Annotated in this window: 130 protein-coding genes (1 of these 130 cut by a window edge); 87 read left to right on the plus strand and 43 right to left on the minus strand. The window is 34.1% G+C overall.

The annotated features are described in order from the left end of the window. Positions 1-150: 150 nt before the first annotated feature. The 6 genes from Q0Y61_RS00005 to mltG all read right to left on the minus strand — a co-directional run bounded on the left by Q0Y61_RS00005 (position 151) and on the right by mltG (position 5,145). Complete coding sequence (locus Q0Y61_RS00005) at positions 151-714, minus strand: 2-oxoacid:acceptor oxidoreductase family protein (RefSeq protein WP_297809449.1); 564 nt, start codon at positions 712-714, stop codon at positions 151-153. Further along, complete coding sequence (locus Q0Y61_RS00010; protein ID WP_297809451.1) at positions 711-1,544, minus strand: 2-oxoglutarate ferredoxin oxidoreductase subunit beta; 834 nt, start codon at positions 1,542-1,544, stop codon at positions 711-713. Before Q0Y61_RS00010 ends, Q0Y61_RS00005 begins: the two co-directional genes overlap by 4 nt. 1 nt (position 1,545) lies before the next feature. After that, positions 1,546-2,673: a 2-oxoglutarate synthase subunit alpha gene (locus Q0Y61_RS00015; protein WP_297809453.1), complete on the minus strand. Its 1,128-nt coding sequence runs from the start codon at positions 2,671-2,673 to the stop codon at positions 1,546-1,548. 11 nt (positions 2,674-2,684) lie between these two features. Then, complete coding sequence (locus Q0Y61_RS00020; RefSeq protein WP_297809455.1) at positions 2,685-2,996, minus strand: 4Fe-4S binding protein; 312 nt, start codon at positions 2,994-2,996, stop codon at positions 2,685-2,687. A gap of 89 nt (positions 2,997-3,085) precedes the next feature. Then, a complete protein-coding gene (locus Q0Y61_RS00025; protein WP_297809457.1) occupies positions 3,086-4,027 on the minus strand; it encodes a malate dehydrogenase in 942 nt (313 codons plus the stop codon). 167 nt (positions 4,028-4,194) lie between these two features. Then, positions 4,195-5,145: an endolytic transglycosylase MltG gene (mltG, locus tag Q0Y61_RS00030; RefSeq protein WP_297809459.1), complete on the minus strand. Its 951-nt coding sequence runs from the start codon at positions 5,143-5,145 to the stop codon at positions 4,195-4,197. Between mltG and Q0Y61_RS00035 the strand changes: the two genes are divergently transcribed. The 32 genes from Q0Y61_RS00035 to Q0Y61_RS00190 all read left to right on the plus strand — a co-directional run bounded on the left by Q0Y61_RS00035 (position 5,078) and on the right by Q0Y61_RS00190 (position 23,363). Next, on the plus strand, positions 5,078-7,669 hold the full coding sequence (locus Q0Y61_RS00035) for an AsmA-like C-terminal domain-containing protein (protein ID WP_297809461.1): 2,592 nt from the start codon (positions 5,078-5,080) through the stop codon (positions 7,667-7,669). The genes mltG and Q0Y61_RS00035 overlap by 68 nt on opposite strands. An 8-nt stretch (positions 7,670-7,677) precedes the next feature. Then, positions 7,678-8,370: an endonuclease III gene (nth, locus tag Q0Y61_RS00040; protein ID WP_297809463.1), complete on the plus strand. Its 693-nt coding sequence runs from the start codon at positions 7,678-7,680 to the stop codon at positions 8,368-8,370. A gap of 518 nt (positions 8,371-8,888) precedes the next feature. Then, positions 8,889-9,200: a 30S ribosomal protein S10 gene (rpsJ, locus tag Q0Y61_RS00045; RefSeq protein WP_297809465.1), complete on the plus strand. Its 312-nt coding sequence runs from the start codon at positions 8,889-8,891 to the stop codon at positions 9,198-9,200. Positions 9,201-9,211: 11 nt separating this feature from the next. Further along, the gene (rplC, locus tag Q0Y61_RS00050) at positions 9,212-9,790 is read left to right on the plus strand and encodes a 50S ribosomal protein L3 (protein WP_297809467.1); all 579 of its coding nucleotides are present in this window, start codon (positions 9,212-9,214) and stop codon (positions 9,788-9,790) included. After that, positions 9,787-10,401, plus strand: a complete 615-nt coding sequence (gene rplD, locus Q0Y61_RS00055; protein WP_297809469.1) for a 50S ribosomal protein L4 — start codon at positions 9,787-9,789, stop codon at positions 10,399-10,401. The genes rplC and rplD overlap by 4 nt, the downstream gene beginning before the upstream one ends. 1 nt (position 10,402) lies before the next feature. Next, positions 10,403-10,684: a 50S ribosomal protein L23 gene (locus Q0Y61_RS00060; RefSeq protein ID WP_297809472.1), complete on the plus strand. Its 282-nt coding sequence runs from the start codon at positions 10,403-10,405 to the stop codon at positions 10,682-10,684. 10 nt (positions 10,685-10,694) lie between these two features. Beyond that, a complete protein-coding gene (gene rplB / locus Q0Y61_RS00065) occupies positions 10,695-11,522 on the plus strand; it encodes a 50S ribosomal protein L2 (protein ID WP_297809474.1) in 828 nt (275 codons plus the stop codon). A 9-nt stretch (positions 11,523-11,531) separates the two neighbouring features. Then, positions 11,532-11,813 carry a 30S ribosomal protein S19 gene (gene rpsS / locus Q0Y61_RS00070; protein ID WP_297679869.1) on the plus strand — a complete coding sequence of 94 codons (282 nt, stop codon included), beginning with the start codon at positions 11,532-11,534 and terminating at the stop codon, positions 11,811-11,813. Between the two features lie 11 nt (positions 11,814-11,824). Then, a complete protein-coding gene (gene rplV / locus Q0Y61_RS00075) occupies positions 11,825-12,154 on the plus strand; it encodes a 50S ribosomal protein L22 (RefSeq protein ID WP_297809476.1) in 330 nt (109 codons plus the stop codon). Continuing rightward, positions 12,154-12,861 (plus strand): 30S ribosomal protein S3, encoded by a 708-nt coding sequence (gene rpsC, locus Q0Y61_RS00080; protein ID WP_297809479.1) that lies wholly within the window; start codon positions 12,154-12,156, stop codon positions 12,859-12,861. Before rplV ends, rpsC begins: the two co-directional genes overlap by 1 nt. 3 nt (positions 12,862-12,864) lie before the next feature. Continuing rightward, positions 12,865-13,290 carry a 50S ribosomal protein L16 gene (gene rplP / locus Q0Y61_RS00085; RefSeq protein WP_026943272.1) on the plus strand — a complete coding sequence of 142 codons (426 nt, stop codon included), beginning with the start codon at positions 12,865-12,867 and terminating at the stop codon, positions 13,288-13,290. Continuing rightward, positions 13,277-13,474, plus strand: a complete 198-nt coding sequence (gene rpmC / locus Q0Y61_RS00090) for a 50S ribosomal protein L29 (RefSeq protein ID WP_297809482.1) — start codon at positions 13,277-13,279, stop codon at positions 13,472-13,474. Before rplP ends, rpmC begins: the two co-directional genes overlap by 14 nt. Further along, positions 13,471-13,737: a 30S ribosomal protein S17 gene (gene rpsQ, locus Q0Y61_RS00095; RefSeq protein WP_297809484.1), complete on the plus strand. Its 267-nt coding sequence runs from the start codon at positions 13,471-13,473 to the stop codon at positions 13,735-13,737. The genes rpmC and rpsQ overlap by 4 nt, the downstream gene beginning before the upstream one ends. Continuing rightward, positions 13,734-14,102, plus strand: coding sequence for a 50S ribosomal protein L14 (rplN, locus tag Q0Y61_RS00100; RefSeq protein WP_026943275.1), 369 nt, complete (start codon positions 13,734-13,736; stop codon positions 14,100-14,102). The genes rpsQ and rplN overlap by 4 nt, the downstream gene beginning before the upstream one ends. Further along, positions 14,102-14,332, plus strand: a complete 231-nt coding sequence (gene rplX / locus Q0Y61_RS00105) for a 50S ribosomal protein L24 (RefSeq protein WP_297809487.1) — start codon at positions 14,102-14,104, stop codon at positions 14,330-14,332. Before rplN ends, rplX begins: the two co-directional genes overlap by 1 nt. A 3-nt stretch (positions 14,333-14,335) precedes the next feature. Then, entirely contained in the window at positions 14,336-14,890 is a 555-nt protein-coding gene (gene rplE / locus Q0Y61_RS00110; RefSeq protein WP_297809489.1) for a 50S ribosomal protein L5, read from the plus strand. Next, positions 14,883-15,068: a type Z 30S ribosomal protein S14 gene (locus tag Q0Y61_RS00115; protein ID WP_115551083.1), complete on the plus strand. Its 186-nt coding sequence runs from the start codon at positions 14,883-14,885 to the stop codon at positions 15,066-15,068. Before rplE ends, Q0Y61_RS00115 begins: the two co-directional genes overlap by 8 nt. Before the next feature lie 9 nt (positions 15,069-15,077). Further along, the gene (gene rpsH, locus Q0Y61_RS00120) at positions 15,078-15,473 is read left to right on the plus strand and encodes a 30S ribosomal protein S8 (protein WP_297809492.1); all 396 of its coding nucleotides are present in this window, start codon (positions 15,078-15,080) and stop codon (positions 15,471-15,473) included. A 10-nt stretch (positions 15,474-15,483) separates the two neighbouring features. After that, the gene (gene rplF, locus Q0Y61_RS00125) at positions 15,484-16,020 is read left to right on the plus strand and encodes a 50S ribosomal protein L6 (protein ID WP_297809494.1); all 537 of its coding nucleotides are present in this window, start codon (positions 15,484-15,486) and stop codon (positions 16,018-16,020) included. A gap of 9 nt (positions 16,021-16,029) precedes the next feature. Beyond that, positions 16,030-16,386 carry a 50S ribosomal protein L18 gene (rplR, locus tag Q0Y61_RS00130; RefSeq protein WP_297809496.1) on the plus strand — a complete coding sequence of 119 codons (357 nt, stop codon included), beginning with the start codon at positions 16,030-16,032 and terminating at the stop codon, positions 16,384-16,386. 8 nt (positions 16,387-16,394) lie between these two features. Further along, positions 16,395-16,835: a 30S ribosomal protein S5 gene (gene rpsE, locus Q0Y61_RS00135; protein WP_297809498.1), complete on the plus strand. Its 441-nt coding sequence runs from the start codon at positions 16,395-16,397 to the stop codon at positions 16,833-16,835. 10 nt (positions 16,836-16,845) lie between these two features. Then, positions 16,846-17,247 (plus strand): 50S ribosomal protein L15, encoded by a 402-nt coding sequence (rplO, locus tag Q0Y61_RS00140; protein ID WP_297809501.1) that lies wholly within the window; start codon positions 16,846-16,848, stop codon positions 17,245-17,247. Then, entirely contained in the window at positions 17,247-18,506 is a 1,260-nt protein-coding gene (gene secY / locus Q0Y61_RS00145; RefSeq protein WP_297809503.1) for a preprotein translocase subunit SecY, read from the plus strand. Before rplO ends, secY begins: the two co-directional genes overlap by 1 nt. Continuing rightward, a complete protein-coding gene (map, locus tag Q0Y61_RS00150) occupies positions 18,506-19,264 on the plus strand; it encodes a type I methionyl aminopeptidase (protein WP_297809505.1) in 759 nt (252 codons plus the stop codon). Before secY ends, map begins: the two co-directional genes overlap by 1 nt. A 22-nt stretch (positions 19,265-19,286) precedes the next feature. Continuing rightward, positions 19,287-19,505 (plus strand): translation initiation factor IF-1, encoded by a 219-nt coding sequence (infA, locus tag Q0Y61_RS00155; protein WP_297809507.1) that lies wholly within the window; start codon positions 19,287-19,289, stop codon positions 19,503-19,505. Positions 19,506-19,763: 258 nt separating this feature from the next. Beyond that, the gene (rpmJ, locus tag Q0Y61_RS00160; RefSeq protein WP_005022299.1) at positions 19,764-19,877 is read left to right on the plus strand and encodes a 50S ribosomal protein L36; all 114 of its coding nucleotides are present in this window, start codon (positions 19,764-19,766) and stop codon (positions 19,875-19,877) included. A gap of 13 nt (positions 19,878-19,890) precedes the next feature. Continuing rightward, positions 19,891-20,259: a 30S ribosomal protein S13 gene (gene rpsM, locus Q0Y61_RS00165; protein ID WP_297809509.1), complete on the plus strand. Its 369-nt coding sequence runs from the start codon at positions 19,891-19,893 to the stop codon at positions 20,257-20,259. 10 nt (positions 20,260-20,269) lie between these two features. Beyond that, positions 20,270-20,662 carry a 30S ribosomal protein S11 gene (gene rpsK / locus Q0Y61_RS00170; protein ID WP_297809512.1) on the plus strand — a complete coding sequence of 131 codons (393 nt, stop codon included), beginning with the start codon at positions 20,270-20,272 and terminating at the stop codon, positions 20,660-20,662. A gap of 9 nt (positions 20,663-20,671) precedes the next feature. Further along, positions 20,672-21,298 carry a 30S ribosomal protein S4 gene (gene rpsD / locus Q0Y61_RS00175; RefSeq protein WP_297809514.1) on the plus strand — a complete coding sequence of 209 codons (627 nt, stop codon included), beginning with the start codon at positions 20,672-20,674 and terminating at the stop codon, positions 21,296-21,298. A gap of 19 nt (positions 21,299-21,317) precedes the next feature. After that, positions 21,318-22,307, plus strand: a complete 990-nt coding sequence (locus Q0Y61_RS00180; protein ID WP_297809516.1) for a DNA-directed RNA polymerase subunit alpha — start codon at positions 21,318-21,320, stop codon at positions 22,305-22,307. Between the two features lie 10 nt (positions 22,308-22,317). After that, on the plus strand, positions 22,318-22,668 hold the full coding sequence (rplQ, locus tag Q0Y61_RS00185) for a 50S ribosomal protein L17 (protein WP_297809518.1): 351 nt from the start codon (positions 22,318-22,320) through the stop codon (positions 22,666-22,668). A gap of 170 nt (positions 22,669-22,838) precedes the next feature. Beyond that, the gene (locus Q0Y61_RS00190) at positions 22,839-23,363 is read left to right on the plus strand and encodes a DUF6033 family protein (RefSeq protein WP_297809520.1); all 525 of its coding nucleotides are present in this window, start codon (positions 22,839-22,841) and stop codon (positions 23,361-23,363) included. Between the two features lie 224 nt (positions 23,364-23,587). Here Q0Y61_RS00190 and mog read toward each other — a convergent pair whose 3' ends face one another. The 5 genes from mog to Q0Y61_RS00215 are packed head-to-tail and all read right to left on the minus strand — an operon-like array spanning position 23,588 to position 25,671. Continuing rightward, positions 23,588-24,130, minus strand: coding sequence for a molybdopterin adenylyltransferase (gene mog / locus Q0Y61_RS00195; protein WP_297809522.1), 543 nt, complete (start codon positions 24,128-24,130; stop codon positions 23,588-23,590). A gap of 3 nt (positions 24,131-24,133) precedes the next feature. After that, positions 24,134-24,628, minus strand: a complete 495-nt coding sequence (gene mobB, locus Q0Y61_RS00200) for a molybdopterin-guanine dinucleotide biosynthesis protein B (RefSeq protein WP_297809524.1) — start codon at positions 24,626-24,628, stop codon at positions 24,134-24,136. 1 nt (position 24,629) lies between these two features. Next, positions 24,630-25,085 carry a molybdenum cofactor biosynthesis protein MoaE gene (locus Q0Y61_RS00205; protein ID WP_297809526.1) on the minus strand — a complete coding sequence of 152 codons (456 nt, stop codon included), beginning with the start codon at positions 25,083-25,085 and terminating at the stop codon, positions 24,630-24,632. Then, the gene (locus tag Q0Y61_RS00210; RefSeq protein ID WP_297809528.1) at positions 25,086-25,307 is read right to left on the minus strand and encodes a MoaD/ThiS family protein; all 222 of its coding nucleotides are present in this window, start codon (positions 25,305-25,307) and stop codon (positions 25,086-25,088) included. 13 nt (positions 25,308-25,320) lie between these two features. Continuing rightward, positions 25,321-25,671: a hypothetical protein gene (locus Q0Y61_RS00215; RefSeq protein WP_297809530.1), complete on the minus strand. Its 351-nt coding sequence runs from the start codon at positions 25,669-25,671 to the stop codon at positions 25,321-25,323. Positions 25,672-25,742: 71 nt separating this feature from the next. On the opposite strand from Q0Y61_RS00215, the gene Q0Y61_RS00220 reads away from it, so the two are divergent. The 11 genes from Q0Y61_RS00220 to ychF all read left to right on the plus strand — a co-directional run bounded on the left by Q0Y61_RS00220 (position 25,743) and on the right by ychF (position 33,972). Continuing rightward, positions 25,743-26,114 carry a RidA family protein gene (locus tag Q0Y61_RS00220; RefSeq protein WP_297809532.1) on the plus strand — a complete coding sequence of 124 codons (372 nt, stop codon included), beginning with the start codon at positions 25,743-25,745 and terminating at the stop codon, positions 26,112-26,114. Positions 26,115-26,151: 37 nt separating this feature from the next. Next, positions 26,152-26,865: a PD-(D/E)XK nuclease family protein gene (locus Q0Y61_RS00225; protein ID WP_297809534.1), complete on the plus strand. Its 714-nt coding sequence runs from the start codon at positions 26,152-26,154 to the stop codon at positions 26,863-26,865. A 58-nt stretch (positions 26,866-26,923) separates the two neighbouring features. Further along, positions 26,924-27,430, plus strand: a complete 507-nt coding sequence (locus tag Q0Y61_RS00230; RefSeq protein WP_297809536.1) for a hypothetical protein — start codon at positions 26,924-26,926, stop codon at positions 27,428-27,430. 21 nt (positions 27,431-27,451) lie between these two features. After that, positions 27,452-27,667, plus strand: a complete 216-nt coding sequence (locus tag Q0Y61_RS00235; RefSeq protein WP_297809538.1) for a hypothetical protein — start codon at positions 27,452-27,454, stop codon at positions 27,665-27,667. Between the two features lie 106 nt (positions 27,668-27,773). Beyond that, complete coding sequence (rplU, locus tag Q0Y61_RS00240) at positions 27,774-28,088, plus strand: 50S ribosomal protein L21 (RefSeq protein WP_297809832.1); 315 nt, start codon at positions 27,774-27,776, stop codon at positions 28,086-28,088. A gap of 18 nt (positions 28,089-28,106) precedes the next feature. Beyond that, entirely contained in the window at positions 28,107-28,364 is a 258-nt protein-coding gene (gene rpmA / locus Q0Y61_RS00245) for a 50S ribosomal protein L27 (protein ID WP_297809540.1), read from the plus strand. Between the two features lie 145 nt (positions 28,365-28,509). Next, positions 28,510-29,631, plus strand: coding sequence for a GTPase ObgE (gene obgE, locus Q0Y61_RS00250; protein WP_297809543.1), 1,122 nt, complete (start codon positions 28,510-28,512; stop codon positions 29,629-29,631). Beyond that, positions 29,618-30,403 (plus strand): glutamate 5-kinase, encoded by a 786-nt coding sequence (gene proB / locus Q0Y61_RS00255; protein WP_297809545.1) that lies wholly within the window; start codon positions 29,618-29,620, stop codon positions 30,401-30,403. The genes obgE and proB overlap by 14 nt, the downstream gene beginning before the upstream one ends. Before the next feature lie 445 nt (positions 30,404-30,848). Further along, positions 30,849-31,433, plus strand: a complete 585-nt coding sequence (locus Q0Y61_RS00260; protein ID WP_297809547.1) for a DedA family protein — start codon at positions 30,849-30,851, stop codon at positions 31,431-31,433. 1 nt (position 31,434) lies between these two features. Continuing rightward, a complete protein-coding gene (locus tag Q0Y61_RS00265) occupies positions 31,435-32,856 on the plus strand; it encodes a leucyl aminopeptidase (protein ID WP_297809549.1) in 1,422 nt (473 codons plus the stop codon). A gap of 9 nt (positions 32,857-32,865) precedes the next feature. Further along, the gene (ychF, locus tag Q0Y61_RS00270; protein WP_297809551.1) at positions 32,866-33,972 is read left to right on the plus strand and encodes a redox-regulated ATPase YchF; all 1,107 of its coding nucleotides are present in this window, start codon (positions 32,866-32,868) and stop codon (positions 33,970-33,972) included. Positions 33,973-34,117: 145 nt separating this feature from the next. On the opposite strand, the gene Q0Y61_RS00275 is transcribed toward ychF, so the two are convergent. Next, positions 34,118-34,327 (minus strand): transcriptional regulator, encoded by a 210-nt coding sequence (locus tag Q0Y61_RS00275; RefSeq protein WP_297809553.1) that lies wholly within the window; start codon positions 34,325-34,327, stop codon positions 34,118-34,120. A 369-nt stretch (positions 34,328-34,696) separates the two neighbouring features. Between Q0Y61_RS00275 and Q0Y61_RS00280 the strand changes: the two genes are divergently transcribed. From Q0Y61_RS00280 to Q0Y61_RS00305, 6 genes are all read left to right on the plus strand, one after another. Beyond that, positions 34,697-34,981, plus strand: a complete 285-nt coding sequence (locus tag Q0Y61_RS00280) for a hypothetical protein (RefSeq protein WP_297809555.1) — start codon at positions 34,697-34,699, stop codon at positions 34,979-34,981. Between the two features lie 16 nt (positions 34,982-34,997). After that, positions 34,998-36,059: a hypothetical protein gene (locus Q0Y61_RS00285; RefSeq protein ID WP_297809558.1), complete on the plus strand. Its 1,062-nt coding sequence runs from the start codon at positions 34,998-35,000 to the stop codon at positions 36,057-36,059. Beyond that, complete coding sequence (locus tag Q0Y61_RS00290) at positions 36,049-36,543, plus strand: hypothetical protein (protein WP_297809560.1); 495 nt, start codon at positions 36,049-36,051, stop codon at positions 36,541-36,543. Before Q0Y61_RS00285 ends, Q0Y61_RS00290 begins: the two co-directional genes overlap by 11 nt. A gap of 262 nt (positions 36,544-36,805) precedes the next feature. Then, positions 36,806-37,309 (plus strand): ubiquinol-cytochrome c reductase iron-sulfur subunit, encoded by a 504-nt coding sequence (gene petA / locus Q0Y61_RS00295; protein WP_297809562.1) that lies wholly within the window; start codon positions 36,806-36,808, stop codon positions 37,307-37,309. Positions 37,310-37,319: 10 nt separating this feature from the next. Continuing rightward, positions 37,320-38,546 (plus strand): cytochrome bc complex cytochrome b subunit, encoded by a 1,227-nt coding sequence (locus tag Q0Y61_RS00300; protein ID WP_297809564.1) that lies wholly within the window; start codon positions 37,320-37,322, stop codon positions 38,544-38,546. Between the two features lie 9 nt (positions 38,547-38,555). Further along, the gene (locus tag Q0Y61_RS00305; RefSeq protein ID WP_297809566.1) at positions 38,556-39,395 is read left to right on the plus strand and encodes a c-type cytochrome; all 840 of its coding nucleotides are present in this window, start codon (positions 38,556-38,558) and stop codon (positions 39,393-39,395) included. A gap of 45 nt (positions 39,396-39,440) precedes the next feature. Here Q0Y61_RS00305 and hypF read toward each other — a convergent pair whose 3' ends face one another. Beyond that, the gene (gene hypF / locus Q0Y61_RS00310) at positions 39,441-41,807 is read right to left on the minus strand and encodes a carbamoyltransferase HypF (protein ID WP_297809568.1); all 2,367 of its coding nucleotides are present in this window, start codon (positions 41,805-41,807) and stop codon (positions 39,441-39,443) included. 65 nt (positions 41,808-41,872) lie between these two features. On the opposite strand from hypF, the gene thiE reads away from it, so the two are divergent. After that, positions 41,873-42,505, plus strand: coding sequence for a thiamine phosphate synthase (gene thiE / locus Q0Y61_RS00315; protein WP_297809570.1), 633 nt, complete (start codon positions 41,873-41,875; stop codon positions 42,503-42,505). A 41-nt stretch (positions 42,506-42,546) separates the two neighbouring features. On the opposite strand, the gene Q0Y61_RS00320 is transcribed toward thiE, so the two are convergent. Both Q0Y61_RS00320 and Q0Y61_RS00325 read right to left on the minus strand, forming a co-directional pair. Then, positions 42,547-42,915 (minus strand): helix-turn-helix transcriptional regulator, encoded by a 369-nt coding sequence (locus Q0Y61_RS00320; protein WP_297809572.1) that lies wholly within the window; start codon positions 42,913-42,915, stop codon positions 42,547-42,549. Between the two features lie 9 nt (positions 42,916-42,924). Next, positions 42,925-43,824, minus strand: a complete 900-nt coding sequence (locus tag Q0Y61_RS00325; protein ID WP_297809574.1) for a DnaJ C-terminal domain-containing protein — start codon at positions 43,822-43,824, stop codon at positions 42,925-42,927. A 135-nt stretch (positions 43,825-43,959) separates the two neighbouring features. Between Q0Y61_RS00325 and Q0Y61_RS00330 the strand changes: the two genes are divergently transcribed. From Q0Y61_RS00330 to Q0Y61_RS00410, 17 genes are all read left to right on the plus strand, one after another. Further along, positions 43,960-46,779, plus strand: a complete 2,820-nt coding sequence (locus tag Q0Y61_RS00330; protein ID WP_297809576.1) for a RecB-like helicase — start codon at positions 43,960-43,962, stop codon at positions 46,777-46,779. An 8-nt stretch (positions 46,780-46,787) separates the two neighbouring features. Further along, complete coding sequence (nhaA, locus tag Q0Y61_RS00335; protein ID WP_297809578.1) at positions 46,788-48,113, plus strand: sodium/proton antiporter NhaA; 1,326 nt, start codon at positions 46,788-46,790, stop codon at positions 48,111-48,113. Between the two features lie 332 nt (positions 48,114-48,445). Then, complete coding sequence (yajC, locus tag Q0Y61_RS00340; RefSeq protein WP_297809581.1) at positions 48,446-48,718, plus strand: preprotein translocase subunit YajC; 273 nt, start codon at positions 48,446-48,448, stop codon at positions 48,716-48,718. A 7-nt stretch (positions 48,719-48,725) separates the two neighbouring features. Further along, on the plus strand, positions 48,726-50,303 hold the full coding sequence (gene secD, locus Q0Y61_RS00345; RefSeq protein WP_297809583.1) for a protein translocase subunit SecD: 1,578 nt from the start codon (positions 48,726-48,728) through the stop codon (positions 50,301-50,303). Positions 50,304-50,313: 10 nt separating this feature from the next. After that, positions 50,314-51,285: a protein translocase subunit SecF gene (gene secF / locus Q0Y61_RS00350; protein ID WP_297809585.1), complete on the plus strand. Its 972-nt coding sequence runs from the start codon at positions 50,314-50,316 to the stop codon at positions 51,283-51,285. Next, positions 51,285-51,626, plus strand: a complete 342-nt coding sequence (locus Q0Y61_RS00355) for a DUF6394 family protein (protein ID WP_297809587.1) — start codon at positions 51,285-51,287, stop codon at positions 51,624-51,626. Before secF ends, Q0Y61_RS00355 begins: the two co-directional genes overlap by 1 nt. 8 nt (positions 51,627-51,634) lie before the next feature. Continuing rightward, on the plus strand, positions 51,635-54,097 hold the full coding sequence (gene leuS / locus Q0Y61_RS00360) for a leucine--tRNA ligase (RefSeq protein WP_297809589.1): 2,463 nt from the start codon (positions 51,635-51,637) through the stop codon (positions 54,095-54,097). Beyond that, a complete protein-coding gene (gene lptE / locus Q0Y61_RS00365; protein WP_297809591.1) occupies positions 54,097-54,606 on the plus strand; it encodes an LPS assembly lipoprotein LptE in 510 nt (169 codons plus the stop codon). The genes leuS and lptE overlap by 1 nt, the downstream gene beginning before the upstream one ends. Next, positions 54,606-55,826 carry a diguanylate cyclase gene (locus Q0Y61_RS00370; protein WP_297809594.1) on the plus strand — a complete coding sequence of 407 codons (1,221 nt, stop codon included), beginning with the start codon at positions 54,606-54,608 and terminating at the stop codon, positions 55,824-55,826. Before lptE ends, Q0Y61_RS00370 begins: the two co-directional genes overlap by 1 nt. Continuing rightward, entirely contained in the window at positions 55,816-57,078 is a 1,263-nt protein-coding gene (locus Q0Y61_RS00375) for a Mur ligase family protein (RefSeq protein ID WP_297809596.1), read from the plus strand. Before Q0Y61_RS00370 ends, Q0Y61_RS00375 begins: the two co-directional genes overlap by 11 nt. 2 nt (positions 57,079-57,080) lie before the next feature. Next, positions 57,081-58,016 (plus strand): M23 family metallopeptidase, encoded by a 936-nt coding sequence (locus Q0Y61_RS00380; protein ID WP_297809598.1) that lies wholly within the window; start codon positions 57,081-57,083, stop codon positions 58,014-58,016. Continuing rightward, entirely contained in the window at positions 57,935-58,399 is a 465-nt protein-coding gene (locus Q0Y61_RS00385; protein WP_297809601.1) for a polymer-forming cytoskeletal protein, read from the plus strand. The genes Q0Y61_RS00380 and Q0Y61_RS00385 overlap by 82 nt, the downstream gene beginning before the upstream one ends. Then, on the plus strand, positions 58,386-61,436 hold the full coding sequence (mfd, locus tag Q0Y61_RS00390; RefSeq protein ID WP_297809603.1) for a transcription-repair coupling factor: 3,051 nt from the start codon (positions 58,386-58,388) through the stop codon (positions 61,434-61,436). Before Q0Y61_RS00385 ends, mfd begins: the two co-directional genes overlap by 14 nt. Positions 61,437-61,451: 15 nt before the next feature. Next, on the plus strand, positions 61,452-62,276 hold the full coding sequence (locus Q0Y61_RS00395; protein WP_297809605.1) for a TIGR00282 family metallophosphoesterase: 825 nt from the start codon (positions 61,452-61,454) through the stop codon (positions 62,274-62,276). Between the two features lie 129 nt (positions 62,277-62,405). Continuing rightward, positions 62,406-62,987: a hemerythrin family protein gene (locus Q0Y61_RS00400; protein ID WP_297809607.1), complete on the plus strand. Its 582-nt coding sequence runs from the start codon at positions 62,406-62,408 to the stop codon at positions 62,985-62,987. Positions 62,988-62,997: 10 nt separating this feature from the next. Beyond that, positions 62,998-64,944, plus strand: a complete 1,947-nt coding sequence (gene tkt / locus Q0Y61_RS00405; protein WP_297809609.1) for a transketolase — start codon at positions 62,998-63,000, stop codon at positions 64,942-64,944. 83 nt (positions 64,945-65,027) lie between these two features. Next, positions 65,028-67,325: a PD-(D/E)XK nuclease family protein gene (locus Q0Y61_RS00410; RefSeq protein WP_297809611.1), complete on the plus strand. Its 2,298-nt coding sequence runs from the start codon at positions 65,028-65,030 to the stop codon at positions 67,323-67,325. Here Q0Y61_RS00410 and Q0Y61_RS00415 read toward each other — a convergent pair. After that, positions 67,300-67,803 (minus strand): DUF4149 domain-containing protein, encoded by a 504-nt coding sequence (locus tag Q0Y61_RS00415; RefSeq protein WP_297809613.1) that lies wholly within the window; start codon positions 67,801-67,803, stop codon positions 67,300-67,302. The genes Q0Y61_RS00410 and Q0Y61_RS00415 overlap by 26 nt on opposite strands. A gap of 92 nt (positions 67,804-67,895) precedes the next feature. On the opposite strand from Q0Y61_RS00415, the gene Q0Y61_RS00420 reads away from it, so the two are divergent. Further along, positions 67,896-69,158 carry a DUF2130 domain-containing protein gene (locus tag Q0Y61_RS00420; RefSeq protein ID WP_297809615.1) on the plus strand — a complete coding sequence of 421 codons (1,263 nt, stop codon included), beginning with the start codon at positions 67,896-67,898 and terminating at the stop codon, positions 69,156-69,158. A 16-nt stretch (positions 69,159-69,174) separates the two neighbouring features. Here Q0Y61_RS00420 and ung read toward each other — a convergent pair whose 3' ends face one another. Genes ung through Q0Y61_RS00455 form a run of 7 tightly spaced genes read right to left on the minus strand, consistent with a single transcriptional unit; the run spans position 69,175 to position 74,963 of the window. Continuing rightward, positions 69,175-69,870, minus strand: a complete 696-nt coding sequence (gene ung / locus Q0Y61_RS00425) for a uracil-DNA glycosylase (protein WP_297809618.1) — start codon at positions 69,868-69,870, stop codon at positions 69,175-69,177. A gap of 11 nt (positions 69,871-69,881) precedes the next feature. After that, positions 69,882-70,862, minus strand: coding sequence for a hypothetical protein (locus Q0Y61_RS00430; protein ID WP_297809620.1), 981 nt, complete (start codon positions 70,860-70,862; stop codon positions 69,882-69,884). Then, positions 70,859-72,028, minus strand: a complete 1,170-nt coding sequence (folP, locus tag Q0Y61_RS00435; RefSeq protein WP_297809622.1) for a dihydropteroate synthase — start codon at positions 72,026-72,028, stop codon at positions 70,859-70,861. Before folP ends, Q0Y61_RS00430 begins: the two co-directional genes overlap by 4 nt. A gap of 2 nt (positions 72,029-72,030) precedes the next feature. Next, positions 72,031-72,720 carry a DNA polymerase III subunit delta' gene (locus tag Q0Y61_RS00440; RefSeq protein ID WP_297809624.1) on the minus strand — a complete coding sequence of 230 codons (690 nt, stop codon included), beginning with the start codon at positions 72,718-72,720 and terminating at the stop codon, positions 72,031-72,033. Between the two features lie 12 nt (positions 72,721-72,732). Beyond that, positions 72,733-73,278 (minus strand): HobA family DNA replication regulator, encoded by a 546-nt coding sequence (locus Q0Y61_RS00445; RefSeq protein WP_297809626.1) that lies wholly within the window; start codon positions 73,276-73,278, stop codon positions 72,733-72,735. Between the two features lie 3 nt (positions 73,279-73,281). Beyond that, positions 73,282-74,490 (minus strand): aspartate kinase, encoded by a 1,209-nt coding sequence (locus Q0Y61_RS00450; protein ID WP_297809628.1) that lies wholly within the window; start codon positions 74,488-74,490, stop codon positions 73,282-73,284. Then, the gene (locus Q0Y61_RS00455) at positions 74,490-74,963 is read right to left on the minus strand and encodes an RNA pyrophosphohydrolase (RefSeq protein WP_297809630.1); all 474 of its coding nucleotides are present in this window, start codon (positions 74,961-74,963) and stop codon (positions 74,490-74,492) included. Before Q0Y61_RS00455 ends, Q0Y61_RS00450 begins: the two co-directional genes overlap by 1 nt. 143 nt (positions 74,964-75,106) lie before the next feature. Between Q0Y61_RS00455 and Q0Y61_RS00460 the strand changes: the two genes are divergently transcribed. Continuing rightward, positions 75,107-75,817: a TetR/AcrR family transcriptional regulator gene (locus tag Q0Y61_RS00460; RefSeq protein WP_297809632.1), complete on the plus strand. Its 711-nt coding sequence runs from the start codon at positions 75,107-75,109 to the stop codon at positions 75,815-75,817. After that, the gene (gene gatC / locus Q0Y61_RS00465) at positions 75,814-76,104 is read left to right on the plus strand and encodes an Asp-tRNA(Asn)/Glu-tRNA(Gln) amidotransferase subunit GatC (RefSeq protein ID WP_297809634.1); all 291 of its coding nucleotides are present in this window, start codon (positions 75,814-75,816) and stop codon (positions 76,102-76,104) included. Before Q0Y61_RS00460 ends, gatC begins: the two co-directional genes overlap by 4 nt. 37 nt (positions 76,105-76,141) lie before the next feature. Here the strand turns inward: gatC and Q0Y61_RS00470 are convergent, their stop codons facing one another. From Q0Y61_RS00470 to rplI, 6 genes are read right to left on the minus strand one after another with little or no spacing between them, the layout of a single operon-like run. Continuing rightward, the gene (locus Q0Y61_RS00470) at positions 76,142-78,277 is read right to left on the minus strand and encodes an NERD domain-containing protein (protein ID WP_297809636.1); all 2,136 of its coding nucleotides are present in this window, start codon (positions 78,275-78,277) and stop codon (positions 76,142-76,144) included. 6 nt (positions 78,278-78,283) lie between these two features. Further along, on the minus strand, positions 78,284-79,258 hold the full coding sequence (locus Q0Y61_RS00475) for a L,D-transpeptidase family protein (RefSeq protein WP_297809638.1): 975 nt from the start codon (positions 79,256-79,258) through the stop codon (positions 78,284-78,286). 22 nt (positions 79,259-79,280) lie between these two features. Further along, entirely contained in the window at positions 79,281-80,213 is a 933-nt protein-coding gene (era, locus tag Q0Y61_RS00480; RefSeq protein WP_297809640.1) for a GTPase Era, read from the minus strand. An 18-nt stretch (positions 80,214-80,231) separates the two neighbouring features. After that, positions 80,232-81,554, minus strand: coding sequence for an HslU--HslV peptidase ATPase subunit (hslU, locus tag Q0Y61_RS00485; protein WP_297809835.1), 1,323 nt, complete (start codon positions 81,552-81,554; stop codon positions 80,232-80,234). Positions 81,555-81,580: 26 nt separating this feature from the next. Next, on the minus strand, positions 81,581-82,114 hold the full coding sequence (gene hslV / locus Q0Y61_RS00490; RefSeq protein WP_297809642.1) for an ATP-dependent protease subunit HslV: 534 nt from the start codon (positions 82,112-82,114) through the stop codon (positions 81,581-81,583). Further along, positions 82,114-82,560: a 50S ribosomal protein L9 gene (gene rplI / locus Q0Y61_RS00495; RefSeq protein WP_297809644.1), complete on the minus strand. Its 447-nt coding sequence runs from the start codon at positions 82,558-82,560 to the stop codon at positions 82,114-82,116. Before rplI ends, hslV begins: the two co-directional genes overlap by 1 nt. 168 nt (positions 82,561-82,728) lie before the next feature. On the opposite strand from rplI, the gene Q0Y61_RS00500 reads away from it, so the two are divergent. From Q0Y61_RS00500 to Q0Y61_RS00520, 5 genes are all read left to right on the plus strand, one after another. Further along, complete coding sequence (locus Q0Y61_RS00500; protein ID WP_297809646.1) at positions 82,729-83,682, plus strand: hypothetical protein; 954 nt, start codon at positions 82,729-82,731, stop codon at positions 83,680-83,682. Then, positions 83,679-84,377: an AzlC family ABC transporter permease gene (locus Q0Y61_RS00505; RefSeq protein ID WP_297809648.1), complete on the plus strand. Its 699-nt coding sequence runs from the start codon at positions 83,679-83,681 to the stop codon at positions 84,375-84,377. The genes Q0Y61_RS00500 and Q0Y61_RS00505 overlap by 4 nt, the downstream gene beginning before the upstream one ends. Further along, positions 84,374-84,718: a hypothetical protein gene (locus tag Q0Y61_RS00510; RefSeq protein WP_297809650.1), complete on the plus strand. Its 345-nt coding sequence runs from the start codon at positions 84,374-84,376 to the stop codon at positions 84,716-84,718. The genes Q0Y61_RS00505 and Q0Y61_RS00510 overlap by 4 nt, the downstream gene beginning before the upstream one ends. Positions 84,719-84,824: 106 nt before the next feature. Next, positions 84,825-85,472: a hypothetical protein gene (locus Q0Y61_RS00515; RefSeq protein WP_297809652.1), complete on the plus strand. Its 648-nt coding sequence runs from the start codon at positions 84,825-84,827 to the stop codon at positions 85,470-85,472. Positions 85,473-85,641: 169 nt separating this feature from the next. Beyond that, positions 85,642-86,385, plus strand: a complete 744-nt coding sequence (locus Q0Y61_RS00520) for a hypothetical protein (protein WP_297809838.1) — start codon at positions 85,642-85,644, stop codon at positions 86,383-86,385. Between the two features lie 214 nt (positions 86,386-86,599). Here Q0Y61_RS00520 and Q0Y61_RS00525 read toward each other — a convergent pair whose 3' ends face one another. Both Q0Y61_RS00525 and Q0Y61_RS00530 read right to left on the minus strand, forming a co-directional pair. Further along, positions 86,600-87,217 carry a class II aldolase and adducin N-terminal domain-containing protein gene (locus tag Q0Y61_RS00525; protein ID WP_297809654.1) on the minus strand — a complete coding sequence of 206 codons (618 nt, stop codon included), beginning with the start codon at positions 87,215-87,217 and terminating at the stop codon, positions 86,600-86,602. Between the two features lie 9 nt (positions 87,218-87,226). After that, positions 87,227-88,084 (minus strand): M23 family metallopeptidase, encoded by an 858-nt coding sequence (locus tag Q0Y61_RS00530; RefSeq protein WP_297809657.1) that lies wholly within the window; start codon positions 88,082-88,084, stop codon positions 87,227-87,229. Between the two features lie 270 nt (positions 88,085-88,354). On the opposite strand from Q0Y61_RS00530, the gene grpE reads away from it, so the two are divergent. The 3 genes from grpE to Q0Y61_RS00545 all read left to right on the plus strand — a co-directional run bounded on the left by grpE (position 88,355) and on the right by Q0Y61_RS00545 (position 92,792). Beyond that, a complete protein-coding gene (grpE, locus tag Q0Y61_RS00535; protein WP_297809660.1) occupies positions 88,355-88,906 on the plus strand; it encodes a nucleotide exchange factor GrpE in 552 nt (183 codons plus the stop codon). 40 nt (positions 88,907-88,946) lie between these two features. Then, on the plus strand, positions 88,947-90,818 hold the full coding sequence (dnaK, locus tag Q0Y61_RS00540) for a molecular chaperone DnaK (RefSeq protein ID WP_297809664.1): 1,872 nt from the start codon (positions 88,947-88,949) through the stop codon (positions 90,816-90,818). 378 nt (positions 90,819-91,196) lie between these two features. After that, positions 91,197-92,792, plus strand: coding sequence for a DUF2972 domain-containing protein (locus Q0Y61_RS00545; RefSeq protein ID WP_297809667.1), 1,596 nt, complete (start codon positions 91,197-91,199; stop codon positions 92,790-92,792). A 16-nt stretch (positions 92,793-92,808) separates the two neighbouring features. On the opposite strand, the gene Q0Y61_RS00550 is transcribed toward Q0Y61_RS00545, so the two are convergent. The 4 genes from Q0Y61_RS00550 to Q0Y61_RS00565 are packed head-to-tail and all read right to left on the minus strand — an operon-like array spanning position 92,809 to position 98,326. Further along, on the minus strand, positions 92,809-94,386 hold the full coding sequence (locus Q0Y61_RS00550; RefSeq protein WP_297809670.1) for a dipeptide ABC transporter ATP-binding protein: 1,578 nt from the start codon (positions 94,384-94,386) through the stop codon (positions 92,809-92,811). Continuing rightward, a complete protein-coding gene (locus tag Q0Y61_RS00555) occupies positions 94,383-95,426 on the minus strand; it encodes an ABC transporter permease (protein ID WP_297809673.1) in 1,044 nt (347 codons plus the stop codon). Before Q0Y61_RS00555 ends, Q0Y61_RS00550 begins: the two co-directional genes overlap by 4 nt. A gap of 2 nt (positions 95,427-95,428) precedes the next feature. Then, positions 95,429-96,469 carry an ABC transporter permease subunit gene (locus tag Q0Y61_RS00560; protein WP_297809676.1) on the minus strand — a complete coding sequence of 347 codons (1,041 nt, stop codon included), beginning with the start codon at positions 96,467-96,469 and terminating at the stop codon, positions 95,429-95,431. A gap of 9 nt (positions 96,470-96,478) precedes the next feature. Continuing rightward, positions 96,479-98,326, minus strand: coding sequence for an extracellular solute-binding protein (locus Q0Y61_RS00565; protein ID WP_297809679.1), 1,848 nt, complete (start codon positions 98,324-98,326; stop codon positions 96,479-96,481). A 122-nt stretch (positions 98,327-98,448) separates the two neighbouring features. On the opposite strand from Q0Y61_RS00565, the gene Q0Y61_RS00570 reads away from it, so the two are divergent. The 3 genes from Q0Y61_RS00570 to Q0Y61_RS00580 all read left to right on the plus strand — a co-directional run bounded on the left by Q0Y61_RS00570 (position 98,449) and on the right by Q0Y61_RS00580 (position 99,827). Next, complete coding sequence (locus Q0Y61_RS00570; RefSeq protein ID WP_297809682.1) at positions 98,449-99,000, plus strand: hypothetical protein; 552 nt, start codon at positions 98,449-98,451, stop codon at positions 98,998-99,000. Positions 99,001-99,153: 153 nt separating this feature from the next. Then, complete coding sequence (locus Q0Y61_RS00575; protein WP_297809684.1) at positions 99,154-99,537, plus strand: hypothetical protein; 384 nt, start codon at positions 99,154-99,156, stop codon at positions 99,535-99,537. An 8-nt stretch (positions 99,538-99,545) separates the two neighbouring features. Continuing rightward, positions 99,546-99,827 carry a hypothetical protein gene (locus Q0Y61_RS00580; protein WP_297809687.1) on the plus strand — a complete coding sequence of 94 codons (282 nt, stop codon included), beginning with the start codon at positions 99,546-99,548 and terminating at the stop codon, positions 99,825-99,827. A gap of 53 nt (positions 99,828-99,880) precedes the next feature. Here the strand turns inward: Q0Y61_RS00580 and nspC are convergent, their stop codons facing one another. The 6 genes from nspC to Q0Y61_RS00610 all read right to left on the minus strand — a co-directional run bounded on the left by nspC (position 99,881) and on the right by Q0Y61_RS00610 (position 105,836). Next, a complete protein-coding gene (gene nspC, locus Q0Y61_RS00585; RefSeq protein ID WP_297809690.1) occupies positions 99,881-101,134 on the minus strand; it encodes a carboxynorspermidine decarboxylase in 1,254 nt (417 codons plus the stop codon). A gap of 12 nt (positions 101,135-101,146) precedes the next feature. Continuing rightward, complete coding sequence (locus Q0Y61_RS00590; RefSeq protein WP_297809693.1) at positions 101,147-101,893, minus strand: 3'-5' exonuclease; 747 nt, start codon at positions 101,891-101,893, stop codon at positions 101,147-101,149. Positions 101,894-101,912: 19 nt separating this feature from the next. Further along, on the minus strand, positions 101,913-103,082 hold the full coding sequence (locus tag Q0Y61_RS00595; protein ID WP_297809697.1) for a putative peptidoglycan glycosyltransferase FtsW: 1,170 nt from the start codon (positions 103,080-103,082) through the stop codon (positions 101,913-101,915). 43 nt (positions 103,083-103,125) lie between these two features. After that, positions 103,126-104,148 carry a YeiH family protein gene (locus Q0Y61_RS00600; protein WP_297809700.1) on the minus strand — a complete coding sequence of 341 codons (1,023 nt, stop codon included), beginning with the start codon at positions 104,146-104,148 and terminating at the stop codon, positions 103,126-103,128. Positions 104,149-104,238: 90 nt separating this feature from the next. Further along, positions 104,239-105,216: a methylenetetrahydrofolate reductase gene (locus tag Q0Y61_RS00605; RefSeq protein ID WP_297809703.1), complete on the minus strand. Its 978-nt coding sequence runs from the start codon at positions 105,214-105,216 to the stop codon at positions 104,239-104,241. Between the two features lie 206 nt (positions 105,217-105,422). Further along, on the minus strand, positions 105,423-105,836 hold the full coding sequence (locus Q0Y61_RS00610; RefSeq protein WP_297809705.1) for a helix-turn-helix domain-containing protein: 414 nt from the start codon (positions 105,834-105,836) through the stop codon (positions 105,423-105,425). A 114-nt stretch (positions 105,837-105,950) separates the two neighbouring features. On the opposite strand from Q0Y61_RS00610, the gene Q0Y61_RS00615 reads away from it, so the two are divergent. The 6 genes from Q0Y61_RS00615 to Q0Y61_RS00640 all read left to right on the plus strand — a co-directional run bounded on the left by Q0Y61_RS00615 (position 105,951) and on the right by Q0Y61_RS00640 (position 111,816). Further along, positions 105,951-106,073 (plus strand): hypothetical protein, encoded by a 123-nt coding sequence (locus tag Q0Y61_RS00615; protein WP_297809707.1) that lies wholly within the window; start codon positions 105,951-105,953, stop codon positions 106,071-106,073. 41 nt (positions 106,074-106,114) lie between these two features. Next, positions 106,115-108,163 (plus strand): capsular biosynthesis protein, encoded by a 2,049-nt coding sequence (locus Q0Y61_RS00620; RefSeq protein WP_297809841.1) that lies wholly within the window; start codon positions 106,115-106,117, stop codon positions 108,161-108,163. Between the two features lie 15 nt (positions 108,164-108,178). Then, positions 108,179-108,388, plus strand: a complete 210-nt coding sequence (locus Q0Y61_RS00625; protein ID WP_297809711.1) for a hypothetical protein — start codon at positions 108,179-108,181, stop codon at positions 108,386-108,388. After that, complete coding sequence (locus tag Q0Y61_RS00630) at positions 108,345-109,439, plus strand: hypothetical protein (RefSeq protein ID WP_297809714.1); 1,095 nt, start codon at positions 108,345-108,347, stop codon at positions 109,437-109,439. The genes Q0Y61_RS00625 and Q0Y61_RS00630 overlap by 44 nt, the downstream gene beginning before the upstream one ends. 50 nt (positions 109,440-109,489) lie before the next feature. Next, positions 109,490-109,735 carry a hypothetical protein gene (locus tag Q0Y61_RS00635; RefSeq protein ID WP_297809717.1) on the plus strand — a complete coding sequence of 82 codons (246 nt, stop codon included), beginning with the start codon at positions 109,490-109,492 and terminating at the stop codon, positions 109,733-109,735. A gap of 266 nt (positions 109,736-110,001) precedes the next feature. Continuing rightward, positions 110,002-111,816: a hypothetical protein gene (locus Q0Y61_RS00640; protein WP_297809720.1), complete on the plus strand. Its 1,815-nt coding sequence runs from the start codon at positions 110,002-110,004 to the stop codon at positions 111,814-111,816. 60 nt (positions 111,817-111,876) lie between these two features. Here Q0Y61_RS00640 and Q0Y61_RS00645 read toward each other — a convergent pair whose 3' ends face one another. Continuing rightward, the gene (locus tag Q0Y61_RS00645; protein ID WP_297809723.1) at positions 111,877-112,176 is read right to left on the minus strand and encodes a YciI family protein; all 300 of its coding nucleotides are present in this window, start codon (positions 112,174-112,176) and stop codon (positions 111,877-111,879) included. A 108-nt stretch (positions 112,177-112,284) separates the two neighbouring features. Further along, on the minus strand, positions 112,285-112,612 hold the 3' portion of the coding sequence (locus tag Q0Y61_RS00650) for a histidine triad nucleotide-binding protein (RefSeq protein ID WP_297809726.1). The gene runs 53 nt beyond the window's last position; 328 of the gene's 381 nt are visible here — the last part of the coding sequence; the start codon falls outside the window, past its right edge — the gene reads right to left on this strand; it ends in the stop codon at positions 112,285-112,287.

The raw sequence follows: 112,612 nt of genomic DNA on the forward strand, positions 1-112,612 counted from the left end.
TTTCTTATTTTGGATAAAAGACTTTAGTTTATTTTGCCCCCCCCCCCATATATTTATTTGTTTTTGACATAGGATTCCTTATAAGAGATGATTTGGAATAATGTTTTATTAAATATTGTAAAAATAAGTTCCCCAGCCCAAAGGGCTATTTTATAGGGAGCCTTTCGCTAGAGATTCTTTAGCGTATTTTTCGCCAAGTTCAAAAGCTTTTTTATTGAGTTCAACGACTTTTGCAGGCACTTTACTAATCATTGTTTCATAAACTAAGTCGCGCTCTACACATTGAGTTAGTGTTACGGTTACTGCTAGTGCAACCACAGATTGTGTTACAACATTGCCTACCTCATTTTTGGCAATGCTAATAATTGGAATAGGATAGATTTTAAATTTCTTTTTATCCTCTGCATTTGGGGTTACAAGATTTGGCTCTACCACGATGATTGCACCTTCTTTCAAACCACTTTTGAATTGGTCATAGCTGACTTGTGCTGTGGAGAGCATATATTCTACCTCTCCATCGTTAGCATACGGATAAAGGATTTCATCTTTATCTAGTAGAATATCAACTTTTGTTGGTCCTCCACGCACTTGAGAAGTGTAAGTTGCAGCTTTTACTCCATAGCCACCTGTTTTAATCTGTGCTTCTGCTAGAATCTCACCTGCTAGTAAAACACCTTGCCCACCGACACCTGTGAATCGGAGTTGTCTTCTCATTTTGCACCTCCTTTTTTCGCTTGTGCTTTTTCTTGCACTTGTTTGTAAGCTTTGCAATATTCTGTTTTATTTGTGTCGTGGTGGAGGATTCCTGTGGGATACTTTCCTGCTTTTTCCTCTTCACTTAGTTCTTCGTATTTTTTCTTAGAGAGAATACGACTTTCAATCCATTTTAAAGTATCAATTGCTTCACCCATTTTATTTTTTCTACCTAGATTGACGTGGCAGTTACTAAAGATGTCAAAGAAGCTAAAACCTTCATTTGAGAATCCCTCTATTAGAACTTTTTCTAATTTTTTTGGGTCTAAAACAGACTCTCTAGCAACAAAACTAGCACCCGCTGCAGTAGCAAGTTTGCAAGGATCAAATTCTGGATCTACATTTCCATATTGAGCAGTTACAGTCCACATTCCCTTAGGTGTAGTTGGTGAGGTTTGAGAGTTTGTCAATCCATAAATAAAGTTATTGATTAAAACGTAATTAATATCAATATTTCTTCTGCAAGCGTGGATAGTATGGTTACCACCAATGGCTAAACCATCACCATCACCCCCTACTACAATTACCTTTTTGGTAGGATTTGCTAGTTTAATTCCTGTGGCATATGCAAGTGTCCTGCCGTGTGTGGTATGCACAGTGTTGCAATTCACATAAGAAGAGACGCGCCCACTACAACCGATTCCACTGACCAAACAAACATCGTCCATATTCCAGCCCAATTTGTCAATTGCACGAACGATGCATTTTAAAATTACGCCATCACCACAACCCCAACACCAAAGTGTCGGCATTTTATCAACTCTTAAATATTCATCATAATTAAATGCCATTTTATAACTCCTTAATTTTGCTCATAATTTCCATTGGAGAGAGAGGGCGACCATTTGCTTTTGCAAGTAATGCCACTTCTTTTTTCATCGCAAGCTCTATTTCTTTAACATATTGTCCTTTGTTGAGTTCTGCAACCAAGATTTTATTAAATTTTTTGCCTAAATTTGCAAGTTCTTCAACAGGAGATGGCCAAAGAGTAATGGGTCTAAACAAGCCAACTTTTTTCCCTTCTTCCCTTAATCTATCCACCGCTTCTTTTGCACTTCTTGAAGCAGAACCATAGGCAATCAATAGAATTTCAGCATCATCTAATCTGTATTCTTCATAAGTTACGATTTCTTTCTTTTTGCTCAAGATTTTATTAAAAAGTCTGTCAATTAATTTTTGAGAAAGCACGGCATCTTCTGTTGGGAAGCCTGTTGGTCCGTGATGAAGTCCGGTGATGTGATAACGATAACCTTGGAAGAATGGATTAAGAATTGCGGGTTCATTTTGTGGCACATCGTAAGGTTTGTAAGAATTTTTATCTCCATTATAAGTGCGACGATTCACGATAGTTTGTTGTATTTCTTTTAATTCTGGCACAATAGCCTTGCCGTGCATATGTCCTAGTGTTTCATCTAAAAGCAAGAAGACAGGGGTCATAAATTTTTCTGCCAAGTTGAAAGCACGGAAGGTTTCTGTATAAGTTTCTTCTAAGCTACCAGGACATAAAGCAATTGATTGGTAGTCCCCGTGTGTTGGGTGTGCTGCCTGTGCAACATCGCCTTGTGCAACACGAGTTGGAAGTCCAGTAGATGGTCCCCCACGCATAACATTTACAATGACAAGAGGCACTTCAGCCATAAAACTAAGTCCGATTTGTTCAGCTTTTAGTGAAATTCCAGGTCCTGAAGTTGCTGTCATTGATTTTACTCCGCTCATAGACGCACCCAATGCAACAGAGATTCCGGCAATCTCATCTTCCATTTGGATAAAACTTCCATTTTCTCGTGGAAGCAACACACTCATCTCGTGAGCAACTTCACTAGAAGGAGTGATAGGATAACCCCCAAAAAACTTACAGCCCGCATCAATTGCTGCGTGTGCGACTAGCTCATTTCCGCTTGAAATTAATTCTCTACTCACTTCTTGCTCCTTTATAGCACCATATAGCCATTTGCTTTAATAGCTTCAGCTCTTTGTTTTGCTTCATCAGTCAATTTTGCAAATTTAAATTCTTTCCTATCGGCAACTGCAATGGCAAAATCAGGACAATGCAATTCGCAATCTTGACAACCGATACAGCTTTCAGGGTGAAGCACTTCTACCATTTTTCCTAAAACTCTATGTTCGTCTAAACGCATTGCGAGAGTGCCTGTTGGGCAAACAGATACACATAAATCGCACGCTTTACAACGATTTTCATTAACCCAAACGGGTGTATTATCAGGGGCTTTTAATAATCCCATATTGAACTCCTTTATTTTCTAAATTTTAAACCTATTTCGTGTAATTTTGCACTTTGTAAAATTTTAATGTTTGCCTCCTTGAAATAGATTTAGAAAAAATCATTTTTTAACGCTTCAATCAAGCTTTTAACTGATTGAATAGAACGTTCAAATTGTGTTTTTTCTTCTGCATTAAGTTTTAATTCCACGATACGCTCAATTCCGTGGATTCCAAGCTCCACCGGAACACCGCCGACCACATCGTTATAGCCGTATTCACCTTGTAATAATACAGAGCAGGGCAAAATTTTGTGGCTATCACTCATAATGGCTCTAACCATTTCTGCTGCTGCCCTTGCTGGTGCAAAATAAGCTGAACCCTTTTTAAGACAGCTGACAATTTCAGCTCCAGCATTTCTTGTGCGTTGCACAACCTCCTCAATTTCATTTTGATTTAATAATTCAACAAGTGGCACACCATTAACCATAGAGAAACGTGGAAGCGGCACCATATCATCGCCGTGACCACCCATTACAGGTGCCATAATTTGTCCTGGCGCACATTGTAATTTTTCATAAATAAAACTCACCATTCTTGCGCTATCTAAAACGCCAGCCATTCCCATAATTTGTTTTGGATTAAAGCCTGTTTCTTTTAAAGCGGTATAAACCATAGCATCTAGTGGATTGGTAATTAAGACAATAATTGCTTCTGGTGAATTTTCTTTGATATTTTTAGAGACTTCACTAATAACTTTTGCGTTAGCAAAAAGTAAGTCATTACGACTCATACCTGGTAGCCTTGGCGAACCTGCAGCAATGACAATCACATCACAACCTTTTAAGTCTTTAGGTGATGCAATCACACCAAGTTTGGTAAATTTTGTGCTAACACAAGAAGCTTGGAACATATCTAGCAACATTCCTCTTGCGCGGTCTTTGTCTTTATCTTGTAAAACAATTTCATAAGGTGTGGTGGCAGAGAGAATATAGGCTAAAGTAGAGCCTACATTGCCTGCACCAATAATTCCAACTTTTTTAACTCTTTCCATTTTTGTCCTTATAATAATTTTAGATGATTTTAAAAATTATTAATCTTGCGATCGTGATATAAAAAGCAAAGTTTTATTTAACTTTTTGCTTGACTTGTTTATAAAGTATTTTCAAGTATTTCTTCTTAAATTAATCTTATATTTTGAGTTTTTATAGACGCTTTTTCTTATTTTGAAAAATTTTTTAAATGTTCATCATAGTTTTTTGTAAAAGAATGCACACCATTTTTATTTCTCACAAAATAGAGATAATCAACATTTGCGGGAAATATTGCTGCTTGAATTGCCTTAAAGCTTACACTTCCAATAGGTGCTTTTGGGATTCCATCATAACGATAAGTGTTGTAACTAGTTGTATCATTTCGTATCATTTCTGGAGTAACTTTGGTATGAGAATATTTTCCATAATTTAAAGTGCCGTCCATTTGTAAGCGCATTTTTTTTTCTAAACGATTCCTAATCACAGCAGAAACAAGTGGCATTTCCTCCTCATTCGCGGATTCTTTTTGAATAATGGAAGCAATAATGATATATCTAAACCATTGGTTTTGGTCATATTGTCCTAGAAATTTGATTGCCCATTTTTCGTGTTCTTTTAAAGAAGTATTGACTAGGTAATACATCAAATGTGTCTCGCTAATGCCTTTTGGCACTTTATAGGTATTTGCTAAGATAACACCTTCTATCATTGGTGCATAATTTGCATAGGCTAAGTGCAGAGCCTTTTCATCTAAATTTAATTGCTGACTAAGATTTTTAATGAAAAAATATAAAGTCTCACCGGGAATTAAGGTAATTTCTTCTAATGCAGCCTTTGCATTGGCAAGTGCATAGAGGAAGTCCCCTTTACTCAAGCGTGTGTATCCAATATTCAACCAACCACTTTGTGGGTAGCCAAAAAATCTGATGATTTGTTTGTCAATGCTTAAAAGATCAAAATTATTTTTCTTTAAGTATGTTATAATTTCATTTGTCCTACCCTTTGGTATATAAACCACACGGCTAGAGTTCATCGGAATTTGTAAATAAAAACATAAAATAATGAGCAAAATGAAAAAACTATCTACTAAAGCATTAAAAATTACCTTATTTTTTATTTTTTTTCTTGGAATATTCATTGCACTTTATGCCTTTTTATATAATGGAATTAAAATTGAGCGATTCGGGCTAGCCGGAACACAAATTCAGGGATTTTATCTAAGATTAGATAAAAAACTGATTTTAGAAATAAAATCTTTAAACCTTAACAAGATACAAACTACCCCTTCTAATGATTTTAATATCAATACACAGATACGATACGCTAAAGGCATTCATTTGATTTTACAATATTTTCAAAAAATTGATATTCAAAAAATTGATATTCAAGATTATCAAGCCAATCTTTATTACGATGGAGATAATTTCACTCTAAATTTACCAGAATTTTATGCCAAAATCAATCTAAAAGAAGAATCTTCTAAAGTAATGATTCAAATTCAAGATTTATATCTCAAACCTTATGGAATCTATTATCACGGCAAGGGAGAATACGATTTACGTCGCCAAAATATCCAAATAGACGGAAATCTTAGCTTTGTGAATCGTAAAAGCTATTATTCTTATATGCGTCTTAATTTACAGGTTCAAAGCAATCTTAGAAATCTCAATATAAAAGGTTCAAGTGATACCTTTGCAGATATTAAATTCTTGCGGGATTTGCTTCCAAACATTGAAAATAAACTTGTAGAAAGTTGGATTTTTGATAATTATAGCGTGGAAACTGCGCGGATTAATGAATTTTTTATTTCCATTCCATTGAAAAGTAAAAGTATTATTAAAGATTCTCTTGCGTCTTTATATGTATTGGGGGAAGCACACAATGCAGAAGTGATTTTTAATCCTCATCTTCCACCCGCCCACGCAGAATCCGTGAAATTGATTTTTCAAAATAATTCTTTGGAATTTTGTTTGCTCAATCCAACTTATCAAAATCATAGAGCAAATGGTAGTCAAGTGGCTTTAAAAGAAATTACAAGTCAAAATCCGCTTTTACAAGTTTATATTAAATCCAATACCACATTAGATTCCGAGATTTTAAATCTCTTAAAAGCCTATGAAATTACTTTGCCACTTAGTGCAGCAAATGCAAAAATTATGGCAGACTTATATATAGGTGTAGATTTAGATACATTAGATTTAACAACAAAAGGAATTTTTAAATCAAAAGATATTGAAATTCTATTCAATGGTGTTCCATTAGTTTCTGATTCCCTAAATGTTCAATTGGATAATCATCTTGTCAAAGTAGAAACCAAAAATACAAGACACCAAGAATTGCTTAAAACTGATTCTAATTTCATTATTGATACTAAAACAAAATTGATTAGTGGAGATTTGCTTGTGTCTTCACTTTTGCTTTCTAAAGAATCTCCTGAAATCTTGCAAATTAAAAATCAGTCCTTACCCTTTAATGTGAATTTTACACAAAACGAAAAGGTTGTTTTCGCTTTGCCAACATTTGACTTTAACGTAATTCTTGGACAGAATTACGTTTTTAATCTTGAAAAGTTAAGTGCAGTTGTGCCATTTTCTCAAATCTTGCAAGAATACAAGGTTAAAGAGGGGAAAATGCAAATTATCACACAAGATTTTAAAAGCTATTCTGCCAATGTTTCTTTGCATACAGGACAAGAAATTTTGCGACATAAACAAGATAATCAACCCATTGGTGTAATGGATTTGGCTTTTAATTATGCTCCAGAAGGTTTTACTTTGCGAACTAAAGATGATTCTTTTATTTTGCAGAGCAGTGCAGAAGCCAAAAGGGTAAGCTTAAAAAACCTTAGTTTAGGGTTGGATTTGAATAAAATTTCTGCTAATGATTCTAAAGATAAAGCAATACCTATTCTTGTAGAGGGGCAAAATTCTAATTTGTTTATTAAAGAACGCACAATTTTAGCAGATTCTTTTAAAATTACCCTTGTAAATGGAGAGATTAAAGCAAGCTTAAAGCATAAAAATGGACAAGCGGACTTTTATAAACGTGGAGATTCTGTGACTTTTGATTTAAGGGAGTTTGGAGATGAATTTGTCAATACTCTTATTCAGAAAAAAGGCTTTCAGAATGGACGTTTTTTTATGAATGCGAATACAAATGCAAAAGGTGTGTTAGTTGGTAAAATTACCTTTTTAAATGTTTCATTAAATGAGATGAAAGTTTTACAAAATATTATGGCATTTGTGGATACAATTCCTTCCCTTTTGAGCCTTAAATCACCCGGCTTTAATAATCAAGGATATTATGTTGATGAAGGAGTGGTGGAATTTGGTTTAAGTGATGAGTTTTTAGCTATTGAATCTCTTGATTTCAAAGGTTCTTCTATTGATATTAAAGGAAGAGGAATTATGCAATTAGAATCCCAAACACTTAATTTCAACGCAGAATTAATTACCGCAAAATCTTTGAGTGGGATTATTAATAAGATTCCGTTAGTAAATTATATTTTGTTGGGCAAGGATGGCACAATTGCAACAGCCTTTAAGGTTGATGGTACGCTAGAGAATCCGCAAGTGCATACTCAAGCAGCCGAAGATATTTTGTTATCTCCTTTTAATATTTTAAAACGTGTCGTTACTTCACCCTTTGAAATTTTCAACTAAGGATAAAAATGTCAAGTTCAACATCAAAAAAAGATTCTAAACTCTCTAAAGATTCCAAGTTAAAAAAAGCAACCAAGAAAGAGATTGCACAGATTAAAGCGCTTTTTTTAGAGCATTACAAAAACGCTAAGACAGAATTGAATTATCGCAATGATTTTGAACTTTTAATCTCTGTAATGTTGTCAGCCCAATGCACAGACAAACGTGTAAATCTTATCACGCCTGCACTTTTTGATAAATATCCGACACCAAAAGATTTGCAAAATGCTCCCTTAGATGAAATCAAAGAATATATTAAGACTTGTAGTTTTTTTAATAACAAAGCAGAAAATCTAAAAGCAATGGCAAAAGAAATTTGTCAACGGTTTGATGGGCAAGTTCCATTAGAGCGTGAAGCGTTAAAGTCTCTACCAGGAGTTGGGCAAAAAACAGCCAATGTCGTGCTGATAGAATCTAAGGAAGCAAATTTTATCGCGGTAGATACACACGTTTTTCGTGTGTCTCATCGTTTAGGATTGAGTAGTGCTAACACGCCAATAGCCACAGAAAAAGATTTAACAAAAGCCTATCAAGATAATTTAGCAACACTGCATCAAGCAATGGTGCTTTTTGGAAGATACATTTGCAAAGCAATTAACCCCAAATGTCAAGAATGTTTTTTGAATCACTTGTGTAAGAGCAAAACAACTTATCGTTGTTAATTGTTAAGATAGATGAGAAAAGGACTTGCTTTTGCAAAGTTTAGAATCACATCAATTGCGAGATTCTGCATTAATCCTCTAAAATTGTTTCAATGCACAGGCTTGAATATATAAATTCATCGTAAACCAAATGTCCTATATTGTAAGCCATTGCAGCGATTTGCACGCCTGATTTAATGAGAGTTTGTATGCCTCAAACAATGCCTTTGTAATAAGGATTGTGAATTTCTACACCTACGTCATCAATCAGCCCTAGTTTGTCATAGCAAACTCCTTAATTTTTGGTTTATTTTACTAATTATAACAGGCAATGAACAATGAATAGAAAAATTATAGTTGATTTTTAAAGTCTCTAAATTTTATTTATATCCTTTTATAAAGGAAATAAATTACAAAAATATCAAAAAATATTGTCAAAAAATATTGTCAAAAATAAAGAATGTTTAGTATAATCTCGGCTTCCAAAATATACATCAGCGATTAAATGTTAGATGAGTTCTTTGTTAAGGAAAATTAATATGGAAAAAATTAGACTTAAGTTAAAAGCGTATGATCATCGTGTTCTTGATAGGTCAGTTATCTCAATCGTAGAAGCTGTTAAGAGAACCGGTGCAGAGATTCGTGGTCCTATACCGCTTCCAACTAAAAAGAGACGTTATACTGTTTTGAAATCTCCCCATATCAATAAAGATTCAAGAGAGCAATTTGAAATTAGAGTGCATACGAGAATCATTGATATTGTTTCAGCAACTCCAGATACTGTGGATAGTCTGACAAAATTAGATATGGCACCAGAAGTGGATGTAGAAGTTCGTTCAATGGGTAAATGAGAGGGGTATAAATGGAATTTTTAGTAGAAAAAATTGGAATGAGTAGAACCGTTGCTAAGCCAAGTATTCCTGTTACTTTGCTAAAGGTTAAATCTGCAAAAGTTTGTGAAATCCTAGAAAGTGGAAAAGCTCTCATTGCTTATCATCAAGGAAAAGTTACAAATAAATCTATTGTAGGTCAGCAAAAAAAATATAATCTTGGGAAAGAATACAATAAATTTGCAACCCTTGAAGTGAAAAATGCAGAAGTAGGCGATTTAGATTTATCCATTCTAGAAAATGTAAAAAGAGTAAAAGTTTCTTTTAATACAAAAGGACGTGGTTTTAGCGGTGTAATGAAGCGATGGAACTTTCAAGGTGGTCCAGGTGCGCACGGAAGTAGATTCCATCGAGCTCCTGGTTCTATCGGGAATCGTGAGTGGCCAGGTCGTGTTCAACCAGGCAAAAAAATGGCGGGACACTATGGTAATGAAAAAGTAACAGTGCAGAATGAAATTGTTTCTTTTGATAAAGAACATAATGTGCTTGTTTTAAAAGGTTCTGTTCCGGGCTTTAAAGGTGCATTTGGTAAGTTAAAGGTTATAAAATGAGTAAAGCAATTGTTTTAGATAAAGATTTGAAAAAATCTGGTGAAGCACAACTACCAGAATGTTACAAGGGGATTAGTTCGCACAATCTCTATTTATATATTAAATCATTCTTAGCTTCATTGCGTGCAAATAGTGCAATGGCTAAAACTCGTGGTATAGTAAGTGGTGGTGGTAAAAAGCCGTGGAGTCAAAAAGGCGGTGGTAGAGCAAGAGCTGGAAGCATTACTTCACCTGTTTTTGTAGGTGGTGGTGTCGCACACGGACCAAGCAATAATAGAAACTATAATCTAAAGGTAAATAAAAAGCAAAAAAAGCTTGCATTGCAATATGCATTGTTGGAAAAAGCAAATGCAAATAGTTTATTTATCGTAGATAAAATTAAAGTAGAAAGTGGTAAAACAAAAGATGCTTATGCGTTCTTTAAAACAATGAACCAAAGAAACACACTTTTTGTTTCGCAAATTTTTGATGAAAAAACATTTATGGCATTTAGGAATATTAAAGATTGTTATTTAATTGATGGTGCTGAATTAAATGCTTATTTAGTAGCAACATTTAGGTCTGTAGTGATTGAAAAATCGCTTTTTGAATCTATCGCTAAAGAGGGTTGAGATGGCAAGTATTACAGATATTAAATCCATTATGTATACAGAGAAGTCTTTGAAATTGCAAGAACAAAGCGTTCTCGTAGTGCAAACTTCTCCAAAATTAAGTAAAACACAATTAAAAGAAGTGTTTAGAGAATATTTTGGTGTAACACCTTTATCTATTAATTCTTTAAGACAAGAGGGAAAAGTTAAGCGATTTCGTGGTGTTATTGGTAAAAGAAGCAATTTCAAGAAGTTTTATGTCAAACTTCCAGAAGGCGCAAAAATTGAATCATTGGCAGTTTAAGGAGTAAAAAATGGCAATTAAAACTTATAAACCATACACTCCAAGCAGAAGATTTATGAGCAATCTCAGTTCGGAAAATATTACTGCAAAAGCTAGTGTAAGAAAATTATTGGTTAAGCTCCCTGTGCATGCAGGACGAAATAATAATGGTCGAATCACAAGTCGCCATAAAGAAGGTGGAGCAAAAAAACTTTATCGTATCATTGATTTTAAACGTAATAAATATAATGTTGAGGGTAAAGTTAGTGCAATTGAGTATGACCCATATAGAAATTGTAGAATTGCATTAATCAATTATAAAGATGGTGATAGAAGATACATTATTCAACCAAGTGGTTTAAATGTAGGTGATACGATTATTTCTGCAGAAGGAGGATTGGATATTCGTTTAGGCTATGCGATGAAAATTAAGAATATTCCCATTGGAACAGTGGTTCATAACATTGAGATGTATCCTGGTCGCGGTGGACAGCTTGCAAGAAGTGCAGGAGCTAGTGCGCAATTAATGGGTAGGGAAGGCAAATATTCTATTTTGAGAATGCCAAGTGGCGAAATGCGTTATATTCTTGGTGAATGTATGGCAACTATTGGAACAGTTGGTAATGAAGATTTTGCAAATATTTCTATTGGTAAAGCTGGACGGAATCGTTATTTGGGAATTCGTCCTCAGACTAGAGGTGCAGCAATGAACCCAGTGGATCACCCACACGGTGGTGGTGAAGGTAAAACAGGTTCTAGCGGACATCCGGTTTCTCCTTGGGGTATGCCAGCAAAAGGTTATAAAACAAGAAGAAAGAAAGCAAGTGATAAGTTGATTATCTCAAGAAGAAAAAAATAAGGAAAATCAATGGCTAGATCAATAAAAAAAGGTCCTTTTGTTGATGAACATTTAATGAAAAAAGTTTTAAAAGCAAAAGAGACGAAAGACAATAAACCAATTAAAACTTGGTCGCGTAGAAGCACTATTGTGCCTGATATGATTGGATTTACTTTTAATGTGCATAATGGTAGAGCTTTTGTTCCTGTTTATGTAACAGAAAATCATGTTGGTTATAAATTGGGTGAATTTGCTCCTACAAGAACTTTCAAAGGACACAAAGGCAGTGTCCAAAAGAAAATTGGTAAATAAAGGGAATGAAAATGAGTAAAGCATTATTAAGATATATTCGTTTGTCTCCCATAAAAGCAAGGTTGATTGCAAGAGAAGTTCAAGGAATGAATGCTGAATTGGCAATTGCTTCGCTAGAATTTATGCCAAATAAAGCAGCAAAAATAATTTCTAAAGTGATTGCATCAGCGGTTGCAAATGGTGGTTATGAGGCTGAAAATGTAATTGTTTCTTCTTGTAGAGTCGATGCAGGTCCTGTGCTTAGACGCTTTACGCCAAGAGCAAGAGGCAGAGCAACTCCAGTTAGAAAACCTACTTCACATATTTTTGTGGAAGTAGCACAAAAAAGTAAGGATAAGTAATGGGTCAAAAAGTTAATCCGATTGGTCTAAGACTTGGTATTAATAGAAATTGGGAATCAAGATGGTTTCCTTCTTTTACTAGTGCGCCGCAAAATATAGCGGAAGACCACAAAATTAGAAAATTTTTAAAAAAAGAGCTTTATTATGCTGGTGTAAGTGATATTTTAGTTGAACGCACGGCTAAAAAAGTTCGTGTAACAGTTGTTGCAGCTCGTCCGGGTATCATTATAGGTAAAAAAGGTGCAGATGTTGAGAAACTAAAAGAATCTTTGAAGAAAATTGTTGATAAAGATATTTTTATTAACATTAAAGAAGTGAAAAAACCACAGAGTAATGCACAATTATCTGCTGAAAGTGTTGCTACACAGCTTGAAAGACGTGTAGCTTTTAGGCGAGCGATGAAAAAAGTAATGCAAGCTGCGATGAAATCAGGAGCAAAAGGAGTCAAAGTTCGTGTATCTGGTCGTTTAGCAGGAGCTGAAATGGCTAGAACTGAATGGTATATGGAAGGTAGAATTCCACTCCATACCTTAAGGGCAAAAATTGATTATGGTTTTGCAGAGGCTTTGACGACTTATGGTAATATTGGTGTGAAAGTTTGGATTTTTAAAGGTGAAGTGTTGCAAAAAGGAATCCAAGTAGAAAAGCAAAATGAAGAGGGCGAAGAAAAACCAAGTCGTCCAGCAAGAAAAAGAAGGGGGCAATAAACAATGTTAATGCCAAAAAGAACAAAATATAGAAAGCAAATGAAAGGGCGCAATCGCGGTAAAGCATTTCGTGGAACTTCATTGGCATTTGGTGAATTTGGGATTAAAGCAATAGAACATGGCAGAATTGATTCACGTCAAATTGAAGCAGCTCGTATTGCTATGACGCGTGCAACAAAAAGAACAGGAATGGTTTGGATTCGTGTTTTTCCAGATAAACCATTAACTGCTAAACCGCTTGAAACAAGAATGGGTAAAGGTAAAGGCGCTGTGGATAAATGGGTTATGAATATTAAACCTGGTAGAATCATTTATGAGATGGGCAGCGTAGATGAGTCCCTTGCAAGGAGTGCATTAGCTTTAGCTCAAAGTAAGCTCCCTTTTAAAACAAAAATTGTAACAAGAGAGGGTGAAAATGAAATATACTGAGATTGATACAAAAACTATTGAAGAGTTAAATGTTCTTTTGAAAGAGAAAGAGACATCTCTATTTGAATTGAATTTGAAACTAAGAACTATGCAACTTACAAATTCAAGTGAAATAAGGGTTACCAAAAAAGATATTGCAAAGATCAAAACAGCTCTGAATGCTAAAAGGAGGGCGCAAGTATGAGTAGTGTGCAACCGCATAAAAGAGTGATTGTTGGAAAGGTTGTTACAAAAGCTGGTGATAAAAGTGTAACGATTCTAGTAGAAAGACGTGTTATACATCCAAAATATAGGAAAATTGTTAAGAGATTTAAACGCTATATCGTGCATGATGAAAGTAATGGCGTAAAAGTTGGAGATGTAATTGAAGCAATGGAGTGCAAACCAATTTCTAAGAGAAAAGCCTTTGTGCTTCATAAAGTTGTATCTGTAGGAGTTGAATTATGATTCAAAGTTTTACACGATTAAATGTTGCAGATAACAGTGGTGCTAAGGAAGTTATGTGTATTAAAGTTTTGGGTGGAAGCAAAAGACGTTATGCTACCGTAGGTGATGTGATTGTTGCTTCTGTTAAAAAAGCTCTTCCAAGTGGAAAAGTTAAAAAGGGTCAGGTTGTTAAAGCAGTTGTCGTCCGAACTAAAAAGGAATTACATCGTGAGGATGGTGCTTTAATTCGCTTTGATGATAATGCCGCAGTCATTTTAGATAGCAAGAGAGATCCTATAGGAACGCGTATTTTTGGACCTGTTGGAAGAGAAATTCGTTATGCTAATTTTATGAAAATTGTATCATTAGCACCGGAGGTATTATGATGGCGAAGTTTAAAATCAAAAAAGGTGATTTAGTAGAAGTGATTACGGGCGATGATAAAGGTAAAAAGGCTAAGATTTTACAAGTATTACCTAAAACTTCTCAAGTGATTGTGGAGGGTTGTAAAGTTGCAAAGAAGGCTGTAAAACCAACTGATAAGAATCCTAAAGGTGGTTTTGTGGATAAAGAAATGCCAATTCATATTTCAAATGTCAAAAAAGCGGAGGGCTAATCTATGTTTGCTTTAAAAACTGCCTATAAAAATGAAATTAGACCAAAGTTAGCAGAAGAATTGGGAATTAAAAATCCTATGCTCTTGCCAAAATTAGAAAAAATTGTTATTAGTGTTGGTGCAGGTATGCACGCAAAAGACACTAAAATTATGCAAAATATTGCGGATACTATCTCATTGGTTGCTGGACAAAAGGCAGTGATTACTATTGCTAAAAAGTCTGTTGCAGGGTTTAAAATGCGTGAGGGAATGCCAATGGGTGCAAAAGTTACTCTAAGAGGTAATCAGATGTATAACTTTCTTGAAAAACTTATCGTGATTGCACTTCCAAGAGTAAAAGATTTCAGAGGAGTTCCTCGCAATGGATTTGATGGTAGAGGAAATTATAGTTTCGGTGTAAATGAGCAATTAATTTTCCCAGAAGTAGTTTATGATGATATTATGGTAAGTCATGGTATGAATATTACATTTGTAACTTCGGCTGCAAATGACAAAGACGCTTTCAAGTTGCTTGAGCTTTTTGGCTTACCTTTTGCAAAAGGAAGAACCAATGGCTAAAAAATCTATGATTGCAAAGGCAGCAAGAGCGCCCAAGTTTAAAGTTAGAGCTTATACAAGGTGTTCTATCTGTGGAAGACCACACTCTGTTTATAGGGATTTTGGTATTTGTCGTGTTTGTCTTCGTAAAATGGGAAATGAAGGCTTAATACCTGGACTTAGAAAAGCAAGTTGGTAAGGAAAGAAAATGGTAAATGATATTATTGCAGATTCTTTAACAAGAATTAGGAATGCAAGTATGAGACGCTTGGACACTACGAATCTATACTATGCAAAAATTGTAGTATCTATTCTTGAAGTTTTTCAAGCAAAGGGTTTTATTGAGGGCTTTAAAGTCATAGAAAAAGATAAAAAACATTCTATTAATGTAGTTTTAAAATATGATGAAAAAGGGCATACGGTTATTAATGAAATTACAAGGATTTCAAAACCTGGAAGGCGCGTTTATAAAGGTAGGAACGAGTTAAAACGTTTTAAAAATGGTTATGGAACAATTGTTGTAAGCACAAGCAAGGGTGTAATTGCCAACGAAGATGCTTATAAGGCAAATGTGGGTGGTGAAGCCCTTTGCAGTATTTGGTAGGAGTTATGTAATGTCAAGAGTTGGAAAGAAACCTATTAGCATTCCAAGTGATGTTCAAGTGAGCATTGAAGGGAGCAAAATAGTTTTTAAGGGTAGCAAACTTACAAAAGAATTGGAAACCTATCATCGTGTAGGTATTTCATTAAAAGATAGCGAATTAACTTTTTTATTAAATGGTGAAAATGCACAGGCTAAAGCATATTGGGGGACATATAGGGCTTTAGCTAATAATATTGTAGTAGGTTTGACAGAAGGTTTTACAAAGCAGTTAGAAATTAATGGTGTAGGTTACAAAGCGGCGGTAAAAGGTAAAGTTTTAGAACTTATGCTTGGATTTTCCCACCCTATTAACTATGATATACCAGAAGGCGTTGAGATTTCTGTTGATAAAAATCTTGTAACTATTAAAGGTTGTGATAAGCAACAAATTGGACAGATTGCAGCTGAAATTAGAGAGTTTAGACCACCAGAACCTTACAAGGGTAAGGGAGTGAAATATACTGATGAGCGTATTATCCGCAAAGCTGGTAAAACTTCTAAAAAGTAAGGATAAATAATGATAAATAAAATTATTAGAAAAAAAAGAAGTTTGAGATTTAAGAGGAAATTAAGAATCCGCGCAAAAATTTTTGGGTGTGCCACTACTCCTAGGTTAAGTATTTTTCGTTCAAATAGATATTTTTATGCACAGGCTATTGATGATTCCAGAGGCGTAACTTTGGCAAGTGTAGATGGTAAAAAGATGGGCTTAAAAAATAATAAAGAAGATGTGAAAAAAATTGCGGTTGCGTTAGCAGATAATCTTAAAAAATCAAATATTAACAAAGTGCTTTTTGATAGAAATGGTTATTTGTATCATGGTGTTGTCGCAAGCTTTGCTGATTCTCTTCGTGAGAATGGAATCAATTTGTAGGGGATAATATGGAAATTAATAGAGAAGAGTTTGAAGAATATGTTGTGAATATTGGACGCGTAACTAAAGTAGTTAAAGGAGGTCGTAGATTCCGTTTTAATGCTTTGGTGGTTGTGGGCAACAAGGCTGGTTTGGTTGGGTTTGGTCTTGGTAAAGCCAAAGAAGTGCCAGATGCAATCAAAAAAGCAATTGATGATGCATTTAAAAACATTATTAAAGTGAATATTAAAGGTACAACAATTGCACACGATGTTCAGGAAAAATATAATTCTAGTGTTGTTTTATTGAAACCGGCTAGTGAAGGAACAGGCGTTATTGCAGGTGGTTCTGTTCGTCCGGTGTTAGAAAAAGCAGGAATTAAGGATATTTTAACAAAGTCATTAGGTTCAAATAATCCTTATAACGTTGTGCGTGCTACTATTGAAGCCCTTGCTAAAGTTAAAGCATAAGGAGAAGTCTATGGCATTAGAAAATTTAACACCCGCAAAGGGTAGTGTAAAAAAAATTAAAAGGATAGGAAGAGGACAAGGAAGTGGTATGGGTAAAACCTCAACAAGAGGCGGTAAAGGGCAAACTGCAAGAACAGGCTCCAAACAAAAAAGAGGTTTTGAAGGTGGGCAGCAACCTTTACAAAGACGTCTCCCAAAAGTTGGTTTTACAAGTCGCGTAACAAAACCTTATGTGATTAATATTGAATCTATCAAGGCAATTGCAAGTTTGAATGAAATTACTTTTGAAACAATTCAATCAGTTCATAAATTTTCAAGTCATATAAGTAAAATCAAATTAATTGGTACAGATGCTAAAAGCCTTGTATCAAAAATCAAAGATGAAAGAATTACAACAAGTGGACAAAAATAATGAACAAAACAATTGTCAATAAGATTCTTATTACTTTAGGCTTTCTTTTGGCTTATCGTATATTGGCTTATGTTCCTGTTCCTGGCGTTGATACCACCGTAATTAAAGCTTTTTTTGATAATAATGCTTCCAATGCTTTAGGCTTATTCAATATGTTTAGCGGTAATGCCGTAGAACGGCTTAGTATTATTTCGCTTGGAATTATGCCCTATATCACTGCTTCTATCATTATGGAACTCCTTGCTTCAACTTTTCCCAATCTTGGCAAAATGAAAAAAGAACGTGATGGAATGCAAAAATATATGCAAATTATTCGTTATACAACGGTTGTAATCACATTAATTCAAGCCATAGGAGTTTCTATTGGATTAAAAAGCTTAGGCACAGGTGTTAATGGAGCAATTATGATTGATATGAATATCTTTATTGCTATTTCTGCATTCTCTATGTTATGTGGTACAATGCTCTTAATGTGGATTGGAGAGCAAATTACACAAAGAGGTATTGGCAATGGAATTAGCTTGATTATCTTTGGAGGAATTGTTTCTGGGATTCCAAGTGCAATTGCAGGCACCTTTAATCTTGTTAATACAAATCAGATTAGTTGGCTGGTATTGTTATTTATTGCAGTGGTTATTGTTGCAACAGTCCTTAGTATTATTTTTATAGAATTGGGCGAACGTAGAATCCCTATTTCCTATTCTCGCAAGGTGGTGATGCAAAATCAAGATAAACGGATTATGAATTATATTCCAATCAAGATGAATCTAAGCGGAGTAATTCCTCCCATCTTTGCATCCGCGCTTTTAATGTTTCCAAGCACAATTTTACAAAGTTCTTCTAATAGTGTAATTATGCAAATTGCAGATTTTTTAAATCCTAATGGTTATTTGTATAATGTGTTAATGTTTTTCTTGGTTGTATTTTTTGCTTATTTTTATGCCTCTATTGTGTTTAATGCAAAAGACATTTCAGAGAATCTTAAACGTCAAGGTGGATTCATACCTGGAATTCGTCCAGGTGAAGGCACAGCAAATTTTTTAACTGAAGTTGCTAATAAATTAACTTTTTGGGGTGCTTTATATTTGGCAGTTATTGCAACTTTGCCTTGGGTGTTAGTGAAAGCCTCAGGCGTGCCATTTTATTTTGGTGGAACTGCAGTATTAATTGTTGTGCAAGTAGCAGTAGATACAATGCGTAAGATTGAAGCCCAAATTTATATGAATAAATATAAAACGCTTAGTGCAGTAGGGTTGTAATGTCAATTGCAATCAGAAAACCTGCTGAAATTCAAGCTCTAAAAGCTGCGAATAAGATTGTAGGTAGGACATTAAACCACTTGAAAAGTCAGATTAAGCCCGGTATCACTCTTAAAGAATTAGACCAAATAGGTGAAGAGATGATTTGTTCTTGTGGAGCAACTCCTTCTTTTAAAGGGCTTTATGGTTTTAGTGGCTCGGTTTGCACATCTGTAAATGAAGTGATTATTCACGGAATCCCAAATGATTATAAATTGCAAGAGGGTGACATTGTAGGGCTTGATATTGGGGTGCAACTTAATGGCTGGTATGGTGATGCAGCTATTACCTGCGGTGTGGGTAATATCTCGCAAGCAGATCAGCGGTTGATTGCGTGTTCTAAGGATACTTTATATTTTGCAATTCAACAGATTAAAGTTGGTATGCACTTTAAAGAACTAAGTGCATTAATAGAGCAATTTATTTTGGATTATGGTTATGTCCCTTTACGTGGTTTTTGTGGTCATGGAATCGGGAAAAAGCCGCATGAAGAGCCAGAGATTCCAAATTATTTGGAAGGTAAAAAAGCCAAGCAAGGCGACAAAATTAAAGAAGGAATGGTCTTTTGCATTGAACCAATGATTTGTCAAAAAGAAGGTGAGCCTGTTATCTTGGAAGATGATTGGAGTGTCGTTTCAGTTGATGGATTGAGAGGGAGTCATTATGAGCATACGGTTGCTATTGTGAAGGGCAAGGCTGAAATTTTGTCTTTAGAATAAGAGAATTAAAAAGGAAGATAAAGTGGCAAAAGATGATGTAATTGAAGTAGATGGGATTGTGAAAGAAGCTTTACCAAATGCAACCTTTCGTGTAGAGCTTGAAAATGGACATGTGATTTTATGTCATATAGCAGGGCGTATGCGAATGCACTATATTAAAATTTTACAAGGCGATAAAGTAAAATTAGAACTAACGCCTTATAGTCTAGATAAAGGTAGAATAACTTTTAGGTATAAGTAGATTTTAATAAGGTTTTAAATATAATCTGCGATTTATTGCAAATTATATTTAAATCTATCATTTTAGATATTTAGTTTCAACAGCAATCATAGTCGTTTAGGTGATTTGGATAGCCTTTGAGGACTATAAACTCAATGCCTATTAAGATAGGAAGTGATAAATTATTTAAAGCATTCCAAAAGCAATAGTTTAGATATTTTTCTAAATTTAATGTAGAGTATTTACAAGGTATTCGCCTTAGGAAGTTAGGAGTAAGCTATGAAAGTTAGACCTTCTGTCAAAAAAATGTGTGACAAATGTAAGGTTATTAAAAGAAAAGGCGTGATTCGAGTAATTTGCGAGAATCCAAAACATAAACAAAGACAAGGATAGAAAAGGAAAAATAATGGCGAGAATTGCTGGTGTTGATTTACCCAAAAAAAAGAGAATTGAATATGCCTTAACCTATATTTATGGTATTGGTTTAAAGACATCAAGAAATATTTTAAATGCTGTCAATATTTCTTATGACAAGAGGGTTCAAGACCTTGGTGAAGATGAAATTTCTTCTATTGCAAAAGAAATTCAAATTCATCATATCGTAGAGGGTGATTTGCGCAAAAAAGTTACAATGGACATTAAGGCTCTTATGGATTTAGGTAATTATCGCGGTCTTAGACATCGTAAAGGCTTACCTGTTCGTGGTCAAACAACAAAAAATAATGCAAGAACACGTAAAGGTAAGCGAAAAACTGTTGGTAGCGCATCAAAATAGGGAGTAAATAATGGCTAAAAGAAATGTAAATAAAAAAAGGATTGTGAAAAAGAATATTGCAAGAGGGATTATTCATATCTCTGCAGCTTTTAACAATACAAGCGTAACAATCACCGATGAAATGGGCAATGTCATTTGCTGGAGTACAGCAGGTGCATTGGGGTTTAAGGGAAGTAAAAAATCAACCCCTTATGCAGCACAACAAGCAGTTGAAGATGCGGTTTCTAAGGCAAAAGAACACGGAATCAAAGAATTGGGAGTGAAAATTCAAGGTCCAGGTAGTGGTAGAGAAACTGCAGTGAAAAGTTTGGGAAGTATTGAGGGCATTAAAGTTTTATGGTTTAAAGATGTTACACCATTGCCTCACAATGGCTGCCGAGCACCTAAAAGAAGAAGAGTGTAAGGAGAAGTAATGGCTAGATACAGAGGTCCTGTTGAAAAAATTGAAAGAAGATTTGGTGTTAGTCTTGCTTTAAAAGGTGAGCGAAGATTAGCGGGGAAGAGTGCATTAGATAAGCGTCCTTATGGTCCCGGACAACACGGACAAAGAAGAGGCAAAATTTCAGAATATGGGATTCAGCTTCGTGAAAAGCAAAAAGCAAGAATGATGTATGGAATCTCTGAAAAACAATTTCGTTCAATTTTCATTGAAGCAAATCGTTTAGAAGGAAATACAGGGGAAAATCTTGTAAAATTAATTGAAAGAAGACTGGATAATGTCGTTTATAGAATGGGATTTGCTACTACTAGGCGTTTTGCAAGACAACTTGTGGTGCATGGACATATTTTAGTAGATGGCAAGAAACTAGATATTCCTTCTGCTCTTGTTGGAGTAGGACAAAAAGTAGAGATTTGTGAGAAGTCCAAAAAAAATCCACAAATTCAAAGAGCTATTGAATTAACAAAGCAAACTGGGATTGTGCCGTGGGTAGATGTAGATCAAGATAAAGTGTTTGGAATATTTACACGCTTACCAGAGAGAGAAGAAGTAGTTATTCCAATTGAAGAAAGGCTCATTGTTGAGTTATATTCTAAATAATTTGTAGGAAGGTGTTAGTATGAAAAGTATTAAAACTTCTCCGCATATTCCAACAAAAATTGAAGTGAAAGAAATCACTACAAATAGGATTCAAATCGTTGCATATCCTTTTGAATCTGGATATGCTATCACTTTAGCGCATCCTTTGCGCAGATTATTGCTTGGAAGTTCTGTTGGGTTTGCTCCCATTGCATTAAGGATTATTGGTGTAGCACACGAGTTTGATTCCGTGCGTGGTATGGTAGAAGATGTATCGCATTTTATTGTTAATCTTAAAACGATTCGTTTTAAAGGTAAAGATGAAAGTGAAAGTATCAGTGTAGATTATAAATTTACAGGTCCAAAAGTTCTTACAGGTGCTGATTTAACAAACGATATTGTAGAAGTTGTTACGCCAAATGTCCATTTAGCGACTATTAATGAAGATGCAGTATTGAATTTTTCTATCGTAATTTGTAGAGGGATTGGCTATGTGCCAAGCGAAAAAATAAGAAATCAAGTTCCAGATGGTTTTATGCCATTGGATTCTTATTTTACTCCTGTTACTAATGTAACCTATAATACTGAAAATATGCTTGTAGAAGATGATCCCAACTATGAGAAAGTAATTTTTGATATTCAAACAGATGGACAAGTTGCACCATTAACAGCTTTTAAAAATGCTCTAAGCGTTATGCACAAGCAAATGGCTATTTTCAATACAGAATTAAATATTGAAGTGCCAGAAATTAATAATGGAGATGAAGATTGTCCGGAAATTAAGATATTATCACAAACAATTGATGGCTTAAATTTTAGTGCGCGTTGTTTTAATTGTTTGGATAGGTTTGGCATTAAATATTTAGGCGAAATTGTGCTTCTTAGCGAAGAACAAATTAAAAATATTAAAAATTTAGGCAAAAAATCTTTAGATGAAATTACTGTGAAATTAGAAGAATTAGGTTATCCTATTGGTAAAGAAATTCCTGAAGATTTAATTGCATTGCTTAAGAAAAAATTTTCCAACTAAAGGATAATAAATGAGACATAGACACGGATATAGAAAGTTAGGAAGAACAAGTTCTCATAGGAAAGCCTTGCTAAAAAATCTTTCCATTGCTTTAATTGCAAGTGAGAAAATTGAGACTACCCTTCCAAAAGCAAAAGAATTGCAAAGTTATTTTGAAAAACTAATTACAAAAGCAAGAAAAGGTGATTCTATGGCACATCGCCTAGTCTTTTCTCATTTGCAACATAAAGATTCTGTGAAGAAAATAGTTAAAGAAATTGCACCAAAATATATTAATAAAAATGGTGGCTACACAAGAATCATCAAAACAAGAGTAAGAGTTGGTGATGCTGCTCCTATGGCAATCGTAGAACTTGCATAGCTTAGATTGTGCATTGGTGCTTTTGGGATGAATTCTCCCCTAAGCACAAAATGCTAATATTGTATCTCACAACAATACTTGCACAATAGTGCGGAAACTTGATTTTTTCCCCTTTATTTTTATCTTCAAATGCAGATATAGTCTATATGATTCTATTTAAGGAGTAAGTAATGGCAGTGCAAATAGGCGATATTTATGTTTCACAAGCGGCGTATGACTATGTGAAAAGCCAAAAGTTTGGCGATATAAAAGGAGTGCAAAAGGATTCTAGTGATTCTACTTCCAATGCACTTTTAGGTGAGATTGTAGTTAAATATTCAAACCTTAACTTTAATTCCAATGAGCAAAAAGGCTTGAATAATCTTAGTATTGCTCCAAATATTTTAAAAGAAGTGGCAGATGACCCCAAAGTGTGTGAGAAATATGAAGCATTGATTTATGATATAAATGAAGTTGCCAAGAATCCTATTAAAAAAGGCTTATTTGGTGGCGAAATTGAAGCAAGTGGATTTGTGATTAATGCCGATGGGAGCGTAAGCAGTTGGGCTGTTAGTCGCTCTAAGGGTGAATCTAGCGAGAAAAGCTACATAGAAAAAATGTTAGAAGAGCTAGAAAAAATTCGCAAAGAACGCGAGGAAAGAGAGGAGAGGCAAGAGGATTTTTCAGTAAATTTCACACTAAATATGAAAGCTTAAAATTTTAAAATATAGAATTGCATTACACTCGCTATATCATTCAAATGCAAGTGTTGCAATCCATAATTTTGCAAATTAAAGACATTTGCTACTCGTCCTTACGAGGTAATGCCAAAAGCAATCCTTAATTAAAATCTCACTTTGTAAGATTTTATTATAAAGTTTTATTTATGCAATATTATAGATTGGTTCGCTCGTAAGGACAGCAGAAAGTTGTCTTTATGTTATGCCTTTGGGCGGAATGCCTTGATAACCTTTTCATCAGTTTCTAAGTAGATTGCACCAATTAAATCAAGACAGTAAGGGATCGCAGGAAAAACAGCCTGCAAACATTCGCGAATAGATTTTGGTTTGCCAGGAAGATTAATAATAAGGCTTTTATTACGAATCCCTGCACTTTGACGTGAGAGAATAGCAGTTGGCACATATTTTAAGCTCACTTGACGCATAAGCTCTCCAAATCCTGGAAGCATTTTTTGGCATACCGCTTCAGTAGCTTCGGGTGTTACATCACGTGGTGCTGGTCCTGTGCCACCTGTGGTGATAATTAAATCGCATTGTTCTTTGTCCGTCAATTCTATTAAGTTGTATTGAATATCTTCTAAATCATCTCCAATGACACGGTAGATACATTCAAAGTCCGTGATTAAATATTGCTTTAAAGTTTCTTGAATTGCTTTGCCTGAAATATCTTCATAAATCCCAGCACTTGCTCTATCAGATAAAGTTAAAATACCTATTTTTGCTTTTTTATTATTTGTTTTCATATTCTAAAGTTCCTTTATATTTGCATTAATCCATTCTAAGATTTGTTGCGCATTATTTAAATCTAAGATAGGGAGTTTATAGGAGTTGAGCAATTCCTTTTTGAGAGTAGGGTCTATTGCAATCGCCTGAATGTAGGGTAAAAACCGCTCATCAAAGTAATCTCTGGCGACACAGATTCTAGGTAGGGATAGCTCTTTTAATCCTTCTACAAACAAATAGTCATATTCTTCAAAGTAATCAATGAGAGAATCTATGCTTAAATTTTTATGAAATCTTAAGGTCGTCTGTGTTGCGCCACGTATTGCTATATCAGCTCCTGTTTGAAAAAACCTTGCGGAATCTTTGCCGGGAGTGTCCAAAGTCGCTTTGTCTTTTGGGTCGTGCTTAATAATACTTACGCGTTTATTTGGAAAATTTATCTTTAAATACAGAGTTAATTTCTCTATTAATGTAGTTTTTCCACTATTGGAATTTCCTGTGAATGCAATGGCTCTCATTTTAGCTTAGGATTCCACTATGTGGTAGTTTATAGCTACGCTCTCTTGCATAGATTCTTTGTCCATTTTTTAAATCATATTTCCAAATTGGCGCACGATGCTTGAAGTCTTCAATAAAATCCTCAAATAGTTCTAAAGTCTCACGTCTTTGTGAGCTAAAGATTCCTGCCATATACGAGCTTTGGTGGTTTAAAACATCGCCTTTGGAATGCGCCATTTTGAGTAAAACCTCACTTTCAAGGGCTTTTTTTGCCCATTTTAAAAACCAAAGCTCTAGTAGCGGAGGATAAATATCAAAACTCAAGCCCTCACAACCATTCTCGGAGCGCACGATTCCTGTAAAAATTGCATTAGCACCCAAATTAGCTTGGGAGCTAAAATTAATCCAATTTTTGTAGATTGTAGTGGTATCTAGTGCACCTTCAAAAATTTCTAATCCATCAATGTCCGTTTGCATTTATCCACCACAAACCGGAGGCAATAGCGCAATCTTATCACCATTTTTAATTGGTGTATCCAATGAAGTAATAATTTCATTGTTTAAGGCAATAGCGCAATCTTTTAGCCAATCTTTTAGCTCTGGAATTGCTTGTAGTTCTTGCTTTAATGTATAAAAATCTTTGGCTTGACTTTGAAAGGTTTTATTGCCAAGTGGTCCTAAAAATTCAATTTCTATCATTTTTTACCTTGCCTTAGAGTAAATCAATACGTTCTTCTTGTATCTTGTAAGGAGCTGTTTGATTGGGATTATTGGGAACTACCTCATCTCTTGGATAGAATTTTCCAGGATTTGGTCCGCTAGACTTTACACTTGGAGTTTTATTGACAGATAGAATCTTGCCTGTCTTGCCATCTACGAAAAACATAGAATCTTGTGGATATTTTTTCATTTCTTGTTGTAATGTTTCATCAAAAGGTGTAAGTGGAGGGACTTTAACGACAACTTTTGGTTCAACAGGAGGTTTAGTGGCTTGCACAAAATTATCAGCATTCATAGAAGTGATGCAAAAAGTTGCGAGCAGAAGTTTAAAAATAGATTTCATAAATTTTCCTTAAAAATTTAATTTGGTTATAATTTTATAACATTTAAATAATAAAGTAAAGGAGAAAAGCAATGTTAGATGTTATTGCAACGCAAAACGCACCCCAAGCGATTGGTCCATATTCTCAAGCGATGGTTGTCAATGGAGTTATTTATACTTCAGGACAGATTGGATTGAATCCGCAAGGAATCTTAGTAGAGGGCATTGAGGCGCAAACAAGACAAGTGCTAAACAACCTTAGCGAGGTTTTAAAGGCAGGAGGAAGTAGTTTGCAACAAGTTTTTAAAACAACGATTTTTTTGAGCGATATGGAGGATTTTGTGCTTGTGAATGTAATCTATGCGGAATTTTTCAGAGAGCATAAACCCGCTAGAAGCACGGTAGCGGTCAAAACATTGCCCAAAAATGCTTTGGTGGAGATTGAGTGTATGGCGTTGGCGTAGTGAATAAAGTTTTGCAAATGTGTAAATAAGGAAAATTATGGATATACAAGATTCTGATTTAAGTTTATTTTGTGATGATTTTTGGGAATTTTTGCTTCAAATACAAGAGCGCAAAAAACGTGGTCATAATGATTATAATCCCCTGCTTTGTGTGCAAAAAATGCACGATGAAGTGCGTATGCATAGTGGAATGATTTACTCACTCCTTGATGTGCGCGGTTTGCATTATCAAGAAAATTTGTTTTTAGATTTATTTCTTGATGAGATGAATCTTAAAGAATGGTTTGGAAATAGCAAAAATGTGTATGTAAAGAAAGAATACAAAAATATAGACATATTTATAAGTAATGGCAAAAAGCACATTATCCTAGAAAATAAAATTTGGGCAGGAGACCAGCAGGGGCAGATTGCAAGATATATTCAAAAGATTGAACAAGAGTATGAAATTACTCAAGCCGATGATATTGTCGTCATTTACCTTACTCTTTATGGAGATGCGCCAAGTGATTTTAGTTTAAACAATAATGGGAAAAAATGGGAGATTCAAGATGATGTGCTTGTATGCAATAAAAAGCGGATTTTATACAGGCAAATTGCTTATGGCAAGGAAATTATGCAATGGCTTGAAAATGCAAAATATGAGGTGTGTAATATTAAAAATTTAGATTCCGCACTTGGCTTTTATATTGATGTTTTACAACAATTACTTCAAACAAAAGGAAATACAATGAGTGTAAAAGGTTTTTTTTGAAAATAAGGAAAAGGAATTAGAAATAGCACTTGAAATTATCCGTAACAAAGAGGGGATTTTGAGCGTAGCAGCTGAATCTATTGCTAATTATGTGTGCGAAAAGGGTGGGTTAAAGTTGGCTCAAGGTGTGGATAATAGCCAGCTACTTTTCTTGCTAGAAGACGAAGATAATGTTCTGTGTTTTGGTTTTGGTGTTTGGTGTGGGGAAGCGAAAGAAGGTATAAGACTTAGTTGTGATATTTATTTGGAAGATGATGGATTTTTAGAAGAACAATATTATTACGAACCAAAAGACGACAAAAGACAAAAATTTAGAGAAGAAATGGAGGAAATATTAGAGATAAAATTGGAATTACAAGATGAATATTGTCAAAGCGATAAAGAGGGTATCCATTGTCTTGTTGTTGATGAAATAGAATTTTCTACTTTAGTAGAAATGAAAGAGGGTGTTTTGAGTTTTATTAATGACAATAAAGAAAAAGTGCGTCATTTAAATCGTATTCTGCAGCAAAATCATTCTCGCATTAAAGAGATTTATAGTTCTTGTTTAGGAATTAATAAATAAGTAATCAGTAAGGAAATTTATATGAAATATACGCAACAAGATAAGGCGAGAATCTTGCGCATTACTACGCGCACCTTGCAGAGGTGGAAATACACCAAGCCCGAGCTTTTTAATATTATTGAAGCGGGATTTAAAATGCGAGAGAGAATCTACACGCAAGAGATGTATAATGAGGGAATCCAATCCCTGATTAAATCCATTGATCCGCGCACTCTCCCAAAATCTAGTGAAATATAGAATCCCTTTTTATCTCTTTCAAGTAATCTTAATAAAATTTTAGATAAAATCCCAGCTTTTATTAGCTTTAATAAAAGATAAAGAACTTCAAATTTTAAGGAATTGTATAATGTATGCAATCATCACGAATGGAGGCAAACAATACAAGGTGCAAGAAGGCGATGTTATTTTGCTAGATTGTTTAAACCTTGAGCCAAAGTCAAAAGTTGAAGTGAGCGAAGTTTTAGCAATCTGCGATAGCGGAGACATTAAGCTTGGTGCACCTTATGTAAGTGGCGCAAAGGTGGAGCTAGAGGTCATCAATGAGGGCAGAGGTAAAAAGGTCATCACTTTTAAGAAACGTCGTAGAAAAGATAGCAAAACAAAACGAGGCTTTAGACGAGATTTTACGCGTGTGCGCGTGGTAAAAATCGCGGCTTAAGATTGTTAAGGAGTTAAAATGGCACACAAGAAAGGTCAGGGTAGCACCCAGAATAACCGCGATTCTGCAGGACGTCGCTTAGGTGTTAAAAAGTTTGGTGGGCAGTTTGTTCGTGCGGGCAATATTATTATCCGCCAAAGAGGCACAAAAGTGCATCCCGGAAATAATGTGGGAATAGGCAAAGACCATACAATTTTTGCATTAATTGATGGGATTGTTTCTTTTGAAAGAAAAGATAGAGAGCGCAAAAAAGTCTCTGTTATCCCAGCTTCTTAAAGCTTCTTTAGCGGGATTCCGCCCGGGATTCCGCCTAATTTATTAAATAGTTTTTTGGGTTTTGATTTTAATATTAATCTTTAATTTTGGTATTCAAATCATAATTCGTAGTGGAATCCTAGAGCTAAACTTTTAAGGTTATTTGATGTTTGTTGATAGCGTTGAAATCTTTGTGTCTTCCGGCAAAGGTGGTGAGGGCGCAGTTTCGTTTCGTAGAGAGAAATTTGTCTTAAATGGCGGACCTGATGGCGGTGATGGCGGCAAGGGTGGTAGCGTGTATTTTCAAGTAGATAAAAACACCGACACACTTTCGCATTTTAGAGGACATAAGACTTTCAAGGCTCAAAATGGCAAGCCCGGGGAAGGACGCAATAAATATGGCAAAAAGGGTGAGGATTTAGTGATTATCGTCCCTCCCGGAACGCAGGTTTTTGATAGCCAAAGCGGAGAACTTTTGCTAGACTTGGTAGAGGAATCCCAAAAGATTTTGTTTTTGGAGGGTGGTAAAGGGGGTTTAGGCAATGCGCATTTTAAAAGCTCCACAAACCAACGCCCGATTTACGCACAAAAAGGGCTTTTGGGCATTACAAAGCAAATTCTCTTGGAGTTGAAGTTGATTGCCGATGTGGGGCTTGTAGGCTTTCCAAATGTTGGAAAATCCACGCTTGTATCGGTGCTTTCTAACGCAAAGCCTGAAATTGCAAATTATGAATTTACGACACTTATTCCAAAACTTGGAATCGTCAATGTCGGGGAGTATCAATCCTTTGTGATTGCGGATATTCCCGGAATCATTGGGGGTGCGAGTGAGGGCAAAGGCTTGGGGCTAGAGTTTTTGCGCCATATTGAGCGCACACGATTCTTGCTTTTTGTGCTAGATTTGACAAATTACCGCACATTAGAGGAACAATTCACAACCTTAAAAACAGAGTTAGAGTGTTTTAGTATCCCGCTTACTAAACGTCCTTTTGGCATTATGTTTTCTAAAATTGATATACAAAACGAAAATTTGTTAGAACCTGATAACGTAGAATTTCAAAGTTATCAAGATTCTATAATTCAGTTTTTAGGCAAACTTGGCTTTGGATTAAAAGAGGGAGAGAACTCCTTGCTATTTATGCAAAAAACTAAAGAAGATTTTAAAAGCGAGTATGATTTAAATTTGCCTCTTTTTGCAATAGGTGTTTCAAGCGTAAGTAGGAAAAATTTAGAATCTTTACGATTCCTTTTATATACAAGTTTAAAGGATTTAAATGCGCAAAAATAGAATTGTCATTAAGGTGGGCAGTGCGATTTTGGTAGAGAATCAAAGGATTAATCTTGCAAGGATAGAATCCCTTGCGCAACTTATTAGCGAACTTAACGCAACTTATGAAGTGATTTTAGTCTCCTCTGGAGCGGTGGCTTCTGGATTTATCGCATTAGAATTGGACAAAAAGGTTTTGGCTAACAAACAAGCCCTTGCGGCAATTGGGCAGCCACTTTTAATGCAGACTTATGCAGAGGCTCTTAAAAAATATGGAATCCTAAGTGCGCAGGTTTTGTTTTCGGGTTATGATTTGGATTCCAGGAAACGCACACAAAATGCGCGTAACGCAATGGAAGTATTGTTGAAAAATAAGGTTTTGCCTATTATTAATGAAAACGATGTAACCACCACGAGTGAGTTAATGTTTTTAGGATTTGGCGATAATGATCAACTCTCTGCGTATGTTACGCATTTTTTTGATGCTTCACTTTTGGCTATATTAAGCGATATTGATGGGTATTATGAGGAGAATCCAAAGGAGAATCCTAACGCAGAAATTCGTAAAATCGTAACAAGTATTTCTCAAAAAGAACTAGAAGCAGAAGCTACACCTAACAATGCTTTTGCCACAGGTGGAATTGTAACAAAGCTTAAAGCTGCACAATTTTTGTTAGAAAATGGAAAAGAAATGTTTCTTTCTAGTGGAAAAGATTTGAGCATTTTAAAAGATTTTTTATTTCATTCTAAACACGATAAAGGCACATTATTTACCCCCTATCGTGAGGTTTGATGCCTTTATAAAGAAAGCATTAGAATCTGTGAATTTATCAATATTTTATCTTAAGGTAAAACCAAAGGGATAAATATTGCTGAAAGCCTCTTAATAATTCATTTTTGTAATATTCCTTATTCATTTAAAATTTAAAGGAAGTTAAATGAGATGAAAAATATCATTTGGAATGTTAGCATGGTGAGGATACAGGAGGTATTGGCGGTGCTTTGGGTGGGTATTCAAAAGTCTAGAAGGAAAAACGCTTGTGAATGCCTTTTTAGATTCAAGGAATCAACTCGTTATTTACATAAAATTGAGTTTGAATTTCAAGTCTTGTTGTGGTTGTAAAACCGCAGCGAAGATAATTTAAATTGATTACAATATTGCATTGCATAATGATATAAAAGGTTAAGCAAATTTTTGCTAAAATCCCGCACTGATTTTAATTTAAGAAAATTTTACTATGGAAGAACTCTTTACACAATGGCTACAAGAATATGGCTATATTATTTTGTTTATTTGGAGTACCTTAGAGGGTGAACTTGGTTTGATTATGGCTGGAATTATGTGCCATACAGGGCATATGAGCATTCCTATTGCGATTCTTGTAGCTGGACTCGGCGGATTTGTGGGAGACCAAGTTTATTTTTATATTGGGCGGTATAATAAACAATTTATTTACAAAAAATTAAAAACTCAACGTAGAAAGTTTGCTTTAGCCCATCTGCTTTTACAACGTTATGGCTGGCCTATTATTTTCTTGCAACGTTATTTGTATGGTATGCGCACGGTGATTCCAATGAGTATTGGTGTTACGCGATATAGTGCAAAAACTTTTGCTTTTATTAATTTAATGAGTGCAATCGTTTGGGCAGCAATCACTATTTTGTTGGCTTATTTTTTTGGAGAGCAATTACTTCAGATTGTGCATTATGGCAAAGAACATTATTATGTAGCTATTCCATTTGCAGTAATTCTTGGTGGCGGAATTTATTACTATTTACACAGAGCAACCGCAAAAGTGGAACAAAAAATTATAGGAAAGTGAAATGAAAATCTTACCAAAACTTAAAAAAGGAGAATTAGAAATTATCCTTTTGCGCAATAAAAAATTACCAAAAAATTTAAACAAGGTTGAAAAGAATCTATTAGGGATTCGGAATTATAAAGGGGAAGGGTGTTGTTTCATAGAAGAAAGTAGAAAGTTTTTTGTAGGGATCGAAAGCTATAATTATCCTTTTCCTAATGCAATACGTGATGCGTTAGCAACTGCAATTGGAGTGATTAGAAAATTACAGATAAAATCCGCTTCCATTCAAGTGGAATCAAAAAAGGAGGCAAGGGAAGTTTGTGAGGGAATTTTGCTTGGCTCGTATGGATTTGATACTTTTAAAAGTAAAAAAAATGAGAGTTTTTTAAAAGAAATTTATCTAAATTCTACTCAACTAGAGCAAGTAGAGATCAAAAAGATAATTCAAGAATCTGAAATTTTAAGTAATAGTGTCAATCAAGTGCGTGAGTTAATCAACACCCCGCCTAGGATTGCAACACCAAAGTATATTGCAGATTTTGCAAAAAAGGTGGCAAAAGAATCTGAATTTGAATGCAAAGTTTATGATGAAAAGTTTTTAGAAAATGAGAAAATGGGAGCATTTTTAGCTGTGGCAAAAGCAAGCACAAATAAGCCTTATCTCGTGCATTTAAGCTATAAGCCTAAAATAAAAGGTAAAAAATTATTAAAAATTGTGTTGGTGGGTAAAGGTTTAACCTATGATTCTGGTGGATTAAGTTTAAAGCCAAGTGATTATATGACAACAATGAAATCCGATAAGAGTGGTGCGTGTGCAGTAATTGGGGTATTAGAATCTGTGGCAAAACTTGGCATTCCAATAGAAGTGCACGGAATCTTGGGATTGGCAGAAAATATGATTGGGGGAAATGCATATAAGCCAGATGATATTTTAATTGCTCGTAATCAAAAAAGTATTGAAGTGCGTAACACTGATGCAGAAGGGCGTTTGGTGTTAGCAGATTGTCTAAGTTTTGCAAGTGATTTAAAGCCTGATTTTTTAATTGATATTGCTACACTTACAGGGGCTTGTGTTGTTGCATTGGGAGATTATAGCACAGGAATTATGGGGTATAATGAGAAGCTAAAAGAAGAGTTTAGTAACGCAGTATTTGAAGCGGGAGAGTTAAGCGGAATCTTGCCTTTTAATCCTTATTTAAGGAAGTTATTTAATTCCGAAGTGGCAGATTTATGTAATATTCCTTCCACGCGTTATGGAAGTGCAATTAGTGCAGGAATGTTTTTAAGTGAATTTGTGGAGGAATCTTTAGTGCAAAAGTGGTTACATTTGGATATTGCTGGTCCTGCTTATGTAGAAAAATCTTGGGGGGTAAATCCTTTTGGAGCAAGTGGTGCAGGAGTGCGCTCTTTAGTGCAGTTTATTTTAAACCAAGTGAAATAAAGGATATTTATGGGATTATCTATTGGAATCGTAGGGCTTCCAAATGTAGGTAAATCTACGACTTTTAACGCATTAACTAAAACACAAAATGCACAATCTGCGAATTATCCCTTTTGCACGATTGAACCAAACAAAGCTATTGTGCCTGTGCCAGATGCAAGACTTTTAGAATTAGCAAAAATCGTTAATCCGCAAAAGATTCAACATTCCGTAGTGGAGTTTGTAGATATTGCAGGGCTTGTAAAAGGAGCAAGTAAAGGCGAAGGTTTGGGAAATCAGTTTTTAGCAAATATCAAAGAAACAGAAGTCATTTTGCATATTGTGCGTTGCTTTGAGGATTCTAACATTACGCACGTAGAGGGTAACATTGAGCCTTTGCGTGATGTGGAGATTATTGAGACTGAATTGCTCATTGCAGATATGCAAACTCTGCAAAAACGTGTGGAGCGTTTAAGTAGAAGTGCAAAAAGTGGCACAGATAAAGAAGCAAAGGCGCAGTTAGAAGTTGCAAGTTTGCTTTTGACGCATATTGAGAGTGGTGCGCCTGTGCGGACATTTCAAGAAAAAGAGAATGAATGGTTTTTGTTTTTGGATAAAGAGTTGCGATTCTTGACAAACAAGGAGATTATTTATGGTGCAAATGTTGATGAAGAGGGTTTGGAATCCGATAATGATTTTGTGCTGCAATTAAAAAAATACGCAAAAGAGCAGGGTGCAGAAGTCATTAAGCTTTGTTCTAAGATTGAAGAGGAACTTGTGAGTTTAAGTGAAGAGGAGCAAGTAGAGTTTCTCAAAGAATTGGGCGTTTGTGAGAGTGGATTGGACGCTATTATTCGTTTGGGATTCCAAAAGTTAGGCTTGATTAGCTATTTTACCGCTGGAGTGAAAGAAGTGCGTGCTTGGACGATTCACAAGGGAGATAAAGCACCTATGGCTGCAGGAGTGATTCATAAAGATTTTGAAAAGGGCTTTATTCGTGCTGAAGTGATTTCTTATCAAGATTTTATTCAATATGGCGGTGAGGCGAAATCCAAAGAAGCAGGTGCAATGCGTGTAGAGGGGAAGGATTATATTGTGCAAGATGGCGATGTAATGCACTTTAGGTTTAATGTGTAGGTTTTTAAGACAAAGCGGCAGTCTTGAATCCTCATTATTGCGAGGCAGAGCATAAACGAAGCAATCCATAATTTTACAAAAATTTACAATGGAATCTTTAAAGGCGAGATTCTGTATTATGGATTGCTTCACCTTAAGCTTAGATTTATCTAAATCTTTCAATTTCATCTTTTATGCTATTATCTGAGTCTAAAAGGGATTCACAGTTTTTCTTGCTCTGCTCTATTGCTTCATCAAATCTAAAACCAAGCATAACAATACGATAAAGATTTGGTTTGTATTTTCTCCAATTATATAAAGTGCTAACATCAATATCTAAATAATATGCCATATCTCGTTTAGTTTTTTTAATCAAACTTTTACCTTAATTCTCTAGCTTTTTCTCTCATTTTACATTAAATTTTGTTTATTCAAAACACTTGAAATATTAAACTAATTTATGAATGAATATAGAAATATTAAAGTGTTATAAATTAAGGATATTAGGAAAATAATTCTAACTTTAATTTTTCTATTTTAGGAGTTAAAATGGCTAAGATTAAGCATTTTATACAATTTAAGACAGCCAAATTCTGGGAAAACCACGACGATACTTTGGTGTTTCTTGAAATTTCTATCAGAAGAGTAATCAAAATTAAAGGTTTTAAAATATCTTGAATATGGTGATTTTATAGCTGTTGTTGAGTGTGATAGTAAAACTATAGGTTTTGTTAGTGCCAGCGAAATGGTAAGGGAAAGCTACGAAACTCTTTGTAAAGAATTTCAAGGAAACATTGAAGTTTGTGTTTTTGCTACAAGAACACATGGTCATAGTGTAACGGATTTTAATAAAATTTTAAAGGAAAATGATAAGCAAGTGCCTGATGAGGTTTTTAAAAATCGTTGGATTGACATGATAAAAGAGACACAACCACAAATTGTCGAAGTTAAATATGAAATCTCTTGTCATCTACAAGAGCAAAGCGAGAAACTTGCTAATCTAATTAAGAAATATTTACAGACTCTGTAAAGATTGGTGGGAATATTTGTTAAAATCCAAAAAAACTAAGCTAGTTTTACTTGGCGGGAGTAACTCCGCTATACTCAAAGGCTTGCAGCAGGGATTGAAGCAAGAACATATAGAGCTTACAAATTTGGCACTCGGTGCCACGAATAGCTTACAGAATCTCTTTGAAATAGTTCATAGCAAAAACAAACAGGCACTAAAAGAAGCGGATTTTATCGTCATAGAAACGAACATTAACGATTCTCATATGATTTTACAAGGCTTTAGCATCCAAGTCATTGGAAGGAATCTTGCTTGGCTGTGTGAGGAGTTGTATCGGTTGGGCAAAAGAGTGATTTGGCTTATTTTGCCATTTGTGAATGATAATCCTGCGCTTAACGCATTTTTAAAGGAAAATGCAAACCATTATGGTTTTAATGTCATAGATATGCAAGAAAGGTATGTAGCACAAGGCTTGATTCAGTTCTTTAATACCAATGATACCTATCATCAACTCTTTTCATTAATGTCTTTATTGGGGGAGAAAATCATAGAATCTTTAGCGGATTTTAAACCCTTAAAGTCTAATGCAAGCAAAGCGCAAACTTTGCCATATTTTAAGATTCTTGCTCCTGCTAGTCTTATTGGTGCGGAATCTCTACCGCCATTTCATTATGGAAATTCTGTATATCAAGAGACAACTTATAGAGTAACACGTGAATGTAGGCTTTATTTTACGCGTGATACTAAAGGCTATGCAGTGCTTGGGGTTAAGGTGTGGAATTTTGGACTGCAAAACAGAAATAAAATGAGTTTTATATTAGAAAATACACAGATAAAGATTGTCAAAACAATTGAAAGGGGAATCTTGCTTGTGCATTCTTTAAGGGATATTTTATGGGTTGATGAAGCGACTTGTTTTAGGATTAATACAGAAAATGAGCCGATGAGCGAACCTAGCGTGTGGTTGGCTAAAGAGGCAAAAGTTAGTGCAGACATTGATTACATTGATGTGGTAGAGTTTTATCTTGCTCGTGGCGGTAAGTGGGACTATGAGATTATTCCAATGGAGTGTAAAGTAGAATCTGAATATGATTTTTAGTCATTTAGTCCCCAATGTCGGGATTATAAAAGAAATCATAGAAGAATATTGTGTGCGAATGGATAAAAACAAATTTAATTCCCTAGAGAGACAAATCAGAGCATTAAAAAACTCTAAAGCAGCACTAGTGGGGGCAGATTTGCGCATGAAATCACATCTTGCTTATAGGCTTGGAAATGCTATGGTTTTAAATTCTAAAAGCCTGTGGGGAATGATAAAATTGCCTTGCATTTTAAGCTACATTTATGCTTCCTACAAGCAGGAGCAAAAACAATACCAAGATAAAATTGCTAAAAATCCAGCACTCAAACTGCCTCCATTAGAATCTTATGCAGATTATCAAGAATCTTTAAAGATTAAAAATTACACCTCTTACAAATTGGGGGAGGGTTTGATAATTGCCCATCGTTCAAAAAGAGGAAGAGTTTTTCTTTATTTATTTAAAGCCTTTGTGGCTAGAATTTTTGGCTTAAAAATATCATAGGGAGCTTGGCGATAATCACTCAAGTTCGAAATTAAGCATAATAATGTGATGAATTTCTGGGTTTGAAAATAATTTTGCTATCAGAATCCAACTTTCCATATAAGTAACAAACAGGATTCCATAATATTTTTGAACATTTGAAACATTTTGAAGTTTTTAGTGTGGAATTTCGCAAGGTTTCTTAAAATTAAAGTTTTCTTTTGATAGAATATAAAGTTTCTTAACAAAAAAATTAAGAATTGTTTCAATGAGGAGGAAATAGATGGCAGAGAATGTCAATCGTAGAGATTTCCTTGGTATGGCTCTAGGAGGCATTGCAGCTGTTGGTGTAGGTGCATCATTGGTTGCGATGAAATCTTCTTGGGACCCTCTACCAAGTGTTGTTTCAGCTGGTTTCACAACTATTGATTTAAGCAGTATGCAAGAGGGCGAATATAGACAAGTTGAGTACAGAGGAACACCTGTATATGTCATTAAAAAAACTGCGGAAATGAAAAAATGTGAAGAAAGAGATGTGGTTGTAGGTAATGCAGATTATAGTTTGGGTATCCAGATTTGCACCCATTTGGGCTGTATTCCATCTTATGATTCTAAATCCACAGAATTTCATTGCGCTTGCCACGGCGGGCGGTTTGATGCTTGCGGTAGAAATGTGTTTGGTCCTCCTCCAACTCCAATGGCGATTCCACCTTTTAAAATTGAGGGTGCAAAATTGGTGCTTGGTGAAGAAGGTCCTGAATACCTCAAGCTTGTAGGTAAGGCATAAGGAGTAGTAAATGGCACAAATTCGTGAAGCAAATGGTATTATTGATTGGTTAGATCAAAGACTTGCAGTAAAGCCTTTGATGAAAGTTTTGATGACAGAATATTGGATTCCAAAAAACATTAATTTCCTTTGGGCAATGGGTGTTGTTTTGGTAGTATTATTCAGTCTTTTAGTGGTTTCTGGATTATTTTTGTTAATGTATTACAAGCCAGATACTAAACTTGCATTTGATAGTGTAAATTATACGATTATGCAAGAAGTAAAGTATGGTTGGCTATGGAGACATTTACACGCCGTGAGTGCGTCAGTCTGTTTCTTGGTAATTTATATCCACATGTTTGTTGCAATTTATTATGGTTCCTATAAGCGCGGACGAGAAATGATTTGGCTTACAGGAATGATTCTCTTTGGCTTATTTTCTGCAGAAGCTTTTAGTGGTTATATGCTTCCTTGGGGACAAATGAGTTATTGGGCAGCGGCAGTTATTACAAACTTATTTGGTGGAATCCCTGTGATTGGAGCGGATTTAGTCGTATGGATTCGCGGTAATTTCATTGTAGCTGATGCAACTTTGACAAGATTTTTTATGCTCCACGTTGTATTATTACCTGTCGTCATTATGCTCGTAATTGCAGTGCATTTTTATAGTTTAAGGATTCCACACGTAAATAACGCTTATGGGGAAGAGTTAGACTTTGAAAAAGAAGCAGAGAAATTTAAAGCAGGAAACAAAAAAGAATCCAAAGTGATTCCATTTTGGCCTATGTTCTTATCTAAGGATTTCTTCGTAGCAAGTTTCTTTTTAGCTATCTTATTCTATCTGACTTGCTATCATTTTTCTTTTGCGCTTGACCCAATTAACTTTGATCCAGCTGACCATCTTAAAACACCACCACATATTTATCCTGAATGGTATTTTTTATGGAGCTATGAGATTTTACGTGGTTTTTTCTTTAGTGCTGATTTAGGTTTGATTGCATTTGGAATCGCAAATGTTGTTTTTATGCTTTTGCCTTGGCTAGATAGAAGTAAAGTTGTAGCACCTGCACATAAACGACCGGGCTTTATGGTATTCTTTTGGCTCTTGGTTGCAGATATGATTATTTTGACCATTTGGGGCAAACTTCCACCAACAGGTGCGAATGCTTATATTGGTTTTGCTGCTACGATTGCATTTTTGGCATTATTATTTGTTATTTTGCCAATTATAACCAAGCTAGAAGACAAACAGAATTAAGGAGTGAGAATGAAAGAGTTCTTAGCATTAATCGTTGTTGTTGTGCTGACAGGGATTATTTATTGGGGTGTTGAACCCTTTGCACATAGTCAGATGAATCCAAAAGTTGCTCCAGCAGACTACAATTTCACGGATTTGACACCACTTACATTGGAAGGCAATGCCGCAAATGGTAAAGAGATTGTTAATGCAAATTGTCTCGCGTGTCACTCAATCAAAGTGGAAGGTATGGAGTCCCCATTTACCCCACAAGATGCACTTGCAGCTTATGGTGTTGTTCCTCCAGATTTGTCTTCATCAGGTTTAATCTATGAAAAAAACTTTTTGGGTAATGTTATTAAAAATGCCTCTGTCGCTACTAAACAAACACATAAGTTTGATGGGAATCACCCAATGCCAGCTTATGATTGGATGAGTGACCAAGAAATTGCAGATATTGTTACTTATTTAATCAGTATTGCTCCTCAAGAATTAAGCAATAAAGAAGTATTTATTGATGCGTGTGGTCGTTGCCATAGTGTGCGTTATGACAAATGGAATGCGCAAGGAGATATGGTAGATTATTTAGGCACTAAAGTTCCAGATTTATCTATGATGATTCGTAGTAGAAGTTTAGATTATCTACATACTTTTATTAACGACCCGCAAAAACGTCTTGCAGGAACTGCAATGCCGCGTGTTGGTTTAACTGAAAATGCAGAAAACCAAGTAATTGCGTATATGGAATCTGTTGGTGATAGCAAAAAGGCTGAACGTGAGGCGCTTGGCTATAAACTTGTTATTTTTATGATAATTATGGGTATAGTGGCTTATCTTTGGAAACGTAAAATTTGGCACGATGTGCATTAATAATTAGATTCTTTAGGCAAGGTCCCCCCTTGCTTACATTTTAACTCAAGTCATTTTTAGTTGCATATAATAAGCCTGTCCGAAGCTGATTCCACCATCATTACAAGGGATTTGGTGATGTAAATAAACTCGTTTATCAGATAATGCTTCCAAGGCAAATTGCGTTAAGAGTTTATTTTGAAAACATCCTCCGCTTAGTGCAATATGAGTGGAATCTTTTGCAATTTCAGCAATGATTTGAGCTAAAGTGAAGTGAAAATTTAGTGCAATTTGTGATAATGAAATCTCATTTCTTAAGTCTTTGTAAATCTCTTGGATTAAGAATTGCCATAAGATAATATTATCTCGTATTTCAAAAGGATAAGCTTTTGGAGTTTTGCTTTTTGTCGCTAGGGATTCTAAAATCATTCCCCCTTCTCCTTCATAATTTGTTTTTAGGCAAACACCGCAAATTGCGCTTACTGCATCAAATAATCTACCAACAGAATCACAAAGGATTCTACTTCTTGCTTTATGGAGTTTATAAAATAATGAAAGAGCATTATCCCCAAAATCTTGCTTGAGGGATTCCAACAAAGACAAGTCTAGTTGCACATAATCTTCACCAAAAGCACAAAATAAAGTTTCTAAACCAAGTCTCCTAATGTCTTTAATTGCTTGTTCGCCTCCTAAAAGTGTAAAGTTATCAAAATGTGCAAAACGAGAAAATTCCAAAGGTTTGTTTGGATTCCATTTTAAAAATTCTCCTCCCCAAAGATTCCCGTCTTCACCATAACCTGTTCCATCAAAAATAACACCCAAGACTTCGCAAGTAATGGAATTTTCTGCGATATTTGAAAGCAAATGCGCAAAATGATGTTGCACAAAGTATGTTTGTGCTCTTTGGTGGATTAAATGACGTTGTGTGTAATTGGGGTGTAAATCTAACACAAGAGTATCAAAGTTCGTTTGATATTGGTTGCAAAAAAGTCGTTGTGTATTAGTAAAGTTATGAAGGCTTACTAAATTGTCTAAATCCCCCAAATGAGGGCTTAGCAGTGTTTTATTGCGGAAGTGTAAGCAAAAGGTAACCTTTTGTTGGGCACCTAAAGCGATAAAGTTTTGAGATTGGCTCTCGTGCATAGGAAGAGGAATATCACACAAAAACCCTCTGGCGCGGCGCAAAACTTGTATATTTTTTTGATGCTTTGAATTACATTCTCTTACAAGGCTATCATCAATAGAATTTAAAATATCGCGGTTAAAAAATAAGACACCATCGCATACCTCTTTTAAAGATTCTATGATTGCACCAAAACTTTTGATAATAGGTTCCCCACTTAAGTTAGCACTTGTAAAAATCAGTGGAAAATCTAATGAATACGTTAGCAAATAATGCAAGGGAGCATAAGGTAAAATGATACCTAAAGTGTTGAGGTTAGGTGCGATTAAATCTAGGGGTAAGGCACTAGATTTCCTTGCTTCAACCAATACAATAGGAGCAATAGGGGAAGTGAGGATTTCTTTTTCGTTTGCATTTAATTGTGCATAATGTTCTGCCATTAATAAATCTTTACAAAGAATCGCAAAAGGTTTTTTAGGGCGACATTTGCGTTTTCTTAGTGTTGCAATGGTTTCTGTGTTGAGTGCGTTACATACAAGAGCATATCCACCGACTCCTTTAATGGCAAGGATTTTACCATTTTTTAAATCCTGAATTGCATTTTTTAGAGGATTGGAAATGAAATGTGTATCTTGTGATTCTAACCTATCGCATAATGTGGAATCAGAAACATTGGGTAGAATGTTCAATGTTATAAATTGTTGGATATTATTTACATAGAATAATTTTGGTCCGCAGACTTGACAGCAGTTAATTTCTGAATGAAATCTACGTGAGTTTGGATTATCATATTCATTTTGACATTCTTTGCACATTTTAAATGCTGCCATTGCGGTATTTTGTCTATCATAAGGTAAAGTAGAGATGAGACTATATCTTGCCCCACAATTAGTGCAACTGATAAATGCATAGCCAAAACGGCGATTATTAACATCAAATAATTCTTTTAAGCAGTCTTGACAAAGTGCAATATCTGCTGGAATTGTAGCACTTAAGGGCGTATTTTGCTCACTTTGTTGAATCTTAAAATCTCGGTAAAGTTTATCGGTCTTGATGATATTTTGGGTAAATCTCATAATTTTTGCTGCATTTGGAGGATTTTGTAAATCTAGAATAAAAGCATTTAATTGCTCTTTGCTACCTTGTGCTAGGATAAAAACACCTTGTGTATCATTCCGCACGAAACCTTGAAGGTTGTACTGTGTTGCGATTCTATACACAAAGGGGCGAAATCCCACCCCTTGCACGATTCCTTGTAAGTGCAATTCATAAGTGAGGGGCAAACTCTTTTTATTCTGATTTTTTAGCATTTTCAAACTCTCTTTAATGCTTTAAGATATAGAATTTTAAAATATTTTTGATTAGGAATTGAATAATGTTAAGAGGAATTTATGCAATTAGTGATAAAGATTTAACGCCCAAAGATAAATTAGAGAAATCCTTACAAGCAGCAATCAAGGGTGGAATTAAACTTTTTCAGTTGAGAGACAAAAAAAGTAATGAGGAAGAAATTGCAGAACTTTGTTACAAATTAGAGCCACTTTGTAAGGATTCTAATGTGATTTTTGTTTTGAATGATAGGATAGAATTAGCAATAACTCTTAATGTTCAGGCTTTGCATATTGGAAAAAAAGAAGACGGCACACTTTATAGTTTAGAAGAATTGCGTCAAATCCGTTCCCATTATAATGGAATCTTAGGAGTTTCGTGCTATGGAAGCTTGGAGTTAGCTAAAGTTGCAAAAGAGGTCGGAGTAGATTATGTTGCCTTTGGGACTTGTTTCCCTTCCCTAATAAAACCGCAGGCTAAAAGGATTGATTTAAGTCTGTTTGAATCTTTTAATGCAACGCCTTATTCCCTGCCTGCTTGTGCAATTGGTGGTATCAATGCAAAAAATGTTGCGCAACTAAAGCACGCACAAATGATTGCGTGTATTAGTAATATTTGGCAAGGAGATATTGTGCAAAATATTCAAAATCTTGCTAAAAATTGGCAGCCTATTGTATAAGGATTATAAAATTTCTCATCCTTGTTTTTTATGTTAATTCATTAGGATTTTTCAAAAATAATTACCTCATAGGAACTTTGTTTTTTGATGACAGATTTACTTGGTTGATTTGCTTTAATTTTTTCTAAACTAAGATGCAATTCCTCAATTTCTTTATCTTGTTCATCTAGTCGGTCTTTGAGACGCAAAATAATATCTACACCTGCAAGATTTACTCCTAAATCTCGTGTTAGGCGTAATATCATCTTGATTTTGTCAATATCACGTTGCGAATAAAGACGCATTTTGCCATCAGTTCTACCAGGCTCCACTAAACCTTCGCGCTCATATTGTCGCAAGGTTTGTGGGTGAATTGCTAGAATCTTGGCTACAACGCTTATCAAATAAACCGGTTCATCATAGCTATACATTTAAACTCCTTATAGGTATTTTTCAAGTGCAATTTTTAATTCATTAGGTATAGAATCACAATCAGGCAAAATGATATTTGCTTCCAAATACAAATCACCATAATTTTTTGTTTTGCGATTCATTGCACCTAGCCCTTTAACGCGGAATCGTTGGGAATTTTTAGTATTTTTAGGCACTTTGAGCGTGATAGTTTTTTGTAAAGTTTCTATTTCAACTTTACCTCCAAATAATGCAGTTTTAAGGGGCAAATCAAATTTTTTGGTTAAATCATCTCCTTCTTGGCTATATTGTGGGTGGGGTGCGACACTGACTTTTAAGAGCAAATCTCCATTCTGTGTCCCCATTGTTTTGCCTTTACCTTTTAAGCGAATCGTTTCTCCATTTTTGATGCCCACTGGAATTTTAATATCATAACTTTGGTTTTGCACTTTTACGCTATGCTTTCCTCCTAAAACTGCTGTGATAAAAGGGATTGTAATCTGTGCATTTATATCTAAATTAGGTTGGTTTTGCGTGTTAAAACCCGCATTTCCAAAGTCAAATCCGCCACTACTAAATCCATTAAAACCCGTATTGCGAAAGTTAGCTCCTCCAAAGCCTCCTCCTAATCCACCACTAAAAATTTGACTTAAAATATCGTCCAAATTAACATTGCCTTGCCCTCGTGCAAAATCGTGGAAATTTTGCCCACCAAACATAGAATCACCAAATTGGTCATATTGTTTGCGTTTATTGGTATCACTTAAAATCTCATAAGCCGCATTGATTTCTTTGAATTTTTCTTCTGCTCCTGCTTCTTTGTTAATATCAGGGTGGTATTTCCTTGCCAAACGGCGGTAAGACTTTTTGATTTCTTCACTACTTGCATTTTGGGATACTTCTAGGGTATCATAAAGACTTTTTGACATTATTGATTCCTTAAAAATAAAAATGATAAACTTTTAGTTTATTATATAACAAAACTTTAGTTTAAGTCAATCAACTTTTATAAGATTTGAACACTTTTAGTTTTAGTGTTATAATTATAAATTTTGGAGGAATTTATGCAATATCCCCTTTTATGTTTGAGCGCGAGCGCAGGGAGTGGCAAGACCTATCAATTAACAATGCGTTATTTGAATCTATTGCTTTTAGGTGCAAAGCCATCAAGCATTTTAACGCTTACTTTTACTAGAAAAGCCGCCCAAGAAATGGAAGAACGAATTATTAAAAACATTAAAGAACTTTATGATAATAAAAATAATAGAGAGTATATTAATAAATTTGAGTTTATTGCTATCAAAGATGAACAAGATTGGCAGAAGTGGCAAGATAAAATCTATCAGATTTATAGAGAGTTTTTGTGTGAGGATTTGAAGATTACAACTATTGATGCTTTTTTACAAAAGATTTTGAAAAATTTTTGTTGGTATGCAGGAGTGGAACAAAATTTTGGGCTACAAGAGGACGATTTAGTTTCCATTACAGAAATCTTTTTATCTCGCTTAGAAAGGATTGATTTTGAGCAGATTGTGGAAATTTGTTATGAAAAAAAACAAACTTTAAATCATCTCCTAAATTTATGTGTATTTTTAGATTCTTTTAAAGAAATGTTGACCCCATCACTTTTTGTGCCTCAAATAATGCAAAAAGAAAAACGACAAGGCTTTGATACTAGAATACAGGCAATGGAATACGCTAATCGTTTAAAAGATGCTTATTATAACGAAAAAGGAGAGATTCCATCTAGTCTAGATTTTGAGGATTTTGCAAACTTGCTTGAAAAAGGCAAAACTTGGCTTATGAAAGAAAATATTGAGGATTATAGAGGATTTAAAAAGATTCCTTTTAATCCAGGGGATTTTGAAAGATTGAAAAAAACAATTTATCGGGTTTTACTAGAAGAGGAAGCAGAATATTTAGAGAAACTTTATCAGATTTTTCAATCTTTTTTAGAGGCAAAGGAGGAATACTACCAACAAAATAATTGCTTAAGTTTTAATGCGGTGGCTTCAAAAGTTTATGCTTTATTAACTAAGAATATTTTAGATAAGGATTTTTTATATTTTAGATTAGATAGTGCGCTTAATCATATTTTGATTGATGAGTTTCAAGATACAAGTATCTTGCAATATGAGATTTTAAAGCCATTAATTCAAGAGATAAAGGGGGGGAAGGGGGCAAAAAACTTTGAACGTAGTTTTTTTTATGTTGGGGATATTAAACAATCTATTTATCGCTTTCGTGGAGGAAATCCAGAGTTATTTAAGATTGCAAGTCAAGGAATGGAATGTCAAGTTTTAGAGGCTAATTATCGTAGTTCTAGGCATATTGTAGAGTTTGTCAATGATATTTTTAAAGGTGCAATTCAAGACTTTATTCCCCAGATTCCAAAGGTAGAGATGGATGGTTATGTACAAGTCCAAAAATTCACAAAAGATAGCCTTTATTTAGAAGTCTTTAAAGGTTTGGAGAGTTTAAAAAGTTTAGGTGCAAAGGAAGAGGGAATAGCAATTTTGGTATTTGATAACAAATCAGTCGTAGAATTAGCACAAATTCTACAAGAAAAAGGCATAAGAGTCGTAATGGATACAAGCGCAAAATTAATTAACCATAATGAGGTGCGTGCTTTAATTGAAATCTTAAAATATATACAAACAAAAAATATTCAATTTAAGCAAGAGTTTTTTATGCTTTTGGGCTTGGAAATTACAGAATCGCAAAATAAAAATTTAGAAAAATTTTTGGATTCTATTATAAAAATTAAAGAACCTGCAAAAATCTTATTGAAAATTATGGAGTATTATCATATTGCAAGCTTGAGTGCAAAGAAATTTTTGGAATCTTGTTTGCAGTTTTATGAAATCAATGAGTTATTGGAGCAAGTAGAGAGATTAGCATTAGATATTGTTTCAAGTGATTTTTCTGGGATTCGCATTATGACAATTCATAAATCTAAAGGATTAGAATTTGAAAATGTGCTTGTAGTGGATAAAATCAATGGGAGTAGTCATCAACGAGAAAATATATTTTTTGAATTTAAAGAGAGTGGCATAGAAATTGAAAGAATTTTTAAACATTCCAACAAAATTAGGAATCATTTAGATAATGCGTATCAAAATGCTCTTTGTAAAGAAGAGGCATTAGAAATGCAAGATTTAAAAAATCAGGTTTATGTCGCCTTAACACGTGCTAAAAATACAATGAACATTTTTTGCCTTGATGAAAAAAGTGCTTTTGGATTTTTGCAGTTAGAAGAGCAAGAGAGAGGAGAATTAAAAAACGCTATACAAATGCAAAAGCATCAAAAAAAACAAAATTTAGAATCTCTAATGCCTTTTTACAGGGTTACACTTACAAAACCGATTTTAGAAAACTTAGGAAGACAAAAAGAGATGTATATTGGGGAGAATGAACTGGAGAATAGCAGAAAAGAAGAGGGGTTTAGTAATTTAAAAGCAATTTATCGTGGAATCGCATTACATTTTGTAATGGAACAAAAGCTCAAAAATTTATTATCTAATGAGCTAATTTTAGAGCTTTTAGACAATAAAATGGGATTCTATTTGACGCGTATAGAACTAGAAAAAATTATAACTCAATGCAATTTTGTGATAAAAAATCAAAAATTAATTGAAATTTTGGCTAAAGGAAAGGTAAAATGTGAAATTCCTTATCTTTCTTGTGGCAGACAAAAACGCTTAGACCTTTTAGTGATAGGCGATAAAGAAGCATTTGTTGTTGATTATAAGAGTGGTGCGCCAAAGGAATCACACTTAATACAAGTGCGTGAGTATATAGAATCTGTAAGGTTTATGTTACAAAAAGAAACTTATGGATATATTTTCTACACACAAGGTGAAGGAAGATTAGTTGAAGTTTAAGGGGAAGTATGGAATCAGAAAGTAAGAAAGGGTTTTTAGCAACTCTTAGTAAAATTACACAAAGTGAATCGTTTGCAGGTGTCTTACTGCTTTGTTGTGCTGTTTTGGCAATGATTGTGGCAAATTCACCCTTAGGTGAAGCGTATGCGCAGCTTTGGAAAGCAAAATTCGGTTTTAGTGTTGATGGTGTCTTTATTGGAATGAGTTTGGAACATTGGATTAATGATGTTTTAATGGCATTTTTCTTTTTGGTTGTTGGGTTGGAAATCAAACGTGAAGTGCTTTTTGGAGAGTTAGCGGGTTTTAAACGCGCTGCTTTACCAATTATCGCAGCATTGGGCGGAATGATTGGTCCGGGGATTATTTATTATTCTTTAAATGCAGGAACACCTTCAGAGACAGGTTTTGGAATCCCAATGGCAACAGACATTGCATTTGCACTAGGGGTGCTTTCTACTTTAGGGAAACGCGTTTCTATTTCTGTAAAAGTCTTCTTGGTGTCTTTAGCCGTTGCTGATGATTTGGGTGCAATTATTGTGATTGCATTATTTTATTCTACTGGGATTTCTTTTGAATGGTTGGCTGTTTCTGCAGGAATTATTGTAGTGCTTATAGCGTTAAACAAGATGGGGGTTAAATCTTTGAAGCCTTATATGGTTTTGGGTGTACTTTTATGGATTGCAGTGCATAATTGTGGAGTGCATGCAACAATTGCCGCGGTTATGCTTGCCTTTACGATTCCTGTTGCACCAAAAATTGATACACTTTCTTTTATGGAGAAATTAAAAACAATTGTAAGCCATTTTCAAGAAGCAGAAACTAAAAAAGACGGAATCTTGCTTCAAAATGAGCAGGTAGAAGCATTGCATCACTTGAGTCAAGAGAAAAAAGCAGTGCAAAATCCACTTTTACGTTTAGAGCATTCACTTGCTCCTTATAGCAATTATCTGATTATGCCGATTTTTGCTTTTGCCAACGCTGGAGTTACGATTGGTTCTAATATTGATTTTAATATAGACCACGTGTTTTTAGGGATTCTACTTGGACTTGTGATTGGTAAGCCAGTTGGAATTTTTGCCTTTACTTTCTTTGCAGAAAAGCTTGGAATTGCTGCACGTCCAAATGGTGTCTCTTGGGTTGAGATTTTTGGTGCTGGAGCTTTGGGGGGTATTGGCTTCACAATGTCAATGTTTGTTACAAATCTTGCATTTAGTGGGGAACACGCTCTAGTTGCAACAGATGTAGCAAAAATTTCTATTTTGATTGCTTCTTTAACTGCAGGGATTCTAGGTAGTATCTTTTTCCTTGTTCGGGATAAAATCACACATCATTAATATACAAGATGAGCTAACAGGCTCTCTTGTAAAAATTCCTATATTTCATCAAGAACAATCAATTTAATATTGTTATTTTTGGAAATGTAATGCGTGGAGGAATTGGCGATGAAATGGTTTGTTTTTCTACTTATTGCGTATTGAAAGTCCTTTATCCTAAAGCACTTTGAAGAGAGGAAGAGAAAAACATTTTGGCTTAGATTGCAGAGAGTTTGCTAGGATTTTCACACAACGCACAAAAGATTTGATACAAACCAAAATTTAACTTAAAGATTTAATTAGTAAAGCTCTGCTAAAATCCGCATTTATTTTACAAAGTTAAAAGGCATAATATGGAAAATATTGGAAATACACTTACGCAACTCTTGCCACTTGTTGTTTTAATTGCGATTTTTTATCTTTTAATTATTCGCCCACAACAAACACAAGCAAAGAAGCATAGAGAAATGATTGCGGCGTTAGATAAAGGAGATAAAGTTGTAACAAGTGGTGGCTTGATTGTAGAGATTGTTAAGCGCGAAGAGGAATTTTTTATGGTGCGTTTAAACGATGATACGATAGTAAAACTTGCCAAAGATTATGTTGCTAGAAAGTTTGAGCAATAGTTAAATTATGAAAAAACCTTTTAATTCAAAATTATTCTTTTTTATCCTTGCAATTATTTTTGGGGTTATTCTTTCCATTCCTTCTTTTTTTCAAACGCAAGGACCTAAAATCATTTTAGGACTTGATTTGCAAGGAGGATTAAATTTACTCTTAGGTGTTAAAACCCAAGAGGCTATTAAAACGCGCTATTCTTCTCTTGCTTCGCAAATTAATTATTATGCACTAGAGGAGCAGATTTTATTAGATGGGCTAAGTGTGCAAAATGAAAATATAAGTTTTGAATTATTAGATGCTAATGAAAAATCTAAAATAGAGGAATATCTAAAAGAAATTTCGGGTTTAGAAGTAGTAGAAAATAACTTGCATTACACTCTTTCTTTGACAGAATCTGAAATTGTGAATATAGAGAGTTTTGCAATTGAACAAGCAATTGGAAATATTCGTAATCGTTTAGATCAATTTGGACTCTCTGAACCAAGTGTAACAAAACAAGGAGATGATTCAATTTTGGTGCAACTACCTGGCATTAAAACGCAAGAAGAAGAACAGAGGGCTTTGGAGTTAATCTCTAAAGGTGGGCATTTGCAAATGATGGCAGTAGATGAAGCACGCAACGCTAGAGTTTCTAGTATGACAGACTTAGAGGCAGAATCCTATGGTGATGTGATTTTACCCTTTATGAATAATCCTGAGCAAAAGATATTATTAAAAGCGATTCCAATTTTAGATGGGGCAATGCTCACAGATGCAAGAGCAGCTTATGATCAAAATGGACAACCGATTATTAACTTTACGCTTAATACACAAGGGGGTAAGATTTTTGGTGATTTCTCTGGGAAAAATGTTGGGAATCGTATGGCAGTTGTCCTAGACGGTAAAGTTTATTCTGCTCCAGTAATTCGCGAAAGAATTGGCGGAGGTAGCGGACAAATTAGTGGTGGATTTAGCGTGCAAGAGGCAAGTGATATAGCAATTGCTCTTAGAAGTGGAGCATTGCCTGCACCTATTACTTTACTAGAGAAACGTAGTGTGGGTCCCTCTTTAGGAGCAGATAGTATCAAAGCTTCTTTAATCGCATTAATTACAGGTGCAGTGCTAGTGGTAGGATTTATGACATTTTATTATGGAATCGCAGGCGTTATCGCCAATCTTGCTATGGTAGTAAATATTTTGTTAGTCGTTGCAGTAATGGCACTTTTTGGAGCAACCTTGACATTACCCGGTATGGCAGGGATTATTTTAACTGTTGGTATGGCAGTAGATGCTAATGTCATTATTAATGAGAGAATCCGTGAGGGATTCCGCGCAAAAGAGAATTTCATTAAATCTATGGAAAATGGATATGTTAATGCTTCAAGGGCTATTTTTGATTCTAATTTAACTTCATTGATTGCTGCAATCTTGCTTTATATGTGTGGAACAGGTGCAATTAAGGGGTTTGCAATTACAATGACAATTGGAATCTTAGCTTCAATTATTACAGCAATCATAGGGACACACGGAGTCTTTAGAGCTTTACAAAATCATATTATTAAATCTGGCAATTATGCTTTGTGGTTTGGTTATAAAGAAAGAAGTAAGTAAGGAATAGGGAATGGATTTTTTTAAACATAATAGAATTTATGATTTTGTAAAAATGTCAAACTATGGAATCTTATTTTCTTTGATTTTATTTATAGTATCTTTGATTTTATTTATTAAGCCAAGCTTTACACTCGGTGTAGATTTTGCAGGTGGAACACTGATTCAGTTGCAGTATAATGCGCCAGCACCCTTAGCAAAAATTAGGGCGAAGCTAGAGCAGATAGAATCCTATAAAGGTGTGCAAGTGAGTGAGTTTGGCTCACCAGAGGAAATTTTAATCAAGCTTCCTACCGCCACTTCAAGTGTAGAGCAAAATATTGGCGAAGAAGTTGCAGAAGTCTTAAAAGGCACAGGAGAGATAAGTATTCGGCGTGTGGATATTGTTGGTCCAAAAGTAGGAAGTGAATTACAAGAAAAAGGTGCTTTAGCTTTAGCTTTAGCTTTAGTTAGTATTATGCTCTATGTTTCTTATCGCTATGAATGGCGTTTTGCATTAGCAGCTATTTTGGCATTAGTGCATGATGTAGTTATTTCTGCTGGCGCAGTTATTTTGTTTGATATTGATTTAAATTTGGAGGTCATTGCAGCGCTTTTAACATTGATTGGTTATTCTATTAACGATACCATTATTATTTTTGATAGAATCCGTGAGACGATTGGTTTGCGCGTGAATGATAAATTGGAAAATGTCATTAATGAGGCACTTTCTGCAACACTTTCCCGCACAATTCTTACTTCATTGACAATGTTTTTTTCTGTTTTTACACTTTATCTCTTTGGAGGAGAAATTATTAAAGGGTTTAGTTTGCCAATGCTTGTAGGTTCTATTGTAGGTAGTTATAGTTCGATTTTTGTTGCGAGTAGATTGGTGATTTTGTTTAAATTTGATTTGAAGAAATATCATCAAAAAGTTGCGGAAATAGAGCGTAAGGCATTAGAAAAAAAGAAATTGCGTGAAATGTATGAGAAAGGAAGAGTGTAATGGATTGGGGTAAAGTTATTTTTATATTTTTTATCTTGATGAGTTTGACTTCTACGATAGGGTTTTTATATGACCAAAGCTTGGTTATGCTTTTTATTGCAGGAGGAGTAAATATTTTATCCACAATTTTAAAAGTTGGTGTGCGAAGTTATATGTCCGCAGAACTTATGGCTGCTTCGTTGGTAGCAGATTTGCATTTAATCCCTTCTTTTATTTATATGCAAGTCTTTGATAATATGAGTATTGCTGTTGCTCTTGCTCTTGGTGCAGTGGTAGCAAACATTGTGTCCATTATTTTTGTAGCGATTGAGAGTATTAAAAGTTACAATGATTATAATTAGGAGCTAATGTGGAGTATAATGCAAAAGTAATTGAGAAAAAATGGCAAAGTTTTTGGGAAGAAAACAATGCCTATGAACCACAACCTGATAGAACATTACCCAAAAAATATATTTTAAGCATGTTTCCTTATCCGAGTGGTAACATTCATATGGGACACGTGCGCAATTACTGCATTAGTGATGCGATTGCTAGAAAATTTCGCAAAGAGGGCTTTAATGTGCTACATCCTATCGGTTGGGACGCTTTTGGAATGCCTGCAGAAAATGCTGCGATTAAGCACAAAACTCACCCTAAAGTATGGACTTATTCTAATATCGAAAATATGAAGCGTCAGCTTTATAGTTTGGGCTTTTCATTTTCTAAAACGCGTGAGCTTGCAACTTGTGATCCTATTTATTCTAAGTGGGAACAATCATTATTTATTGCAATGTGGAAAAAAGGCTTGATTTATCGTAAAAAAGGTTTTTTAAATTGGTGTCCAAAAGATCAAACTGTGCTTGCAAATGAGCAAGTGATTGAGGGGAAATGTTGGCGTTGCGATACTCCTGTGGTGCAAAAAGAAATGTATCAGTATTACATTAAAATCACAGATTATGCACAAGAATTGTTAGAGGATTTGGATATATTAGAGGGTAAATGGTCTCATCAAGTGCTAACAATGCAGAGAAATTGGATTGGAAAATCGCAGGGTTTAAGATTTGCCTTTTCATTAGAGAAAAAGATAGAATCTGAACAAGGTGTCATAGAATCCATAGAAGTATTTACCACACGCCCAGATACAATCTTTGGTGTAAGTTATTGTGCATTAGCTCCAGAACATCCGCTTGTTAAAGTTATTTTGGAAAATGCAAAATCTTATGGCATCACAAAGGAGCAAAAAGCACAAATTCTAGCAATACAGAATGCAAGTGAAAGGGAGCGCGCTCAACAAGACAAGGAGGGCATACCGCTTGGAATATCTGTAATACATCCATTAACAAAAGCTAAGATTCCTTTATGGATGGCAAATTTTGTTTTAATGAGCTATGGAAGTGGTGCGGTGATGAGTGTGCCTGCACACGATGAGAGAGATTATGCGTTTGCTAAAAAATATCATTTGCCAATTATTCCTGTGATTATGCCAAAAGATTCTAATGTAGAATCTCAAGGGTTTTATTGCGAGAGTGGAATTTTGATTCATTCGGAAGAATACAATGGTTTAGAGAGCGAAGAAGCCAAAGTAAAAATTATAGAATATTTCGAAAAGAATCAATTAGGTAAAGCTGTAGTAAATTTTAAATTGCGGGATTGGGGTGTTTCGAGGCAACGCTATTGGGGAACGCCAATTCCTCTTATTCATTGTGAAAAATGCGGAATTGTGCCAGAATCTTTAGAAAAACTACCTGTGGCATTGCCTGAAGATGTCGTGATTGATGGAGAGGGGAATCCACTAGATAAACACCCTTATTGGAAGCATTGCGCTTGTCCAAAATGTGGTAAAAATGCCATTAGAGAAACTGATACATTAGATACTTTTGTAGAATCTAGTTGGTATTTTTTGCGTTATACAACTCCAAAAGAATTGCGTGAAAATGAAATCCTAAGTAAAGTAGATGAACGTTATTGGATGAATGTAGATGAGTATATTGGAGGAATTGAACACGCAATTTTGCATCTGCTTTATTCGCGGTTTTTTACTAAAGTTTTGCATTCGTTAGGTTATACGGATTCTAATGAACCTTTTTCTCATCTCTTAACACAAGGTATGGTAACAAAAGATGGGGCAAAAATGAGTAAATCTAAAGGGAATGTTGTAGATCCTGAAGAAATTATTGCACAATATGGTGCAGATACCGCACGATTATTTATTCTGTTTGCTGCTCCACCTGTGCGGGAGTTAGAATGGAATGACTCTGCAGTAGAGGGTTCTTATCGCTTCATTAAGCGACTTTGTACGAAGACTGAAAAAATCCGAAAAACTCAAAGTTTGCCTAAAATAGAATCCCAAAATTTAAATGAAAAAGAAAAATATGCTCGTAAAAAAGTTTATGAATCTTTAAAGAAATATCAAGAAACTTTTTGCCACGAAAATGGTTATACTTTTAACACTTTAATTGCGGCGTGTATGGAAGCATTAAATGCTTTAAGTGAGCAAGAAAATCCAGAGATTTGGAGTGAAGGGTATTTTATACTTTTAAATATTTTAGAGCCAATTATTCCTCATATTTGCTGGGAATTGAGCCAAGAATATTTTAATTTGGAAAATTTCAAGGATATCAAACTAGATGAAGAGGCACTCAAAGAAGATTCTATTATGATGGCAATTACGATTAATGGCAAACGGCGTGGAGAAATCAAAGTAAAGATAAATAATAAGGAGAATGAGATTTTAGAGACTGCTAAAGCAGAAGTTTCTAAGTGGATAGAAAATAAAGCTATTATAAAAGAAATCATTGTTCCTAACAAATTGATTAATTTTGTGGTGAAATAATGACGAATCTTTTAAAGAATACTTTTTGCATTATGATTTTTATAATGCTTAGTGCGTGTGGGTATCAACCTATTGCGCATAAAGCACAAGAAGCAGTTGGTGATAAGGTATTTGTAGAGGTGAAAATTAATCCACGTGACCCACAAAATAGCATTGCTTTGAAAGATGAAATTACTAGAGTGATTTTTGAACGTTTGCATACCAATGTGTCTAGCAAGGAGGAAGCAACTTCTATGATTGAGGTGCAGTTGCATAGTATAAGTTTTAATGCTTTAGCAGAGAATCGCACTGGATTTGCGACCTTTTATCGTTGTGTAGCAAGTGTAGAGTTTAGATATACAAATCTTTTAACTCAAACAACACGTGTATTTTCTAAAAGAGGTTATCATAATTTTGCCCTAAATAATACTTCTATTATTACAGATTCTGTCCGTCTTGAAGCGATTAATAAAGCCGTTTTGCAAGCTATTGATGGTTTTATTTCGCAAGTGGGAATTGATGTGCAATAATGCAAAATGCTCAAATTATTGCTAGAGAAGCGTTAAAAGAATTGTTAAAGGAAGGCAAAGAGCCAACCCCAGAGTTTTATGCAGAGGCTTTCTATGCACAGGCAAAAAAAATAGGTGTCAATGTGGGCGAGGTAGATTTTAGTATAGAAAAAATCCTTGAAATGCTAGATAAAGAAATTAAAGAAAGCTTATTTAATCGTAAATTTAAGAATAAAAATGAATTGATTGCTGCTTTAGTTCATTCTATCAATCACCTTTTTTTCTACAAAAGAAACTTTTCTACCCAATTAGAGATTGTAAAATTGCTTTTACGCTTACTTGCAACCCACCCTCATAAAGAAATCAGTATGCTTGCTAAGGGGCAATTATTAGAAATTGATAAGTTGAATGCCAAATCTATACAAATGTGGCGTGAGCGTTGGGCAGAACAGATAAAAGGAATCACAGAATTAGATTTCATAGATTTAGCGAAAGGGTTAGAGATTTTGAGTGGTTTTAAGATTTCAAGTTCGTCTTTTTGTCAGTGGCAACAAGAAGCACGTAATATATTAAAAACTAAATCTAGTAAAGAAGTAAAGATTAATCTTCTGAATAAGTTAGAAAGTATTTTAAAAGAGCAATTTACTAAAATAACGCAAGATACAAAAGAATCTCCACAAGTCAATCCATCTAAAGCGACCCATAAGCCTAAACCTAAAGTTTCCGCACCTTTGAAATACCATCAAGCCTCTTCTTTGCCCATTGATGCGATGACAACACTTGTAAGTCGGCAAGGTATGGAAGAGGTGTTAGAGTTTGCAGAATTGCAATTTCAAAATCATCATAAAAACTATTCTGTCATTGTTTTTGGAATCTCTGCCTATGATAAAATCAAAGGACACTTTGGATTAGAAGCGGCTAAAAGAGTATTAGCGACTTTAGGGCGATTACTTAAGCAATATAGCAATGAAAGTGATTTGATTGCATATTACAGCGAAGAGGAGTTTTTGGCTTGTTTATTAGAACGCGAAAGAGAAGAAGCCATACAATTTATTCGCAACTTAGATTCTATTGTTAGTCAAAGTATTTTTATGTTTCAGCAAACACGTATTAATATTTCTCTAAGCGCACAAGTTTCCCATAGAGTAGAGTCTGAAAGTTTAGAAAATATGCTCAAGGTTAGTTTAGAGGAATTTAGCAAGCACAAAGACTCCAAAGGAATTATTAATTATGAATCTTAATATGCATAATGAAACACAATTAGAACGATTTTTAGATGAAAAAGGGTTAGAGTATATGCCTTTTGACCCTATGCGCGCACCAAAGATTTTCAAACAATTAAAGATTCCGCATTCTTCTACACAAAAAATTATTCAAATCATTGGCACAAATGGTAAAGGAAGTACAGGGAGATTTCTAAGTTTAATGCTCTATAAGTTGGGTATTAAGGTTGGGCATTTTAGTTCCCCTCATTTACTTTGTCTTAGTGAGCGTTTTTGGAAAAATGGTGCAAATCTTTCAAGAGAGGCTTTAAACGAGGCTTTTTTGGCTTTAGATTCTATTGCAGAATCGCAACTAGAGCAAGCAAGTTATTTTGAGGTTTTAACTTTTTTAGCTTTTAGCGTCTTTAGTGATTGTGAAGTTTTGGTTCTTGAAGCAGGGCTTGGGGGGGAATTTGACTCTACAACAACTTGCGTGCAAGCAGAATTATCACTTTTTACTAGCATTGGTTTAGACCATCAAGAGTTTTTGGGAGATACTTTAGAACAAATTGCAACCACTAAATTGAATGCTATGTCAAAAAGAGCCATTTTAGGATTTCAAAGTGATAAAGATGTGGATAAAATAGTAAGAATTGCTAAAGAAATTGCTAAAGAAAAAAATACGCAATTAAAGATTTTAGAGGAGATTCCATTTCAAATTACCCAATTTATAAAAATGAAAAATTATCCAAATTATCAAGCACAGAATCTAGCCTTAGCTTATAATGGCTTGTTGGTTTTAAAAGAAATTTTAGAAAAAGAACAAGAATCACTCCATAAGATTTTAAAAGAGTTTTCATTAAATTCTTTATTGGAATCCTTACCTCCATTAGATTTACAAGGGCGTATGCAAAGATTATCATCAAATATTTATTTAGATGTTGCACATAATGTCAATGCTGCACAAGTCCTTGTAAAACAACTAAAAAATGAGGATTTTAGTCAAAATAAATGTGTTTTAGTCTATAATTCCTACTCTGATAAAAATCCTCGTGCAGTGTTATCGATATTCTTACCTATTATTAAGCGTGTAGAGATATTAGAAATTAGCAACGCACGTATTATGGAAAAGGCACAATTAGAACAAATTTTACAGGAGTTAAACATAGAATTTAAAGACTTTAAGAGGGTTAATCCACAAGAAAATTATTTAGTATGTGGTAGCTTTAGTGTTGTAGCAGAGTTTTTAACACATTTTTTAGATAACAAAATTATTTGGATAGGAAAATAAGTGTGAAGAATCGCTTTGTAGTTACTATCACAGATGTGAATGGTTCTAAACAATACAATATTCATCAATATATGAAGCAAATTGTTTTATATGTGATTTTATTAATTGTAGTGATATTTTTCTTTAGTTTTATTTCCATTAAATTACTTCTAAAAGAAGTAAAGCAGATTGAAACAAAACGAGATTTAATGCAGCAGGAATATCTAAAAATTAATGAAAAAAATGAGCAATTACGTGCTTTGGTAGATGAAAAAACAGAAGAGTTGGTTAAAGTCTCTGATAGAATTGAAGATTTAGAAGGTATTGTGGGTTTAAGCGACCAAACGATTGATACGCCACAGGATTTTAGCCTGATTGAGCGAGTTGATTTGGCGAGGATAACAGGAGCACAAAAGGCATTCGTGATGCAATTAATCCCAAATGGCGCTCCATTACGAGGAAATTATCGTGTAACTTCAGAGTGGGGAACGCGTGTAAATCCTGTATTGCGTCGCACACAGCCACATAATGGTATGGATTTTGGCGTTCCAAGTGGCACACCTATTTATGCGCCTGCAGATGGTGTAGCTGATTTTAGCAATAGTGGTTATAATGGTGGCTATGGAATTATGGTAAAATTAGAACATTCTTTTGGATTCAAGACATTTTATGCTCATTTGAGTAAAATTGTTGTGAATAAAGGAGATTTCGTGCGACGTGGGCAACTCATCGCATATTCTGGCAATAGTGGCAGAAGCACTGGACCTCATTTGCATTATGAGATTCGTTATTTGGGTCGCGACCTTAATCCCCGATCATTTATGGAATGGACGATGAGGGATTATACGCAAATTTTTGAAAAGGAGAAAAACATAAAATGGCAATCTTTGCTAACAATGATAAACAGCTTAGCGGAAATTCAGGAAACACCAGTATTATTGCGCAAGGAACAAAAATAAAGGGTGATGTAGTCAGTGAGTGTAATTTGCATATTGATGGAAGTTTAGAGGGTAATATTGTAGCGAAAACTAATGTTGCAATTGGAAAAAATGGTAGTGTCAATGGTAAAATAAATTCTGAACACTTAGTAGTTAGTGGAAAGTTAATGGGGGATTGTGAGTGTAATATCGTAGAGATTCTACCACAAGGAAGAATTGATGGGAGCATCACTGCAAGAGAGTTGATTATTGAGAAAACAGGAGAATTTGTTGGACAAAGTGTTGTGCATAGAAATAATGAATACACGAATGGATTTGATAAAGTCAGCAAAATGAATTTAGAGAAATCAAAGGTTACCCCATTTGGCTTGAAGAAATCAGAGGATGGCGGTGATTCAAAGTAGCGTTTATGCTTATTTAAAAGAATATAAAAGAGAGTTTAATTCCCATTTTAAAAATGGTTTAATTATCGTAAGTGAAGATAAACAGAGCGCACTAAGTGCGTGTGATGTTGCGCAATTTTTGGGATTTGATACATTTGTGTTACCGGATTTTCGTGCAGTTTTTGGTGAGGATTTGCGTAGCTTTCAAGAAGAATTAAGCGAAATTTTTACTATACTTAGAAAATTTTATGCTTCTAAAGGTGCAAAAATCCTTTTTAGTCCTCTTTCTACCTTACTTCATTCTTTGCCTAATGCAGAATCTCTACAAGGTGTTTCTTTGCAAATTGGTGCTACTTTTGAATTGAAAGAATTTAAAGAAACCCTGTTTTATTTAGGATATGAGTTTGTAGATTTAGTAGAGCTAAGTGGAGAAGTCTCTATTAGAGGAGATATTATTGATATTTTTGCCACACAACCTTATCGTATCACACTTTTTGGTGAGGAGGTGGAGAGTATTCGTATTTTTGATATTCAAAGTCAGCTTTGTGTCAAAGAAGAGTTACAATCTCTTGAGATTCCACCCGCATTTTTTAATTTAAATGCAAAATCCTATGCTATCTTACACGAAACAATTTCAGAGAATCAACCTTTAATTTTAGATGATATTTCTAATAATAGCTTGGCAAGTTTTGGATTTTGGTATTTAGATAGAATTAATGCTTCACAAGATTTTTTGCAAACTTATCCTTTTATATTGTTGCCGAATGTGAAGGAATTGGCAAAGGAAGTTTTAGGGTTTAGAGAGCATAATGAGCAAAGTTTGCAAAGAATCTTAAACGGAAATGTAATTGATAGAAGTGAAGAATATCAAGATTTTGAATACAATTTTAATAGTTTAAAAAACTTTTTGGAATTTCATAAAAATAAACAAATCACAATCATTGCCAAGACAGAAGCACAAGTGCGACGAGCAGAGATTTCTTTAAATGATATGCAATTTAAATTTGTATTAGGTTTAGAGGTTTCGTTGAATATTTTAGGTAGAGATGAACTTATTTTGTCCCTTAATACACCCCAAAAGCGAAAAAAATCTACAAAGGTTAAAATTTTATTAGACGAATTAAATGTGGGGGATTATGTTGTGCATTGTGATTATGGAATCGCAATTTTTAATGGAATCGTGCAAACTAATATTTTTGGGGGAGTGCGTGATTTTATTGAGTTACAATATCTTGGGGAAGATAAATTGCTTTTGCCGGTTGAAAACTTAGATAGAATTGACCGCTATATTGCTAATAGTGGCGGGATTCCGTTACTAGACCGCTTAGGCAAAGGCTCTTTTGCAAAACTCAAAGAAAAAGTCAGGGAAAAACTTTTTGTAATTGCTAATGCAATTATCGCATTAGCCGCAAAACGTGAATTGTTAGATGGAGTGATTTTTGATGTAACAAAGGAGGAGATTTTAATTTTTCAAAATCAAAGTGGGTTTTATTATACACAAGACCAACAACAAGCTATTGCAGAGATTTTTAAAGATTTAAGTTGTGGCCGTGTAATGGATAGATTACTTAGTGGAGATGTAGGATTTGGTAAGACAGAAGTAGCAATGAATGCGATGTTTGTAGCATTTTTAAATGGTTACCAATCTGCAATGATTGCTCCGACTACTTTGTTAGCTTATCAGCATTTTAACACTTTAAAAGAACGTTTTGCCTCTTTTGGATTGAAATTAGCACGTTTAGACCGCTATATAAGTGCGAAAGAAAAAAAGGTAATTTTAGCAAATCTCAAAAATGGTAGTTTAAATGTAATCGTTGGCACACACGCACTTTTAAATGTAGAGTTTAAAAACTTGGCTCTTATGATTGTAGATGAGGAGCATAAATTTGGCGTGAAGCAAAAGGAGAGGATTAAGGATTTAAGCCAAAATATTCATTTGCTTTCGATGTCAGCAACCCCGATTCCAAGAACGCTTAATATGGCACTTTCTCGTATTAAGGGTTTAAGTGAATTAAAAATTCCTCCTAGTGAGCGATTGCCCACGCGCACTTTTGTTAAAACTTATGATGAAACTTTATTGAAAGAAGTCATATTGCGTGAGGTTCGTAGAGGTGGGCAGGTATTTTATATCCATAACAATATTGTTTCCATTCAACAAAAAAAGAAAGAAATTTTAAACTTATTGCCACAATTAAAGATAGCGATTTTGCATTCACAAATTCCTTCACAAGAAGCAGAAGATATTATAATGGACTTTGCAAAAGGTGCTTATCATCTCTTGCTTTGCACAAGTATTGTAGAATCAGGAATTCACCTGCCCAATGCCAACACAATTTTAGTAAGTAATGCAGATTGTTTTGGAATTGCAGATTTGCATCAATTACGAGGACGTGTAGGGAGAGGCAATAAAGAAGGATTTTGTTATCTTTTGATAGAGGATTTCAATGTTATCACAAAAGATGCAAAAAAACGTCTTTTAGCATTAGAAAAAAATTCTTTTCTAGGGAGTGGAGGAGCACTTGCTTATCACGATTTAGAGATTCGTGGTGGAGGAAATCTAGTTGGTGAGGCGCAAAGCGGACATATTAAGAATATAGGTTATTCCTTATATCTGCGGCTTCTTGAAGAAGCTATATTTACTTTAAGTGGAGATGTGCAACAGAAGCGGAATAATGTAGATGTGAAGCTTAGTGTTACAGCATTTTTAAATCCTGAATTAATAGAATCTGAACGTTTGCGTTTAGAGATTTATCGGAGACTTTCTAAGTGTGAAGAAGAAAATGCAGTTTTTTTGATTGAGGGAGAGATTGAAGAAAGGTTTGGACGCTTAGACCTTTATACAAAACAATTTTTAGAACTAATTCGTATTAAAATTATCGCAAGAAATTATGGAATCGCAAGTATTTTGAATTATCAGCAAAACATTTCTTTTGTGGATTTGGAGGGTGAAAAATTAACTATCAAAGCAATAAGTAAAGATGAAGAGGATTTATTGAAAGCTGTTTTTGAGCATTTAGGAAATTTAAAATTACAAAAATCACAAAATAAAAGTGGATAGATTCAAGGAAAGCTAATGCGTATTGGAATGATTGGGGATATTGTAGGTAAAATTGGCAGACAACAAGTGGGGTATTATTTGCGCCAAGCAAGGGAAGATTATAGTTTAGATTTCATAATGGCAAATGGGGAAAATGCAAGTCACGGGTTTGGACTTAGCGTGGCTTGTATGCAAGAACTACAAGAAATGGGTATAGATGTTTTTACAGGGGGAAACCATATTTGGGACAAGAAAGATATTTTACCTTTTTTAGCACTTGAAAATTCTAATGTTTTGCGTCCGCATAATTATCCACAAGGCGTAATAGGGAGTGGAATTTATCGTGGAAATATTAAAAATGAATCTTTTGCTATTCTCAATTTAATGGGGCATTTTGGAATGCCACAATGCGATAACGCGTTTCTTTGTGCTAAAAAAACAATAGAATCATTACATCAAGAGGGTATTATAAATATTGTTTTAGATTTTCACGCAGAAGCGACTAGCGAGAAACGCGCGATGTTTATGATGTTAAAGGGGCAAGTGAGTGTGATTTGTGGCACACATACACACGTAGGCACGGACGATTTAGAAATTTTTAAAGGAACCTTTGGGGTCAGTGATATAGGAATGTGTGGTGCAAGAGAGAGTGTAATTGGAATGGAAGAAAAAGAATCCATTGAACGTTTTTTAACTGGTTTGCCCAATCGTTTAAGTGTGCCAGAAAGAAATGGAATTCCAAGTATTTTTCAAATGATTGTATGCGAAATTATCCGAGGGAAGTGTATAGAAGGTTTCAAATTAAAAGCTATTGATAAGGGATTACTGCAAAAAACACTTGTAGCAGAGTTTGAAAAATAACAAGTTTAAAAATACTTAGATTCTAAAGCTTTAAACCATTTATTGCATAATATAATAAATTAAGTCATCTTGTAGTAGAATTTAATTAGGTCAATTTTAATTGTTGCTATTGTGGAAGAGGAGTTATTGATGTTACCAACTTGGAGTAAAGAAATTAGTGTGCATAACGAGAAGATTGATGAGCAGCATAAAAAGTTGTTTGAAATTGCAGGTCGTGCATATATGATGACGGAAAAAAAATCAAGCAAAGAAGAGGTAATTGGGGTTTTGCGCGAATTGCTTGAATACACTAAGGAACATTTTAAAGATGAAGAGGCATATATGCAGTCCATTTCTTTTCCTCGTTTAGAAATGCATAGAGGAAGACACCAAGAAATCATCAGAGATATGATAAGTGCGGTAACACAAGTGCAAAATCTTAATAATTTAAAAGATGAAATTGCAAAAATTGCAAAAAATTGGCTTTTGGAGCATATTATTAAAGAGGATATGCAAATAGAGAAATTCCGTAGAAACACTTGTCCCCTCCCACCTCAAAAGCCAATAGAGCCAAACATTGAAGAACAAAGATTAGATGAAAGAAAAAAAGAGTATATTTGTGGTTGCCCACAGAAGGTGCATTATGTATCAGAAGAGGTTGATAAGAAAATTCGTGCAGGTGGAGTGTTTAATTGCAAAGTTTGCAAACAAGTCATTTTGCCAAAACAATGAGGGATAATTGATGTTAAATAAAGAGGAACTAAATGAATATGCTTTAATGGCGAACACCTTGCGTTTTCTTTGTGCCGATATGGTGCAGAATGCAAATAGCGGACATCCCGGTGCTCCAATGGGGTTAGCAGATATTGCTGTGGTGCTTGGATTTCATATTAAGTTGAATCCAAAAAATCCACAATGGATTAATCGTGATAGATTGGTTTTTAGTGGTGGACACGCAAGTGCACTTGTATATTCTTTGCTACATTTATGGGGATTTGAGGTAGATTTGGAGGATTTGAAAAATTTCCGTAAATTTGGCTCTAAAACACCCGGACACCCGGAATATAAACATACACCAGGAATTGAAATTACTACAGGACCCCTTGGACAAGGAATTGCTAATGCAGTAGGTTTTGCAATGGCAGGCAAACTTGCTTCTTCAATGTTGGGAGAAGATTTGATTAATCATAAAGTTTATTGTTTGTGTGGCGATGGAGATTTAGAGGAAGGGATTTCTTATGAGGCTGCTTCTCTTGCGGGGCATCATTGCCTTAATAATTTGATTTTGATTTATGATTCTAATAATATTACAATTGAGGGAAATTGCAATATTGCAATGAGTGAAAACATTAAAGCGCGATTTGAAGCGCAAAATTGGGAAGTGTTAAGTATAGATGGACATAATTTTGTGGAAATTAATACGGCGCTAGAGAAAACAAAAAATGCAACTAAACCAATATTAATTATTGCTAAAACACAGATTGCCAAAGGTTCTAAAAACTTTTGTGGCTCGCATAAGGCACACGGAGCACCTTTAGGAGTAGAGGAAATTTGTATTTCCAAAGAAGCCTTTGGCTTGAATCCAAAAAAGCAGTTTTTTATCTCAGAATCCTCCAAGATTCGTTTTAAAAATACAGCAGAATTAGGAGAGTTGGCGAATTTGGAATGGAATAAAATCTTAGCAAAAAGTAGTGAAAAATCTCTTTTAGAAGAAATGTTAAAGCCAGATTTTAGCAGGATTGTTTATCCAAATTTTGACGAATATAAATTGAAAGGCAAAGGAATCGCAACTCGTGCAAGTAATGGGATAATCCTTAATGCAATTGCACAAGCCTTGCCCGGCTTTATTGGTGGAAGTGCAGATTTAGCACCTTCAAATAATACAGAATTAAAAGATAAAGGTGATTTTCCCAATGGAAGTAATTTTCATTTTGGAATCCGAGAACACGCAATGGGTGCAATCAGTAATGCGTTTTCTAACTATGGTTTATTTTTGCCATTTTGTGCAACCTTTTTTGTCTTTAGTGATTATTTAGCCCCAAGTGTTCGGGTGGCAAGTTTGATGCGAAGCAAAGTTTTTTATATTTGGACGCACGATTCTATTGGAGTGGGTGAAGATGGGGCAACACACGAACCTATTGAGCAATTAAGTCATTTTCGTTCTATGCCAAATCTCAATGTATTTCGCCCTTGTGATGCTTATGAAAATGTTGCGTGTTGGCAAGTTGCTTTTGAAGTAGAGGGACCCTGCGCATTTGTTTTAAGTCGTCAAAATTTACCAATTTTACAAAATGTCAGCAAGGATAATGTTCATAGAGGTGCTTATTTAAAGCTTCATTCTAAATTAAATCTACAAAATCCACAAATCACGCTTTTAGCAAGTGGTAGTGAAGTGGAACTTGCGCTTAAAAGTGCTGAAAAATTGGAAGAAGAGGGAATTGCAACACAAGTTATTAGCGCACCTTGTTATGATTTGTTTCTTAAAGAGAGTAAGGGTTATCAAGATTCTTTGTTAAAAGGTAAGGTGATAGCCATTGAAGCAGGTCGTGCTTTAGAGTGGTTTGCTTTTTCAGATGATGTGGTAAGTATGTCTAGTTTTGGTGCAAGCGGTAAGGGAGAAGAACTGTTTAAGCATTTTGGTTTTAGTGTAGAAAATATTATTCGTGTTGCTAAAAGCCATTTAGGATAAAAAAAGGGGTGGAGACTCTTCATCTTTTCTCAAATTCACGTGCAATAAAACATTTTTTTGCACATAATTATGCAGAGAATTTTTTGCCAAATACAAAAAGTATCGCTGAATTCCTAGATTTCATTCTAAGAGTAGATAAAAAGCGAAAAGTTCCATCTTTTTTACGCAATTTTTATTTATATCAGGCAGTTCAAATAAATTATCAACACACACAAAAATTAGGTGATTTTGCTAAGAATTTCACACAATTTTTATTGAACTCCACTTTTTTCTTTAAATTTTATGATGAATTATCCGCAGAATGTGTCTCCATAGATTCCCTAGAAAAACTTGATATTTACGCTTTTTATGATGACCATTTAAAACTTTTGAAGATTATTTTTAAAAGTTATCAGGAAATATTAAATAAAAATAAATTTTTTGATAAGTATTTTTTAGAAGATTATAAAATAACTTTTGAGTTATTAAATGGATTCAATGAGATAATTGTTTATTTAGAGGGGTTTTTGAGTCAATTTGAAATGCGAGTGTTTCGTAAGATTGCCAAACATTTACCTGTTATTTTTAGACTTAGTTTGGATTCTTTCAATCAAGATTATTATCAAAGACTTTTTGGATTATCTTTAGGGTTGGGATTCTATCAAATTGTATTATTTTGTGATAAGTTTAGCTTGAATGATAGAGGGTTACAAAATATTAGTGAGAATAGGCAATCACTGATTCAAGTGCTAGAATTTAAGGATAAAGTAGCAGAAGTGGGTGGTATATTTGCACAAATTGATTCTTGGTTAAAGCAAGGGATTATGCCAGAACAAATTTGTATCATTTTGCCTAATGAGGAATTTGCAAAATATTTGAAGCTTTTTGATAAAGCACGGAACTTTAACTATGCTATGGGAAATACTTTAAAAGAAAGTGCATTATTTCGCAATCTCAATAATTCTTTAAAAGAAAAAATAAAATACAATGCAAAAGGGAGTTTAAACTTAAAACAAGAATATATTCCTAATGTTGGTAAAGGTTCTTTACAAGATTCTACCTTGATGTGTATTCCCGAGTTTAAAAATTTTGATGCTTTTAAAGATTTTTTAGAAAACTTGGAAACAAATTCCAAAGAATCCCAAGACATTAAAGAGAAGTTTTTAGAAGGTTTGGAGCATTTTAGTTTCGCATTAAATCATTTATGCTCTCTTAATGTGCAAGAAAAAATTTTGACTTTTTTAAAGATGATAGAAGAAGTGAAGATTGATGACATTGGGGGTGGGCGTATTAATGTAATGGGAATCTTAGAGACACGGGGGATTTGCTTTGATTATATTATTATTCCAGAATTTAATGTAGAAAATGTGCCAAGTTTTAATGAAAAAGATTTCTTTTTAAACACTGCTATTCGGGAGAAAGTAGGGCTACCAACACAAAAAAGTCGTGAGAATTTACAAAAGCATTATTATGCTCAAATTTTGCAAAAAAGTCGTGAAGCTTGGATTATGTGTCTAAATAATGAAGAAACTAAACCCTCCCATTTTTTGTTGGAGGATTCTATTTTTGGAAATATTCCTATTTTTAAAGCAAGCTTGCAATATAGTGAGTATTTTTTAAATGGTAAGGCGTTGAATTATAAAGAACGTGAGATTATTGCTCCTTTGAGAGTAAAGTTTTTTAGTGCGACAAGTTTGCAGTGTTTTTTAAATTGCAAACGAAAATATTATTATCGTTACATTTTGGGATTTCAAGGAATAGAAACAAAAACAATCAATCTAGGAAACAAGATTCATCAAATATTAAATGAAGTTTATAAGAATACTCAAGATTATCCAATGGATTTGATGTATCAAGAAGTTTGCACGAAGCTTAGTAAGAGTAGCACGACTCAAGAATTTTTTGAAAGTGCTTTGGCTAAAAAGTATTTAAAAAATTTTTTTGAATTTGAAAAAAAGCGTTTGAAAGAGGGTTGGATTCCTTTGGTTTTGGAGCAAGAATTTAGCTTTAAGTTATTTAGTTTTGAATTAAAAGGAAGGATAGATAGAATTGATAAAAAGCAAGATGAAGTGTATGTTCTAGATTATAAATATAAACGCAATTTAAAGGTAGAATCTAAAAATTATGAAAAAGCCACAGATTTTCAATTACCCCTTTATGCCTTGGCACTTCAAGAAGGTGCGATAGAATCACTCGGTGAGTTTAGCAGAATTTTTGCAGGATTTTATGATTTGTATAATACAAAAATCTTATATGAACACGATTTAAATGCTAAGATTGAAGTTTTGAAAGAGAAACTAGAAATTATCAAAAGAGATTCTAAAGCAATAAACTTCACTTTAACACCAAGACGTGATATATGCCGATATTGCGACTTTATCTACCTTTGTAACCGCTATTGATTGCACTTAAAGCTCTAATCACAAAGAGTAGGCATAAACTTATCATTAATGCTTTAAACACATAAACTGATTGTGTGTGTAAGCTATCAAATGCAACATTTGCGATTCCCTCTTCGCCTAGACTTTGTGCTTGTAAAATATAAGGGGTATAATAAAGCGTGAAGAGAAAAATCAAAATAATGTTAATAAGTCCCAAAAGTGGAGCAATTCTAGCTCTGCTCACGCGTAAGGCTAAAATCTCATAAAAGAGAATAAAAACTGCTACAAGATTTAAGATAATATTTAATTTAGTAAAAATACTTGTCATCAAAATACCTGATTGAAATAAAGTGATTTGTAAATCTGGAACAATAGCAGAAGCACGGAAAATAGAGGGCGCACTCAAAGCGCCACACGCAATAATTGCTCCAAGCGTTATGCCAATAAGGAGCAGATAAAGCACTAAAAAATAGGGTTGGAGTTTAAAAAGATTTTGCATAGGAATCCTTAAAACATTTTTGTCAATTATAACCAAAAGTTGTTTGATTTGTGGAATCTTAGGCTATAATTAATGGAGAAATAGGAGTAACAATGAATGAGGAAAAGAATATAAAATGTCCAAATTGTGGCATACAAATTGATGTGCAAGCTATTGTATATCATCAATTGGAACAAAAAATTTATCAAGAAAATTTAGAAACTAAAAAACAATTTGAAATGGAAATTTCTCAAAAACGCAAGGAATATACTCAAGCCCTTGAAAAATTAAAAAAAGAACAAGAATCTTTACAAGAAACAATCAACCAAGCAACTAAAGAATCTTTGAGGCAAGAGAAGAAAAAACTTCAAGAATCTTTGAAGCAAGAATTAATGCAAGAATATAATGAGGCTTTGGTGAGTATGCAAAAAGAGCTAGAGGAGAAGTCCAACCAAGTTAAAGAGTTATATTTAAGTAAGGTTGAAATTGAGAGACTCAAGCGGGAAAAAGAGGAAATGGAGTCTAAAATTAAAGCTCAAGCACAAGAGCGTCTCGTAGAAGAAATCGCAAGTTTTAAAGAAAAAATATATAAGGAAATAGAATCACAAAATGAATTGCGATTCCGAGAAAAAGAACAACAACTAGAAATATTAAGGAAACAACTCCAAGAAGCACAACGCAAAGTAGAGTTAGGTTCGCAACAATTACAAGGAGAAGTGCAAGAGTTGGCGATTGAAGAGTATTTGCAAACTCAATTTCCTTTAGATGATATTTTAGAAGTTAAAAAAGGAATGTATGGTGGAGATTGTGTGCAGATTGTGCATACGAGAGAGATTTTAAATTGTGGAAAAGTTTATTATGAAAGCAAACGCACAAAAGAATTTCAACATGTATGGATTGAGAAATTTAAAGCAGATATGCGTAAAGAAAATGCAGATGTGGGTGTGATTGTTACTCAAGCAATGCCAAAAGAGCTAGAGAGAATGGGACTCTTAGAGGGCGTGTGGATTTGCACTTTTGAAGAATTTAAAGCTTTGTGTATTGCGTTAAGAGAGAGTGTGATAAAAGTGCGGATTGCGCAAAAATTTCAAGAAAACAAACAAGATAAGATGGGCTTTTTATATAACTATCTGACAAGTTCAGAGTTTAAAATGCAAATAGAAGCTATTGTAGAGGGATTTATGCAGATGCAAAATGATTTAGAGACTGAAAAACGCGCAGTGCAAAGGCTATGGAAACAACGTGAAAAACAGATTCAAAAAGTGCTTGAAAGTACAATTGGTATGTATGGCGCTATTAAGGGAATTGCAGGAAATGCAATAGGTAATGTCCAAGCATTGGAGATTCCATTAAAAGATAATTTTACAGAGGAATAATCCATTGATGAAAGAATTAAGGGTTAAGATTCCAATTAATAGGTGTTTTGCCAATTTGTTGTAGAATCGCATTGGTCTTTGAGAAATGCCGACAACCTAAAAAACCATTTCGTGCTAAGGGTGAAGGATGTGCGGCTTCAAGAATGAAGTGTTTGTTCGGGTCAATCAAGACTTTTTTTGCTTTTGCATAATTGCCCCATAGTAAAAAAATAATATTTTCGCAACGAAGGTTGATTTGTGAGATAACCGCATTAGTAAAATGTTGCCAACCAAAATGCTGATGAGAAGCAGGTCTGCCAGATTCTACGCTTAAAATACTATTAAGCAACAAAACCCCCTCACGCGCCCAAGGACTTAAATCTCCACTTTTAGAGGGAGTAATTCCTAAATCCATTTGCAATTCTTTATAAATGTTTTGCAAAGAGGGTGGGATTTTAACTCCATTAGGAACAGAAAAAGATAATCCCATTGCTTGATTGGGTTGGTGATAAGGGTCTTGCCCTAGAAGCACAACTTTTAGTTTATCAAAAGGTGTAAGATTAAAAGCATTAAAAAGAAGCTTGGCTGGAGGATAGAGGATAGCACCTTGTGATTTGGCAGTTAGGTAATGTGCTTTAATTTCTGCAAAATAGGGAGAAAGAAATTCGTCTTTTAAAACTTCTTTCCAACTTTCTTCAATTTTAATCTTTTCAAGTTTGATTTGTGATTCCAATGTATCCCTCCTTAACTTCTGCGATTGTCGCGCATAATGACATTAAAACGTTGCAACAAAATAGGATTGCTTGAAATATCAAAGTTTCCAACAATGCGTGCAACATCACGTTCATCTAGCACACTTAGTGCTTCTTTTAACACCATAGCAAAAGCTAGTTCGTCTTCACTTAAAATCACATCGCCAATCTTTTTGGTGTATTGCTTAATTAAAGCTTTTTCTTCTTTTTCTCTATTGCGGTCCTCAATTAACACGCGTTCAATATGTGAGAGGACTTGAAATTTTTTAGCTTTGAGTGCAGGGCGAGTGTAGGCTTTCGTTAATGCCATAATCCGATTGATAATATCGTTTTTTTCTTCCTCATTTTCATAATATTCTTCATAATTTTCATACATAGAATCTGGGAAATAATCACGGATAATGTCGTATTTGAGCAGAGCAATCTTGCTTAAACGTTCTTGACTATTTTGCAAACTCATATTTGCAATACTCTCACGGAGAAAATTAATATTTTCCCGTCTATCTCCGTAGAATTTAAGTTGTTCAAATCGTTCTTCTGCGGGATAAAATTCGCATAGTTTTTCAATTCTATCCAGAAGAATCTCTTGATAAGAACGATAAGCTACTTCCGTAATTTGTGTCATTTGCTTGTATTGTTTATCATTAGATTGGGATAATACAAGCTCTATAGCTTCATTTAAATCATACTTTTCAAAGATTTTTTCTATTGCATTATAAAGAATCGCAAAATTTATTTCTTCTACCGAAATTGCGTGATAGACTAATTCCATTTCTCGTTTAATATAATTGGTATCGTCTTCTGGAATGATTTCATTTTCTTTATCTGCTTGCAAAGTATTCATATAGCCTATAATCCGTTCTTTACTCGTTTGTTTAAAGAGTTTGACAAGGTCTGTAAGCGGCATACTTTCAAGCTTTTCTTTTGAATGTCCATATTGGTTTAATTGCCAAATAATTTCGCGTCTGTTCATTGGATTGCCTCATAGATTGGTGGGGTTCCTAGATGAGATTTTTGTAAAGCCAACCAAACTTTTAGTGCTTGGATATGTTCTTTCGTATCGTGGCAACGAATAATACTTGCGCCATTTTTTAAGGATTCCAAATGTAGAGCTAGAGTGCCACTTAATCTTTCTTCTACGCTACAAGGTGTGATTTTATCAATCATACTTTTGCGACTTGCACCAATTAAAAGAGGGCAATCAAAGCGCAAAAAATGCCTTAAATGCTTAATAAGGGCTAAGTTATGTTCTAAAGTTTTTCCAAATCCAATACCAACATCTAAAATGATTTTTGAGATTCCACATTTATCTAAAGCATCAATCCGATTTTCAAAAAAACTTTCAATTTCTAAAAATAAGTTTTGATAGGACGGATTTTTTTGCATTTCTTTTGGATTGCCTTGCATATGCATAATGACGCATTGACAATCATATCCGCGCACTGCTTCAAGCATTGTTTGTTTTGTGAAACCTGTAATATCATTAATCATTCCAAAGCCATATTCTAAGCATTTGCTTGCAATACTTGGTGTATAGGTATCAATACTTAGAGTAATTTTTTCATTAATTTTCTCTTGTTTAATAAAGTGTAAAATATCTTTTAATCGTGTATGCTCTTCTTCTGCGCTAACCCAAGCACTACCAGGTCGTGTGCTTGCTGCTCCAATGTCTATAATTTCTACTCCTTCTTCTATCATTTCTAGGATTCTTTCTTCTGCATCTTTTGTAGTTTTTCTAGAGTTATCATAGAAGCTATCAGGTGTTATATTGATAATGCCCATAATTTTTGGCTTTAAGTTATGAAATTTTAAATGCGATTCTAAATCTTGTGCAACTTTTTTTAATCCAAAAGGTTGTAACTTAAGTTTTTTTAACAATGCTTTACTCTGCGAGAGAGTTAGCATTAAGATTCCATTATAAAATTCATTTTGGTAAAGAATTGCATCTTTTGGTAAGGCTAAGTCCGCACCCACTGCTAAAGATTCTTGTTTTAAAATGTTCGCTGCAGGGGCTTTGAGTGATTGGATAGAAAAACAAAACATTTTACTTTTATTATGCAAAATTTGGTAACCTATCTTATCGCAATGAAGATTTTTGAGTTCTACTTCGCAATTTTCTAAATATTGCACAAAAGCCATATTTATCCTTTGGTAATCCAAGCATTTTGATGAGTAAAATTTTGTTTTTTCTTACGCAAGATAAGCAATAATAAAACCAAAAGAATATTTTGTGGCTTTTCGTGCTGTTTTTCCCACTTAAGTGCGTGTTCAAACATTGTTGTTTCGCTAGAATTAAAATGCAAACCATTTTTAAGTGCATCTAAATAGAGGCTTTGAATTTCTATTTTTGAGTTTGAATCTTTAATTTCTTTTTGCTTTTGTTTCAAAAATAAATATATATTTTCTAAACTTAAGGTGCGAATATCTAAAGCAAAATGTGGCAATTTTTGTTTTTTCGTATGATTTAAAATAGGCAAACGTGAACGAATCGTTGGCAAAAGTAGAGATTTCATTTTTGCATATAAAATAAATATTATGCCATTTGGTGGTTCTTCTAATACTTTTAAAAGAGCATTTTGCGCATAAACATTAAAAGAGTTTGCTGCAATTAAAATAGTTTTTACTCCTTCATTTGCAATGTAGCTTTCATCAATAATAGAGCGAGAAATTTCAATTGTTAATTCTTCCGCACAAAAGAGTTTATAGTTTTGAGGATTCTGGTACTCATAATACGCATTTGCCCTATCAATCGGGTTATTTACAAGTAAAATATGACCAATTTGAGAGTGAGTTTGAAAGGTTGGGCGAGGAGTTGTATTGGAGTTTTGCATACTAATCCTAAATCACTCTAAGCTTACGCGCCCAAATATAGCAGCTTCTAAGGTTAGATTAAAAATTCTATACATTTGCATTAAACGAATATCTATAAGGGAATCAGTGGATTGCAACGTAAAACTATTCTGTAAATGTGTATCAAATATCCATAAAAAACAATCCTCGTGATTTAGCGCAAGTTTCGCACGCATCGTATCATTATGTCCTACATACCAAAAAAAATATTTTTTAGAAAAAACATTGTCTAGATAATCATTAATCAGTGGAATTTCTGTTTCATTTTTGTGTGTTTTGTCTAATTGTGGGAAAAGTGCATTGATACTAAGTATTGGAACATAAGGACGATTATTTGTCTTATTGATAGAACTTACGACATAATCCATAAACCATTCCCTATCGTAATCTGTGATTAAAATCATACTTTCGCCATTAAAGATTTTTTGTAACGCACGTTTGACTAATGGAATCCATTCAAATTTACGCTCTTCAAGCCAAGTTGGGTGACTTGCGTCATAACGTAGAACCTGTAGTGTCCAACTAGATAAGTCTTGCATAGGTTATTGTCTATCTAATTCATAAATGCTATGCAAAGTGCGAATCGCTAATTCGGCATATTTTAAGCGAATTACCATAGAAATTTTAATTTCACTTGTGCTAATCATCATAATATTAATATTGTCTTCTGCAAGTGCTTGGAATGCTTTTGCAGCCACACCGCTATGAGATTTCATACCAACGCCCACAATGGAAACTTTTGCGATATCATTATCGTATTCAATGCTTTCTACATTGCTCTCAAAAGATTTCAAAACCCGCCTTGTATTCTCTAGTTCCACTTCTGGAATCGTGAAATCCAAATCTGTCTTACCATCACGTCCAATGGTTTGCACAATCATATCTACATTAATATTTGTTTCACTTAATGCTCCAAAAATTTCTGCTGCAATTCCGGGACGATCTTCTACATTACAAATACTTACTCTTGCTTGGTTTTTATCTAATGCGATTCCGCTTACGATTGGGTGTTCCATAATTTCTTCTTCCTTTGTGATTAATGTCCCTTCATTATGATTAAAGGTGTTTCTTGTAACTAAATTCACATTGAGTTTTTTTGCCATTTCTACCGAACGATTCAAAAGCACTTTTGCGCCCATAGAGGCAAGTTCTAACATCTCATCATAGCTAACTTTATCAATTTTTCTAGCTTTTGGTTCAATGCGGGGGTCAGTCGTATAAACTCCATCTACATCGGTATAAATTTCACATAAATCTGCTTGTAGTGCGCCTGCAAGTGCCACTGCGGATAAATCACTGCCTCCACGACCAAGTGTTGTAACTTCACCTTTTTGTGTAACACCTTGAAAACCTGCAACAACGACAATATAATCTTTAGCTAACAAGTCATTTAGTCGTGTGGTATCAATAAATTCTATTCTCGCTTTAGTATGTGAATCATCAGTTATTATACCTGCACCTCTGCCACTTAGAGAGATTGCTTTATGCCCTAACTCCTCTAATGCAATCGCTAAAAGAGCACTTGTTACGCGTTCTCCGGAGCTTAAGATCATATCCGTTTCGCGCGTATTTGGCAAACGAGAAAAAAACTTTGTATAGTCTAATAATTTATCCGTCTCTCCACTCATTGCAGAAACGACTACAACTATGCCATTACCCGCTTTTTTTGCCTCAATTACACGTTTTGCGACATTTTGGATTCTTTCACAATCTCCAACGCTTGTTCCGCCGTATTTCTGCACAATTAACATTACAAATAACCCTTTCTTTTAAAATATTCTAAAACTTGTTTATAAACAGGACGTTTAAAATAGGTAATATGATTGAATAAATCCTCTATATTTACAAACTTATATGCGTCAAATTCGGGTTTTTCTGTATCAATATCAATTTTTCCTTGCTCTTGTAAGCGCACTAAAAAGTATTTTTGAATTTGTCCATCATAAGGATACATTTTTTTAACAACTTGTGGTGGGAAATCATAGCTAATCCATTCCGGATATTCCGCAACAATATCTATTTTATTTGTGCCAATTTCTTCTTTTAATTCGCGAAATAATGCTTCTTTAGGGGTTTCAGATTTATCAATTCCTCCTTGAGGAAATTGCCAAGCATTTTTAATATCTGTTCGGCTTGCAATGAATAGTTCACAAGTTAAGGGGTATTTAGAAGAAAGGATAATAGCAGCGACATTGGGTCTGTAAGTTTTAGTTTCTTTTTTCACTTGCCACTCCTTTTTAAAAATTTTTAGGAATAATAATTTAAAAGTTTTTAAATATAGTTGATATTAAGTTCTTTTTTACTAAAATCATTAAAAATCTTTAAATTTTAGCAAAAATTACAATTTTGAGCAAAAGGTAATATATCTTGCAGATACAAAAAAAAACAAATAAAATACCCTTAGAAAAGGAATCTCAAGATATACTAGGGCATAAAGAAATTAAAATTCAGACTATGCAGCAAAAACAAGAAAAAATTTTAAAAGTTGCAAGCGAATTATTTTTAAAATATGGTTATCAAAAGACAAATTTACAGATGATTATCCAACAGACAGGTGGCTCGTTTGCAACAATTTATAAATTTTTTGAAACTAAAGAGAATTTGTTTGAAAAAGTCATAGAATCTAATCAGAAGGAATTTGTGAAAACATTAAATGAAATTTTTGTTCAAAGTATTGATTCCAATCTGAATATAGAAAAATACTTTTACAATATCGGGTTATGTTTAGTTTATGAAATATTAAAAGGAAATAATATTGCTTGGATGAGATTGATGATTATAGAGGCTTATAACAATCCAAATCTTGTGAAAATTTTTAATTCTTCTGCTAACGAAATCCATTATTTTTTTACTCAAGGGATTGAATATTATAATAATAAATACAATTTAGAGATTCAAAAGAATAAGATTGAAGAGTATTCTAGGTTATTGGTTCGATTGATTATTGAGCCTTATTTTCTGTTTCCCTTGCTAGATTCTAATTATAAACCTCCCAAAAGAGAGGAAATCAAATCTAATCTAAAAACCGCTATAAAAATTTTTATACTTTATCTTAAAAACAATAAGGAAAACCAATGACGATTGATATTGCTTTGTTGAGCCGATTGAGCAAATTAGGTGGAATTGCATTAGAAGAAGAGAAAATAGAAGAAACAAAAAATCATTTAAGTGAAATTGTAAATTTTGTTGAAAATATTAATAAATTGGATTTAGATGAGATTCCAGCTTCTTTTAATCCATTAGAGTTTAAATTACCTATGCGCCAAGATTGTGTAGAATCTAATCCAGAGATTGCTAGAGAGATTCTTAAAAATGCTCCCAAAGTGGAAGATAACTTTTTCATTGTGCCTAAGATTATTGAGTAAAATCTCATTGCGAGACTAATGGCAAAGCAAACTTAATTTATTGCTTATTGACTTTATCAAACATTGGTTTTAAGATTTTATGATATTCTTCATTCCCAAAATTGATAATGACAAGATTTTCCCTTGCTCTTGTGAAGCCTGTGTAAAGCAACTCATCAAATTCGTTTTTTGTAATTTTATCTTCTATAATAAGAAAGACTGCTTGACTTTCCCAGCCTTTGAAGGAATGAATGGTTGAGATTTTGAGCATTCCACAATTCATCCAAAAGTGAATTTTCTTATTTCTACGTATAATTTCATAGTTTGCTTTATTTACTTTATTTCTAAAACCTTGAATTTCTTTTGCATTTGTGTTTAAAAAGGATAGAAAAAAATCAAATCCTATTTTAAAATTTTCACATTTTTCACTAAGGCATTTTTCTATTTTTTCTGGATATTTGTCATAAAGTTCTGCAATAGACAATAATTGGGCAATGAAATTTTTTATTTTTATCTTTTGATTGTCTGATAATTTTGTGTTGTTAGAGTAATTATTTCTTACTAGTTCGTTTCTAGGCACATCAAGCCATTTTTCGTTATCTGAAAGTGCGCTTAAATACATTATTTCAGTGGTTTCAAACATTGTTTTGGTATTTTCTCTTGATAGAATCCTATAATAGCAGTCAAGCTCTCTTAATAAGGGTAGAGTGTATCCAAGGATAGTAATATCATTAGGGGAAACGTTATGTATTTTGTGCAATATATTTTCGCGTATAATATCGTAAATTGTTGGGATAATGGGCATATTTAAAAAATAGGTGTATTTAGTATAACCTTCTTTCTCAAAGAGCCCCCCACTTATTTTTTCATTTACCATATTATCTAGTTCATATTTCTTGCTAAAAAGTGTTTTTTGGAATTCTAATGTCAAATCTCTAATTTTTGAATCTGAGCGGTGGCAGATTTTTAACTCTGTTGGTCTCCCTAATATATTTGTGATAATATCTTTATTTTTGATTGGATTACCATAAATATTTTGCTTTTCATCGCCAAAGATAATATATTCTCCCTCTGGAGCGAGAAACGAATCTTTGAGAATATTCATCCAACTTCGTTTATAATCTTGTATTTCATCAATATAAATAGCGTCATAAGGGATAATTTTGTCTTTATTTTTAGCAAATAATTGTTCATTGGAGTAGTATTTATCATAATATTCTTCAATCTCTATTCCTTTATGTTTATGGGGTATTTCCATTTCAATTTCCATATTGTTTAATTCTGCTTTGATGAATTGATGGTAATTAATAATAGTAAAATCTGCTATTTCAAAATCCCTATGCACTTGAATTAATTTATCGCGTATAAAATTTCTAAGCGTTAAATTGTAAGTTAAGATAAGAATCTTTGGGTGTAACTTATCCATTTTTAGTTTTTGATAAGTTTTTACTGCTCTTGCAACAAGAGTCGTTGTTTTGCCTGAACCAAAGACACCTTTTACCCTCATTTCTTTCGTTGGTTTAGAAATGATTTCTTTTTGTTTTTTATTGTATTCTATGAAATTTCCGTCATTTTGCATATGAAATGTTGGTGTTAGCACTCTTTTGAAACTGTTGTATATTTCATCTGTAAAGTATTGCTTATTTTGAGTAATGGTAGAGCGAGTTTTGAAAAATATTTTATTAAAATTATCTTTTGTTAAGGAATCATTGCTTAATAAATCAATATAGCGCAATGATCTGTCATTTTTTAATGGTTGCATCAGCGTATCTATTTGCTCTTTTGTCGCTTTATGAAAATATATCGCACATTTTACAATCTTGAAATACTCTATATTTTTAATTTTTAAATTCAGTAGATTGTCAATATGTAGCTCAAAAAGATTTTCTTTATATCTATACACCTGACTAATTGGGGATTTGACAAGCGTATTTTGGCGGAGCACACGCCATTTTTTGTTTTCATCTATGAAATAGCTTTCAAGATTCCAATCTTTTACTTCAATAATTAATGCTCCCCATTCTTTTCGTAAAATGATTATATCTGGGCGGTCGCCATTCAAATAGGGATTAAAATAAACTTCATAATGTTCATCTAAATTAACCTCAAGAAAACGAAGTAAAGCAAGTTCTCCCTCTGTAGGTTGCGCCTGAAAATGAAAAATATCAGAAATAGGAGGAAAAAATTGTGCCATCTCTCTTTATTGCTCTACTAAAATTTGCATTTTAGAATCTTTTAATTCTACATAAAGTTCTTTTTTGCCGTGGAAGCTATAACTTGGAGCTTTATAATCTTCAAAAAATGAGATTCTGAATAAATTTTTATTTTTCTCATTAGGGTAGGGTGAAATGTTAATTTTGGAAAATATTATTTGTTTGGATTCTTTTTTTGCAAAAATACGTTGCTTATTTTGTGCAAAATCATTGTATTTCATTCCATCAAAACGAACGAAATTGGGGCTATAAAATTCTAAATATTTTTCTACATTGTTTAACTTCCAAGATTCTTTCCAAGTATAAAGACTTGCTAAAAGTATGCTTAAATCTGCTTTACTCACTTCTTTAATAGAGTTATCATAAGTGATAAGTAAAGAATCCCTATAATTAATTGTAGAATCTACGAAAGAAAGTAAATTATTTTCAATCGCAATACAACCACGTGTGTTTAGTTCCTCGCGATTCCCATTAAGGGGCATTCCGTGAATCCAAATACCACCACCTGTGCGTTTTTGAAGTTTGTCAAAAAGGTTTGGATAGTTGGTGCTAAAGGCAAGTGGTCCGTAATATTGGTCTAAATTTGTTAAACGTGCATTCAGTGCATAGACGCCAATAGGGGTAGTTAAATCCCCTTCTTTTTCCTTATGCCCGCCTTTAGAACCAACTAAACTTTTAGTATTTAGTTTTTCTTCCCAATGATTGTTATTGAATGTGTAGAGTTTTAAAGTGGGTGTATTTTTGCTAGCAATAAACAAATAGCTTAAATCTTCATAGTAACCAAAACGCGTATCTTGTGTTTTAAGGGATTCTTCCCAATATTCACGACTTTGCATAATTTGCTCTATTTTGCTTTCAATTGCTTTTACTCCACCTTCAGAATAGAGTTTTACCCATTCAAAATCACTTGCTTGTGCCACCACTAGCGCCAAAAATAGTCCAAAAACTTTAAAAATTTTCACAAATTCTCCCACAATTTTATAATTAATCTTCAAAATTATACCCCATTTTTTTAAGATTTTCACGCTCTTTACACCAGCTTGGAATCACTTTTACAAAAATTTCTAAAAAAATTTTTTGTTTTGTAAAAGATTCTAATTTCAAACGTGCTTTTTGTCCAATGCGCTTAAGCGTTGCTCCTTCCTTACCAATTACCATACCCTTTTGACTTTCTTTATGCACGACAATGGTTGCTTTGATATAATGAAGATGTGATTTTTCTTGATAAAATGTGATTAGCACATCACTTTCATAGGGCAACTCATCACTAAGATTTTCAAAGACAGCCTCTCTAATCATTTCTTTTGCAATTTCTTTTGTTGTGTTTGGGCTTAGGATTTCTGGGTCATAATAATAGGGATTGAAGGGCATAAGATTCGCAACGATTTCTACAACGCGCTTTAAACTTCTCAAGTCTTTAATAGAAACAGGAATAAGGGCTTGATAATTCTTTTGATATTTTTCATAAGTTTGGATTACTCTCAAAAGTGTTTCTTTTGAGACAGAATCTATTTTGGTGAGTAATAAAATGTGTGGTTTTTTTGCGTTTTTTAAAAAATCTTCATAATAGTGAATTTTGTCTGTAACAGGAGCTAAAAACAATAAAATATCGCAATCACTCATAGCGCTCATTGCTTCTTTGAGCATATATTGATTCAGTAGTTTTTCTTGGATATGGATTCCAGGTGTATCTACAAAAATAATTTGAGTTGTCCCCTCCATAAGAATTAAATTCATTCGTTTGCGTGTGGCGTTTGCTTTGTGAGAAACGAGTGCTAATTTTTCTCCTAAAATTGCATTTAAGAAGCTACTTTTACCAGCGTTTGGTCGTCCAAGCACTGCTACGAATCCTGCTCTTGTGGATTCTAAATTGCATTCAGATTGTTGGTTTGAGGAATTATTTTTGATTTTTTCCAATGAAATTGATTCCAAAATTTATAAAATATAACGCGCAACATCAGAGTCTGCCACAAGTGCTTCTAGCTTTTCTGCCACAAGTGCTTCAGTAATCTCTACTTCTTGACCTTTGTAATTTTCTGCTTCAAAGCTAATGTCTTCTATGACTTGTTCTACCACCGTGTGAAGACGTCTTGCTCCAATATCTTCTGTTTTCTCATTTGCGACTTGTGAATAATGTGCTAAAGCCCGAATTGCAGAATCGCTAAATTTTAGAGTTACTTCTTCTACGTTTAAAAGAGCCTCATATTGTCGTAGAATGGAATTTTTTGTTTGTGTGAGAATCTTATATAACACTTCTTCATCTAGGTTATCTAGTTCTACACGCAAAGGGAATCGCCCCTGTAATTCTGCAATTAGATCACTCGGTTTACTTAAACTAAATGCGCCTGCTGCAATAAATAAAATATGGTCGGTCTTGATACTGCCATATTTGGTATTGACAACACTTCCTTCTACAATAGGCAATAAATCTCTTTGCACACCTTCTTTACTTGGGTCTTGGCGACTTTGTCCATTGCTACTTACAGCGACTTTGTCAATTTCATCAATAAAGATAATCCCGCTATTTTCTGCGCGTTTAAGTCCTTCGTGTTTGATAGCTTCCAAATCTAGCAATGCCTCACTTGCCTCAATTTTTAATAATTCTTTTGCTTCTTTGATGGTTACTTCTTTTTTAGGATTCTCTTTAGGAGAGGCAATGAAAACTTTTGCAATGGTTTCTTGTACTTTTGCAAATTCAGCTGGCATATTACCATCTTCAATTTCAAAAGAACGTTTTGGCACTTCAATTTCAATTTTTAGATGATCTACTTCGCCTTTTTGCACTTTAGAGCGCATTTTATTACTAGCGTTTTCATATTCTTCAATTTTTTGCTCACTTGCTCCTTTGGGAAGAGGGGGAATAAGCTTTTCTATGATTTTATCTAAGACATATTTTTCAATATTTTTTGTGCTTTTATGGCGATGCTCTTCTTTAACTAGATTTATAGAGGCAACCACTAAATCACGCACCATAGATTCTACATCTCTACCAACAAATCCCACTTCTGTATATTTGCTCGCTTCTACTTTGACAAAAGGTAGTCCCATCATTTTTGCCATTCTTCTTGCAATTTCTGTTTTTCCAACTCCAGTGGAGCCTATCATCAAAATATTTTTTGGCATAATTTCTTCTTGGATTTCTTTGGGGAGTTGTAACCTACGATAGCGGTTTCTAAGTGCTATGCTTACAATTTTTTTAGCATCTTTTTGTCCGATAATGTATTCATCTAAATATTCCACGATGGCTTTGGGTGTCATTGCTATCACATTTTCCACGATGATTCCTAGAGTTCTAAAATTTTAATATTTGTATTGGTGTAAATGCAAAGTTCGCCTGCAATTTTAAGCGATTCCAATACAATGTCTTTTGGTGTTAAGGTATTGTTGAATCTATCCAATGCGCGTGCAGCACTTAAGGCATAGTTTCCACCACTGCCAATGGCTGCGATTTTGCCATCTTCTGGCTCTACAACATCTCCTGTTCCGCTAAGGATAAAAATATGTTCTTTATCTAGCACAATCATCATTGCCTCTAATCGTCTTAAATACTTATCTTTACGCCATTCTTTGGAAAACTCCATCACAGATTTGAGTAAATCGCCCTTTTTGTTTTCTAAGATTCGTTCAAACATATCAAAAAGCGTGAAAGCATCTGCGGTGCTTCCCGCAAATCCACTTAAAATCTTGCCACTATAAAGTGTGCGGATTTTGGTTGCATTTCCTTTTAAGACACAATTTCCAAAGGTTACTTGTCCATCACCACCAATGACTGCGCCTTCATCACTTTTATAGGCTAGAATCGTTGTTGCTTCAAACATTATTGCGCCTCTATATCAACTTTTAAGGTTGCGTGGATTCCGTGTCCGAGCTTGATTTCTACTTCATAAATTCCTGTGGATTTGATGGGGGTTTTTAGCTCAATGGTTTTTTTGTCTATTTCAATGCGATGCTCTTTTGCGAGTGCTTCTGCAATATCCTCTTTGGTAATTGCGCCATAAAGTGAGCCATTTGCCCCCACTTTTTGAATGATTTTTACTACAATTTCAGAGATTTTTTTCGCAGTCATTTCCATTAAAGATTTTTCTTCTGCTGCAAGTTCTGCCGCTCTTTTTTGCGCTGCTTTGTAGCGGTTAATCACTTCATTTGTAGCAAAATCTGCTAATCCTTTTCCTATTAAAAAATTTCTTCCATAACCATCTTTAACTTCACAAATATCGCCTTTTTTGCCTAAACCTTTGACATCTTGCAATAATAAAACTTTCATTTCATTCCTTTGGCATTATTTAGATGGGTAGTATTGTAGCAGATTTTTGCTAAGTTTTAAACCACTCCAACATTGTGGCGGACAAAACTTGTTTTCAAGCAAGGGTTTTGGTTAGAATGTAAGCCTATTTCTATAAAGAATAGATAAAAATAAACTTAAGGAAAAGTAATGTATGGCATTGATAAGATAAGGGAAAAGCTTGAGAGAGAAAAAGAATTATCACTAGATTTGAGTTATTGTTTTAAAGATATGCTAGAGTGGTGGGATAAGCATCAGAACTGCCCCCCACATTTGCAACGAATCTTGTTTATGCAATTTTTTCTTTCTATATTGCATAAAGAGGATATAGAATGTATGGGGGATTTTCATTTTAAAAGTCCCATTTTCGTATTTTCTATTAGGGGAATCCCAAAAGGTATTCCTTTAGCATATCATTATGTAATCCACGAAACACTTTCGCTATTGTTGGGTTTAAATGACATTTATTACCCTTATGAACAGCATAAGTATTTATTGTTGGGTAAAGATTCTCATTTGTTTAGTGAATGGGGTATGGGGGCTGGTGAAATTTCCTTGCATTCTGATGATATTTATGAAGAATTGGAGGTGGAACTTTTGTCTTTAAGTATTTGGAAAGATACCACGAAAACCCCCACTCTCTTATTGCACCCAAGAGAATTGGTAAAAAGATTAAATGATGAGGATTTTTTATGCCTATTTGAATCTTATGCAGAATTTAAATCAGGCAAGAATGTTAAGGTAAGCAAATCTCAAATAAAGCCTTTAATATTCTATAAAGACGATTTTGGATTGGGATTTAATTTAGATTTTCGTATTGATAGAGAAGTGGGCGATAGAATGATAGGCGTAGATAAAAAAAGTCAAGCCTTTATTGACAGATTTAGAGAAATGCTTAAGGAATGTGAGACTTATGCTTTTGGAGATGAGGAATGTTTCCTTGTGGTTGTCAATAAAAAGACGTTGCACGGCAGAGAAAGCCTTAACGGAGCGGGTAAGGTTAGTGATATTGCTAGACTTTCTAGTGTGCCTCGTGTTTTGCTAAGAAGCAAAGGAGTAGCACAAAAATGTTTTGAATCGTTAAGCGTTGGAGTTGCAGTATGACAAAGAATTATCTCATTGATGGGGTAAAAGATTCCTCTATTTTTGGCGTTTCTTTTATTTTTCTCTATCTTTCCATTGGAGCAAATGCGTTTGAAAACAACTTAAGCTTTTTTGAGAGTCTCTCCACTACGCTTTTCGTGTTTTCAACGCCCTTGCAGTTTTTGCTCGTGCAGAGTTATTATGATGGCTATATTTTGATTCCTTTGATTCTAGCGATGAACGCACGATTTTTGTTAATGTCTGCCACGCTTGCTCCCTATTTAAAGCGCACAAATCTTTTTTGGCTCTCACTCTCTAGCATTTTGATTTGTCCCTCTGTGTTTAGCGGCTGTGTCTCTAAATTCAAACAAATGAGCGAGTCGCCTTTTGCGTATTTTTTGGGGCTTGGTTTGCCGATATGGCTTGTTTCGCTCATTTGCACGGGCATAGGGTATAGCACAGGAGCGGCTCTTAGCTCACCCGAGCTCAAACAAATCGTCTCTCTTGTCCTGCCTCTGCAATTCACAGGACTTGCGGCGAAGCATTATCCAAACCTTAAAGAAGTGGGAAGTTATTTTTGGGGCTTCATTCTAGCACCCTTTATGATAGCTTTTAGCCCGAAATTTTATCTGCTGATTCTACCTTTTGTGATAGGGTTTGCGATGCTAGTCTATGATGAAGCACAGAGGAAACGTTCAACAAGGGGGCAAAGATGAGTTTGTTTTGGATTTTGTTAATCTTTTCGGCAGTTAGTATTTTTGTTTGCAGAATCACGCCGTTTTTCTTTGCGAATCACTCCATACTTGGCAATCAAGATGGCAGATTTTATCGCTTTTTGACTTACAGCACACAGGCGATGCTTGGGGCGATTGTGTATGCGACTGCGTTTTTTACGCGTGATATTGCGCAGCTATTAAGTGAGTTTGCGCTTATTGATATTGTGAAAATTGCTTTGTTGCTGCTCGTGTTTTTTGGCACACTTTGGACAAATCGCCTTTTAAGTGCATTTTTGTTAGCGTTAGTGATTTTTGTAGGCTTTGTGCTTGGGGTTTCTTAAGTATCCAATGCGCTCTTTAAGTGCGCACAAATGGATTTCACAATGGAATCAAAAATTATGATATAATCTACATAAGCATAAATTAATTTTTATAAAAGGTTTATTAATGAGTCAAAACTATCATATTGTGTTATTGGGTGGCAGTAATTCTGTGATGGTTAATGGGTTGCAAAAAGGTTTGAGAGGAGAGAATGTAAAGCTAACAAATTTGGCTTTAGGTTCTTCTATTTCTTTGCAGAATCTTTATGAATTAAAGCGAGAGAAAAATCAAGAATTCTTGCAAATTGCAGATTTAATTATTACAGAAAGCAATATTAATGAGATTGCAAATCATCACGGATATAGTTTCGTCCCTCTTTCAACCATTCTTGCTAGTGTCCATTGGCTTTATGAGGAATTGTATCGTTTAAAGAAAAAAGTACTCATTTTGCTTTTGCCCTATAATCCAAGCCTCTATCAGTATGCAACAGCAATTGACAATGCCCATAGGGCTTGCGCAAATCAATATGGCTTTAATTGCATAGATATGCAAGGGCATTACATTAGAGAAAATATGTTTGGATTCTATGGGAGTTTTGGAGCGCACCAAATGGCAAGATTGATGAATTATTTTGGGCAAAATATTATCAAACACATTCCTTTGTTTAAAAGCCCAAAACAAAAAATCCCTTGCAATGCAAATCCAGAATTTAGAATCCTAACACCTAGAGAAATGCAGACTTCTGCGGGGGGGGGGGGGGATTTCCCTTATTAGATTACAAAATTCTGCATTTTGCGAGGAAGCTTATCCCTTACAAAAAGGCATAAGGCTCCAATTCCCCAAAAATTGTGATGGTTGGACACTCATTGGAATCCACGCTTGGAATAATGAGAAACCAAAAAATCAGTGTAGCGTCTATAATGTTTATTCTAGCATTCGTGTGATGACGCAAAATCGCCAAATTTCCAAAAGTAGCTCACTGATTCGTTTGTTTAACACCCTTAATATTCCATTGCTCTTAGATGATAAAAGTTTTTGTGCATTTGATGAAACAAATTGTTGCACAGAAAAAAGTGAAGCTGTGATTTTAAACCCTCATTCTTATACAATTTCTTATTTTAACCTGATTGATTTTTTGTTGGCTAAAGGTGGCAAGTGGGATTATGAGATTCCATTTAATTGTGCAAATATCATTGTGGAATCGGAATATGACTTTGATTTTCTTATTCCTAATGTGAAAGTTATCAAAGAGATTATTGAGGAATATTGTGTTGCAATGCGATTGACAAAGTCCCCACCTCCTAAAATAATTATCAAAGAAACCCCAAACCCTAGTATCTATCTCATAAGCGCAAAAGACAGAATCCACAACCACTTAGCTTACAAACTAGGCTCTGCAATGATTCTAAACTCTAAAAGTCTATGGGGATATATAAGAATGCCTTATGTCTTATCTTATATCAAAGCCCAACATCAATTTGAACAAGAGAAATACCAAAAGACAATCACAAAGAATCCTAAATTAAAACTTCCTCCTTTAGAATCCTATGCAGACTACAAGCAAGCTTTGAAAGAAAAAGAATGTTTTACTTATAAATTAGGTAAGGCTTTGATTGCTGCAAATTCTGTGCGGGGGGGGGGCGAATATTTGCCTACCTTGCCTTTTTCCAAGAAGTGCGTAAGCTAAAGAAAGAGTTGAGGGAGAAAAGGAAATGATTGACAACAAAGATTCTATCATTTCATTCACTAAGAAAGTTAAAGTTATGGATTGCTACGAAGTCAGATGACTGCTTGTAAGGATAAATCCCTATGCTGTTATTTAATGATTCTTTAATCCGAAGCAGTCTATGATATTGCATATAGATGCCTTTACAATGGGAATTTTAACAAATAAAAAAATTCTAAATATCAAATAAATCTTGTGTTTGCTTACTGCCTTCAAGTAGGTTGCTAAAATGCAAGATTTTACAAGTATTTTCTAAAAGTGCAAAAAGTTTAGATAAAATTTGCAAATCACGATGATAAACATAGACGCCATAGCCACGAATTACCATAATCTTTTTGCCACTTTCTTTAAAGTATCTATTGATTTCCACATCTGCACGTTCATACCAATTATCAAAGTCTTTAGGGTCATAGACTTCAAGAGTTCCAAGCATTTTATAACCAAAATAATCTTTGGGGATAATTTTATTGTGTGTCAAGGTATAAGAGACTGTAAAAGGGGGCATTCCATAAGCTATGTATTTGGCATTGGGGATATTTTGATAAATTAAAGAATGGATAAAAGCATCTAAACTTGCATCATTCCAACGATAATTTCTTTTATGATAAAGGATAATCAATGATTCTTTATTTAAATCATCAAAAATTGCATCTTTTTTGTTGATTAAGAAGTGCCCTTCTTCTAGCTTTGTAGAAAGTGAGCCGTGAAAGATTCCAAAGAAATTTTTACGAAACATAGATAAAGAAATTGCTTTGAGATTTTGCAAGATTTCTTCATTTAAAGGATAATCCATTTTTTTACCTTAAGGGTTTGTAAAAAGCGCATTGGCTTGTGTAATGAAGTCTAGCGGATCTACTTGCGCACCTCTTACTAGAATCCCAAAGTGTAAATGAGGTCCGCTTACACGTCCAGTAGCACCACTAAGAGCAATTAAATCGCCTTTTTCTACGATTTGTCCTACTTGCACTTTTATTTCACTACAATGATAATACATACTAAAAAGTCCTTCGCCGTGGTCTAATACCACAGAACCACCTGCCAAGAAGCGATTTTTGGAAATTACGACTTTGCCACGATTGCTTGCATAAATTTCTGTGCCAATTTTTGCTCTAAAATCTGTGCCACTATGATAGCTTTTTAGCTCATTATTAAACACTCTAGCACTTCCGAAAGGGCTAGTAATGACACTTTGCATAGGATAAATAAAAGCGGAATCCCAAAGTCGCTTTTGGTTATAATTGCTATAAATTTTGTTTGCTTCTTCTCGTTCGCGCTTAATTCTCTCTTGATTTTTTGGATTTGGTTTGACTTTATTTGGATTGGCTTGGATTTGTTCTTTTGTGTAATTTCCAGCAATCACTTCTATTAATGTGCCATTCTCTAATGTGATAGTGGAAATAGGAGTGCGATAGGGGATAGAGAGGATTGCGATTTTTTGGGATTTATCTAATGGATGTGGAATCCAAGAGTAAGTTTTTTGATGAATTTTAATAGGTTTTGGATTAGCGGATTGAGTAGAAAGGATAATGGTTTTACCATTTTCTACTTTGAAAATTGCAGGTGTAGAATCTTGTGCAAATAGCTGCGCATTAAAAGCAAAAAAAACCAAAACCAAAAATTTCTTAAAAATTGTATGAACAGGTATATTTAAAACTTTCATTATAAATTTTAACCTCATATTTAGGAATTTAAAAACCTTAAGAATAACAGAGTTTTACTTAAAATTAAAAGAAGAAAGATAAAGTTTAAGTTAGAGAAAAAAGGGGTTAAAAATAAATTGCGTATAAAATTTTAAGAAAGTTTAGTTTATTTTATTGATTTAACTTGACAATACTAGACTAAAGTTATATAATTTTGCTTGAAATTTGAAAGAATAATTGCTAAAATTCACTTTTAAATTTATTCAAAAATCAAAATTTAAGGAGCGAAAGTGCAAGAAGAGCAAAGTAAAAATCAAGCTTTTGACGATTCGCAAGAGAATAATGAATTGCAAGAGGAGATGACAGAGGAGACAGATTCCAAAGAATCTTTGCAATTACAAATTAGTGAGTTAAAAGACCAATATATGCGCACTTATGCAGATTTTGAAAATACTAAAAAACGTTTGATTCGTGATAAAGACCAAGCATTAGAATATGCGTATGAAAAAATTGCTAAAGATTTGCTTCCAAGTCTTGATACTCTTGAAATCGCATTAAAAACAATTTGCGATTCTAAAGAAAAAAGTGAAAATCAAGAAGATATTTTAAATAAAATTGAAGAAGGGATTGCACTCACTTTGGATAATTTGTTAAAAACATTAGCAAAGCACGGGATAGAACCAATCTTGACAGAAGGTGGATTTGACCCAAACTTTCATGATGCAATTATGCAGGTGCAAAGTGATGCACACCAGTCTGGTGAAATTGTTGCAGAAATGCAAAAAGGTTACAAATATAAAGAAAGAGTTTTGCGTCCTTCTATGGTTAGCATTGCTAAGTAAGAATCACAAAATGAATTAAATTTAAATGAAAGGATAAAAAATGGGAAAAGTATTAGGAATTGATTTAGGAACAACAAACTCTGCAATGGCAGTATTTGAGGGAAATGAGGCAAAAATTATTGCTAATAAAGAGGGCAAGAATACAACTCCCTCTATCGTGGCTTTTACAGACAAAGGGGAGGTGTTAGTAGGAGACCCTGCAAAAAGACAAGCTATCACAAATCCAGAAAAAACGATTTATTCTATCAAAAGAATTATGGGATTAATGTTTAATGAGGAAAAAGCACAAGAAGCTAAAAAACGCTTACCTTATAAAGTAGTGGATAGAAATGGTGCGTGTGCGATTGAAATTGCGGGCAAAGTTTATACGCCTCAAGAGATTTCAGCAAAAATTTTGATGAAATTAAAAGCAGATGCGGAAAGTTATCTGGGTGAAGCAGTAACAGAGGCTGTCATTACTGTGCCAGCATATTTTAATGATGCACAAAGAAAAGCTACTAAAGAAGCAGGCACGATTGCAGGGCTAAATGTTTTAAGAATCATCAACGAGCCAACAAGTGCAGCTTTGGCTTATGGTTTGGATAAAAAGCATTCTGAAAATATCGTTGTTTATGATTTAGGCGGTGGGACATTTGATGTTACTGTGCTTGAGACGGGAGATAATGTCGTTGAGGTAAAAGCAACTGGAGGCGATGCCTTTTTAGGTGGCGATGACTTTGATAATGCAATTATTGATTGGGCAGCAGCAGAGTTTGAAAGTGAAAATGGAATTAATCTAAAGGGCGATGTAATGGCGCTTCAGAGATTAAAAGAAGCAGCTGAAAATGCCAAAAAAGAGTTAAGTAGTGCGCAAGAGACTGAAATTAATTTGCCTTTTATTACCGCAGATGCAAGTGGTCCTAAACATTTAGTAAAAAAACTCACTCGTGCGAAATTTGAAAGCCTCATTGAGCAATACATTAATCAAACGATTGATAAGATTGCCAATGTGATTAAAGACGCAGATTTAAGCAAAAGCGAAATCAATGAAGTGGTAATGGTTGGTGGTTCTACTAGAATCCCAAAAGTTCAAGAGAGAGTGAAGGACTTTATCGGCAAAGAATTAAATAAATCTGTCAATCCTGACGAAGTGGTTTCAATGGGTGCGGCAATTCAAGGTGGAGTGCTTAAAGGTGATGTGAAAGATGTCTTGTTGCTTGATGTTACTCCATTGAGTTTAGGGATTGAAACATTAGGTGGCGTAATGACGAGAATTATTGAACGTGGAACAACGATTCCAACAAAGAAAAATCAAGTTTTCTCCACTGCAGAGGACAATCAACCCGCAGTTACGATTCAAGTTTTACAAGGCGAGAGAGAATTAGCAAGAGATAATAAAATGCTAGGAAATTTTGAATTAAGCGGAATCCCAGCAGCTCCTCGTGGTGTGCCACAAATTGAAGTTACTTTTGACATTGACGCAAACGGAATCTTAACCGTGAGTGCGAAAGATAAAGCAACAGGCAAAGAGCAAGAGATTAAAATCACAGGTTCTAGCGGATTGTCCGATTCTGAAATTGAGAAAATGGTTAAAGACGCAGAATTGAATAAAGAAGAGGATAAAAAGAAAAAAGAAATCATTGAAGTGCGCAATCAAGCAGATAGTTTAGTGTATCAATCACAAAAAAGTCTAGATGAAATGAAAGACAAGATTGACGCAAGTGAGGCTGAGAAAATCCAAGCAGCTATTTCTGCCTTGCAAGAAACATTAAAAAATGAAAATGTAAGTAAGGAAGAGATTGACGCAAAGGTAAAAGCACTCACAGAAGCTAGCCATAAACTTGCAGAAGCAATGTATAAAAAAGATGAAAATGCACAAGGTGGCACACAAAATAAAAAAGATGATGATGTCATTGATGCAGAAGTAGAATAGGAATCTTACAGGGGTGGAATCTCACCTTAGAGATTCCATTTGCAAATCCATAATCTTGCACGCCTGTGATTCTGTCTTCTTGTCATTGCGAGCGTAGCGAAGCAATCCAAAATATAAAACCTTAAATGTGTAATTTCGTTGTAAAATTGAATAACTTTGCTATAATATCAACTTATTTTTTCTAAAGGGCTGCTCTATGATAACAACTGCGCGGGGGGGGGGCATATCATCTTTTAATATGTAATTCCCTCTCCACTTTATTTTTTTATAAATCCCTCTTTAAGCCCATATCCCCTAGCTTCTTCTTTAGTATTTTTTGCTGTTCTTTTTTGTGTAAGTGTATTAAAATACTTCAAATAGCACTCATAAGGATTATCTATGAGTAGCTCTAAGACGATAAAGATTTTCAAAAGATTTGGCTTAAAGTTTGCTCTTGTTTATAATATAAAAAAGAAGCTAAGAAAGTTGCAAAAGGCTTTATATAAGTATTTTGCAAAGCCCTACTCTTATTTTGTGATGTTCTTTTACTGCACTTTTGCATTGAAAAATCCTCATAAAGCATACAAGATTTGCAAAAGATTCCATTATGCACTTTCTCATACGCAATCTTTGGCTTTTATTGCTAAGCATTATGATGAGATAATCTCTTGGACGCAATCTCAAGAATTTAAAGAAAAATACTTAAACACCAATCACCCTTATCCTCCCTTGCTTAATCCAGAGAGATTAAATGCAGCATTAGAAAATAAAGAATCTCAAAAAGATAAGCAATTGCAAAGTATGCAGTCTCCGCAGCCTTATGTAAATCTAAGCTATGAGAGTATTTCAGCAGAAATCGCTTGGGATTTGAATCTGCCGTTACCAAGAGAATATAAAAGTATTTGGCTTTATAATAGTTGTTCAGGTGGGGAGGCTATACAGACTTTTTTTGAGATGTGTAATGTTGAATTTTGCACGATTTGTTGGAGATTTAAAGATTATAAAAGTGCTTACTTATATTTGTATAAAAGCTATTTGCAAGGAAAATATATTATTTTTTCATTCAATAATTGGCAAGATAATGCTCAAAGGTTTGCTGCACTTTTGGATAAAAAAGTGCCTATTTTTTGCATTGCTAGAGACCCTATAAGTCGTTTAAAAACAATTATTAATCATTTGGATAATCCAAGTTGGGATATAGATTCTTCTTTTAAAAATTTTACTTTAAAGAGCGAAATTTCTTTTCCTACAATGTATTATCGTGGGGCATTTAAACTTAAGCCAGATATAAGTATTATTGGCAAAGATATGAATTTTTCGTTTCCTCCAAATGAACTTGGAAGCATTACCACGAGGCTAAATTGGCTCAAAAACGCCACTTCTGAAGTGATTTTTCTCTCCATAGATGAGATAAGCGGAAAAATGGCTTTTGATACTTTTATAAATCTTTCCCAAAAATTGCAATTTGATACGCCCTTAAAGATGAAAGTATTTGAAGGAAAAGTCAATAGATATGAGGGTTTATTAATGCTTCCTTGTATTTTAAATGCAAATACAAAAGATATTGATAAAAATACGCAAGAAGTAGAGATTAAAATCATCATTTCAACTCATCAGCTTACTCCAAATACAAATAAGAATCTCCGCAATATCGCTCCTTTGATTGACATCAAAATGCCACAAGATAATATGATTTGCTACACAAATGCGAGAGATTATAAAACTTTAAGCGAAAATGAGTTGTTATTGGCGAATATAAAAATATATTTACAAAAATATATGAAAGCACTAGAGCATTATATAGCAAATATCAAGGCAAATTTAGTCAATGAAAAGGACATATTGCAATATTTAAAAGAGAATCAAGACATAATGCTTACTCTAAAACAAACTTTGCAATCTGATATAAATCATATCGAACAAATGCGTCCTGACATCATAGAATCTTGGAAATATTATCAAGAGTTTGAGAGAATGTATAAGGAGTTGGGATAAGTTGTCCTTTGGAATCTTATAGCTCACTTGCTTGAAGTAGAGTTTTTACATAAGGGTGCTTGGGAGATTTAAAGACTTCTTGAGTTGCGCCATATTCAAGCATTTTACTTTCTTTTAAGACTAAGACATTTTGGCATAGAGTAGCAATGACACTTAAATCGTGGCTAATGCAAAGATAACTTAGATGATATTGTCGGCTAAGATTTAATAGCAAAGTTAAAATTTGGTTTTGTGTTGAGCGATCTAATGCGCTAGTTGGCTCGTCTAAAATCAATATCTTTGGGCGTAAAATCAAACTTCTAGCAATGCTGATTCGCTGTCTTTGTCCGCCACTAAGTTCGTTAGGATAGCGTTCCAAATAGCTTTCATCTAAGCCCACATCCACAAGACCTTGAATAATTTTGTCTTCTATCATTTCAGGTTCTAAGTGTAATTCTTCTTGATGAGCCTTAATTCCCTCTTGTAAGATTTGAAAAATATTCATTTTGGGATTTAAAGAACTAAAAGGGTCTTGAAAGATGATTTGAATTTTCCCTCTAAATTGACGCAACTCTTTACTTTTTAAAGCGAAAAAATCTTTTCCTAAAAATTTCATTTCCCCTTGTGTAACATTGGGTTGAAGTAGGCGACAAAGTGCATTGGCAAGGCTACTTTTTCCACTTCCAGATTCTCCAATGATTCCTAAACTCTCTCCCTCCCTTAAGACAAAACTAAGAGGGGATAAAGCAGTAAAAGATTCTAAAGTTTTGCCAAAAAGACTCTTTTTAATGGGATATTGGACACTTAGACTCTTAACTTCTAAGAGTGTCTTTTGGGTATAAGGTTCTTGGTTGTATTGGAATCCTAGTGATTGGATTAACATTTTGGTATAAGGGTTTTTTGGGGTATTAAAGATTTCTTTCGTTGCCCCTTTTTCTATAATCTTGCCCTTTTGCAGCACAATAAGATTAGAGCAGAGTTTGGCTACCACCGCTAGATTATGGCTAATAAATAAAATACTAAGATTAAATTTTTTTTGTAGATTTTTTAAAAGCGCGAGGATTTGGGATTGTGTTGTGGAATCTAATGCGGTTGTCGGCTCATCGGCAATAAGGATTTTGGGAGAATTAGCAAGAGCAATTGCGATACATACGCGTTGTCTTTGTCCCCCACTTAGCTCATAAGGATAAGATTCTAGCACTTTTTTGTCTAAATTAACATTTGTCAATAAATTTGAAATTTTTTCTTCTAAGGTTTGTTTTTGGAGGTTTGGATGATGAATCATAATGGCTTCACTTAGCTGCTTTTTAATTTTTTGCAAAGGATTGAGTGCGCTTAGGGGTTCTTGGAAAATATAGCTGATTTCTTTGCCACGCAAAGCTTGCATTTGTGATTCTTTCCATTCAAGTAAATTTTGCCCCAAATAAAGAATCTCTCCGCTTTGTAATTCGTAATTTTTAATTAATTGTAAAATCAAATGACTAAGCAAAGTTTTGCCACTTCCAGATTCCCCAACGATTCCTAGAATCTCTCCTTGTTCTAAACTAAAGTCAATTTCTTTTAGACAAAATCCTTGTAAGGAAACTTTGAGAGATTTAATTTCTAAAAGATTCATTTAGCATTTCCTCTGATAGTAATGCTTTCACTTCGCAGACAATCTCGCAAGCCTTCCCCAATAAACACAAGCAAGCAAAGTAAAATACTTAAAGCAAAGAATCCACTAAGTCCAAGCCAAGGAGCATTGAGGTTGTTTTTGCCTTGAGAGAGAATCTCACCCAAACTCGCACTAGGTGGAGGTAACCCTAATCCTAAAAAATCTAAAGAAGCCAAGGTCGTAATGCTACCACATAGAATAAAAGGTAGGTAAGTGATTGTTGCAACAAGTGCATTGGGTAAAATATGATGAATAATAATACGAAAATGGCTTACTCCTAACATTTTGGCAGCTTTAATGTAGTCAAGATTCCGCACCTTTAAGAATTCTGCACGGACAAAAGGCACAAGAGTAATCCAAGAAAACAATAAAACGACACATAAAATACTCCAAAAATTTGGCTCTAATAGACTTGCAAAGATGATTAATACAAAAAGTATTGGCATACCACTCCAAATTTCAATCAAACGTTGCCCAAATAAATCTACTTTACCTCCAAAATATCCACAAATTGCTCCGAAAAAAAGCCCAATAATAGAACTAAAAAATGTAAGAATCAAACCAAATAAAATAGAAGTTTTTAACCCATAAAGCAATCTTGCTAACACATCTCGCCCTAAATCATCTGTTCCTAGCAGATTTTTAAGGCTTGGGGGCGAGGGAGCGGGTGAGGGTAAGTCATAAATCACGGAATCGTAAGTATAGGGAATTAAAGGCATAATAAAAAAGCCTTTTTCAAGGATTTTGTTCTGTAAATAAGGGTCATTGTAGTTTGCGATACTCTCAAAGTCTCCACCAAAGATTGTTTCAGGATAATTATAAAATAAAGGAAAATAATTTGCTCCCCCATAGCGAATAAAAAGTGGTTTATCATTAGCAATGAATTGTGCATTCATACATAGCACAAAAAGTGCGCCAAAAATCCAAAGTGAAAAATACGCACGTCTGTTTTGCTTAAACGCTAAGAATCGCCTTTGATTTAAAATGCTTTTTCTTGTCATCTTTAAGCCTGTTGGAAATTGATTCTTGGGTCTATGAGTGTATAAAGTAAATCACTCATTAAAGTGATGATTAAGCCAAGAAGTGTGAAAAGATAAAGTGAGCCAAAAATGACAGGATAATCGCGAGTGATAATGGATTCATAGCCCAAAAGTCCCAAGCCATCTAGAGAAAAGATGATTTCAATCAAGAGTGAGCCACTCAGTAGCATTCCAAGCAATGCAGAAGGAATAGAAGCGATAATAATCAGCATTGCATTGCGAAAGATATGACGATAAAGCACTTGAGATTCGTTTAATCCTTTAGCAAAAGCAAGTTTGACATACTGCTTGTGGATTTCTTCTAGAAAAGAATTTTTAGAAAGTAGAGTTAAAGTCGCAAATCCACCAATACTAAGCGAAATGACAGGTAAAGTAATATGCCAAAAATAGTCTTTGATTTTACCAAATAGACTTAAAGATTCAAAATTATCCCCTACGATTCCACGCAAAGGAAAAAGATTAAAGTAAGTCCCACTAGCAAAGAAAATAATTAAAATGAGCGCAAATAAAAAGATTGGAATCGCATTGCCAATAATAATGAATGTGCTTGTAATGCTATCAAAAGTACTCCCGTCTTTAAGTGCTTTTCTAATTCCTAAGGGAATGGAAATTAGATAAATTAATAAAGTACTCCAGAGTCCTAAGCTAATAGAGACAGGGAGTTTTTCTAAGAGAAGATTGACCACAGGAGTGTTTTTGTAAAAACTATCACCAAATTCAAAGCAAAGATAATTTTTTATCATCAAAAAATAACGAGTTGCTAAAGGTTTATCAAATCCATAAAGTGCGTTGATTTTAGCAATCATTGCTTCATCTAAACCTTGATTTTTATAAACACTGCTTGAATGACTTACTTCTCCTTGCGCACCTATTCCTTCTAAACGCGCAATCATCTGTTCTACCGGACCACCTGGTGTGGCTTGGATAATAAAAAAGTTTAATGTCATAATACCGATTAAAGTAGGGATAATCAGCAAAAGTCTTTTTAGAATATATCGTCTCAATTTTTCCCTTTAACGGCGAAAATTTGGATATTTGGATTGCAGTTTTTCTAATTTACTAGGATTTGCCCACCAAGTTTCAAAACCAACATTATAAATAGGAGTAATCTCTGGGTGTTCTAAAAAATCCCAAAAAGCAACCCTAAAGGTTTTTGTATGAAAATGTGGAATCATATAATATCCCCATAACAATACGCGGTCAAGTGCGCGTGTGCTAACAAGGAGTTCTTGGTAATCTTTTGCTTGAATCACTTTAGTAATCAGTGCATCTATGACTTCATTTTTGATTCCAATATAGTTATAACTCCCCTCTGCATCGGCTGCATTTGAACCCCAAAAAAATGCTTGTTCATTGCCTGGTGAGAGACTTTGTGGAAATACACTGACAATCATATCATAATCAAATTGGCGGAGTTGGTTGATATATTGGCTAATATCTACAATACGGATTTTCATTGTGATTCCTAAGGTTTGTAGGTTTTTTTGAAATGGGATTGCTACGCGTTCCATTGCGGGGCTTGTTAGTAAGAGTTCAAAGGTAAAAGGCTGTTCTTTTGTGTTTTGTATGGAATCTTGAACATTTACTTTTTCTTTTGGTGCATAAAGTTTGCCATTTTTTATGGTAAAGCCTGCTTCTTTTAATAGTGCTTGTGCTTTTTTGAGATTTTCACGATTATTGCCATCGCCTTTGCTTTTTGGAAGTGAGAAATTTTGCGTAAAAAGTTCGGGTGGAAGTTTAGAACGATAAGGTTCTAAGAGTTCTAGCTCTGTGCCTAGTGGAATCCCAACACTTGCAAATTCAGAATTATCAAAAAAACTTTTTGTGCGACTATATTGGTTGAAAAAGAGATTCTTGTTGCTCCATTCAAAATCAAACGCAAGCCCTAAAGCCTCACGCACACGTCTATCCTTAAATAAACTTTTGCGTAAATTAAACACAAATCCTTGCATACCACTTGGCAAGGAGTGGAGTAATTCAAGCTTTTTAATCTCTTGATTCTTTAACGCAATGCTTTGATAGCCTACTGCCCAATTTTTTGCACTAGATTCTTCTCTATAATCGTATCTTCCAGATTTAAAGGCTTCTAGAGCAACCGCATCATCTTTATAATAATCAAAAGTGATTTTATCAAAGTTAAAATGTCCTATTCGTGTCTTATGATTGCGTGCCCAATAATTTTCCACACGCTTATAAGTAATGCTTCTTCCTGCATCAAAAGAATCTATGATATAAGGACCACTTCCTAATGGAAGTTTTAAAGGATTTTCACTTAAATTTATCTTTTCATAATAATGTTTAGGTAGGATAGGCAAATCCCCAAGAATAAGAGCTAATTCACGATTATCGGAGTCATTGAAATTAAAACGCACAGTGTATTTATCTACGACAATCACCTCTTTAACATCTGCATAATATCGCACCATTGAAGGATTTTCTCCTCTTGCTATGGTATTAAAACTAAATTCAACATCAAAAGCGGTTACTTCTTTGCCATCATTAAAATGTGCTTTTTCGTCTAGCTGAAAAATAACAAAAGTATTATCTTGAGCTCTTTGAACTTGCTTTGCAATTAATCCGTATTGACTACTTGGTTCATCAAAGGAGCGCACCATTAAGGTATCATAAAGCAATGAAAGCCCTTTAACGCTCGTGCCTTTAAGTAAAAAATCATAAAAGCTATCATAGCTTCCAAGTGCATATTGTTTGATATGTCCTCCTTTGGGCGCATTGGGATTTACATAATCAAAGGAAGTGAAATTTTTATATTTTACCTTACCATTGGCACTGAATGCAGAATCACTATAAGTTTGCGCTAAAAGGGAAGAAATAAGAAGCAAGTAGAGCAAAAGAATACGCATAAATTTCCTTATTTTATTATCGAAATTGAATCAAATATTCTAGCAAATTAAAGTTAATAATTCTTCACATTTTCTTCACATTTACGTGATATATTTCAATTTTAGTTTTTAAAGGAGTTTAAATGACAAAACAATTTCGCAATATTCATATTTACCTCAGTTTATTTTTCCTACCCTTAGCACTGATGTATGCGTTAAGTGGAATTTTGTATATTGCTGGGTTTGATCAAGATGTTGGAGCGACAAAGCAAACTTATATTTTAACTAAAGAGATAGCAAAAGGACAAGAATCTCAAGCACTCCTAGAATATCTTAAGGAGAATCACTTAAGTGTGCCAAGTAATATGGAAGCTAAAATGAATAGAAGAAGTGGTGCATTAGAGATGGGAGGAGTGCATTATTCTGTAAGCATTAAGCAGAATCCCGATTCTACTTGGACGATTACAACTTTAAAACGGAGTCTAATGGGTGATATGATTATGTTGCATAAAGCCAAAGCGAAATGGTATTTTGATGTGCTTGCCATTGGTTTTGGTATCACCTTAATTTTGCTTTATATTTCCGGGCTTATGATTACTTTATTTAATATTAAAAAGAATCGCAGAAGTCAATATATGACTATTTTAGCCGGAGTTTTCATCAGTGTTGCTGTGGGTGCTTTAAGTGTAATGTAGAGAGTTTGGAATAAGACTATTCTAATAAGGTACTAAAATTTGGAGAAGATTTAATCTTGGTTTCTACTTGATAATATAATGGAATCTTAAGAAAATTTAGTTTATTATTTTTTAACTTTAAATAAGTTGTATTAAATTTTTGGAGGTGCTAATATGGCGTGTTTTGTTGAATCTATCGTAGTTGCTAGTGTGTTAAGTGTTGCTAAAAAAAGTATTGCCAAGCAAGAAGAAACCCAAAAGAATATGCAAGAAAATTCTCATAAAATCTCTTGGAGTAGAAAATTGGGCTGGCTTGTAAATATGCTTTGGGGAGGTGTTTTTTTGCTTTGTATTGAACATATTTGGCACGGAGAAATTGTCGCTTATCCTCCATTTTTAACTGCAATGAGTTCGCCAGAGCATACACAAGCAATGATTTATGAAATCTTAACGATTGGTAGCGCACAGGTTGCGTTGATTGTTGCAATTTGGACTATAATGGTAGTTTGTGCTGATAAAATGTATGCAAATTTAGCTTCAAAAACACAAATAGCATAAGGATAAAAATGTGTTTATTAATCACTTTATTTGCAGCGGTAGTTTCAAGTGTTTGTTGGTTTGTAAGTAATCCTCAAAAGAATTTACAATTAGGCACTTTGAGCCTTATGTATTGGGGAGCCGGATTAATGTGGATTGTGGATTGCATTTTTGCACTTGGTGCAGGAGAACCATTTTTGGATATTAGTGGCGAAGATGCGATTCTTGGTGGAATCGTTGTGCTTTGTGGTTTGATTGCTTGGTTTGTGCTTTTGCTTATCAAAAACCCAAAACGACTTTTTGTAGCATAGTTAAGATTCTGCATTTTGTAGAATCTTGCTATACATTTAATATCTCATCTTAATCAGCTATTACGATATTTATAATCTTGATAGGAAAACTCTTTGAATAATTCAAAATCTCCATTTTCGCGAAGCATTCCAATGCTAGGCAATGGAATCCCATTGAAAGTATTATTCTTTACAATGGTGTAATGCACCATATCCTCAAAAATTATCCTATCTCCAATTTTAAGAGGTTCTTTAAAGCTATAGTCTCCGATTACATCGCCTGCGAGACAAGTTGGACCCCCTAAGCGATAGGCATAAGGCTTTTCTCCTTTTAGTTTGAGTTTATGGTGTTTTTTAGAAACTTTCGCTTCAAAACTATTGCGTACCATTGGACGATAAGGCATTTCTAAACAATCAGGCATATGTGCAGCAGCACTGACATCTAAAATAGCGATCTTCATACCATTTTGCACAATATCTATCACGCTGCCAATCAGGAATCCACATTGCCAACCAACTGCTTCACCGGGTTCTAAATAGATTTCTGTTTTGAATTTTGATTTAAACTCTTGAATCGTTTTGATAAGTAAATCTACATTATAGTCTTTGCGTGTAATATGGTGTCCTCCACCAAAATTAATCCATTGCATTTTTGGGATATACTCTCCAAAATGCGTAATAAAATGCTTCAAAGTACGCTTGAGTGCATCACTATTTTGCTCACAATGGGTATGAAAATGCAATCCACTAATACCCTCTAATCCAAATTGTTGCACCCCCTTTTTAAATTCTTTTGGTGTAATGCCAAGTCTTGAACCTTCTACACAAGGATTATAGATTTTTGGACTCACTTCGCTATATTTTGGATTAACGCGCAATCCCACTTCAATTTTTGATTGTCCTTTGCGTTCTCTGAGCTCATTTTGAGACTCTATCATTTCTTTAAAAGTTTGCCATTGTCTAAATGAATTGAAAATAATGTGATTTGAAATTTGCACAAGTTGTTGCATTTCTTCTTGTTTGTAAGAGGGGCTAAAGGTCGTGATTTCCTTACCAAATTCTTCATATCCTAATCGTGCTTCATAGATTCCACTTGCAGTGATTCCACTTAAGTAGGCTTTTGCAAGATGAAAGCTCTTCCATAATGCGTAACCTTTGAGTGCTAGTAAAATTTTCGCTCCACTACGCTGCTCTACAAATTGTAGTAATTGTAAATTTTGTTTAAATTTTTTCTCTTCTAGCACATAGCAGGGGCTTGGTAGGGAAGAGAAATTTTTAGGATAATTACGAGTAAGAAAGCTTATTTTTGTGGAATCTTGAAGAGACATCTTATCACTCCTTTAATTTTTGCTAAATTCTAGCAAATCCTTGCTTGTATAGAGATTTTTAGGCAGATTTTGCAGACAAATTTTAAAAATCTCTAGTGCAGTTTTAGAATCTTGCAGAGCACGGTGAAGGTTTTGGTTATGAATCCCTAGATACTCATTTAAAAATCCTAGCGAATAACGTGGAGATTGTAAGGTTTTTCTAGCAAGTTGTAACGTGCAGAGTTTAGTGTTATAAAGATAGCCAAAACCATAATGATAGAGGGAATAACTTAAAAAGTTATAATCAAAATCTACATTGTGTGCAACAAAAATTGAATCTCTCAAGAATAACTTAAAAGTTTCTAAAACTTTTGAAATTTTAGGAGCATTTGTAAGCATTGAAGTGTGAATACCTGTGATTTTAGTAATATATTCTGGGATTTCTTCACAAAAAACGAGTGATTCAAAAGTATCCGTGATTTCTCCATTGCTAAATTTTATTGCACCAATTTCAATAGGGTGATGAACAAAAGGATTATGTCCGTTCGTCTCAATATCTACGATACAAAAGGATTCTGATTGTATAGGAGTTAAATTGGGACGATAATAAACTTTATCGTGGGCAAATATTAGTGGGATTCCACTGCCTTTGATAATTTCAAGCTCACTTGCACTATCGCCAAATAAGCCTGCTGCTTCAGAGAGGAGTGATAAAAACTCCGTTTGACTTAAAGGGCGTTTTTTGAGTTTTGAAATGATTTTCTCGTAACATTTTGGCATTCATCAATCCATTAAGCGTTTATGACGTGGTCATTTTTGCCTTTTTGCTAATAGAAAGAACCATACCTATCATAATGCTTGTCGCTAGGATAGAGCTTCCACCATAACTTAAAAGTGGAACAGCAATTCCTTTAATAGGGATTAAGCCAGAAATTCCAAAGGCATTAATTAAAAATGAAAATCCCAAAAGAACTGCTACTCCAGAGCAAAAAAGATAATACATTGTGCTTGTGCAACGATTAGCAATTTTAAGAATCCGAAAAATAAGTGCAATAAAAAGTAGGCTAATACAAAATAATCCTATAAAGCCAATTTCTTCTGCAATACCTGCTAGAATCACATCAGTATGCACTTCACTTAAAAATCCTAATTTTATCAAGCCATTACCCAAGCCTTCGCCTAAGATTCCACCATTGGCAATCGCATTAAGGGAATGTTGAATCTGATAGGGTTCAGGTAGGTTTTCAACGCGTAAAGAATTAGCAATGGATTGCGGAAAGATAGAGAGGATTAAATCTTGCGTTCCTACCCACCAAGTTTTAATGCGCATTATACGATGGGTGCTTGTGATGATGACAAGAATAAAAAGTATAAAGGCTCCGCTTAAAAGATAGAGGAATAATTTGAAAGAAGAGCCAGCAAAAATCATCATTAAAGCCAATGTTGCACCTAAAAGCACGATTTGCCCTAAGTCATTTTGTAAGATTGCAATTAAATAGACTGCGACTAAAAAAACAGCAACATAAGGCAAAAATGTGATGAATTCTTCTTTGAGATTCTTTTGTTCTAACAAGGAAAATTTACGAGCAAAACTCCAAGCTAGAAAAATGATGAACCCAATTTTAAAAAATTCCACTGGTGCAAGGGAGAAAAAGGGTAAGCGGATCCAACGCTTTGCTCCACCAGCACTTGTTGCAAGACTTTCAGGTAAGAAGTGCATTATCAACATCAAAAAGATTCCACCAAAAAATAGAGAAAAGCCAAACCATAAAATAAAATGGTCTGGATTACAACGAGAAATTCCCCACATAACCATAATACCGAATATTCCTGCAATGAGTTGGCGTAAGATGAAATGAAATTCTCCATAATCATAATACAAAACCGCAAAAGAAGAGAGGGAATAAGAAAAAATAATACCAATAGTAATTAGACCTGCACTAATAACAAATAATGGACGATCAACCATTCAAATCTCTTTGTAATTTTTTCATTATTTCCGACTTGAGAATTTATGGAACGAAGTAATAAACAAGCAAGAATCCAATAAAAGTAAGAATCCCAAACAGAATTAATGCTAACACAAATGCCTTGCCACCAAATTCTAAAAACTTTTTTAAATCAACTTGAAGCCCTAAAGCACTCATTGCCATAACTAGAAAAAATCCAGATAGAAATTTAAAGACAGAAATGATTTCAAGTGGCAATGAAACAAGAGAATGCGCAATAACAACTCCTAAGAACCAAAAAGCGAACCAAGGAATATGCAGTTTTCTTTTCCCTCCCACTTCACTCCCCGCAAAGAAATAAGGAATCACAAGTAAAACAGCTACCAACAGCAAAACACGAATCATTTTTACAATCAAAGCCACTTCTTGTGTTTCTTCAGAAATTGCGCCACCAGCCCCGACAACATTTGCTAATTCGTGTAAAGTCAGCCCAATATAATAACCCTCTTGTGTGTGATTTAAAGGAACAAAACCTAACGCATAGGCTAAAGGGTATAAAAACATTCCTAAAAGTCCAAAAATCACAACCGTTCCTACTGCAATAATGCCTTTGTAAGGTTTAGATTTTAAAGAAGATTCTAGTGCTAAAATCGCAGCTGCTCCACAAATTGCGCTTCCTCCACTAACTAAAATTGCAATTTCTTTGTCTAGTTTTAGAAATTTTACTCCAATTATATATCCAATTCCTAGAATAAAAACTACTACCACAATACTTAAAATAATTCCATTTAAACCCACAGAAGCAATGTTTGCGAGTGTTACATTAAAACCATATAAAATAATGCCAACTCTTAAAAGTTTTTTTGCACTAAAGATTACGGCTTTTTCACAAGATTTTTCTGCTTGTCTAAAAAGTGGAGAGGCTAAGATTCCAAAGAGAACACCAATAATTAAAGGAGACAAATGCAATTTAGAGATAAAAGGTAGTAATGCAATATAGTAACTTGCTAAACTTACTAAAAACACTAATACAAAACCATTGAGCCATTCATTAATAAGATTATTTTTTAAGGATTGTATTGTCATTTTACACCCTCAATAATTTTGAATTTTGAATTAAATCATTAAAATGAAATTGAAGTGTAGCAAATTCTATTTAAAATCTTTTAATAATTTTTAATAAATCTTGTCATTTTTTTGACAAATTATTCCTTCAATCAAATCAGGTTTATTTGCACTCATAAAATGGAATTTTTGATGTATTTTATAAAGATTTGAAAACAATACTCGGCTTTTTTCTAATCCTATCTGTGCTTCTGTATTTTTTTCATTTGCTTGCTTCATTTCTTCTAACCAACTTTTAGGGACAAACACACCGGGTAATTTATGGTGTAAGAATAAAGCTGTCTTATAAGAAAAAATAGGAAAAAATCCAAAAACTAGCACACATTTTGTTTGGTTTTGAATATTAATTCGCTCACACCATTCTAGCAACTCTTGTGCAATATTTATATCATAAATAGGTTGTGTAAAGATAGCCTGCGCTCCATTTTGTATTTTTTCTTGCATTTTGCGATAAAGATTTTCTTTTTTATTTGCATAAGAATTTAACACACAGAAAGGATAGATAAGTTTGGAATCCCCCTTTAATGCTTCGCCATTAATGTCTTTTTTATGATTAAGCGCATTAATAATTTTTAAAAGCAAAAGACTATTTCCTTCAAATACACCTTTAGCTTGTGGTTGATTACCAAGCCTCAAGGGGTCGCCTGTCAAGGCTAATATAAGTCGCAAATCAAGGCTGTTCATACCCACAATATCACTTTGTAGTGCAAGTGTATTTTTATCACGCATAGAAATTGTTGTAATGCTTGGGATTTTAAAAGTAGTTTGGAGTTTAAGGCTTGCTAAAATTGCACTATGCTTGAGTTTTCCTAAAGGAGAATCTGTGCAGACAAATGCGTCTAGTTCCTTAATAAATTGTTTATTTTGGAGATTATTAAAAAGTAGTTCAAGATTAAAACTAGCAGGAGCAGAAAATTCATAGGTAAAGCATTTGCCTTTAGAAGTTAGTTTATTGACAAAAGATTCTATTTGCACACTCTGAAAAGTATTCATAGAAAGATTATTTGATTTTAAAAGAGTATTTTGCATAGAGATTCCTGATGATTGTCTATAAATTTTTGGGAAATTCTATCAAAAATTTTATTTTTGAATCTATAAAATAACATTTTAAAAGTATAAATTACCATAGTAAAATATTGTTAATAATAATTTAATACTAGTTTCTTTAGTAAAGATTTCCAAGTGTTCTTGTTCTTTTGTGGGATAAAAAGATTTTTAACTGTTAGAGATTCTGCTTATTGCAACCTTTGGATTCCTTTATTTAATTCTTGGATTTTTTTCTTATTTTGAATTAAAATTTCTTCTAGCTCAATGAGTGTTCTAGGCGAGAGATATTCTAGTAATTCTATAATTTTTTCATATTGTGTGTAATTTATTTTCTCATTATAAACCTTTGTGATGATTTTTAAAGCCTGTTTGGGATTAGAAAATAATTCTTGCTCACAGATTCCAAGCGCATCGGCAATATAAGGAATCATATCCGCTTTAATCTCAATATTGCCATTCAGATAAGCATAAATGCTAGAGATACTCGGAGTTTCTCCTGTTTTGTTTGCTTTCATACCAAAGTCAATCAAACGATGTGCAAGTTCTTTTTTGCTCATATTTTTTTCTTGCAAGATTTCATTGATTCTTTCAACAACTTTCATTTATAGCTCTTTATATTAAAACTATAATTTTAAGCTTTATATTATTGTAAAAGTATAATTTAATTATAGAAAAGCTATAATTTAGTTTTTAAAACTTAAGGATTAGGATAAGGAATGCCAAAACTTTCTATTATTATCCCCTTTGGCACAAGTGCGCAAAGAGAATATATTAAACAAAGAGTAATAGAAAAAGCTTTGAATGCCAAAGGGATAGATGAAGTGGAATATCTTTTGTAGAGGGATATTCAAGCCATATTTGTGAAGAATTACCCAAACTCATACAAGAAAATGGACACCAATACATAAAAGATACTGCACAACAAGAAAGAGGAGCATTTTCTTTAGGCTCTTGTCGGAATCTTGGCGCAATTTATGCCAATGCACCTGTAATAATGCCTTTAGATGTGGATTGTTATTTGAGTTTAGAGAATTTAAAAAAGATTTTACAATTAATTGAAATTAAGCAAATCCATAAGAATCCTAATCAATTTTTGATTCCACCTTGTATCTTTTTAAATGAAAGCGGAAGTGAGTTTATCGTTCAAGCAGAGGAGGATAAAAGGGATAATATTCTCCTGCACGATATAAATAGCAAACAAAATATGCTTAATCAGTTTTTTACACCTGCTTCAAGCTCTTTTGTAATGAATCGGCATAAATACTTGGAGATTGGCGGAAATGACTTAGAATTTGTCGGGCACGGATACGAGGATTTTGATTTGATGAATAGAATCTTAAAAACTTGCGCAACTTTTGAATCTTTGCCTAGAAATTTAGATTTTGATTATAGGAATTGGAGTTTTAATGATTTTAAAGGCTTCCGTTCTTGGTTTAGTATCGTAGGATATGAGAGTATTTTTTATGGAATCTGGCTTTATCATTTGTGGCATATTGAACCAAATCAAAATGGATATTTGGATAATAGAGAGAAAAATCATCAGAAGTTTTATCGTAATTTAAAGAGATTTAAGAATCTTAGCGATGGAGTGGATTGTCTGCAAGATAAAATGGCTCTAGGCAAAAAAGTGCTTTTATTTACTGCTGAAAATTCTAGCGTTTATAAAGCGTTGAGGGGAGTGAGCGTTTATATTGGTGAGCTAGTTTGCAAAAGGGAATATGAATTTTTTATAGAGGAGGAGTTTGATAAGACAAGATTTTTAGAATTTTTAAAAGAGTGGCAAATTTCTTGTGTGCTTTTTCCAAATCCTTATGGTAATGCACAACGCATTTTAATTTATGAGTTTGTAAAAGATTCAAAAATTCCTTTTATTGTATGGGATAGAGGTGCTTTTAGTGATTCTTGGTTTTTTGATACACAAGGTTGCAATTATGATTCATCCTCGTATTTACCAAAATATTGGGATAAGCCCTTGTCTAGTTTGGAAATAGAACAGACACAAGATTATATAAAATCCCTCTTAAATGGAGAAAAATTTTTACAATCACAAGGTCAAAGAATAGGGGGAGCTAGTTTAAGGAGGAAACTCGGGATTCGGCATAAAAAAGTAATTTTTGTGCCTTTGCAGACGCAAAACGATTCTGTGATATTGCATTTTACCTATGAACCTTTTAGCTGGGAATGGTTTTTGGAGATTATTAATCAAATGGCTAGAAGTTATACAAACGATGATATTGTGTTTTGCGTTAAAAAGCATCCATTGACTTTAAATATAGAAAAAGACAAATACGATTCCTTGCTTTTTGTCCCTGATAATACAAATTTTATAGATTTGTTAGAGATTTGTTGCGGGGCAGTGATGATTAACTCTGGGGTGGGAGTTTATGCGATGATAAGTGGCAAAGCTTGTGTGTTGTGTGGTAACGCATTTTATTCTCATCAAGGATTGAATTTGTCCGCAAAAAATGTGGAGGAGCTAAAAATGCAAATCCATAGAATCTTAAATGGTGAATTTCAAGTAGATAATGAAAAAATGCTACGTTTCGTGCATTATTTGTGGAAAGAATTTTATAGCTATGGACAATCACAGGTTAAACAAACAAAAGATAGCACAAATAACAGATTGGTAGAGCAAGTAACTTCCATTGATTTTTACAAGATTCGTATAGGAGGGCGAAGCTATCTTGAAGCTACAAGTGTAGAAAAAAATGCTTATACATTAAAATCTCTAGCTTATAAACCCTATTTGTATGAAATCAAAAATACTAAATATGGGAATTTTTCTATTTCATTTTTAAACAAGGTTTTTTCTAAAGTTTCGCATACGAAGTTTTTTAGACTTTTTAGGAAACTTCTTACAAGACCAAAAGATTTTGTAATGGATTCTAAAAATCCTTTGATTAAGCAATTTAGAATCTTTGTAAAATAAAATGAAGGGGAAAGAATGCAAAAATATAAATTTGGGATTCTCTTAGCAGCGACAAAAGATAGTGCTTTTACAATTGGAACTCTTTTATTAAATATTTTGTATAAAATGCCAAATCAAGTGAATGTTTTTTATATTATCCAAGATGGATTCTTGCCATCAGATAAAAGGATTATGCAAGAGATTGTGGAATCTTGCGGGGGGGGGGGTAAATCTCGTGTTTGTTGATTTTGCTTTTGAGGATTTTAGTGCAGAGATTAAGAAATACAATCCTAGCTTCCACATAGACAAGACAAATCCTATTTTAAGCCGCTATACGCATATGAGTTATGCTAGATTTGAGGCTTTGAAGTTTCTTTGTGAATGTGAAAGAATCGTGTATTTGGATTTTGATATGTTGCTTTTGCGTGGTATTGAGGAATTAGCACAGGGGGATTTTGATGTGGCTTGTTTTAGAGGAAGTGCGAGCTTATCGCAAGGAATTGGTGCATTATGTCCTCATCATCTTAAAGAAGTCAAGAACTATTCTACTGGGATTATTGTCTTTGGCTCTATGAGACTTACAGGAATGTATGAGTTTGTCTATCGTTTCATTGCGGAGCATTGTGAGGATTATTTCACACAGGCAAAACTTGGAGACCAAGCACTCTTTAGCCTTTATTTACTCACAAATCCTCTAAAGATTTACGAGCTAGGGGATAAATATTATGGAAACATTAGTTGGATAAAAAGTAAAGAATCTTCTATTATTCACGCTTGGAGACAACATAACCGCTTTTGGAATAATAAGCTTTGTGCGCTTTGCTGGGGGCAATGGTGGGTTTATTATCATCGCTGGTTAGAGCTTGGTGGGAGCGCATATAATGGAGATTGGAAAGCAAAGTTAGAAGTGCCACTTAGTGGTGGTGAAGTGTGGCAGTATTTTGAGAGGATTGCTTGGGCGAAGCAAATAATGGAGATTCCTATGGAACCTTTTGAGCTGATTGTGCAAGTGGATTTTAAAAACAAATTAAAATTTACTTTTGCCGGGATTGATAAAAGCATTTTTTTACAAGTCTATTCTAAGAGCATTTATACTTTTATTTTAGAGTTTTGCTACAAAGAGAATGTGATAATAAGCGAAACAATCAATAGAAAGGAATTGAATAGTTTTTTACCGCAATTCATTGAGAGTCAAATACGCAATTTGGATTTTGTAAGCAATTCAAATAAGGAGGAGAAATGGGTTAATTTTAAGTTTTTAAGAAATGTGTTTTGCAAAATTAAATGCAAAAACTAAAACAATTTTGTTTGATAGGATAGGTTGCGGATTTGCCATAGGTGATGAAAATGACACCTTTTGATGGAAGCGAGAAAGTTATTTATGAAAAAGATAGCTTTAAAATGGTAGTTGGCAAGGCATCAACAAACAAAGAGGAGGAATTTTGTATAGGCTTGAATAGCAATGGTTTTCCAAGCAATGCTTATGTGGTTTTTCCTCCACAACTTAGCTTAGATTTATTGCGGAATCTCTTAGGAGAAGAAGGCGCAAAAAATGAGCAGATTATGGAAGCAATTAAACGAATTACTCAATAATTTGCTTTTTATGGATAATATAACCATTCATCACATTGTAAAAGTCATTGCAAATGATTGATGAGGTTTAAAAAATGGGGGGATCTTATTGAGGAATTTTTGGGTTTGTAAAACAGAAAAGGAAGAATGATGATTTTTAAATATCAGGATTTGCAAGAAGTTTCAAATATATTACGATTTCATAAAGAGTCTAATGTGTGGGAAGTAGAGTTTGAATCTTGTGTTGATTTGGAATATTTGAAAATTTATTTAGAGCCAAAGGAAATTTGGGTGAATCCTTGCAGGGTTGTTTTGGAATTTTTCATAGAGTGCGGGGGGGGGGGAGTTTTAAGGCTTTTGAAAAAGTTTGTGAGGTTTATAATAAGGAATTTTTAGATTTTGAAATAAGTAAAAAAGTAAAAACAATTAAAATTTATATGCAAAATTATGAATATTTTTCTATTTGTAAATTTCAAGCTTACACTAGAAAATATAAAGGCTTACTTGTCAGTATCACAGATGATGGGATTGGCGTTAGAATAATGAATATGCTAGTGAGTATGTATCTTGCAAATTTAAGTGGATATAAGTTTGGATTTGTGTGGAGAAGTGATATAAACGCTTGTGGGACAGATGATTTGAGAAACAATCTGGGTAAAAGTTATCATTATGATATTTTGTTGCCACAAATTGAGAGTGAGGAATATCTTTTTGATTCCAAATTCATTTCACAGCATTCTTATACAAAGCAAATTAAAAGAGAAAGCAAACATTTAGCAAGGAATATCCCGCTTTCTAAGTTAAAAGATAGTTTGCCATTTGAGGGGAGCTTTGGGTGGAGTTATCAAGATAGTGGAATATATATTTCTGGTGTAGATAAAAGTTATTTGCAGGAATTGCCTAAACTCTATTCACAGATTCCATTTAGCTCACATATTGTGGAGATTATGGAAATGGCAAAAATTGCGGCGCAAGCTTTGCAGGATTTTGTTGCTTTGCATTGGCGGGGAGGAGATGCGCTCTATAGTTATTTTATTAGAAGTCGCGGGAATCATTACAAAAAAGTAATGCCTATTGAGATTGCTTTTTTTATCATAAAAACTTATTTACCTAAAGGCAATCTTATTGTGTTTTCAGATGATATTGCTTCTATGCAAAGTCTGCTAGAATACGCAAAGGAGATTCCGACAAATTTTAAGCTTTGTAGTATTGTTGAGTTCTTGCCTGAAAACTTAAATGATGTAGATAGAATCTTTTTTGAGATTACCTTTATGTCCAAAGCTAAAGAGATATTTTCTGCTGGTAGTCATTTTTCTTACTTGGCTAGTGTGATAGGAAAAGGCAGGGAGCAAAACTTCACTTATAAATTTTTTGATGAAAAAATGCAAGTTGAGATTATTTTGCAATATTTAGAAAAAATCAAAATCCACCCCATAGCACAAGCTTTTTCTTATTTGCACCTTTATATATTGAAAAGAGGGGAGAGAGACTTTAAGTTTTTGGGGGATATGGCTTATAGGGCAATGAATTTAGACGAGAAAAACCCACTTTATAAAATAGCTTTTTTGGATTCTTTAATAAAGCAAGAAAGATTTAAAGAAGCAGATGAATTGTTGGTAAATATAGAGGAAAAGAGTGAGTTTTATAAGGTCTTTTGCAAGTGTGTTTTAACATCAAGATTTCAAGATATAGTGCAAGATATTTTTAAGAATGCTTATCGGGGTTCAAACATTATGAAAATGGCGAGCGCAATAACGCAACCTTGTGGGAGAAATTTGGAAAAAGGAGCGGTGGAGAGAGTAAGAGAGCAATTAAGCTATAAACTAGGAGAGGCTTATTTACAAAGCAATCTTTTTAATATGCCTTTTAGGCTTTTAGCTATAAAAAAAGAACACAAAATCCTTAAGAAACTACAAAAGAAAATGATAGAAAGAGGAGAGTTGAATCCCCCTAAAACATTGCATAGTTTTACGGATTATTTTGAGGCTTTGCAAATACAAAATGAGAAAGAATTTAAAATTGGGCAACTAATCATTGAGGCGGATAAAAGTTTTTTAAAATTTGGTTTTCTAACTCTTTATTTTAAATGCAAAGGTTTATAATCCAAAAACTTAACAAAGAAAATTACCAAAATTAACGTGAATAATCTAGGATTCTTGAGTTTATATCCCTAAAAACCCTTTTAAAAATTCTTGGTGTAACACGGGAGTAAATTCCAAAACTTGGTGTGTTGCGACAGAATTTAGCGCATAAGGGTCGTTTTTGAAAAACTCCTCTGCTGTTTTTTTGGAATCAAATGTCCCAATGACGATTCCGCCTGTTTTTGGATTCTGTGGTCCGCTTGCTAAAAGATGTTTGCTCTCATAGCCTTTTTGTAAAAAAGTGCGGTGAGCGGGCAAAATTGTTTCAATTTCATTCATTGGTTTTGTGTAGGTGATTAAAATCACAAATAGATTTTTCATTTTGTTTCCTTAATTTGAGTTTTTTAAAGATATTTTATCAAAAGTGGAATTTTTACAGGTGAGATTCTAGATTGCCACGATTCCTTGCGGAATCTCACAAGGACGTGACTACATACCCTTTTTCACTTCTTCTAATCGCTCTTCATCGGAGATATTTTGCGCAAGATTGTCCCAGCGAAGTTTAACTCCACCTAAAATATGAAAGTGCAGGTAAGGCACTTCTTGTCCCCCATCTACACCCACATTACTGATGATACGATAGCCACTCTTGTCTAAGTTTAAAGTGCGTGCGACTTCTTGAATAAAACTCGTAAAACCAACCATTTCGCTGGGGTTAAGCTCTTGGAAATCTTTGGCAAATTTTTTTGGAATCGCAAGCACATGCACAGGTGCTTTGGGTGCAATATCGTGAAAGGCTAGAAAATTCTCATTTTCT

It is taken from the genome of uncultured Helicobacter sp., from assembly GCF_947367035.1.
Lineage (GTDB): Bacteria > Campylobacterota > Campylobacteria > Campylobacterales > Helicobacteraceae > Helicobacter_D.

What these genes read in the sequence shown, in the direction of transcription:
- Q0Y61_RS00005 (WP_297809449.1), bottom strand. Translation starts at nt 714, where the DNA reads ATGAGAAGACAACTCCGATTCACAGGTGTCGGTGGGCAAGGTGTTTTA.
- Q0Y61_RS00010 (WP_297809451.1), bottom strand. Translation starts at nt 1,544, where the DNA reads ATGGCATTTAATTATGATGAATATTTAAGAGTTGATAAAATGCCGACA.
- Q0Y61_RS00020 (WP_297809455.1), bottom strand. Translation starts at nt 2,996, where the DNA reads ATGGGATTATTAAAAGCCCCTGATAATACACCCGTTTGGGTTAATGAA.
- Q0Y61_RS00025 (WP_297809457.1), bottom strand. Translation starts at nt 4,027, where the DNA reads ATGGAAAGAGTTAAAAAAGTTGGAATTATTGGTGCAGGCAATGTAGGC.
- Q0Y61_RS00035 (WP_297809461.1), top strand. Translation starts at nt 5,078, where the DNA reads ATGAAAAAACTATCTACTAAAGCATTAAAAATTACCTTATTTTTTATT.
- mltG (WP_297809459.1), bottom strand. Translation starts at nt 5,145, where the DNA reads ATGAATATTCCAAGAAAAAAAATAAAAAATAAGGTAATTTTTAATGCT.
- nth (WP_297809463.1), top strand. Translation starts at nt 7,678, where the DNA reads ATGTCAAGTTCAACATCAAAAAAAGATTCTAAACTCTCTAAAGATTCC.
- rpsJ (WP_297809465.1), top strand. Translation starts at nt 8,889, where the DNA reads ATGGAAAAAATTAGACTTAAGTTAAAAGCGTATGATCATCGTGTTCTT.
- rplC (WP_297809467.1), top strand. Translation starts at nt 9,212, where the DNA reads ATGGAATTTTTAGTAGAAAAAATTGGAATGAGTAGAACCGTTGCTAAG.
- rplD (WP_297809469.1), top strand. Translation starts at nt 9,787, where the DNA reads ATGAGTAAAGCAATTGTTTTAGATAAAGATTTGAAAAAATCTGGTGAA.
- Q0Y61_RS00060 (WP_297809472.1), top strand. Translation starts at nt 10,403, where the DNA reads ATGGCAAGTATTACAGATATTAAATCCATTATGTATACAGAGAAGTCT.
- rplB (WP_297809474.1), top strand. Translation starts at nt 10,695, where the DNA reads ATGGCAATTAAAACTTATAAACCATACACTCCAAGCAGAAGATTTATG.
- rpsS (WP_297679869.1), top strand. Translation starts at nt 11,532, where the DNA reads ATGGCTAGATCAATAAAAAAAGGTCCTTTTGTTGATGAACATTTAATG.
- rplV (WP_297809476.1), top strand. Translation starts at nt 11,825, where the DNA reads ATGAGTAAAGCATTATTAAGATATATTCGTTTGTCTCCCATAAAAGCA.
- rpsC (WP_297809479.1), top strand. Translation starts at nt 12,154, where the DNA reads ATGGGTCAAAAAGTTAATCCGATTGGTCTAAGACTTGGTATTAATAGA.
- rplP (WP_026943272.1), top strand. Translation starts at nt 12,865, where the DNA reads ATGTTAATGCCAAAAAGAACAAAATATAGAAAGCAAATGAAAGGGCGC.
- rpmC (WP_297809482.1), top strand. Translation starts at nt 13,277, where the DNA reads ATGAAATATACTGAGATTGATACAAAAACTATTGAAGAGTTAAATGTT.
- rpsQ (WP_297809484.1), top strand. Translation starts at nt 13,471, where the DNA reads ATGAGTAGTGTGCAACCGCATAAAAGAGTGATTGTTGGAAAGGTTGTT.
- rplN (WP_026943275.1), top strand. Translation starts at nt 13,734, where the DNA reads ATGATTCAAAGTTTTACACGATTAAATGTTGCAGATAACAGTGGTGCT.
- rplX (WP_297809487.1), top strand. Translation starts at nt 14,102, where the DNA reads ATGGCGAAGTTTAAAATCAAAAAAGGTGATTTAGTAGAAGTGATTACG.
- rplE (WP_297809489.1), top strand. Translation starts at nt 14,336, where the DNA reads ATGTTTGCTTTAAAAACTGCCTATAAAAATGAAATTAGACCAAAGTTA.
- Q0Y61_RS00115 (WP_115551083.1), top strand. Translation starts at nt 14,883, where the DNA reads ATGGCTAAAAAATCTATGATTGCAAAGGCAGCAAGAGCGCCCAAGTTT.
- rpsH (WP_297809492.1), top strand. Translation starts at nt 15,078, where the DNA reads ATGGTAAATGATATTATTGCAGATTCTTTAACAAGAATTAGGAATGCA.
- rplF (WP_297809494.1), top strand. Translation starts at nt 15,484, where the DNA reads ATGTCAAGAGTTGGAAAGAAACCTATTAGCATTCCAAGTGATGTTCAA.
- rplR (WP_297809496.1), top strand. Translation starts at nt 16,030, where the DNA reads ATGATAAATAAAATTATTAGAAAAAAAAGAAGTTTGAGATTTAAGAGG.
- rpsE (WP_297809498.1), top strand. Translation starts at nt 16,395, where the DNA reads ATGGAAATTAATAGAGAAGAGTTTGAAGAATATGTTGTGAATATTGGA.
- rplO (WP_297809501.1), top strand. Translation starts at nt 16,846, where the DNA reads ATGGCATTAGAAAATTTAACACCCGCAAAGGGTAGTGTAAAAAAAATT.
- secY (WP_297809503.1), top strand. Translation starts at nt 17,247, where the DNA reads ATGAACAAAACAATTGTCAATAAGATTCTTATTACTTTAGGCTTTCTT.
- map (WP_297809505.1), top strand. Translation starts at nt 18,506, where the DNA reads ATGTCAATTGCAATCAGAAAACCTGCTGAAATTCAAGCTCTAAAAGCT.
- rpmJ (WP_005022299.1), top strand. Translation starts at nt 19,764, where the DNA reads ATGAAAGTTAGACCTTCTGTCAAAAAAATGTGTGACAAATGTAAGGTT.
- rpsM (WP_297809509.1), top strand. Translation starts at nt 19,891, where the DNA reads ATGGCGAGAATTGCTGGTGTTGATTTACCCAAAAAAAAGAGAATTGAA.
- rpsK (WP_297809512.1), top strand. Translation starts at nt 20,270, where the DNA reads ATGGCTAAAAGAAATGTAAATAAAAAAAGGATTGTGAAAAAGAATATT.
- rpsD (WP_297809514.1), top strand. Translation starts at nt 20,672, where the DNA reads ATGGCTAGATACAGAGGTCCTGTTGAAAAAATTGAAAGAAGATTTGGT.
- Q0Y61_RS00180 (WP_297809516.1), top strand. Translation starts at nt 21,318, where the DNA reads ATGAAAAGTATTAAAACTTCTCCGCATATTCCAACAAAAATTGAAGTG.
- rplQ (WP_297809518.1), top strand. Translation starts at nt 22,318, where the DNA reads ATGAGACATAGACACGGATATAGAAAGTTAGGAAGAACAAGTTCTCAT.
- Q0Y61_RS00190 (WP_297809520.1), top strand. Translation starts at nt 22,839, where the DNA reads ATGGCAGTGCAAATAGGCGATATTTATGTTTCACAAGCGGCGTATGAC.
- mog (WP_297809522.1), bottom strand. Translation starts at nt 24,130, where the DNA reads ATGAAAACAAATAATAAAAAAGCAAAAATAGGTATTTTAACTTTATCT.
- mobB (WP_297809524.1), bottom strand. Translation starts at nt 24,628, where the DNA reads ATGAGAGCCATTGCATTCACAGGAAATTCCAATAGTGGAAAAACTACA.
- Q0Y61_RS00205 (WP_297809526.1), bottom strand. Translation starts at nt 25,085, where the DNA reads ATGCAAACGGACATTGATGGATTAGAAATTTTTGAAGGTGCACTAGAT.
- Q0Y61_RS00210 (WP_297809528.1), bottom strand. Translation starts at nt 25,307, where the DNA reads ATGATAGAAATTGAATTTTTAGGACCACTTGGCAATAAAACCTTTCAA.
- Q0Y61_RS00215 (WP_297809530.1), bottom strand. Translation starts at nt 25,671, where the DNA reads ATGAAATCTATTTTTAAACTTCTGCTCGCAACTTTTTGCATCACTTCT.
- Q0Y61_RS00220 (WP_297809532.1), top strand. Translation starts at nt 25,743, where the DNA reads ATGTTAGATGTTATTGCAACGCAAAACGCACCCCAAGCGATTGGTCCA.
- Q0Y61_RS00225 (WP_297809534.1), top strand. Translation starts at nt 26,152, where the DNA reads ATGGATATACAAGATTCTGATTTAAGTTTATTTTGTGATGATTTTTGG.
- Q0Y61_RS00235 (WP_297809538.1), top strand. Translation starts at nt 27,452, where the DNA reads ATGAAATATACGCAACAAGATAAGGCGAGAATCTTGCGCATTACTACG.
- rpmA (WP_297809540.1), top strand. Translation starts at nt 28,107, where the DNA reads ATGGCACACAAGAAAGGTCAGGGTAGCACCCAGAATAACCGCGATTCT.
- obgE (WP_297809543.1), top strand. Translation starts at nt 28,510, where the DNA reads ATGTTTGTTGATAGCGTTGAAATCTTTGTGTCTTCCGGCAAAGGTGGT.
- proB (WP_297809545.1), top strand. Translation starts at nt 29,618, where the DNA reads ATGCGCAAAAATAGAATTGTCATTAAGGTGGGCAGTGCGATTTTGGTA.
- Q0Y61_RS00260 (WP_297809547.1), top strand. Translation starts at nt 30,849, where the DNA reads ATGGAAGAACTCTTTACACAATGGCTACAAGAATATGGCTATATTATT.
- Q0Y61_RS00265 (WP_297809549.1), top strand. Translation starts at nt 31,435, where the DNA reads ATGAAAATCTTACCAAAACTTAAAAAAGGAGAATTAGAAATTATCCTT.
- ychF (WP_297809551.1), top strand. Translation starts at nt 32,866, where the DNA reads ATGGGATTATCTATTGGAATCGTAGGGCTTCCAAATGTAGGTAAATCT.
- Q0Y61_RS00280 (WP_297809555.1), top strand. Translation starts at nt 34,697, where the DNA reads ATGGTAAGGGAAAGCTACGAAACTCTTTGTAAAGAATTTCAAGGAAAC.
- Q0Y61_RS00290 (WP_297809560.1), top strand. Translation starts at nt 36,049, where the DNA reads ATGATTTTTAGTCATTTAGTCCCCAATGTCGGGATTATAAAAGAAATC.
- petA (WP_297809562.1), top strand. Translation starts at nt 36,806, where the DNA reads ATGGCAGAGAATGTCAATCGTAGAGATTTCCTTGGTATGGCTCTAGGA.
- Q0Y61_RS00300 (WP_297809564.1), top strand. Translation starts at nt 37,320, where the DNA reads ATGGCACAAATTCGTGAAGCAAATGGTATTATTGATTGGTTAGATCAA.
- Q0Y61_RS00305 (WP_297809566.1), top strand. Translation starts at nt 38,556, where the DNA reads ATGAAAGAGTTCTTAGCATTAATCGTTGTTGTTGTGCTGACAGGGATT.
- hypF (WP_297809568.1), bottom strand. Translation starts at nt 41,807, where the DNA reads ATGCTAAAAAATCAGAATAAAAAGAGTTTGCCCCTCACTTATGAATTG.
- thiE (WP_297809570.1), top strand. Translation starts at nt 41,873, where the DNA reads ATGTTAAGAGGAATTTATGCAATTAGTGATAAAGATTTAACGCCCAAA.
- Q0Y61_RS00320 (WP_297809572.1), bottom strand. Translation starts at nt 42,915, where the DNA reads ATGTATAGCTATGATGAACCGGTTTATTTGATAAGCGTTGTAGCCAAG.
- Q0Y61_RS00325 (WP_297809574.1), bottom strand. Translation starts at nt 43,824, where the DNA reads ATGTCAAAAAGTCTTTATGATACCCTAGAAGTATCCCAAAATGCAAGT.
- Q0Y61_RS00330 (WP_297809576.1), top strand. Translation starts at nt 43,960, where the DNA reads ATGCAATATCCCCTTTTATGTTTGAGCGCGAGCGCAGGGAGTGGCAAG.
- nhaA (WP_297809578.1), top strand. Translation starts at nt 46,788, where the DNA reads ATGGAATCAGAAAGTAAGAAAGGGTTTTTAGCAACTCTTAGTAAAATT.
- yajC (WP_297809581.1), top strand. Translation starts at nt 48,446, where the DNA reads ATGGAAAATATTGGAAATACACTTACGCAACTCTTGCCACTTGTTGTT.
- secD (WP_297809583.1), top strand. Translation starts at nt 48,726, where the DNA reads ATGAAAAAACCTTTTAATTCAAAATTATTCTTTTTTATCCTTGCAATT.
- secF (WP_297809585.1), top strand. Translation starts at nt 50,314, where the DNA reads ATGGATTTTTTTAAACATAATAGAATTTATGATTTTGTAAAAATGTCA.
- Q0Y61_RS00355 (WP_297809587.1), top strand. Translation starts at nt 51,285, where the DNA reads ATGGATTGGGGTAAAGTTATTTTTATATTTTTTATCTTGATGAGTTTG.
- lptE (WP_297809591.1), top strand. Translation starts at nt 54,097, where the DNA reads ATGACGAATCTTTTAAAGAATACTTTTTGCATTATGATTTTTATAATG.
- Q0Y61_RS00370 (WP_297809594.1), top strand. Translation starts at nt 54,606, where the DNA reads ATGCAAAATGCTCAAATTATTGCTAGAGAAGCGTTAAAAGAATTGTTA.
- Q0Y61_RS00375 (WP_297809596.1), top strand. Translation starts at nt 55,816, where the DNA reads ATGAATCTTAATATGCATAATGAAACACAATTAGAACGATTTTTAGAT.
- Q0Y61_RS00385 (WP_297809601.1), top strand. Translation starts at nt 57,935, where the DNA reads ATGGCAATCTTTGCTAACAATGATAAACAGCTTAGCGGAAATTCAGGA.
- Q0Y61_RS00395 (WP_297809605.1), top strand. Translation starts at nt 61,452, where the DNA reads ATGCGTATTGGAATGATTGGGGATATTGTAGGTAAAATTGGCAGACAA.
- Q0Y61_RS00400 (WP_297809607.1), top strand. Translation starts at nt 62,406, where the DNA reads ATGTTACCAACTTGGAGTAAAGAAATTAGTGTGCATAACGAGAAGATT.
- tkt (WP_297809609.1), top strand. Translation starts at nt 62,998, where the DNA reads ATGTTAAATAAAGAGGAACTAAATGAATATGCTTTAATGGCGAACACC.
- Q0Y61_RS00415 (WP_297809613.1), bottom strand. Translation starts at nt 67,803, where the DNA reads ATGCAAAATCTTTTTAAACTCCAACCCTATTTTTTAGTGCTTTATCTG.
- Q0Y61_RS00420 (WP_297809615.1), top strand. Translation starts at nt 67,896, where the DNA reads ATGAATGAGGAAAAGAATATAAAATGTCCAAATTGTGGCATACAAATT.
- Q0Y61_RS00430 (WP_297809620.1), bottom strand. Translation starts at nt 70,862, where the DNA reads ATGAACAGACGCGAAATTATTTGGCAATTAAACCAATATGGACATTCA.
- folP (WP_297809622.1), bottom strand. Translation starts at nt 72,028, where the DNA reads ATGGCTTTTGTGCAATATTTAGAAAATTGCGAAGTAGAACTCAAAAAT.
- Q0Y61_RS00440 (WP_297809624.1), bottom strand. Translation starts at nt 72,720, where the DNA reads ATGCAAAACTCCAATACAACTCCTCGCCCAACCTTTCAAACTCACTCT.
- Q0Y61_RS00445 (WP_297809626.1), bottom strand. Translation starts at nt 73,278, where the DNA reads ATGCAAGACTTATCTAGTTGGACACTACAGGTTCTACGTTATGACGCA.
- Q0Y61_RS00450 (WP_297809628.1), bottom strand. Translation starts at nt 74,490, where the DNA reads ATGTTAATTGTGCAGAAATACGGCGGAACAAGCGTTGGAGATTGTGAA.
- gatC (WP_297809634.1), top strand. Translation starts at nt 75,814, where the DNA reads ATGACGATTGATATTGCTTTGTTGAGCCGATTGAGCAAATTAGGTGGA.
- Q0Y61_RS00470 (WP_297809636.1), bottom strand. Translation starts at nt 78,277, where the DNA reads ATGGCACAATTTTTTCCTCCTATTTCTGATATTTTTCATTTTCAGGCG.
- hslU (WP_297809835.1), bottom strand. Translation starts at nt 81,554, where the DNA reads ATGACACCCAAAGCCATCGTGGAATATTTAGATGAATACATTATCGGA.
- hslV (WP_297809642.1), bottom strand. Translation starts at nt 82,114, where the DNA reads ATGTTTGAAGCAACAACGATTCTAGCCTATAAAAGTGATGAAGGCGCA.
- rplI (WP_297809644.1), bottom strand. Translation starts at nt 82,560, where the DNA reads ATGAAAGTTTTATTATTGCAAGATGTCAAAGGTTTAGGCAAAAAAGGC.
- Q0Y61_RS00500 (WP_297809646.1), top strand. Translation starts at nt 82,729, where the DNA reads ATGTATGGCATTGATAAGATAAGGGAAAAGCTTGAGAGAGAAAAAGAA.
- Q0Y61_RS00505 (WP_297809648.1), top strand. Translation starts at nt 83,679, where the DNA reads ATGACAAAGAATTATCTCATTGATGGGGTAAAAGATTCCTCTATTTTT.
- Q0Y61_RS00510 (WP_297809650.1), top strand. Translation starts at nt 84,374, where the DNA reads ATGAGTTTGTTTTGGATTTTGTTAATCTTTTCGGCAGTTAGTATTTTT.
- Q0Y61_RS00515 (WP_297809652.1), top strand. Translation starts at nt 84,825, where the DNA reads ATGAGTCAAAACTATCATATTGTGTTATTGGGTGGCAGTAATTCTGTG.
- Q0Y61_RS00520 (WP_297809838.1), top strand. Translation starts at nt 85,642, where the DNA reads ATGACGCAAAATCGCCAAATTTCCAAAAGTAGCTCACTGATTCGTTTG.
- Q0Y61_RS00525 (WP_297809654.1), bottom strand. Translation starts at nt 87,217, where the DNA reads ATGGATTATCCTTTAAATGAAGAAATCTTGCAAAATCTCAAAGCAATT.
- Q0Y61_RS00530 (WP_297809657.1), bottom strand. Translation starts at nt 88,084, where the DNA reads ATGAAAGTTTTAAATATACCTGTTCATACAATTTTTAAGAAATTTTTG.
- dnaK (WP_297809664.1), top strand. Translation starts at nt 88,947, where the DNA reads ATGGGAAAAGTATTAGGAATTGATTTAGGAACAACAAACTCTGCAATG.
- Q0Y61_RS00545 (WP_297809667.1), top strand. Translation starts at nt 91,197, where the DNA reads ATGAGTAGCTCTAAGACGATAAAGATTTTCAAAAGATTTGGCTTAAAG.
- Q0Y61_RS00550 (WP_297809670.1), bottom strand. Translation starts at nt 94,386, where the DNA reads ATGAATCTTTTAGAAATTAAATCTCTCAAAGTTTCCTTACAAGGATTT.
- Q0Y61_RS00555 (WP_297809673.1), bottom strand. Translation starts at nt 95,426, where the DNA reads ATGACAAGAAAAAGCATTTTAAATCAAAGGCGATTCTTAGCGTTTAAG.
- Q0Y61_RS00565 (WP_297809679.1), bottom strand. Translation starts at nt 98,326, where the DNA reads ATGCGTATTCTTTTGCTCTACTTGCTTCTTATTTCTTCCCTTTTAGCG.
- Q0Y61_RS00570 (WP_297809682.1), top strand. Translation starts at nt 98,449, where the DNA reads ATGACAAAACAATTTCGCAATATTCATATTTACCTCAGTTTATTTTTC.
- Q0Y61_RS00575 (WP_297809684.1), top strand. Translation starts at nt 99,154, where the DNA reads ATGGCGTGTTTTGTTGAATCTATCGTAGTTGCTAGTGTGTTAAGTGTT.
- Q0Y61_RS00580 (WP_297809687.1), top strand. Translation starts at nt 99,546, where the DNA reads ATGTGTTTATTAATCACTTTATTTGCAGCGGTAGTTTCAAGTGTTTGT.
- nspC (WP_297809690.1), bottom strand. Translation starts at nt 101,134, where the DNA reads ATGTCTCTTCAAGATTCCACAAAAATAAGCTTTCTTACTCGTAATTAT.
- Q0Y61_RS00590 (WP_297809693.1), bottom strand. Translation starts at nt 101,893, where the DNA reads ATGCCAAAATGTTACGAGAAAATCATTTCAAAACTCAAAAAACGCCCT.
- Q0Y61_RS00595 (WP_297809697.1), bottom strand. Translation starts at nt 103,082, where the DNA reads ATGGTTGATCGTCCATTATTTGTTATTAGTGCAGGTCTAATTACTATT.
- Q0Y61_RS00600 (WP_297809700.1), bottom strand. Translation starts at nt 104,148, where the DNA reads ATGACAATACAATCCTTAAAAAATAATCTTATTAATGAATGGCTCAAT.
- Q0Y61_RS00605 (WP_297809703.1), bottom strand. Translation starts at nt 105,216, where the DNA reads ATGCAAAATACTCTTTTAAAATCAAATAATCTTTCTATGAATACTTTT.
- Q0Y61_RS00610 (WP_297809705.1), bottom strand. Translation starts at nt 105,836, where the DNA reads ATGAAAGTTGTTGAAAGAATCAATGAAATCTTGCAAGAAAAAAATATG.
- Q0Y61_RS00615 (WP_297809707.1), top strand. Translation starts at nt 105,951, where the DNA reads ATGCCAAAACTTTCTATTATTATCCCCTTTGGCACAAGTGCGCAAAGA.
- Q0Y61_RS00625 (WP_297809711.1), top strand. Translation starts at nt 108,179, where the DNA reads ATGCAAAAATATAAATTTGGGATTCTCTTAGCAGCGACAAAAGATAGT.
- Q0Y61_RS00635 (WP_297809717.1), top strand. Translation starts at nt 109,490, where the DNA reads ATGACACCTTTTGATGGAAGCGAGAAAGTTATTTATGAAAAAGATAGC.
- Q0Y61_RS00645 (WP_297809723.1), bottom strand. Translation starts at nt 112,176, where the DNA reads ATGAAAAATCTATTTGTGATTTTAATCACCTACACAAAACCAATGAAT.